The 82,557-nt window shown below is 62.5% G+C and carries 75 protein-coding genes and 5 pseudogenes; 27 read left to right on the plus strand and 53 right to left on the minus strand.

The features are described 5' to 3' along the window. Nucleotides 1–243: pseudogene (locus C1H69_RS23690) on the plus strand (hypothetical protein); the annotation flags it as partial. A gap of 78 nt (nt 244–321) precedes the next feature. On the opposite strand, the gene murB reads toward C1H69_RS23690, so the two are convergent. Genes murB through C1H69_RS21510 form a run of 9 tightly spaced genes read right to left on the minus strand, consistent with a single transcriptional unit; the run spans nt 322 to nt 9,025 of the window. Beyond that, nucleotides 322–1,320 (minus strand): UDP-N-acetylmuramate dehydrogenase, encoded by a 999-nt coding sequence (gene murB / locus C1H69_RS21470; protein ID WP_102655429.1) that lies wholly within the window; start codon nt 1,318–1,320, stop codon nt 322–324. Between the two features lie 16 nt (nt 1,321–1,336). After that, nucleotides 1,337–1,807: a low molecular weight protein-tyrosine-phosphatase gene (locus tag C1H69_RS21475; protein ID WP_102655430.1), complete on the minus strand. Its 471-nt coding sequence runs from the start codon at nt 1,805–1,807 to the stop codon at nt 1,337–1,339. 11 nt (nt 1,808–1,818) lie between these two features. Further along, nucleotides 1,819–2,595, minus strand: coding sequence for a 3-deoxy-manno-octulosonate cytidylyltransferase (kdsB, locus tag C1H69_RS21480; protein ID WP_102655431.1), 777 nt, complete (start codon nt 2,593–2,595; stop codon nt 1,819–1,821). Continuing rightward, a complete protein-coding gene (locus tag C1H69_RS21485) occupies nt 2,595–2,804 on the minus strand; it encodes a Trm112 family protein (RefSeq protein WP_102655432.1) in 210 nt (69 codons plus the stop codon). Before C1H69_RS21485 ends, kdsB begins: the two co-directional genes overlap by 1 nt. Nucleotides 2,805–2,861: 57 nt before the next feature. Next, nucleotides 2,862–3,860 carry a tetraacyldisaccharide 4'-kinase gene (gene lpxK, locus C1H69_RS21490; protein WP_102655433.1) on the minus strand — a complete coding sequence of 333 codons (999 nt, stop codon included), beginning with the start codon at nt 3,858–3,860 and terminating at the stop codon, nt 2,862–2,864. A 2-nt stretch (nt 3,861–3,862) separates the two neighbouring features. After that, the gene (msbA, locus tag C1H69_RS21495) at nt 3,863–5,602 is read right to left on the minus strand and encodes a lipid A export permease/ATP-binding protein MsbA (RefSeq protein ID WP_102655434.1); all 1,740 of its coding nucleotides are present in this window, start codon (nt 5,600–5,602) and stop codon (nt 3,863–3,865) included. Then, nucleotides 5,599–6,027 carry an ExbD/TolR family protein gene (locus C1H69_RS21500; protein WP_102655435.1) on the minus strand — a complete coding sequence of 143 codons (429 nt, stop codon included), beginning with the start codon at nt 6,025–6,027 and terminating at the stop codon, nt 5,599–5,601. The genes msbA and C1H69_RS21500 overlap by 4 nt, the downstream gene beginning before the upstream one ends. Further along, nucleotides 6,024–6,710 (minus strand): MotA/TolQ/ExbB proton channel family protein, encoded by a 687-nt coding sequence (locus C1H69_RS21505; protein WP_205738583.1) that lies wholly within the window; start codon nt 6,708–6,710, stop codon nt 6,024–6,026. The genes C1H69_RS21500 and C1H69_RS21505 overlap by 4 nt, the downstream gene beginning before the upstream one ends. Before the next feature lie 35 nt (nt 6,711–6,745). After that, nucleotides 6,746–9,025 carry a DNA internalization-related competence protein ComEC/Rec2 gene (locus C1H69_RS21510; protein ID WP_102655436.1) on the minus strand — a complete coding sequence of 760 codons (2,280 nt, stop codon included), beginning with the start codon at nt 9,023–9,025 and terminating at the stop codon, nt 6,746–6,748. A gap of 224 nt (nt 9,026–9,249) precedes the next feature. On the opposite strand from C1H69_RS21510, the gene C1H69_RS21515 reads away from it, so the two are divergent. Next, complete coding sequence (locus C1H69_RS21515; protein ID WP_102655437.1) at nt 9,250–9,789, plus strand: DUF2062 domain-containing protein; 540 nt, start codon at nt 9,250–9,252, stop codon at nt 9,787–9,789. Between the two features lie 123 nt (nt 9,790–9,912). Here C1H69_RS21515 and C1H69_RS21520 read toward each other — a convergent pair whose 3' ends face one another. Both C1H69_RS21520 and C1H69_RS21525 read right to left on the minus strand, forming a co-directional pair. Beyond that, the gene (locus C1H69_RS21520) at nt 9,913–10,623 is read right to left on the minus strand and encodes an ABC transporter ATP-binding protein (RefSeq protein WP_240610041.1); all 711 of its coding nucleotides are present in this window, start codon (nt 10,621–10,623) and stop codon (nt 9,913–9,915) included. Nucleotides 10,624–10,651: 28 nt separating this feature from the next. Then, nucleotides 10,652–11,893, minus strand: a complete 1,242-nt coding sequence (locus tag C1H69_RS21525) for a lipoprotein-releasing ABC transporter permease subunit (protein ID WP_102655439.1) — start codon at nt 11,891–11,893, stop codon at nt 10,652–10,654. 167 nt (nt 11,894–12,060) lie between these two features. On the opposite strand from C1H69_RS21525, the gene C1H69_RS21530 reads away from it, so the two are divergent. Both C1H69_RS21530 and C1H69_RS21535 read left to right on the plus strand, forming a co-directional pair. Beyond that, a complete protein-coding gene (locus tag C1H69_RS21530) occupies nt 12,061–13,128 on the plus strand; it encodes an agmatine deiminase family protein (RefSeq protein WP_102655440.1) in 1,068 nt (355 codons plus the stop codon). Then, a complete protein-coding gene (locus C1H69_RS21535) occupies nt 13,125–14,027 on the plus strand; it encodes a carbon-nitrogen hydrolase (RefSeq protein WP_102655441.1) in 903 nt (300 codons plus the stop codon). The genes C1H69_RS21530 and C1H69_RS21535 overlap by 4 nt, the downstream gene beginning before the upstream one ends. Before the next feature lie 115 nt (nt 14,028–14,142). Here C1H69_RS21535 and C1H69_RS21540 read toward each other — a convergent pair whose 3' ends face one another. The 4 genes from C1H69_RS21540 to C1H69_RS21555 all read right to left on the minus strand — a co-directional run bounded on the left by C1H69_RS21540 (nt 14,143) and on the right by C1H69_RS21555 (nt 19,635). After that, nucleotides 14,143–15,105: a Nudix family hydrolase gene (locus C1H69_RS21540; RefSeq protein WP_102655442.1), complete on the minus strand. Its 963-nt coding sequence runs from the start codon at nt 15,103–15,105 to the stop codon at nt 14,143–14,145. Between the two features lie 77 nt (nt 15,106–15,182). Then, nucleotides 15,183–16,412, minus strand: coding sequence for a bifunctional glutamate N-acetyltransferase/amino-acid acetyltransferase ArgJ (gene argJ, locus C1H69_RS21545; protein WP_102655443.1), 1,230 nt, complete (start codon nt 16,410–16,412; stop codon nt 15,183–15,185). Between the two features lie 20 nt (nt 16,413–16,432). Continuing rightward, nucleotides 16,433–19,171, minus strand: a complete 2,739-nt coding sequence (gene secA, locus C1H69_RS21550; RefSeq protein ID WP_102655444.1) for a preprotein translocase subunit SecA — start codon at nt 19,169–19,171, stop codon at nt 16,433–16,435. A gap of 86 nt (nt 19,172–19,257) precedes the next feature. Then, the gene (locus tag C1H69_RS21555; RefSeq protein ID WP_240610042.1) at nt 19,258–19,635 is read right to left on the minus strand and encodes a hypothetical protein; all 378 of its coding nucleotides are present in this window, start codon (nt 19,633–19,635) and stop codon (nt 19,258–19,260) included. Between the two features lie 120 nt (nt 19,636–19,755). Here C1H69_RS21555 and C1H69_RS21560 point away from each other — a divergent pair, with 120 nt between their 5' ends. After that, complete coding sequence (locus tag C1H69_RS21560) at nt 19,756–20,217, plus strand: DUF721 domain-containing protein (RefSeq protein ID WP_165789557.1); 462 nt, start codon at nt 19,756–19,758, stop codon at nt 20,215–20,217. Nucleotides 20,218–20,259: 42 nt separating this feature from the next. On the opposite strand, the gene C1H69_RS21565 is transcribed toward C1H69_RS21560, so the two are convergent. Then, nucleotides 20,260–20,520, minus strand: a complete 261-nt coding sequence (locus tag C1H69_RS21565; RefSeq protein WP_102655446.1) for a hypothetical protein — start codon at nt 20,518–20,520, stop codon at nt 20,260–20,262. 319 nt (nt 20,521–20,839) lie between these two features. Here C1H69_RS21565 and C1H69_RS21570 point away from each other — a divergent pair, with 319 nt between their 5' ends. Then, nucleotides 20,840–21,142: a winged helix-turn-helix domain-containing protein gene (locus tag C1H69_RS21570; RefSeq protein ID WP_102655447.1), complete on the plus strand. Its 303-nt coding sequence runs from the start codon at nt 20,840–20,842 to the stop codon at nt 21,140–21,142. Continuing rightward, nucleotides 21,139–22,197, plus strand: a complete 1,059-nt coding sequence (locus C1H69_RS21575) for an alpha/beta fold hydrolase (protein ID WP_102655448.1) — start codon at nt 21,139–21,141, stop codon at nt 22,195–22,197. Before C1H69_RS21570 ends, C1H69_RS21575 begins: the two co-directional genes overlap by 4 nt. An 82-nt stretch (nt 22,198–22,279) precedes the next feature. Here C1H69_RS21575 and C1H69_RS21580 read toward each other — a convergent pair whose 3' ends face one another. The 4 genes from C1H69_RS21580 to C1H69_RS21595 all read right to left on the minus strand — a co-directional run bounded on the left by C1H69_RS21580 (nt 22,280) and on the right by C1H69_RS21595 (nt 27,643). After that, nucleotides 22,280–24,088, minus strand: a complete 1,809-nt coding sequence (locus C1H69_RS21580) for an acyl-CoA dehydrogenase C-terminal domain-containing protein (RefSeq protein WP_102655449.1) — start codon at nt 24,086–24,088, stop codon at nt 22,280–22,282. A 164-nt stretch (nt 24,089–24,252) separates the two neighbouring features. Further along, nucleotides 24,253–25,020 (minus strand): SDR family NAD(P)-dependent oxidoreductase, encoded by a 768-nt coding sequence (locus C1H69_RS21585; RefSeq protein ID WP_102655450.1) that lies wholly within the window; start codon nt 25,018–25,020, stop codon nt 24,253–24,255. A gap of 169 nt (nt 25,021–25,189) precedes the next feature. Next, entirely contained in the window at nt 25,190–26,860 is a 1,671-nt protein-coding gene (locus C1H69_RS21590) for an AMP-binding protein (protein WP_102655451.1), read from the minus strand. 195 nt (nt 26,861–27,055) lie between these two features. Beyond that, nucleotides 27,056–27,643, minus strand: coding sequence for a TetR/AcrR family transcriptional regulator (locus C1H69_RS21595; RefSeq protein ID WP_102655452.1), 588 nt, complete (start codon nt 27,641–27,643; stop codon nt 27,056–27,058). Nucleotides 27,644–27,772: 129 nt separating this feature from the next. On the opposite strand from C1H69_RS21595, the gene C1H69_RS21600 reads away from it, so the two are divergent. Then, nucleotides 27,773–28,960: an acetyl-CoA C-acyltransferase gene (locus C1H69_RS21600; protein WP_102655453.1), complete on the plus strand. Its 1,188-nt coding sequence runs from the start codon at nt 27,773–27,775 to the stop codon at nt 28,958–28,960. 104 nt (nt 28,961–29,064) lie between these two features. Here C1H69_RS21600 and C1H69_RS21605 read toward each other — a convergent pair whose 3' ends face one another. Both C1H69_RS21605 and C1H69_RS21610 read right to left on the minus strand, forming a co-directional pair. Continuing rightward, nucleotides 29,065–29,868, minus strand: a complete 804-nt coding sequence (locus C1H69_RS21605) for an ABC transporter permease (RefSeq protein WP_102655454.1) — start codon at nt 29,866–29,868, stop codon at nt 29,065–29,067. Then, nucleotides 29,865–30,476 (minus strand): ABC transporter ATP-binding protein, encoded by a 612-nt coding sequence (locus C1H69_RS21610; protein ID WP_102655455.1) that lies wholly within the window; start codon nt 30,474–30,476, stop codon nt 29,865–29,867. The genes C1H69_RS21605 and C1H69_RS21610 overlap by 4 nt, the downstream gene beginning before the upstream one ends. A 182-nt stretch (nt 30,477–30,658) precedes the next feature. On the opposite strand from C1H69_RS21610, the gene arsB reads away from it, so the two are divergent. Next, the gene (gene arsB / locus C1H69_RS21615) at nt 30,659–31,744 is read left to right on the plus strand and encodes an ACR3 family arsenite efflux transporter (RefSeq protein WP_102655456.1); all 1,086 of its coding nucleotides are present in this window, start codon (nt 30,659–30,661) and stop codon (nt 31,742–31,744) included. A gap of 78 nt (nt 31,745–31,822) precedes the next feature. Beyond that, on the plus strand, nt 31,823–33,025 hold the full coding sequence (locus C1H69_RS21620) for an MFS transporter (protein ID WP_102655457.1): 1,203 nt from the start codon (nt 31,823–31,825) through the stop codon (nt 33,023–33,025). A 23-nt stretch (nt 33,026–33,048) separates the two neighbouring features. Here C1H69_RS21620 and C1H69_RS21625 read toward each other — a convergent pair whose 3' ends face one another. From C1H69_RS21625 to C1H69_RS21635, 3 genes are all read right to left on the minus strand, one after another. Then, nucleotides 33,049–33,396 carry a metalloregulator ArsR/SmtB family transcription factor gene (locus C1H69_RS21625; protein WP_102655458.1) on the minus strand — a complete coding sequence of 116 codons (348 nt, stop codon included), beginning with the start codon at nt 33,394–33,396 and terminating at the stop codon, nt 33,049–33,051. A 107-nt stretch (nt 33,397–33,503) separates the two neighbouring features. After that, a complete protein-coding gene (locus tag C1H69_RS21630; protein ID WP_102655459.1) occupies nt 33,504–34,238 on the minus strand; it encodes a sulfite exporter TauE/SafE family protein in 735 nt (244 codons plus the stop codon). Then, nucleotides 34,231–35,415 carry a multidrug effflux MFS transporter gene (locus tag C1H69_RS21635; protein WP_102655460.1) on the minus strand — a complete coding sequence of 395 codons (1,185 nt, stop codon included), beginning with the start codon at nt 35,413–35,415 and terminating at the stop codon, nt 34,231–34,233. Before C1H69_RS21635 ends, C1H69_RS21630 begins: the two co-directional genes overlap by 8 nt. A 154-nt stretch (nt 35,416–35,569) precedes the next feature. Between C1H69_RS21635 and tal the strand changes: the two genes are divergently transcribed. Beyond that, complete coding sequence (gene tal / locus C1H69_RS21640) at nt 35,570–36,523, plus strand: transaldolase (RefSeq protein ID WP_102655461.1); 954 nt, start codon at nt 35,570–35,572, stop codon at nt 36,521–36,523. Between the two features lie 14 nt (nt 36,524–36,537). Here tal and C1H69_RS21645 read toward each other — a convergent pair whose 3' ends face one another. The 9 genes from C1H69_RS21645 to C1H69_RS21685 all read right to left on the minus strand — a co-directional run bounded on the left by C1H69_RS21645 (nt 36,538) and on the right by C1H69_RS21685 (nt 49,488). Continuing rightward, on the minus strand, nt 36,538–37,047 hold the full coding sequence (locus tag C1H69_RS21645; RefSeq protein WP_102655462.1) for an STAS domain-containing protein: 510 nt from the start codon (nt 37,045–37,047) through the stop codon (nt 36,538–36,540). Then, complete coding sequence (locus C1H69_RS21650) at nt 37,034–38,239, minus strand: PP2C family protein-serine/threonine phosphatase (protein WP_102655463.1); 1,206 nt, start codon at nt 38,237–38,239, stop codon at nt 37,034–37,036. The genes C1H69_RS21645 and C1H69_RS21650 overlap by 14 nt, the downstream gene beginning before the upstream one ends. Before the next feature lie 11 nt (nt 38,240–38,250). Continuing rightward, complete coding sequence (locus C1H69_RS21655; protein WP_102655464.1) at nt 38,251–39,030, minus strand: MlaA family lipoprotein; 780 nt, start codon at nt 39,028–39,030, stop codon at nt 38,251–38,253. A gap of 39 nt (nt 39,031–39,069) precedes the next feature. After that, entirely contained in the window at nt 39,070–40,191 is a 1,122-nt protein-coding gene (locus tag C1H69_RS21660) for a beta-ketoacyl-ACP synthase III (RefSeq protein WP_102655465.1), read from the minus strand. 119 nt (nt 40,192–40,310) lie between these two features. Then, a complete protein-coding gene (gene hrpA, locus C1H69_RS21665; RefSeq protein WP_102655501.1) occupies nt 40,311–44,333 on the minus strand; it encodes an ATP-dependent RNA helicase HrpA in 4,023 nt (1,340 codons plus the stop codon). Between the two features lie 159 nt (nt 44,334–44,492). Beyond that, the gene (locus C1H69_RS21670) at nt 44,493–46,172 is read right to left on the minus strand and encodes an AMP-binding protein (protein WP_102655466.1); all 1,680 of its coding nucleotides are present in this window, start codon (nt 46,170–46,172) and stop codon (nt 44,493–44,495) included. 238 nt (nt 46,173–46,410) lie between these two features. After that, nucleotides 46,411–47,208 carry a class II glutamine amidotransferase gene (locus C1H69_RS21675; RefSeq protein ID WP_102655467.1) on the minus strand — a complete coding sequence of 266 codons (798 nt, stop codon included), beginning with the start codon at nt 47,206–47,208 and terminating at the stop codon, nt 46,411–46,413. After that, nucleotides 47,201–49,033 (minus strand): VWA domain-containing protein, encoded by a 1,833-nt coding sequence (locus C1H69_RS21680; protein WP_102655468.1) that lies wholly within the window; start codon nt 49,031–49,033, stop codon nt 47,201–47,203. Before C1H69_RS21680 ends, C1H69_RS21675 begins: the two co-directional genes overlap by 8 nt. 8 nt (nt 49,034–49,041) lie before the next feature. Continuing rightward, nucleotides 49,042–49,488, minus strand: coding sequence for a hypothetical protein (locus tag C1H69_RS21685; protein ID WP_102655469.1), 447 nt, complete (start codon nt 49,486–49,488; stop codon nt 49,042–49,044). A gap of 83 nt (nt 49,489–49,571) precedes the next feature. Between C1H69_RS21685 and C1H69_RS21690 the strand changes: the two genes are divergently transcribed. Beyond that, a complete protein-coding gene (locus C1H69_RS21690; RefSeq protein WP_102655470.1) occupies nt 49,572–51,683 on the plus strand; it encodes a S9 family peptidase in 2,112 nt (703 codons plus the stop codon). Between the two features lie 88 nt (nt 51,684–51,771). On the opposite strand, the gene C1H69_RS21695 is transcribed toward C1H69_RS21690, so the two are convergent. From C1H69_RS21695 to dnaX, 6 genes are read right to left on the minus strand one after another with little or no spacing between them, the layout of a single operon-like run. Then, on the minus strand, nt 51,772–52,221 hold the full coding sequence (locus tag C1H69_RS21695) for a YcgN family cysteine cluster protein (RefSeq protein ID WP_102655471.1): 450 nt from the start codon (nt 52,219–52,221) through the stop codon (nt 51,772–51,774). Nucleotides 52,222–52,280: 59 nt separating this feature from the next. Further along, complete coding sequence (locus C1H69_RS21700) at nt 52,281–52,592, minus strand: YcgL domain-containing protein (RefSeq protein WP_102655472.1); 312 nt, start codon at nt 52,590–52,592, stop codon at nt 52,281–52,283. Further along, on the minus strand, nt 52,589–53,719 hold the full coding sequence (gene rnd, locus C1H69_RS21705; protein ID WP_102655473.1) for a ribonuclease D: 1,131 nt from the start codon (nt 53,717–53,719) through the stop codon (nt 52,589–52,591). The genes C1H69_RS21700 and rnd overlap by 4 nt, the downstream gene beginning before the upstream one ends. Nucleotides 53,720–53,753: 34 nt before the next feature. Next, on the minus strand, nt 53,754–54,359 hold the full coding sequence (gene recR, locus C1H69_RS21710) for a recombination mediator RecR (protein WP_102655474.1): 606 nt from the start codon (nt 54,357–54,359) through the stop codon (nt 53,754–53,756). 21 nt (nt 54,360–54,380) lie between these two features. Beyond that, nucleotides 54,381–54,707, minus strand: coding sequence for a YbaB/EbfC family nucleoid-associated protein (locus tag C1H69_RS21715; RefSeq protein ID WP_102655475.1), 327 nt, complete (start codon nt 54,705–54,707; stop codon nt 54,381–54,383). Between the two features lie 37 nt (nt 54,708–54,744). Beyond that, a complete protein-coding gene (gene dnaX, locus C1H69_RS21720) occupies nt 54,745–56,742 on the minus strand; it encodes a DNA polymerase III subunit gamma/tau (RefSeq protein WP_102655476.1) in 1,998 nt (665 codons plus the stop codon). Between the two features lie 308 nt (nt 56,743–57,050). Between dnaX and C1H69_RS21725 the strand changes: the two genes are divergently transcribed. Further along, nucleotides 57,051–58,337 (plus strand): NAD(P)/FAD-dependent oxidoreductase, encoded by a 1,287-nt coding sequence (locus C1H69_RS21725; RefSeq protein ID WP_102655477.1) that lies wholly within the window; start codon nt 57,051–57,053, stop codon nt 58,335–58,337. A 16-nt stretch (nt 58,338–58,353) separates the two neighbouring features. On the opposite strand, the gene C1H69_RS21730 is transcribed toward C1H69_RS21725, so the two are convergent. Further along, the gene (locus tag C1H69_RS21730) at nt 58,354–59,322 is read right to left on the minus strand and encodes a LysR family transcriptional regulator (protein ID WP_102655478.1); all 969 of its coding nucleotides are present in this window, start codon (nt 59,320–59,322) and stop codon (nt 58,354–58,356) included. Nucleotides 59,323–59,429: 107 nt separating this feature from the next. On the opposite strand from C1H69_RS21730, the gene C1H69_RS21735 reads away from it, so the two are divergent. The 8 genes from C1H69_RS21735 to C1H69_RS21770 all read left to right on the plus strand — a co-directional run bounded on the left by C1H69_RS21735 (nt 59,430) and on the right by C1H69_RS21770 (nt 66,937). Next, nucleotides 59,430–60,800 (plus strand): aminotransferase family protein, encoded by a 1,371-nt coding sequence (locus C1H69_RS21735; protein ID WP_102655479.1) that lies wholly within the window; start codon nt 59,430–59,432, stop codon nt 60,798–60,800. A gap of 53 nt (nt 60,801–60,853) precedes the next feature. Continuing rightward, the gene (locus C1H69_RS21740) at nt 60,854–61,555 is read left to right on the plus strand and encodes a CoA transferase subunit A (protein ID WP_102655480.1); all 702 of its coding nucleotides are present in this window, start codon (nt 60,854–60,856) and stop codon (nt 61,553–61,555) included. Continuing rightward, the gene (locus C1H69_RS21745; RefSeq protein ID WP_102655481.1) at nt 61,545–62,198 is read left to right on the plus strand and encodes a 3-oxoacid CoA-transferase subunit B; all 654 of its coding nucleotides are present in this window, start codon (nt 61,545–61,547) and stop codon (nt 62,196–62,198) included. Before C1H69_RS21740 ends, C1H69_RS21745 begins: the two co-directional genes overlap by 11 nt. Beyond that, nucleotides 62,198–63,472: an ArgE/DapE family deacylase gene (locus tag C1H69_RS21750; RefSeq protein ID WP_102655482.1), complete on the plus strand. Its 1,275-nt coding sequence runs from the start codon at nt 62,198–62,200 to the stop codon at nt 63,470–63,472. The genes C1H69_RS21745 and C1H69_RS21750 overlap by 1 nt, the downstream gene beginning before the upstream one ends. Then, nucleotides 63,469–64,650 carry an acetyl-CoA C-acyltransferase gene (locus C1H69_RS21755; RefSeq protein WP_102655483.1) on the plus strand — a complete coding sequence of 394 codons (1,182 nt, stop codon included), beginning with the start codon at nt 63,469–63,471 and terminating at the stop codon, nt 64,648–64,650. The genes C1H69_RS21750 and C1H69_RS21755 overlap by 4 nt, the downstream gene beginning before the upstream one ends. Nucleotides 64,651–64,719: 69 nt before the next feature. Then, nucleotides 64,720–65,373, plus strand: a complete 654-nt coding sequence (locus C1H69_RS21760) for an amino acid ABC transporter permease (protein ID WP_102655484.1) — start codon at nt 64,720–64,722, stop codon at nt 65,371–65,373. Beyond that, entirely contained in the window at nt 65,370–66,092 is a 723-nt protein-coding gene (locus C1H69_RS21765) for an amino acid ABC transporter ATP-binding protein (protein ID WP_102655485.1), read from the plus strand. The genes C1H69_RS21760 and C1H69_RS21765 overlap by 4 nt, the downstream gene beginning before the upstream one ends. 74 nt (nt 66,093–66,166) lie before the next feature. After that, nucleotides 66,167–66,937, plus strand: a complete 771-nt coding sequence (locus C1H69_RS21770) for a transporter substrate-binding domain-containing protein (protein WP_102655502.1) — start codon at nt 66,167–66,169, stop codon at nt 66,935–66,937. Between the two features lie 100 nt (nt 66,938–67,037). On the opposite strand, the gene mntR is transcribed toward C1H69_RS21770, so the two are convergent. Further along, the gene (mntR, locus tag C1H69_RS21775; RefSeq protein ID WP_102655486.1) at nt 67,038–67,517 is read right to left on the minus strand and encodes a manganese-binding transcriptional regulator MntR; all 480 of its coding nucleotides are present in this window, start codon (nt 67,515–67,517) and stop codon (nt 67,038–67,040) included. Nucleotides 67,518–67,690: 173 nt separating this feature from the next. Between mntR and C1H69_RS21780 the strand changes: the two genes are divergently transcribed. The 4 genes from C1H69_RS21780 to C1H69_RS23695 all read left to right on the plus strand — a co-directional run bounded on the left by C1H69_RS21780 (nt 67,691) and on the right by C1H69_RS23695 (nt 70,894). Continuing rightward, nucleotides 67,691–68,605 (plus strand): metal ABC transporter solute-binding protein, Zn/Mn family, encoded by a 915-nt coding sequence (locus tag C1H69_RS21780; RefSeq protein WP_102655487.1) that lies wholly within the window; start codon nt 67,691–67,693, stop codon nt 68,603–68,605. Further along, on the plus strand, nt 68,602–69,354 hold the full coding sequence (locus C1H69_RS21785; protein ID WP_102655488.1) for a metal ABC transporter ATP-binding protein: 753 nt from the start codon (nt 68,602–68,604) through the stop codon (nt 69,352–69,354). The genes C1H69_RS21780 and C1H69_RS21785 overlap by 4 nt, the downstream gene beginning before the upstream one ends. Nucleotides 69,355–69,382: 28 nt before the next feature. Next, nucleotides 69,383–70,390, plus strand: coding sequence for a metal ABC transporter permease (locus C1H69_RS21790; RefSeq protein ID WP_102655489.1), 1,008 nt, complete (start codon nt 69,383–69,385; stop codon nt 70,388–70,390). A gap of 150 nt (nt 70,391–70,540) precedes the next feature. Continuing rightward, complete coding sequence (locus C1H69_RS23695) at nt 70,541–70,894, plus strand: hypothetical protein (protein WP_165789558.1); 354 nt, start codon at nt 70,541–70,543, stop codon at nt 70,892–70,894. Here the strand turns inward: C1H69_RS23695 and C1H69_RS21805 are convergent. The 11 genes and pseudogenes from C1H69_RS21805 to C1H69_RS23345 all read right to left on the minus strand — a co-directional run. Then, a pseudogene (locus C1H69_RS21805) lies at nt 70,887–71,522 on the minus strand (transposase); the annotation flags it as partial. The gene C1H69_RS23695 and the pseudogene C1H69_RS21805 sit on opposite strands and share 8 nt — an antisense overlap. Nucleotides 71,523–71,568: 46 nt before the next feature. After that, entirely contained in the window at nt 71,569–72,483 is a 915-nt protein-coding gene (locus tag C1H69_RS21810) for an AEC family transporter (protein ID WP_102655503.1), read from the minus strand. A 365-nt stretch (nt 72,484–72,848) separates the two neighbouring features. Next, nucleotides 72,849–72,965: pseudogene (locus C1H69_RS23960) on the minus strand (IS5/IS1182 family transposase); the annotation flags it as partial. A 308-nt stretch (nt 72,966–73,273) separates the two neighbouring features. Further along, complete coding sequence (locus C1H69_RS21820) at nt 73,274–74,665, minus strand: acetyl-CoA carboxylase biotin carboxylase subunit (RefSeq protein WP_240610043.1); 1,392 nt, start codon at nt 74,663–74,665, stop codon at nt 73,274–73,276. Between the two features lie 25 nt (nt 74,666–74,690). Beyond that, entirely contained in the window at nt 74,691–76,052 is a 1,362-nt protein-coding gene (locus tag C1H69_RS21825; protein ID WP_102655493.1) for a hypothetical protein, read from the minus strand. Between the two features lie 113 nt (nt 76,053–76,165). Further along, nucleotides 76,166–77,803, minus strand: a complete 1,638-nt coding sequence (locus C1H69_RS21830) for an acyl-CoA carboxylase subunit beta (protein WP_102655494.1) — start codon at nt 77,801–77,803, stop codon at nt 76,166–76,168. Further along, nucleotides 77,788–78,003 (minus strand): biotin/lipoyl-binding carrier protein, encoded by a 216-nt coding sequence (locus C1H69_RS21835; protein WP_102655495.1) that lies wholly within the window; start codon nt 78,001–78,003, stop codon nt 77,788–77,790. The genes C1H69_RS21830 and C1H69_RS21835 overlap by 16 nt, the downstream gene beginning before the upstream one ends. Nucleotides 78,004–78,042: 39 nt before the next feature. Continuing rightward, a complete protein-coding gene (locus tag C1H69_RS21840) occupies nt 78,043–79,581 on the minus strand; it encodes an acyl-CoA carboxylase subunit beta (protein ID WP_102655496.1) in 1,539 nt (512 codons plus the stop codon). A gap of 83 nt (nt 79,582–79,664) precedes the next feature. Then, complete coding sequence (locus C1H69_RS21845) at nt 79,665–80,912, minus strand: CaiB/BaiF CoA transferase family protein (protein WP_102655497.1); 1,248 nt, start codon at nt 80,910–80,912, stop codon at nt 79,665–79,667. A gap of 210 nt (nt 80,913–81,122) precedes the next feature. After that, nucleotides 81,123–81,485 (minus strand): P-loop NTPase family protein, encoded by a 363-nt coding sequence (locus tag C1H69_RS21850; protein WP_102655498.1) that lies wholly within the window; start codon nt 81,483–81,485, stop codon nt 81,123–81,125. Beyond that, complete coding sequence (locus C1H69_RS23345; RefSeq protein ID WP_133155004.1) at nt 81,482–81,700, minus strand: hypothetical protein; 219 nt, start codon at nt 81,698–81,700, stop codon at nt 81,482–81,484. The genes C1H69_RS21850 and C1H69_RS23345 overlap by 4 nt, the downstream gene beginning before the upstream one ends. A 184-nt stretch (nt 81,701–81,884) precedes the next feature. Here C1H69_RS23345 and C1H69_RS21855 point away from each other — a divergent pair. Continuing rightward, nucleotides 81,885–82,166 (plus strand): annotated as a pseudogene (locus C1H69_RS21855) (IS66 family transposase); the annotation flags it as partial. A 205-nt stretch (nt 82,167–82,371) separates the two neighbouring features. After that, a pseudogene (locus C1H69_RS21860) lies at nt 82,372–82,557 on the plus strand (IS110 family RNA-guided transposase); the annotation flags it as partial.

An 82,557-nucleotide genomic window follows, 5' to 3' on the forward strand; every position in this document is an offset into this window, starting at 1 on the left:
GCCCAGCCCGAGCAGCCGAAGGCCGATGCGCCCAAGCCGGCCGAGAAGGCCGAGAAGCCCGCCGACGCGCCCAAGCCGGAAGCCCAGCCCGAGCAGCCGAAGGCCGACGTGCCCAAGCCGGCCGGAGAAGAGGCCCCGAAGGACGAAACACCGGCACAACGCCGCCGTCGTGCTCATAACGATCCGCGCGAAATCCGCCGTCGCGAGCAGGAAACCAAGGCCCAGGATAGCCAGCAAGGCTGAGGCTTCCCCGCCTGGCACAACGAAACGCCCGCGCAATGCGGGCGTTTCGTTCATGGCCATGTGCGAGTTCTTGCGTGATCAGCCAGCCAGACGCGGCTCGCGCTCGAGGTCGACACCGAATCGCTCGGCCACCTGGCCGGCAACGCTTTCGGCAAAGGCCAGCAGCTCGGCGGCGCTGCCGCCACCGAAGTGGACCAGCACCAGAGCCTGGCGCTCATGCACACCGAAGTGGCCCTGACGCCACCCCTTGAGGCCACAGCGGTCGATCAGCCAACCCGCGGCCAGTTTGACGCGACCATCAGGCTGCGGGAAGTGTGGCAACTGCGGATAATCCCTCAATAGCCGCTCGGCCGCCTCAAGGCTGACCAGGGGGTTCTTGAAGAAACTACCGGCGTTTCCGAGTAGCGCCGGGTCAGGCAGTTTCGCTCGGCGAATGGTGCAAACCGCCTCGGCCACCTGCAAGGCAGTCGGATGGGCATCGACATGCGTGGCAAGGTCGCCGTAGTCGAGACGCGGGCGCGAAATGCGTGAAAGACGCATCACCAGGCGCGTGATCACCACTCGCCCATCCAGCTCGCGCTTGAAGACGCTGTCGCGATAGCCGAACGCGCATGCCCGTGACGGCAGGACGGCCTCGCGACCATCCTCCACATGGAGCAGATGCACCGCTTCCAGCGTCTCGCAGAGCTCCACGCCGTAGGCACCGATGTTCTGGATTGGCGCCGCGCCACAGGACCCAGGGATCAATGCCAGGTTTTCGATGCCCCAGAGCCCACGGCGGGCAAGCTCCATCACCAGGGTGTGCCAGTTGACCCCGGCACCGGCATGTACGAGCACCCGCCCCTTGGACTCTTCCAGCCGCCACTCATCCAGGATGGGCCGTACCACCAGCCCCTTCAACCACTCGGGAAGGATCAGGTTGCTGCCCTCGCCCAACACCGTCAGGGGCCACTCCTGCTTCCCGGCCATCCACAGAAGCTCCTGCAACGCTTCGACGCTGGTTGGCGCTGCAAAACGCTCGGCCACGCAGGGCAACCCCAAGGTGTTGAATCGGCTCAGGTCATGATGCGACTGCATCTCGGTACTCAATCCACTACGCCTCGATCCGCCGACGGATAGCCTCGACCAGGCCCTTCGAAGCCGCGTCGACCAGGTCCAGCACCTCCTCGAAGCCCTGCTCACCCCCGTAGAAGGGGTCCGGTACCTCACGGCCATCATGACCGGCAAAATCCAGGAACAGCCCGACATGGGCCGGGGACTCGGCAGGACACCGCTCATGCAGGGCCGACAGGTTGTCGTGATCCATCGCCAGCAGGTAGTCGAAGCGATGGAAATCCTCTTCCGCCAACTGGCGTGCTCTCAGGCTTCCCAGGTCGATGCCGCGTCGCATCGCCGCCTCTCTGGTACGCGGATCCGGCGCCTTGCCCACGTGCCAGGCGGCAATGCCACAGGAGTCGACCTCCACCCGCCTGGACAGGTCGGCTGCTTCCAATGCCTGGCGAAAGACACCCTCGGCAGTGGGCGAACGGCAAATATTGCCGAGGCAGACAAACAGCACACGCATGGGGGTTCTCCTCACTTGCTCCGGGCCAGCAATGCCCGGACTCGCTCAAGATCATCGAGCGTATCCACGCCCGCCGGGTTGGGCTCTACCGCGAGTGCCACCTGAATGGCATGCCCATGGTGCAGGGCACGCAGCTGCTCGAGCTGCTCGAGCCGCTCGAGGGGAGATGGCGACCAGTTGCGATATTCGGCAAGGAAACCGGCGCGATAGGCATAAAGCCCGATATGGCGCAGCCAGGCATCGGTTTCCAGCCGCTCGGGGCGAGAGGCGAAGGCGTCACGATCCCAGGGAATGGGTGCCCGGGAAAAATAGAGCGCTCGGCCGGAGGCCGCGCGCACCACCTTGACCACGTTGGGGTTGAACAGCGTAGCCACATCACCGATCGGCTCTGCAAGGGTGGCGATGGATGCCTCGGGGTCATCGAACAGCCGTGCCGCCACCTGATCGATCAGCCGGGGCGGAATCAGCGGTTCGTCCCCCTGGACATTGACCAGCACGGCATGGTCGGCAAGGCCAAGCGATTCCGCCACCTCGGCCAACCGGTCGGTGCCGGAGGGATGGTCGGCGCGGGTCATGACCACCTCGGCCCCGAAAGGAACGAGGGCATCATGGATGCGCCGATCATCGGTCGCCACCACCACTCGGCCGGCCCTGCTCTCACAGGCACGTCGCCAGACATGGGCAATCATGGGCTCACCGGCGATATCGAGCAGTGGCTTTCCCGGCAGGCGCGACGCGCCAAAACGAGCAGGAATCACCGCAATGAACGCATGCGCCACCGCTTCCATCAAGCCTCTCCCGTGCGTCCGGGCGAGATCGGCAGTTTCTCGTCCACATCAAGGTGACGCGCCTCTTCGGGCAACATGACGGGGATGCCGTCACGCACCGGGTAAGCCAGACCATCATAGTGACAACGCAGCTCCCGGGCGCCACGGTCATACTTGAGTTTACCCTTGCAAAGCGGGCAGACCAGCATCGCCAGCAGTTCCTCGTCCATCTTGCACCTCCGCAGAAAGGAATGACCGCCGCCAACCGTCGGCAACGGTAGTATGGTTTATCGCAGTGTCGCCAGCCTCGCCTCCAGCCACGCCTCGAAACCGGGCTCGGGCTCGGCCTCCACTTCCAGCACCCAGCTGTCAGGCGGTGCTATGGCCTGGCATTTTTCGGCATCTTTCGCCGTCATCACCACCGGCCGACCATCGTCGAACGCCAGGTCCGCTGCCGTAAAGTGGTAATGATCCGCAAAACCGTGGGGGATCACCTCGATTCCCAGGTCGGCCAGGGTAGCGAAGAAGCGGCCTGGATTGCCGATACCAGCGACCGCATGAACCGGGCCGGAAAAAGGCAAGGGCGTCAGTGCGCAGCGCGCCCCGTCAGCCAGAGAACGCCATTCTCGTGACACGAGCCTGAACACCCAGGCTCCCTGGGGCGGGGCGAAGATCGGGTCGCCGTTCATCAGTACCGCATCCGCGTCGTCCAACCGCCCCAGAGGCTCGCGCAACGGGCCCGCAGGCAGGCAGCGTCCGTTGCCGAAACCACGCCGCCCGTCCACTACGATCAGTTCGATATCACGGCCCAGCGCCAGGTGCTGCAGCCCATCATCACTGATCACGATGTCGCAGCCCGCTTCGATCAGCGCACGAGCGCCACGCGGACGATCCGGATCCACCACCACTGGCAGGCCAGTCTGGCGCGCCAGCATGCGGGGCTCGTCACCACAGCGCTCCACCTCGGTGTCGCCGGCCACGCGCAGCGGGTATTCATTGCCCGCATTACCGCCGTAACCCCGGGAGACGATTCCCGGATGCCAGCCTCGACTGACCAGGTAGCGGCCCAGCCAGGCCACAAGCGGCGACTTGCCCGTCCCTCCCAGGGTCACGTTGCCCACTACGATCACCGGCACCTCTGCCTGCCAGATGGCGCGTCGTCCCGTCCGGTAGGCAAAGGCTCGACGCGCTACCGCCTTGCAATAGAGGAATTCCAGCGGACGCAGTAGCCTGAGCCAGGTGGCATCACCGTAGACCGCTTTCAGCCAGCGCTCTCCCAGCCCCATCGTTACGGGGCCTCCTGAAACTGAAGGCGATGCAATGCCGCATAGGCGCCGTTACGGGCCAGCAGTTCACCATGAGAGCCCTGCTCCACTACCCTCCCCTGTTCCATGACCAGGATACGATCGGCGCGCTCGATGGTAGAGAGGCGATGGGCGATGACCAGGGTCGTTCGCCCTTCGCACACGACCTCCAGCGCCTTCTGAATGTAGCGCTCCGATTCCGTATCCAGGGCCGACGTTGCCTCATCGAGGATCAGCAGTGGCGCATCCTTGAAGATGGCCCTGGCAATGGCCAGGCGCTGGCGTTGCCCACCGGAGAGCATGATGCCGTTATCGCCCACTATCGTGTCATAGCCCTGCGCAAGTGGCTCGATGAACTCATGGGCGTAGGCGGCCCGCGCCGCCGCCTCGATAACCGTCCGGTCCGCATCCGGCATGCCGTAGGCGATATTGTCCGCAATACTGGCGTTGAAAAGGGTCACTTGCTGCGAAACCAGCGCGATCTGGCGGCGTAACGGAGCCAGGCGATACTCATCGATGGGGATGCCGTCGATCACCACGCGCCCTTCCGTGGGGCGGTAGAAACGGGGCAATAGTCCCACCAGCGTCGACTTGCCGCTGCCCGAGCGCCCTACGATGGCCACCATTTCCCCGGGCTGCACCGTCACATCGATCCCCTTCAGCACTTCGGGCTTGTCGTCACCGTAGCGGAAACGTACCCCCTGCAACTCCACCCGGCCTTCGAGCCGCCCCGGCTCCCGGGTGCCTTCGTCCGGCTCAGTGGGCACTTCCAGCAGCCCGAACAGCTCGCCCGCCGCCGCGATACCCTTCTGGATCTCGCTATTGATCTCGGTGAGCTGGCGAACCGGCTTGGCCATCAGCGAAGCCGCCGTGATGAAGGCGACGAACTCGCCCGGGGTCATGTCGTCCAGTAGTGCCGGCGACATGGCCAGCCAGACGAGAACGGCCAGTGACAGCGCAACCAGGAGTTGGATGACCGGCGTGCTGATGGCCTTGGTCAGCGCCTCCTTCATGCTCTGCTGGCGGTTGTAGTCACTGGCCTTGGCGAAGCGGGCCTTTTCGTAATCCTCGGCCCCGTGGGTGCGCACCACCCGATAGCCGGTCAATGCCTCCGAGGCCACGTGGGTCACGTCCCCCATGGAGTATTGGATACGCTGGGAGATGCGCCGGAAGCGCTTGCTGGCATAGCTGACCACACCCGCGATCAGGGGGGTCACGGTCAGAAACAACAGTGTCAGCATCCAGTTGGTCCACATCAGGTAGCCCAGCAGGCCGAGGACGAAAAGACCTTCCCGCAGGACGATGGTGACCGCCTTGGTAGCCGCTCCGGTAACCTGTTCGACGTGGTAAGTGACCCGGGATATCAGGTGACCACTGGAATGGGCGTCGAAAAACCGTCCCGGCAAGTGCAACATATGGTTGAAGACGTTGCAGCGCAGTGCATGCACCACGTTGCGCGCCACATTGCTCATGAAATAGGTGCCAAGGAAAGTACCCAGTCCCCGCGCGGCGAACATGCCAACCACGAACAGGGGCAGGAAGAGGCGAAAGGCGGCGTCCGGATTCTGGATGCCGTCGATCAGGCGCTTCATCATTTCCGCCAGTGCAGTACTCGAAGCGGCGTAGATGGCATAGCCGACGATTGCCAGCATGAAGGAGACCCAATGGGGTTTCACATAGCTCAGCAAGCGCTTGTAGAGATTCCAGCCGGAGTATTGAGTCACGGTGTCTCCGAATGCGTGGGTGCAGCTTGTGTCTGACGGGTGGCGATACGTACCCGATGGATGCTCTGCCTGTTCGCTTGATCCAGTACCCGCACCACATCGGCATGCATGGCTCGAGCATCGGCTTCCACGACCAGTCCATGCAGGCGCGCCTGTTCGGCCTCGCCTGCCAGTGCCTCACCCAGTTCGGCTGGGTCCAGTTCACGCTCACCGAGCCGATAGCCACCCTGCTCGGTTACCACCAGGGTCACCGGCGAGAACTCCATGTCGGCACCTGTCGTGCCCTCCGGCAACTCCAGTTCCAGGGCCTGGCGGGTCTCGAAAGTGGTGGAAACCATGAAGAAGATCAGCAACAGGAAAACCACATCGATCAGGGGAGTGAGGTTGACCTCCACAGGGTCTCGGCGTCGGCGCAAGAACCTCACGTCCGCTTGACCTCCGGCGCGATCCGCCCATCGGCCCCGATGCGTTCGCCCTCCTGCTGATCGTTGAAGCGCAGATCACCCGGGTAGTGGGCAAGGAATTCCACGACCTGACTGGCCTGCTCTTCCATCCGCACGGTGATGTCCTCGACACGACGCTGAAAGTAGCGATGGAACATCAGGGCGGGAATTGCCACGGTAAGGCCGGCTGCCGTGGTCATCAAGGCACGGGAGATACCGCCGGCCAGGTCGGCGGTACGGCCCGCGCCGTCACCGGCCACGATGACCGAGAAGACCTCGATCATGCCCATCACGGTGCCCAGCAGTCCTATCAACGGCGTAATGGCAGCGATGGTGCCCAGCGGGCTGAGGAAACGCTCCATGTCATGTATCACTGCCGTGCCGGCCTCTTGCAGCCGTGCCCGTACCTGCTCATGCCCCAGGCGGGCATTGCGCAGCCCGGTGGCCAGTACGCCGCCCAGCGGCGAGTGTCCTTCAAGCCAATGGAGGTTGACCTGCCCTCGAGTCATCAGGGTACAGACTTCCTGGCCCAGGCCATAGGGGGCGATCCGCTTGGCGCGCAGGGTCCAGAGCCGTTCGATGATGATCACCGTTGCCAGCAACGAACAGCCCAGCAGGGGGATCATCAGCCAGCCTCCGGCGATGAGCGCATCCATCATGTCCATTCGTTCCTCTCCTTACGCGGCCCCCACGGCAGCGATCAGTGGGGCGATTCTACCGCATGGCACCCGCCTTCGACACCGCCGCGGAGCCAGGGTTTGGCCCGGATCGTATGGAGCGGCCCCTTGCCAATCTCTCCCAACCAGGCCGTCACGGCACCGTCGAGGGCCGTGCTCCATTGACAGCTGCCGGCCCGCCGAAAGCGCCGGATCACCTCGTCATGGGGGTGCGCGAACGAATTGTGGTGGCCGGCACTATAGATCACATGCCGGGGCAGTAATGACTGGACCAGCTGCGGTCCGGAACTGGTGCGGCTGCCATGATGGCCCGCCACCAGTATCGTCACCGGTCGTTGAACGTCCTGCAGGAAGGCGCGCTCCACCTCGCGCCCGACATCGCCTGTTATCAATAACCGTTCGCCGCCGGCCGTGACCTCCAATACACAGGAGCGGTCGTTGCTGGAAAGTTCAGTGGCCTGCTCGGGCGGCCACAGCACTCGATACAGCACGCCGTCCCGCTCCCAGTGCTGCCCTCGCAAGCAGGGAGCGAAGGGCACGTCGATCTCGCTACCGGGAGGAGCCAGGAATTCGCCGACATGATGCGCCTCAGCCAGCAACGGAACACCGCCGGCATGGTCGAGATCATCATGGCTGACCAATACGGTATCGAAATGCTGGCCTGCCGGCCATAGCGCCGCCAGTGGGGCAAAACCCGAGGAAAACCGCGGCCCCGTGTCATACAGCAGGCGATAGCTGGCGCTACGCAACTCCACCAGTTGCCCCTGGCCGACATCCTGTACTCGCACCCGAAGTGTGCCGGGCTCCATGTCCGAGCCCGTCACTCCCAGCATGGCTGGCAACAGCAGCAGGCTCCCACCCGTGCGTAGTACCACCGCAATGCCCGGCAGAGCCCACAGCAACGCCAGGAGCGCAAGCATCAGAGCCAGGGGCACCACGACGTCCGGGGAGGGCCACCAAAGCGGTAAGCGAATCACCGCGAACTCGAGCATGCCGATAAGGATCAGCACGATCCACTCGAAGAGCCACCAGCATAAGGCGGACAATGGGGCCAACGGCGAGAACAGCCAGCCCAGCAGCCCCAGGGGCACGAGCAACGAGCTGACCATGGGCACCGCCACCAGGTTGACCAACGGTGCGGAGGGCGCCAAACGGGCAAACGCTATCAGCACGGCCGCCGCCATCAGCGGCGCCAGCAGCATCTGGGTACGCACCAGCGCCCAACCCCAGCCTCGTATTCCCCGTGGCCTGACCCGGCCCTGCCAGATCAGGATCAACAGCGCCACGGCAATGAAGGAGAGCCAAAGACCAGGGCGCCATGCCGACAGGGGGTCGATCAGCACCACGATCCCCAATGCCAGCCACCAACCCTGCCACGAGCCTGGCGCATGCCGCCCACTGGCCACCCAGAGCCCGATCAAGGTCATGATCATGGCGCGCATGGCCGGCGGCTGAAGTCCGGCCAGCCAGGCATAGCCAACGGCGGCAGCGCCGGCCAGCCACCAGGGCCAGACCGCCAGGCGCCAGCGCCCCGGCGCCACCAGCCGGGCGACACCACGAGCCACCAGCAGGGAAAAGGCGGCTACCAACCCGACATGCAAACCGGAAATGACCACCAGGTGGGTCGTGCCACTGGCATTGAGCAGATCCCAATCCTCCCGTGTCAGGCGCTCTCCGGCCCCCAGTGTCAGAGCGGCCAGCCAGCGTGCCGCCTCCGGTGACAGATGTCGCTCATCGAGATGCTCGAGCGCCAGCTGACGCACGGACCCCCCCGCTTCCTGCAACCGTCTGGCTGAAGGGTCGCTGCGCACATAACCCGTGGCCTGGATGCCTTCCCGCCACAGCCAGGCGCCATAGTCGAAGGTGTCCGGATTGGCGAACCCGGCAGGCGGACGCAGACGAACAGCCATCGCCCAACGCTCGCCCGGCGCCATTGGCGGCGCCTGGAAATAACTGAGACGAACCCGGCGAAGCGTGTCGCAGGGTAGCCTGGCCTCCTCCACGGCGCGGCACTCGTCGACGCTGACCAGCAGCCGGGCCTGCCGCCCTTCATCCTCGACGGACTCGAGACGCCCTTCGATCAGGAGGTCGGTTCCCAATAGCCCGAGTGGGAGTACCGCTCCCCTGGCCATCAATACCTGACCCGCCGCCAGGGCCATGACAAGGGCCAACGCCACCCCCCGCCAGCTTCCCCGCGCCAGCAGCAAGAGCGTGCCCAGCGCCCAGAGTTCCACCAGGCCAGAGGGCGCCAGCCAGCCCAGCCCCGTCCCGGACAACACCGTCACTGCCAACGGTATCGCCATCCCCGTCCGCCCCACCTTGCCCCCTTCTTTTTCTTTGCCCTTTCCCTGTTTCCTTTCTCCAGGACTTCCCCACTTCCCTTTTCGCCACCCGGTTTCCTTGCGCCCCCGCTTCCCCCTCCCTGGCGGCCTGCGGCATTCGCCCCATATTCCTTCCCCAGTGGCATAGCGAGGCACCCGTCATCCATGGATAATAGCCGGGTCACGAAGCAGCGAGCCCAATCGACATGCCGCGCCGATTCCTGCAGCGCTACATGCCCAACCCCGAAACGCTCAGGCGTCAGCGCTCGCTGCGCTTCATGAGCCAGTTTATCGGCGATCCTGGTCTTTGGGCCCTGTCCCGCCGCACCGTGGCCAATGCCTTTTCCGTGGGGCTGTTCAGCGCCATGCTGCCGATCCCCTTCCAGATGGTCGTGGCCGCATGCGGTGCCTATTTGCTACGCTGCAATTTACCGCTTTCCGTCGGCCTGGTGTGGATTACCAACCCCTTGACCATGCCCTTGATCTTCTATGGCAACTACCGCCTGGGGGCATGGCTGATGAACACGCCGGTTCGAGAGGCACCAACCCGCATCTCGACACGATGGATTGCCGAGCGAATGGCCGATATCTTGCCTGCCCTGGCTCTCGGCTCGGTGGTCGTGGCCATCGTGGCCGCCGTTCTCGGGAACGTGGCGATTCGACTGGTCTGGCGCTGGCATATTTCGCGCAGCTGGAAGCAGCGCGCGATGAAGCGCCGGCTGCAACGGCTGGAGCTGGAAGACTGAGCCCTGGCCTTGGCCAGGGCTCGATCGAGTGAGACAGAGTGAGACAGAGTGAGACAGCATCGGTGAGGCAGGGTCAATCGCGCCAGTGGCCGTCGTGATCCCGTGGCAATGATCGAGTTACAGTCAGCTCGACGACTGTTCGGTCAGGCGCCCGCCGTCGAGCTTGAGAACACGATCCTGATGGGCAGCCAGGGACAGATCGTGGGTCACCACCACGAAGGCACACGCCGTCGTACGTGCCAACTCGTCCATCAGTGCCAGGATACTCGCCGCCGTGGTCTGGTCCAGGTTGCCGGTGGGTTCATCCATGAGCACCAGACTGGGGTCGGTCACCAGAGCGCGGGCGATGGCCACCCGCTGACGCTCGCCGCCAGAGAGTTCGCCCGGTTTATGGTCGCCACGCTCCGCAATTCCCACCTTGACCAGCAGTTCACGAGCCCGCGCCTCGGCCTGCTTCTTGCGCAAACCCCGTACGATCAACGGCAATGCCGCATTTTCCAGGGCGGTGAACTCGGCGAGCAGATGATGGAACTGGTAGACGAAGCCGATATGACGGTTCCGAAAGCGGCCCAGCGCCGCCTCGCCCAGGTCCAGCAGTGACTCGCCGGCAATACGGACCTCGCCCCGGGTAGGCCGGTCGAGCCCCCCCAGCAGATTGAGCAGCGTCGTCTTGCCAGAGCCTGAACTGCCGACGACAGCGACACGCTCTCCGGCACGAACCTGCAGGGCCAGGCCATCCAGCACCGTGACGTCCCGGGGCCCTTCGTGATAGATCCGGGTCAGGTCGTGACATTCCAGCATCACCCTGTCGCTGATAGTCGCCGTCTGGCTCATGGAGCTCTCCTCATTCGCGGTAGCCGGATCATTCATAGCGCAACACCTCGGCGGGCTGGACACGGGCCGCTCGCCACGCGGGGTAGATGGTCGACAGGAAGGTAAGACCGAAGGCAGCCGCAATGATGTCGCGCACATCGGACCAGTGCAGACGCGAGGGCAGGTCACTGATGAAGTAGACCCCAGCATCCAGGAACTGGATGCCGAGCACCGATTCCACCCAGCCGATCAGGTCCGAGATGGTCAGCGCAAGCAGTACGCCGAGCCCGACGCCCACGGCGATACCGATCACCCCGATGGCCATCCCCTGGACCATGAAGATCCCCATGATGGAACGTGGCGTGGCGCCGATGGTGCGCAGTATGGCGATGTCGGCATGCTTGTCGGTCACCACCATCACCAGGGTAGAGACGATATTGAAGGCCGCCACGGCGATGATGACCGTCAACAGCAGCGCAATCATGCGCTTCTCCATCTGGATGGCCTGGAACAGGTTGCCATGGGAGAAGGTCCAGTCACTGCCCCGGTAACCCGACCCCAGCTCATTGATGATGGCGCGGGTTTCATTGGCGGCAACGAAGAGATCGTCCAGTTCCAGGCGCAGCCCCCCGACGGCATCACCCATGCGGGCCAGGGTCTGCATGTCCTCGATGTTGGCGTAGGCCAGGTTGGCATCCAGGTCGGCGCCGACGCTGAAGATGCCACTTACCGTGAAGCGCTTGAGTCGTGGGAAGACACCGGCCGGAGTAATGGAGGCCTCCGGCACCAGCAGCGTGACGCGATCCCCGACACCCACGCCCAGGTGGCGGGCCAGCAGTGAGCCCAGTACGATATTCCATTCACCGGGCGCCAGGTCTTCCAGGTTACCCTGGCGCATGTGACGGCCGATGATGGAGACGCGGTCCTCCCATTCGGGGTGGATTCCGTTGACCATGGCGCCCTCGTTGCGCCCCCCGACCGAGAACATGCCCTGCTGCTCCACGAACGGCGCTGCGCCAATCACCCGTTCCCGCTGCATCAGTTCACCGGCCAGTGATTCCCACTCCACCATGCCGGTGCGGGACTCGATCTTGGCGTGGGGGACCATGCCCAGGATGCGGGTGCGCAGCTCATGGTCGAAGCCGTTCATCACCGAGAGTACGAGAATGAGCACTGCCACGCCAAGCATCAGCCCAAGCATGGATGTCAGCGAAATGAAAGAGATGAAGTGGTTGCGGCGCTTCGCGCGCACATAGCGCAACCCGATCAACAATGGCAAGCGGTCAAGCATGGTGGGCGTTCCTTATCAGCGGGGGGTCATGGTACGGTTTTTTGCCGCTCACTGCATCGGGTACGGAATGATTCCCCGTTGCTTGCAACATTGCCGGCCTGGGCCTACATTTCGCCGTCCTGGCGCCGTGTCGCCATCCCTTCAGACGCAACCACGAGGCTGCTCCCATGGCCAACCGCCTGCTCCCGGAATGGCATCGTCAGGACGCTGTCCAGCTCACCTGGCCGAGCCCCACCAGTGATTGGGCGTTCCTGATAGAACGTATCGAAGCCACCATGGAAGCCATGGTGGTCGCCATTTCGCGCTACCAGAACGTCTTGATCAGCGTGCCCAACACCGCTACCCGCAATCACCTGAAACGCCGATTCGCCTATCTCGGCGTTCCCGCCGAGCGGCTGCAACTGGTAGTCGCCCCAACGGACGATACCTGGGCGCGTGACCATGGCCCCATCGCCGTGACCCGCGATGACGAACTCCTGCTGCTGGACTTTGTCTTTACCGGTTGGGGAGGCAAGTTCGAAGCGGCACGGGACAACGCCTTGACGCAGAAACTGGTGGAGGCCGATATTTTCGCCTGCCCGGTCGAACCGCGCGACATGGTACTGGAAGGCGGCGCCATCGAGACCGATGGTGAAGGCACGCTATTGACCACGGAGGCCTGCCTGCTCAATCCAAACCGCAACCCGCAACTCGACCGCAGCGCTGTCGAGGCCGCGCTGAAAGCGGACTTCGGGGTATCGCGAGTGCTATGGCTGACCAGTGGCCACCTGGAAGGCGACGATACGGACAGCCATGTGGATACCCTGGCCCGCTTCTGCGACAAGGATACCATTGCCTATGTACGCTGCGATGACGAGTCGGACCCCCACTACCCGGCCCTGGCCGCCATGGAGGTCGAGCTGAAGACGTTCCGCCGTGCCGACGGCGAACCCTACCGCCTGGTTCCATTGCCCTGGCCAAGCCCTTGCTTCGACCCGATAGACGGCCATCGATTGCCAGCCACCTATGCCAATTTCCTGATCATCAACGATGCCGTGCTGGTCCCGGTCTACGGCGATGCCGCCGATACCCGGGCGCTGGTGGCATTGGCCGGGGCCTTCCCCGAACGGGACATCGTGCCCATCGACTGCCTGAGTGTGATTCGCCAGCACGGCAGTCTCCACTGCCTGACCATGCAGCTTCCCTCCGGCAGTCTGAAAATCGCCGGTCAGCCAACCCAAGGAGAGACCTCATGACCCACACCCTGAAGGTCGGCCTGGTCCAGCAGCCCGCCTGGCCCGACAAGGCCAGGAGCCTGGACGAGAGCGAGGCCGGCATACGTGAGCTGGCCGCCGCCGGAGCCGAATTGGTGATGCTGCAGGAACTTCACGCCACGCACTATTTCTGTCAGTACGAGGACACTGAGCTGTTCGACCTGGCCGAACCGCTTGACGGCCCCACCGGTACACGCCTGGCGGGGCTGGCGGCCGAGCTCGGCATCGTGCTGGTCGGCTCGCTGTTCGAGCGCCGCGCCCCCGGGCTCTACCACAACACCGCCGTGGTCTATGATGGCGGTCGGGGCCAGGTGGGCTTCTACCGCAAGATGCATATCCCCGACGATCCGGGCTTCTACGAGAAGTTCTATTTTGTCCCAGGCGACGTGGACGAGAACCGCCAACAGGGCTTTCAGCCCATCGACACATCGGTGGGTCGCCTCGGCCTACTGGTATGCTGGGATCAATGGTATCCCGAAGCGGCGCGCCTGATGGCACTGGCCGGAGCCGAGCTGTTGCTGTACCCCACCGCCATCGGCTGGAGCCCGACCGACGACGCTGCCGAAAAGGCACGCCAAAAAGACGCCTGGACACTGATCCAGCGCAGCCACGGCGTCGCCAACGGATTGCCGGTAATCGTGGCCAACCGGGTCGGCCACGAGCCGGATCATTCCGGGGTGAGCCCGGGTATCGACTTCTGGGGCGGAAGCTTCATCTGCGGCCCTCAAGGCGAGTTGCTCGCCCATGCCGGCCAGGAAGCCGAACGGCTTCTGGTGACCCTGGACATGAGCCGTGGCGAGGCCGTGCGGCGCATCTGGCCCTATCTCAGGGATCGCCGCATCGACGCCTACGGCGACCTGACGCGGCGCTATAGAGATTGAACAACCCGTTCGGCGGGAAGAGCATTCACTGGATGCTCTTCTTCCGCCTCACCCATGGCGAATGCCCTTCGCTGCGACCGGCTCCCGGCGCCGCTCGCTCTATGCGGGCATGAACTCAGGCGTCCGGCGCTTTCCAGAAGTCGCGAATCGAGGCGATACCCTGGGCGCCCACGGCACGGGCGTGATTGGCGTCATGGCGCGTCATGCCTCCCAGCGCAAAGACCGGCATGGCGGCAAGCTCGACCAATTGCTGGAAGTCGTGCCAGCCCATGGGGGCCACTTCCGGATGCGACGGGGTGGTACGCAATGGGGAGAGCGTGACGAAATCGCAGCCAATGCGCGAGGCCTGAGCCAGCTGCTTCCGGTCATGGGTCGAAGCCGCCATCCACTTGGTCTCGGAGATGGGGCGACGATCCAGGGCCATGAGTCGTTCACTGGTCAGATGAATGCCATCGGCATCGACCTGCTCCAGCACCGAAGGGTCTCCGTTGAGCAGCAGCCGCGCGCCGTGCTCTCGGCACAGCGCAAGGGCACGTTCCGCACGGGCCAGGTAGGCAGCCTCATCCAGCGACTTGGCCCGCAGCTGGACCAGGCGTACCTCGTCCTCGACCAGGGCCCGAGTCAGGCAGGCATCGAACCGGTCTTCATCCTCCTCTTCATCGGCCGTGATCAGGTACTCGGTAGGCAGCATGACCGCCTGGAGGATCGGCAGATTGGCCGCCGGAAACGGATAATTGACCAGTTCGTCCAGCGGCACCCAGCGTACCGCCTGTCCTTCACGCCCGAAAGGCTCACCCGAGAATTCATGTACCTGCCAGACATCCAGCAGGATGTGCTTGTCGGAGTATTCGTGATGGATGCGAATCAGCGGCTGGGCACGCTTGATCTCGACACCCAGCTCTTCATGAAGCTCACGCTTGAGCCCCTCCAACCCGGTCTCGTAGGGTGCCAGCTTGCCACCTGGAAACTCCCACAGGCCGCCATGGTCGACGTTGGACGGTCGACGAGCGATCAATGCCTTATCGCCATCACTGCTGATGATAGCGGCCGCTGCCACGTGCACCCTTCTTTTCACCATTACGCTCATTTACCCTTTACCCACTTGACCCGTACCGTCCACCCGACACGGGGTTGGTTCGTCTGCCGCCACCGCCCTCAGCTGCGGTAGTCAGCGTTGATGCTGACATAATCGTGGGACAGGTCGGAGGTCCATACCGTCGCGCTCTCGGCGCCACGCCCCAAGTCGATGCGGATGGTGATCTCTTCCTCTTTCATGATGCGACTGCCCGCCTCCTCGGTGTAACCGGCAGCGCGGCCGCCATGTTCCACCAGGCGTATGTCCCCCAGGTCGATGACGACCCGGTTGACGTCGAAGTCCTTCACCGGGGCACGCCCTACCGCAGCCAGTATACGGCCCCAGTTGGCATCGGAGGCGAACAACGCCGTCTTGACCAACGGTGAATGGGCCACGGTAAAGGCAACGTCCAGTGCTTCCTCCCGGCTTGCCGCAGCGTTGACCTGCAGGGTCACGAACTTGGTGGCACCTTCGCCGTCACGAATGATTGCCTGGGCCAATTCGGTCATGACCCGCTGCAGGCCGTTACGGAAAATGGCGACCTGCTCCTCGCTTGCCACGTCAGCGCCGCGGCCCGTTGCTATCAGTACGCAGGCGTCGTTGGTGGATGTATCGCCATCCACGGTAATGCAGTTGAAGGAGCGATCCACCGTTTCGTGCAGCAGCGATTCCAGCAGTGGCTGTTCGATAGCGGCATCGGTGGCCACGAAGGCCAGCATGGTGGCCATGTTGGGCTTGATCATGCCCGAGCCCTTGCCGATGCCGTTGATGGTGACCGTTTCATTCCCCATCTGCAGGGACACGCTGGCCCCCTTGGGACGGGTATCGGTCGTCAAGATGCCTTCGCCAGCCTGCAACCAGGCCTCGGCACCGTCGTTCAGAGACTCAAGCGCAGCCGGCAGTCCACCAAGCAGCCGCTGCATGGGCAACGGCTCGCCGATTACCCCGGTGGAAAACGGCAGGACACTGTCCTCGGCCACCCCGGTAAGGCGGGCCAGCTCACCACAGGTGTTCCGGGCATCCCGCAAGCCCACCTCACCCGTGCCGGCATTGGCGTTCCCGGTATTGATCACCAGGAAGCGAGCGGCCCCGTTGTGTTCGATGCAAGCGGCCAGATGGGCCTTTGCCACCGTGACCGGCGCTGCGCAGAAGGCGTTTCGGGTGAAACTACCCGCCACCCGCGCTCCCTGGGGAATTTCGATCACCACCAGATCACGCCGTCCAGGCGTCTTGATACCTGCCTTGGCGGAACCCAGGCGCAGTCCGTCTATCACCGGCATTGCCGGAAAGGGTGTTTCGCCCACTGCCATCGTGTCGTCTCCTGTCCTGGTCAGCTCAGTTGCCCGCAGCACTGCTTGTACTTCTTGCCCGAGCCACAAGGACAAGGATCATTGCGACCGACCTTGGGCCCTTCGCGGCGCATCGGTCGACCATCGGTTCCCGGCAGGGGTGCCTGGGCGCTCTGCTTGCCTTCCGCGGCTTCCGGGTCGTCGTGACGGCTGTCCGCCGCGGCCTTTTCACGCTCCAATGCCTCGCGGCGCTGACGCTCCAGCTCGTCGACCTCTTCCGGGCGACGCACCTGGACATGGCTCGTGACCCGGGTAATGTCCGACTTGATATTGGTCAGCAGGGTCTGGAACAGTTCGAAGGCTTCACGCTTGTATTCCTGCTTGGGGTTCTTCTGGGCATAGCCACGCAGGTGAATGCCCCGGCGCAGATGATCCATCGCCTGGAGGTGCTCCTTCCAGCGCGTATCCAGTACCTGCAGCATGATCTGTTTCTCGAAACGACGCATCAACTCGGCGCCAGCCGTTTCGATCTTGTCCTCGTAGACCTTGCGGTGCATCTCCTGGAGCCGTTCACGCAGTTGCTCCTCATGGAAGCGGTCGTCCTGCTCGGCCCATTCCACAACCGGCGCATCGAGGTTGAATTCGACCTTCAGGTGCTCCTCGAGTCCCGGCAGGTCCCACTGCTCAGGCAGACTCTGGGACGGCACGAACTCGTTTATCGTCATATCCAGCACTTCTTCACGAATCCCCACCACGTTCAGGGAAACGTCTTCCGCAGCGAGAATCTCGTTGCGCTGCTCGTAGATGACCCGGCGCTGATCGTTGGCCACGTCGTCGTACTCCAGCAGCTGCTTGCGCACGTCGAAGTTGCGACTCTCGACCTTCTTCTGGGCCCGTTCCACCGCATTGGAGACCATCTTGTGCTCGATGGCCTCGCCACGCTCGAGCCCCAGGGCCTTCATCATGCGCTGGACCCGGTCGGAGCCGAACAGGCGCATCAGGCTGTCTTCCATCGAGAGGAAGAAACGAGTCGAACCCGGGTCGCCCTGGCGGCCTGCACGCCCCCTCAGCTGGTTGTCGATACGCCGGGATTCATGGCGCTCGGAGCCGATGACATGCAGACCGCCGGCGGCAAGCACCGCCTCGTGACGTGTCTTCCACTCGGCTTTCAGCTGTTCGATCTGCGCCTCGCTGGGGTTGTCCAGCTTGGCCACTTCGGCCTCCCAGTTGCCGCCAAGCATGATGTCGGTACCACGACCGGCCATGTTGGTCGCAATGGTCACTGCCCCGGGACGACCCGCCTGGGCAATGATCTCGGCTTCGCTCTGGTGTTGCTTGGCGTTGAGGACATTGAAGGCGAGGCCTTCCTGCTGCATCAGGTTCGCCAGGTATTCCGAGGTTTCGATGGAGGCCGTACCGACCAAGACCGGTCGGCCGGCCTCGGTCTCGGCCTTGACGTCCTTGATGATCGCCTCGAACTTCTCTTCGGCGGAGAGATAGACCAGATCATTCAGATCACGGCGAACCAGGGGCCGATTGGTGGGGATCACCACCACGTCAAGACCGTAAATCTGGCGGAACTCGAAGGCCTCGGTGTCGGCCGTACCGGTCATGCCGGCCAGCTTGTCGTATAAGCGGAAGTAGTTCTGGAAAGTGGTCGATGCCAGCGTCTGGCTCTCGCGCTGCACGGGCACCCCTTCCTTGGCCTCCACGGCCTGGTGCAAGCCCTCGGACCAGCGACGGCCGGGCATGGTCCGCCCGGTATGTTCGTCGACGATCACCACCTGGTTCTCTGCGACGATATAGTCGACGTCACGATGGTAGAGATGCCGTGCGCGCAGGGCCGAGTGCATGTGCTGCAGCAGATTGAGGTTCTGCGCGGCGTACAGCGAGTCGCCCTCGCCCAGCAGCCCCTCTGCTCGCATCAACTCCTCGACCTTGTTGTGGCCGCTTTCGGTGATTTCCACCTGCTTGTGCTTTTCCTCGAGCAGGAAGTCGCCGCTGACGGGAGCCTCCGGGTCTTCCGACACCTCGCCCTTGACCAGTTGCCCCGCCAGCCGGTCGACCACCTTGTAGAGCTCAGTGTTCTCGTCCACGGCACCGGAAATGATCAGGGGGGTGCGCGCCTCGTCGATGAGAATGGAGTCCACCTCATCAATGATGGCGTAGTGCAGGCCACGCTGGACCTTGTCCTCCAGGGAGAAGGCCATGTTGTCGCGCAGGTAGTCGAAACCGTACTCGTTGTTGGTACCGTAAGTGATGTCGCAGGCATAGGCCGCGCGCTTCTCCTCGGAGGTCTGGCCGGCATAGATGGTACCTATCGACAGCCCCAGGAATTCATACAGCGGTCGCATCCACTCGGCATCGCGACGCGCCAGGTAGTCGTTCACCGTCACGACGTGAACGCCCTTTCCCGACAGGGCATTGAGATAGACCGCCAGGGTGGCCACCAGGGTCTTGCCCTCCCCGGTCTTCATTTCGGCGATGCGCCCGCGGTGCAGGGTCATACCACCGACCATCTGCACGTCGAAGTGGCGCATGCCCATGACGCGCTTGCTGGCTTCACGCACCGTGGCGAACGCTTCGGGCAACAGGCTATCGAGGGTTTCACCCTTGGCCAGCCGCTCGCGGAGCTCATCGGTTCGCGCCTTCAGGGTGGCATCATCAAGCGACTCGTATTCGGCTTCGCGCGCGCCAACCTGGCCAACCTGGCGGTGCATGCGCTTGACTTCACGGTCGTTCTTGGAACCGACGACCTTGCGTAACAATAAGTTGATCATGAAGCGTCCAATATCTGCGGGTAACAATCGACCGGCAGCAATGCGGTACAGGAGTCACCCATTCCCACCGGCAAGCATCGATAGCATCAGAAAAGTAGCCGTGCCGCGGGCGGGCCACGGCGGGTCAGGACGTCATGGGCGGCAGCCCAGCGCGGACGGGATGTCACGGCTACCCGGCGCGGGCCAGAACGGGCCGACAGGGCCAGCGGTTGGCGTGGAGGCCAGTGGGGCAATGCTCGCCGGCGCGCCACATAGCGGCAGCGGGCGCGCATCAATGTCGGAGCGAGGATGCAGGTCTGCACGACTCGCTCAGCAAACCGCAGCGTCTCCGCCTGGCTCAGCCCAGCCGGCAGCAGGCAGCTGACCAACAAGCCGGCCAGCCACCAGCGCGAACACAGGCGGCGACGCGATGCCCCACCCTGCCTGGGCGAGGTAGCGAGGCCTGGAGGCTGAACGGTGGTCATGCTGTAGACGATCTCCCGAGCATGCTAGGCTTTGGCGACATCACGGGCGTAGCAGCAGGACAGCTGCCGCGGTCGCAATCGGCAACCTGCAGAAGGCCTTCTGCCCCCGGGAATAAGCCCATGAGTATAAAGGTTAAGCGTTCACGCGCACAGCCCATGTCTCGACTGCTGAGCGGTGGCGGTGAGCTGGCCCCGCTGATGCGCACGGCGAAGCTGATCGCCCGCGCCCAGCAGCACCTGCGGGACCACCTGCCGGAAGAGGTGCGCGAGCACGTCCATGTCGGGGGTTTTCGCGAAGGGAAGCTGACGATTATCACCGACCGCGCCGTCTGGCTGACCTGGCTGCGCTATGAACGGGCGCGCCTGCTGGAATTGCTGCACCAGATGCCGGAATTCGCCGCCGTGACCGGGTTCAACCTCAAGGTACGCCCGGTGCGTCCTCTCAAGGTGCCGGATCGTCACGTCCGCAATCTGCCGGCACCGGCCGCCGACGAAATCGCCGCCTGCGCCGCCGGCACCGAGGACCCGCGACTCAAGCGCGCCCTGGAGCGGCTCGCATCGCACGCCCAGCCCCGCGAATGACACTGGACCAGCTTGCGCGAGTGCCGGACTGCGCCGGCCGACTCATTCCAACCGATAAACGACGCCGCCAACGTCGACTTCCTGGATATCGGCAAAGTCTACCGTCACGCCCTGGATATCACCCGGCGCCCCATCGTGTTCGGCGAGGGTCGTCTCGGGAATGACCTTGACCCCGGTGGCACCGACATGCTGCACACGGGCCGAAAAGCGCTTGCCGTCACGCTCTATCACCATTCGCTCACCAAACATGCAACGTCCCACCTGCTCGAGCAGCTCGGTATAATCCACATGCTGAACGGTCATCTCTCTACTCTCCCTGTATCGCTTGATCGGTCGTTCTACCTTTCCGACAATGTCCTTTCCCATGAATTCCACGGGCGTTACTAGCGTAGCCCTTCAAACCGGCCCCTTCTAACCGGCGCTCTTTCCGTCGCCCACTTTTGACAGCCAACCTTCCACCAGCGCTCGCCGCTCTCCTGGGTGGGACTTCCCTCTGCGCGAGGCTATCCTGTAGCCGAGGGCGGAACAGGCGTCGTGGCCAATGGCTGAATCGAACCCGACGCTGGTTCATCCGCCCCCGGATCTCGGCAGGCCAAGACACGTGAACTCCAGGAAATGCCTCATGTCACTCAGCAAGACCCAATCCAGCTTCTATCGTCGCCTTTACCTCGCGCACCTGATCAGGACAGGCATCACCAGCGTGCCGGCCATCACCGCCACCACCGGGATGCCAAGGCGAACCGCCCAGGACACCCTGTCGGCCCTGGAAGAGCTGGATATTCACTGTGAGTTCGAACGCGACGAGGGCGAGCGCCACAATATCGGCCGCTACGTCATTCGTGACTGGGGGCCCATCGACCCGGAGTGGGTGTCTACCCATGCCGACCGAATCCGCGAGGCTCTCGGCTACCCCGCCATGCCATGAGCCGTCGTTTTCCGGCCTGTACAGCACCCTTGCCACGGCGTCATGTCGCGCTGCTTCTCGCAGTCGTGCTGCTGGTACTGGCGACCGGTTGCGCCAGCCGTGCCAACCTGCAGATACCTGGACCAGGCGCTGAAGAAGCCAGCTTTTCCTCCTATCAGGTGGTAGCGGATGATGGCTACCGGCTGCCCCTTCGCCACTGGCCCGCCAAGGGCGAACCCACCACGGTGGTATTGGCAGTGCACGGTTTCAATGACCATGCCGGCAGCTTCGGGGTGCTGGCCGGCGCCCTGTCGTCACAAGGTATCGAAGTCTATGCCTACGACCAGCGCGGGTTCGGCACTACCGAACAGCGCCGGCTTTGGCCTGACCACCAGCGGCTCAGCGATGACGTCACCATGGTCGCCAAGCTGCTTCGTGACCGTCATCCCGACACGCCGCTACACCTGGTCGGCAAGAGCATGGGAGCCGCAATCGTCATCCTTGCCCTGACCGGCGATACCCCACCACCGGTCGACGGTAGCGTTCTGATCGCTCCCGCGATATGGGGGAAAGAGATCATGCCCTGGTACCAGCGCCTGGGCTTGTGGGTAGGCGTTCGCCTGATGCCCCAGGTCTCCTTTTCCGCACGAACCACACGCCGGCTCGGCATAGAGCCGACGGATGATGAGGAGATCATGCGTCAACTGGCCCGGGATCCCCTCCTTCTGCGCAGCGCCCGTATCGATACGCTGGACGGCTTGACCCAGACCATGGGCCTCGCCCTGGAGGCGTCAGGCTCCCTCCCCGGCCCAACGCTGATTCTCTACGGTGATGACGATCAGGTCATTCCCGCAGGAGCGCTCTGCACCCTGCTCGAACGCTTGCCGGACCCGGCCACAGGCGCCGGCTGGCGAATGGCCCTCTATCCCGGGGGTTTCCATATGCTGACCCGCTACACCCGGCGGGAGCGTACCGAGGAGGATATTGCCGCCTGGCTGGTAGACCCGGCAGCCCCCCTCCCCTCCAGCAAGGAAGTGACACGCGACAAGGCCCGGAAGGCGCTGTGCAATGGTTGAAGGAAGCGCGAAAAAAAGCGGCGGGCAAGGCCCGCCGCGAACCACCGGTCAGACAACTGACCGAGAGAGATGCCTGGTCCGATCAGATTTCGAAGCCGAGGCCGAAGTCTTCGGAAGAGAGAGCCATCAGCGGCGCCGCGCCGGCCTGGATCATGGCGGCGTGGGCCCGGGTGCGCGGCAGCAGCCGCTGGAAGTAGAATCGCGCGGTATTGATCTTGGCTTCATAGAAAGCGGCCTCGTCGGTACCTGCCGCCAGGGCCGCCTTGGCCTGCTTCACCGCGCGGGCAAAGAGGTAGGCCAGGGTGACGTAGCCGGAGTACATCAGGTAATCGACGCTGGCCGCACCGACTTCCTCACGATCCTGCATGGCCTTCATGCCCACACCCATCGTCAGCTCGCCCCATTCGGCGTTGAGCTTGGCCAGCGGCCCGGTGAATTCGGCCAGTTCGCCATCCTCTTCCGCCTGACAGAACTTGTGGATCCGCTTGGTGAAGACCTTCAGTGTCTCGCCCTGGCTCATCAGCACCTTGCGACCCAGCAGGTCGAGGGCCTGGATGCCGGTCGTCCCTTCATAGAGGCGCGTGATGCGGGCATCGCGCACCAGTTGCTCCATGCCCCACTCCTTGATGAAGCCATGGCCACCAAAAATCTGGACGCCTTCGTTGGTGGATTCGAAGCCCACCTCGGTGAGGAATGCCTTGACGATGGGCGTCAGCAGGCCCAGCAAGACGTCGGCCTGCTCGCGCTCGGCCGCATCCCGACCATGCTCGACGAGATCCAGCATCTGGGCGGTATAGAGCACCAGCATGCGACCGCCTTCCGCGAAGGCTTTCTGGGTCAGCAACATGCGACGCACGTCAGGATGGACGATGATCGGATCAGCGGGCTTCTCGGGCGCCTTGGGGCCGGATAGCGCACGCATCTGCAGGCGGTCCCTGGCGTAGGCGAGCGAATTCTGGAAGCTCGCCTCGGTCAGGCCCAGCCCTTGGATGCCGACGCCCAGGCGAGCGGCGTTCATCATGGTGAACATGCAGGCCAGACCCTTGTTCGGCGGCCCCACCAGATAGCCCCGTGAACTATCGAAGTTCATCACGCAGGTGGCGTTGCCGTGGATACCCATCTTGTGCTCGAGAGAGCCGCAGGAGACGCCGTTCCGCTCACCCGGGTTGCCATCGGTATCGGGCAGGAACTTCGGCACCACGAACAGGGAGATACCCTTGGAACCCTCGGGTGCATCCGGCAGCTTCGCCAGGACCAGATGAACGATGTTCTCGGCCAGGTCATGGTCCCCGGCAGAAATGAATATCTTGGTGCCCATGATGTCATAGGCGCCATCGGCCGTGGGTACGGCGCGGGTCTTGATCAGGCCCAGGTCGGTACCACAGTGCGGTTCGGTCAGGCACATCGTACCGGTCCACACGCCTTCGACCAGCTTGGTCAGGTAGGTGGCCTGCTGCTCTTCGGTGCCATGGTGGCGCAGTGCATCGGCAGCGCCATGGGAGAGCCCCGGATACATGCCCCAGGCCAGGTTGGTGGAGCAGACCATTTCATTGAGCACCATGGCCAAGGAGTGCGGCAGGCCCTGGCCGCCATGCTCAGGCGCTGCGGCCAGGCTCGGCCAACCACCCTCTACGTACTGCTCGTAGGCGGCCTTGAAACCCTTGGGCGCCTTGACCTCCCCGCCTTCGAGCAGGCACCCCTCCTGATCACCACTCTGGTTGAGCGGCAACAGCACCTCACGGGCGAAACGCGCGCCCTCTTCAAGAATGGCGGCAACCACGTCGGGCGAGGCTTCCTCACCGCCCGGCAGGCGGGCATAGTGGGCGGGGTAGTCCAGCATCTCGTCCATCACGAAGCGCAGGTCGCGCAGGGGGGCCTGATAGTCGGGCATCTCGATCTCCTGAAGTCGGTCGAATGAAAACGGCGACGGCAGCTTTCAAACATGTGTTTGAAACTAGCCTGCAAGAGACCCGGAGTCAAGCGCTTGTTTAATACCCGTTGCCGGGCCCTGCCAAAGGCGATGCGACGTATGCTTCAGGCCTGCCGCCCCGGCTGTCAATGCATCCGTATGCCGCCATCGAGGCGAATCACCTCGCCGTTCAGCATTGCGTTGGTGATGATCTGCTCCGCCAGACGAGCGAACTCATCCGGCTCACCCAGGCGCTTGGGGAATGGCACCGAGGCAGCCAGCGCCCTGGCGGCTTCATCGGGAATCTCGCTCATCATCGGTGTCTGGAAGACCCCGGGCGCAATGGACATGACACGGATGCCGTGACGCGACAGCTCCCGGGCCGCCGGCAGGCTCATGCCCACCACGCCGGCCTTCGAGGCGCTATAGGCGCACTGCCCCACCTGCCCGTCGAAGGCGGCAACCGAAGCGGTGTTGACGATCACGCCCCGTTCGCCATCCTCGCCAGGCTCGTTCCTGGCCATGGCGGCTGCAGCGAGTCGCATGACATTGAACGTGCCCACCAGGTTGATCTCCACGGTTCGCGCATAGGCGTCCAGGTCCGCGGGATTGCCCTCCCGGTCGACCAGCTTGGCCACGCTGACGATACCGGCACAGTGCACCACGCCGGCAAGGCCTCCCTCATCGCCCAACGCTACGGCAGCATCCACCGCCGCCTGCATGTCCTCGGCCGAGGTCACGTCGCCGCGCAGTGCGCGGGCGGCCTCGCCAAGCTTCTCGGCATGGGCCTCGACGGCATCGCTGAGGTCGCACAGCACCACCCGGCCGCCACCGGCAACGAGGCGCTCGGCGGTGGCCGCCCCCAGTCCGGAAGCAGCGCCGGTGATCAGAAAAGTACGGTTCTTCACTTGCATATCAAATTCCCGAGTTTGAATGGCTGAGGTGCTCGAGGCTGCTCCGACGACAGGACCAAGAGGGGCGCTGTAAACCCATCCCTGGGCGCTACTGATGCCATCCCTGGCATAAGCCCCCCCTATGCCCTGCCCCCGGTGTCTCTCGCTTCAGGTACCTGTACTGCAACTGTCATTGCGCAGCACCGGTTTCGGCCTTCTCGGCGGCGTCGGCCCGCAGCTTGAAGCGCTGTATCTTGCCGCTGGGCGTCTTGGGCAGGATATCGACGAATTCGATCACCCGAGGAAACGCATGGGTGGACAGCCTCTCGCGCACTTGCTGGCGAATCTCGTCGGCCAACCGGTCGCTGGGCTCGAAACCATCACGCAGCACGATATAGGACTTGATGATTTCACCTCGAATCTCGTCGGGCTGGCCGACCGCCGCGGACTCCGCCACCGCCGGGTGGGTCATCACGGTGTTTTCCACGTCGGTGGGCCCAACCCGGTAGCCGGCGGTGGTGATGATGTCGTCATCACGCCCGGCAAACTGGAAGGAGCCATCCTCGTTGCGAATGACCACGTCACCGGTCAGGTAATAGCCGTTGGCAAACGGGTGTTTCTCCTGCCAGGTATAGCCGGCAAAGAAATGCGCGGGAGAGCGCTCGATATCCACCGCCAGCACGCCCGGCTCGCCCGTGGGCAGCTCGTTGTATTCGGCATCGAGTATGGCCAGGCGATAGCCCGGCATCGGCACGCCCATGGCACCCACGTGCTTGGGATGTTCCAGGGCATGGTGATTACAGCAGGTCATGCCGGTTTCGGTCTGGCCATAATGGTCCATGACCGGACAGCCCAGCGAGCGCTCGACCCAGGTCACGACTTCGGTATTGAGCGGCTCGCCGGCGGAGCTGGCCACCCGCAGCTCGAGTGTCTCGTGGGCGCTGTCGAACAGGCCGGAAGCCTTCATCAGGCGATAGGCCGTGGGCGCCGCGGCGAAATTGGTGATGCGGTGACGCTTCATGAAGTCGAGCGCCCCATCGGCACTGAAGCCCGCCTCGCAGAAGTGCGTGGTCACGCCCAGCAGCAGCGGTCCGGCAATGGCGTAGTAGAGCCCGTAGGCCCAGCCGGGATCGGCCATGTTCCAGAAACGGTCGCTCTCACGCAGGTCGATGGCCAGCTCCATGTAGAGCGCAAAGGCCGGCATGCCGGAAAGCGGCACCGCGACCCCCTTCGGCTTGCCCACGGTGCCGGAGGTGAACATCTGCAGGAACGGGGCCTCGGGCGACAACCGCGGCGGTTTGCCGGTCATCGGTGCACAGGTCATGGCCTCGGCCCAATCCAGGTCGTCGCCATGTTCGCCACTCGGGCCACCCACGGCCAATACCGGCGGGCATTGCGAAAGGCCATCGAACTTGAAGCGATTGCCATGGTCGGTGATGACCAGCCTGGTATCGGCACGTCCCAGGCGGTAGTCGACGGCATCGGGGCCGAAGGCGGTGAACAGCGGCTGATAGACCGCCCCGATACGCCAGGTGGCCAGCACCGCGACCAGCAGCTCGGGCGAGCGCGGCAGCATGCAGGCGATACGGTCACCCTCACCCAGCCCCCGGGTCGAAAGCCACCCGGCAAGCCTGGCGCTCTCGGCATCCAGTTCGGCATAGGTCATGCGATTCACCGTGCCATCGGCGGCTTCGTGAACCAGCGCCTCGATATCGCCCTTTCCGGCCCTCAGGTGCTGGCCACAGCAGGATTCAAAGGCATTGAACTTGCCATCGCGATGGTCGTCGAGCCTGGCGATGGCCTCATCGATGGAGAACCGTTCGAGAAAGTCGGCATACGCGGGAAGGGTCTGGGTGCTCATGTACTGGCCTCTGGGCTTGTTGTCATAGCAATCGTGTGACGCGGTATCGTTGCTGTCAGAGCTGTCTTGCCACTCTTCTGAATAGATGCAGTTGACGTAAGCGTCAACCTAGCAAGCGCTTGGTACACGCTAGAAGCAAAGCCGCCGCAGAGCAACCCCCGGGCCGGCCTGAGGGGCTATACCTTGGTCGACCTCTTATCGGCCAGCGTGAGAGGAAGGGGTAATCATGGCTATCAATTCATGGGCCAGGTCCTCGGGCTTGCGGGGGCCCTCGGGGTCGTACCAGCGTACCGTCCAGTTGAGCGCGCCCATGACGAAGCGTGAGACCAGGAAACGATCGCCGTGGATCAGGCCGGCATCCAGCGCCTCGTCGATGACCTGCTCCCACAGCGCCTCGTAGGCGTCGCGCAAATGGCTGAGGTGATCACGAGCCGCCGCACCCAGCCGCCGCCATTCATACAGGGCGACCACATGGGCGTTGCGGTCGGTCAACAGGGTTTCGAGATGGGCGCACGCCATGGCGTGCAGCCGTGCCTCGGCGGTGTCGCCACATTCCTCGAGAGCGTGACGGGCAATGGTGAGCGCATTCTGGGTACCCTCCTCGATGACCGCTGCCAGAATTTCCTGCTTGTCGCGGAAATGATGAAACAGGCTACCGGACTTGATGCCCATCTCCTGGGCCAGCATGCGTACCGTTGTCCGATCGAAGCCCTCCTGAACGAACAGTTGGGCGGCCAACCGGGTCAACTCCTTGCGACGTGGGGACTCGTTAACGACATTCATCGGGTTTACACTAGCGCTTGCTTGGTTGACCTTGAGAAAAGCACAGGCCCGCCGACAGGTCAACGCGCCAAGATCCACACTCGCCCAACCATTCCGTCAGACCGCCGGACCACTTCGGGAGATATGCATATGAGCAGCCCCACCGATATCGTCTTTCTCTCCGCAGCGCGTACCCCAATGGGTGGCATGCTGGGGAGCCTGTCCAGCATGACCGCCCCCGAGCTGGCCGCCACCGCCATTCGTGCCGCCATCGAGCGTGCCGGCATCCAGCCCTCCGTCATCGACGAGGGCATCATGGGCTGCGTGCTGCCCGGCGGGGTCAAGCAAGGCCCGGCCCGTCAGGCGATGCGCCAGGGCGGCATCCCGGATGGTATTGGCGCCACCACCATCAACAAGCTGTGCGGTTCGGGCATGAAGGCCACGATGCTGGCTCACGACCTGATCCGTGCCGGTAGCGGCGACGTGATCCTCGCTGGCGGCATGGAATCCATGTCCAATGCTCCGCACGTGCTGACCAAGGCGCGCACCGGTTACCGCCTGGGCCATGGTGAACTCAAGGACCACATGTTCCTCGATGGCCTGGAGGATGCCGAGACCGGCAAGCTGATGGGTGTCTTCGCCCAGGATGTCGCCAGCTCCCGTGACTACAGTCGCGAGCGGCTGGATGACTTCGCCATTGCCTCGCTGGAGCGGGCCATGGAAGCCACCAATGCCGGCCACCTGGACGCCGAGATGGCCCCGGTCACCGTCACCAGCCGCCAGGGCGAAACCGTGGTCGCGCATGACGAGCAGCCCTTCCAGGCCAAGCTCGACAAGATCCGCGGTCTGCGTCCGGCCTTCGCCAAGGACGGCACCATCACCGCCGCCAACTCCAGCTCCATCTCCGACGGCGCCTCGGCGCTGATCCTGTCGAGTCAGGCGGCGGCGGACAAGCATGGCATCAAGCCACTGGCGCGGATGCTGGGCCACAGCACCCACTCCCGGCACCCCAGCGAATTCACCATCGCCCCGGTGGGCGCCATCGACAAGCTGATGAAGACGCTCGGCTGGGGCGTGGCCGATGTCGACCTGTTCGAGATCAACGAAGCCTTCGCCGTGGTCACTCTGCTGGCCATGGACGGGCTCGACATCCCCCATGACAAGGTCAACGTCTTCGGCGGCGCCTGCGCCCAGGGCCACCCCATCGGCTCCACCGGCTCACGCATCATTGCCACCTTGATCCACGCCCTGCGCACCAAAGGCGGCAAGCGCGGCATCGCCAGCCTGTGCATCGGCGGCGGCGAGGCCACCGCGGTGGCGATCGAGCTGATCGACTGAGGCATCGGCCTGGGGGTCACTCACCCGGGCAAGACGAACAGGAGCCAGTTGGCCGAAGCCTCCAGCTCCTGCTTCGTTCCGTATGATCGCCCTGGCGCGGTTGCTCACGGGCGCGGCGTCGACAGGCGGTCCAGCCTGAGCCGCTCGCGGGAATCGAATAGCCTTCGGCTGCCCACCGCCACCGCCGCCAGGGTACCGAAGCCGGTACCCAGGGTGATGCTGAGCATCACCAGAATCTGGTACTTCACCGCCAGGGCCGGGGAGGTGCCAGCCAGTATCTGGCCGGTCATCATGCCCGGCAGGCTGACGACTCCGGCAGCGGCCATGGCGTTGATCATCGGCATCAGGCCGCTGCGCATCGCCTCGCGGCGGATGTCACCGATCGCCAACTGCCAGGGCTCGCCGAGCATCAGTCGGTTCTCGATCACCGCCCGCTGCCGCCAGGCGGTATCGGTGAGCCGATCCAGCGCCAGGGCCACCCCGGTCATGGTGTTGCCGAGCATCATCCCCAGCAGGGGAATCGCATACTGTGGCCGATACCAGGGCTCCGGGCCGATGATCACCGTCAACGCCAGCACGGTGACGGTGAACGACGACAGGAACATCGACAGGGTGCCGATGCCGAAGGTCCAGCCGCCCAGCAAGCGGCGCTTCTGCCGCGCCATCACCTCACGCCCGGCGATCAACAGCATGGCCAACGCCATCAACGCAACCCAGACGAGGCGTTCGGCGGCGAACAGCGCTTCCAGCACAAGGCCGATCAGAGACAGTTGGACGACGGTTCGCAGGGCGGCGACCAACAGGCTACGGCTCATGCCCAGTTGCATCACGGCGGTGCACCCGGCCAGAACGACGACCATTGAGGCCGCGAGCGCCAACTGCCACCAGGAGAGTTCGATCACGTTCATGCCATCGCCTCCTCCACCAGCCGGCTGCCGTCGATACGCAGATGACGATCCGCGACCCGTGCGATTTGCCCCTTGTCATGGGCCACCCAGAGCACCGGCCGGCCAAGGATACGCACCTTCGTCAGCAACCAGGTCTCGACCCGTTGGGTGGTGGCTTCGTCGAGGTTGGCGGTGGGCTCGTCCAGCAGCAGGACAGCGGGCTGACGACCGAGGCCGCGCAGCAGCGCCAGCCGCTGCTTTTCTCCCGACGAGAGCCGGCCGACCTGCCACGACATCACCTCAGGCTCGAGGCCGAGCGACTCGAGATCGTCGTCGTCAATCCGCTCGGGAAAGTGCTCGTCCACCCGGTCGGCCCACCACTGGCTTTCCGCGGGAACCAGCATCACCTGACGCCGCCAGCGATGGGCTGGCGTATCCGACTGGGCCTGGCCACCCAGCCATACCTCTCCCTCATGGGGCTCGAGGTCGGCAACGGCTCTCAGCAGGCGGCTCTTGCCCGAGCCACTGGCGCCGGATAAACAGACGATCTCACCGGGACCGACGGCAAGGCCCACCTCGGCCAGCTCGCCGATGGCAACGCGGTCGAGCCGCAGACACTTGCGAGACAAGGGCGCCTCCCCGCTATGTGGAAAAGAGTTACAGTGGCGCGGACTCGAAAGGCTGGCAGGTCGACACCATTCCACCTCTCGATTGTATATATATGGAAATCCATATATATTGGATCACCAGGCCTAGGTTACGCCACCGATTCTATCTTCAATCACTTCCTTCTTACCCTTCGGATAACGAAATGACGTCACATCAGGACACCCAAGCGCCTTCGCCAACCGAAGGCATGGGCCTGTTCGAACGCTATCTCTCCGTGTGGGTGGCACTGGCCATCGTGGCCGGTGTGCTGCTAGGCCAGGTTTCCCCGGCGGTGCCCGAAACCCTCTCGCGCTTCGAAGTCGCCCAGGTATCGATACCGGTGGCGATCCTGATCTGGGCGATGATTTTCCCGATGATGGCGCAGATCGACTTCGCCGCCGTGCTCGGCGTGCGCCGCCAGCCCAAGGGACTCGTCATCACTACCACGGTGAACTGGCTGATCAAGCCCTTCACCATGTTCGCCATCGCCTGGTTCTTCCTGATGGTGCTGTTCCGCCCGCTGATTCCCGAACCGCTGGCAAGCCAGTATCTGGCCGGGGCGATCCTGCTCGGTGCCGCACCCTGCACCGCCATGGTCTTCGTGTGGAGCTACCTGACCCGAGGAGATGCCGCCTATACCCTGGTGCAGGTGGCGCTCAACGATTTGATCATGCTGTTCGCCTTCGCCCCCATCGTCGTGCTCCTGCTTGGCATCTCCAACATCCAGGTGCCCTGGGATACCGTGGCACTCTCGGTCTTTCTCTACATCGTCATCCCTCTCGCGGCCGGCTACCTGACGAGGCGTACCCTGATCGCCCGGCGCGGTATCGAGTGGTATGACAACGTCTTCATGAAGCGGGTCGGACCGATCACTCCCATCGGCCTTATCATCACCTTGGTGCTGCTGTTCGCCTTTCAGGGCGATGTCATACTCAACAACCCGCTGCACATCGTGCTGATCGCCATTCCGCTGATTATCCAGACCGTGCTGATCTTCTTCATTGCCTATGGCTGGGCCAAGGCCTGGAAGGTACCGCACAACGTGGCCGCTCCCGGCGCCATGATCGGCGCCAGCAACTTCTTCGAGCTGGCGGTGGCCGCTGCCATCGCGCTGTTCGGCCTGCAGTCCGGCGCGGCGCTGGCCACCGTGGTGGGGGTGCTGGTGGAGGTACCGCTGATGCTGGCCCTGGTGCGCATCGCCAACAAGACCCGCCACCATTTCCCGGCCCCCAGCGAGGCCAGGGGTTGAATCATGGCCATTGAGTGCAGGAGCGACTAGCCGAAACTCCCGCTTGCCTTGTCGCCCCGCTGGGGCGACGATCCGGCAATGAACAAGAACTCCTTTTGGCAACGCCATCCCCTGGCCATCATCGTCTTGGCCCAGCTATGCGGCACGTCACTCTGGTTCAGCGTCAACGGCGTTGGACTGTCTCTCTCGCATGATCTCGGTTTCTCCGAGGTCGACCTGGGGCGGCTGACGCTCGCCGTACAGGCGGGCTTCATCTGCGGCACCCTGTTCATCGCCACTACCGGGCTGGCCGACCGTTTCCACGCCAGCCGCATCTTTGCGGCCTCGTGTCTGTTGGGGGCGCTGATCAACGCCGGCTTCATACTGACTGCAGCACACTTGCCCCTGGCGTTGCTGCTGCGCTTCGCCACCGGGCTGTGCCTGGCCGGCATCTACCCACTGGGCATGAAGCTGGTGATCGGCTGGACACCCAAGCACACCGGGGCCGCGCTCTCCTGGCTGGTAGGCATGCTGACCCTGGGCACTGCCCTGCCACATCTCTTGCGGGGGAGCACCCTGGGCATGCCATGGGAGTGGCCGCTGCTTGGCGCCTCGATGCTCGCGTTGCTGGGTGGCGCCATGGTCCACGCCTTGGGTGACGGCCCCCACCTACCGCCGCCGGCTGGCAGGGTACGCCTGGCCGAAGGCCTGGCAGCCCTGGGAGAGGGGCGTTTTCGCGCCGTGGCCGGCGGTTATTTCGGCCACTGCTGGGAGCTCTACGCCTTCTGGATGCTCACGCCGTTCCTGGTCTATCGCGAAATCGAACGGCTGGCGGCCTCCACCGATCTGGTGGCCTGGCTCTCGTTCGGCATCATTGCGCTAGGGCTGGTGGGCTGTGTCGGCGGCGGCCTGGTGAGTCGGCGCCTGGGCAGCCTATGGGTGGCGCGCTGGGCGCTGATGGCTTCCGGCGCGATCTGCCTGGCCTACCCACTGCTGGCCTGGGCGCCGCCCGGTTTATTGCTGATCTTACTGGCCTTCTGGGGGCTGACGGTGATTGCCGACTCTCCGCAGTTCTCCGCCTTGGCCGCCGAGACGGCACCGCGTGAACGCGTCGGCTCGACCCTGGCAGTGATGAACGCAGTGGGCTTTGCCCTGACGATTCCCGCCATTTCGCTGACGACTTCGCTCTGGGCAATGCAGGGAACCTGGGTGCTGTGGTGGCTACTGCCGGGGCCGATTCTTGGGCTGTGGGCGTTACGCAGGCTAGCCAATCCGGTGCCCGCACCGCTACGACAGGAATGAGACCAGCGGCAGCCAGCTACCGTTCAGCAGAGTACGGCACGCCGCTCCGGACGATTGCCCATGCCTTGCAGACGCGCTTGCAGGGTATCCAGGCGAGAGGCCTCGCCAGCTTCTGCGGCATCGAGTGTGGCCACTACCCAAGAAGCCAGACCATCGGCCAGTCGATAGTATACCCACTGGCCATCGCGGCGATCCTGCAACAGCCCATATTCACGCAGCTGGGCCAGGTGCCGCGACACCTTGGGTTGGGATTGCCCGAGGGCATGGGTCATCTCGCAAACGCAAAGTTCCGTTTCGCGACGGATCAATAATGTCACGGTCAGGCGCGTCTCATCGCCAAGACACTTGAACAGACGGGATGCCTCAATCATGGGTAAGGCTTTCCTTGATGCCATCAAGACAAGAACAGATTCTCATGATACCGAAACCATGGCTCGGATGGGCAGTGGCACCATCCTGGCCGGATGGAAGCGCGCCATCAGATCAACAGGCCCAGTGCCGCCAGGGTACACAGCGACAGCGATGCCCCCTGCAAGACGTGCCGGTCGAGTCGATGGGCGATACGATCGGCCAATGCATTTCCCACGAGTACCGCCGGCAGGAGCGTGACCGCCAGCACCAGGTGCCAGGTCCCCACCTGACCCGCGATCGCCAAGGTAGCCAGCGTCAGCAATGACGTGATGATGAAGAAGGCGGACAGGTTACCGCGCAGGCGGTCCGGCGAAAGCCCATGCAACAGTAGAACCAAGGGCGGCCCCCCGATGGCGGCCACGGTGCCGAAGATGCCTGACAGTACCCCCGCGCCAAACAGGGTGGCGCGGTTGACCGGCAGGCGGCATCGACACAAGGTCACTGCCACGGCAAACAGTACGCTGGCGGCTATCAGCTTCTCCAGCACCACCATGGGGGCGGTCAGCAGCAGCCACAGGCCCAACCCGTTACCGGGCAGCCGTCCCACCAGTGCCATGCCTATCTCGCCGATACGTACCTCATGACGATAGTGGCGCACCATCAACAGTGACACCATGAACCCGAACAGCACCAGGATGACCGGCACCAGACGCGGCTCCAGCATCAGCAGCAGCGGCGCTCCTATCACTGCCAGTCCGAAACCGGTGGCTCGCTGCACGAAAGCACCCAGCATCAATACCAGCGCACAACCCAGCCACACCACCAGGTCCATGTCGATCCATGCCAACAGCGCGTCAGGCATGGACCGGATTGCCCGACAGGCGACGCAGCCCCAGGTTGCCGATCAGCGATGCCGCCAACATGGTCAGTACCATGGGCCACAGGCTGGCAATCTCCAGGGCCCCCACCATCACCCCGGCCAAGGCGGCGGACCCGAACTTGATGCCACCCATCAATGCCGTTGCCGTCGCACTCATATGCCCGAAATGATCGAGCAACGCCGACATGGCATTGGGGGTGATCAGGCCGATCATGCCGGCATACACCATCACCGTTACCACCACCACCGGCAACGAGGCGAGCCCCGCCGCCGCCGCCAGTGCCAGTGAAGCGGCAGCAACCAGTTGAACGGTAAGGCCAAGATGGAGATTCTGCTGGGGCGAACGCCGGTCCAGCAGATGAATATTCAGCCGATTGGAGAGCGCGATCATTATCACGTTCGCCCCGAAGACCACCGGGTACATGGCTGGCGAGAGACCGAAGTATTCCAGATAGATAAAGGGTGATGCGGTTATGAACGCGAACAGGCCGCCAAACGAAGCGGCCACGGCACAGATATACCCCATTCCTTCCCGATGGCGCAGCACGCTCGCATAGTTGGCCAGGACCTGACGCAACGAGGCTGCCGGAAGGCTTGGATCGCGGGTCTCCGGCAGCCGGGTGCCCATCAGCCACAGCAGGAAGGCCGCATAGACAGCCAGGAAAACGAAGATCAGCCACCAGTCGGCGAGATAGAGCAGCCCGCTTCCCACGACCGGCGCCACCAACGGTGCCAGCATCATGATCATGACCATGGTCGACATGACGCTCGCCGCCTCGCGGCCACTGAAGCAGTCACGCACGATGGCTGCCGAATTGACCACGCAGGCCCCCCCACCCAGTGCCTGAACGAAGCGCCAGACAAGCAGCTCGGGCAAGGAGCCGATGGTGGTGATCATGAGGCTGGCAAGCAGGAACACGACGAGGCCGCCCAGCAGGACCGGCTTGCGCCCCAACCGGTCGGACAGGGGCCCGAAAAGCAGTTGACCGATGGCGAAACCGGCCAGGAAGACACTGATCGACAGCTCGGTATGGTGGATGCTGGCGCCGATGCTGTCAGCGAGTGCGGACATGGCCGGCAGATAGGCATCGATGGCGAAGGGCGCCAGCGCCGTATTGGCCGCCACCAGCAGCGCCACACGTCTAGGGTTGAGGTTCAAGGAGGCTCCGATGATTTGGAATGGCACGAAAAAGCTAGGCCGCTAATGATAGCCCAAGTGGGGTCAGCTTGCCGTGGCGCTCCGATGAAGTCTGTCACCGGTCCCGGCCTCTTGATAAAGTGATCCTATCCTCACTGCCCAGGAGTCCCACCCCATGTCAGATGATCTGCTTGCACAACTCAAGGAAATGAGCACCGTGGTGGCAGACACCGGCGATATCGAAACCATTCGTCGCTACTCTCCCCAGGACGCAACGACCAATCCCTCGCTCATCCTTCAGGCGGCCCAACAGGAGGGCTGGCGCTCGCGACTGGCGGACATAGCCCGACAATCGACTGACATCGACGATGCCCTGGACGCCGTGGCCGTGGAGATCGGCAGCGAAATAGCCGGGCTGGTTCCGGGCTACGTCTCCACCGAAATCAGTGCCCGGCTCTCTTTCGATGCCGATGCCAGCCTGGCCAGAGGGCGCTCACTGATCGAGCGCTACGCACGACATGGCATCACGTCCGACCGCATCCTGATCAAGGTCGCGGCAACCTGGGAAGGCATCCGCGCCGCCCGGCAGTTGGAGCGGGAAGGCATTCGCACCAACCTTACCTTGCTGTTCAGCTTCGCCCAGGCCCAGGCCTGCGCCGATGCCGGGGTAACACTCGTCTCGCCCTTCGTTGGCCGCATCCTCGATTGGCACAAGGCGCAGGCGCCCGATACCGACTTCTCTGGCGACAAGGACCCCGGCGTCAGGTCGGTCAGGCGCATCTATGAACACTTCAAGGGCCATGGCTACCGCACCATTGTCATGGGGGCCAGCTTCCGCAACATTGGGGAGATCCAGTCACTGGCGGGCTGCGATCGCCTGACCATCTCCCCTGCCCTGCTTGGCGAGCTGTCGGAAACCCATGGCAGGCTGGAGCGGCGCCTGATGCCGATCGATGCCGAGACGTCGGCTCCGGAACCCCAGGATGAAGCGGAGTTCCGCTGGGCGATGAACGAGGATGCCATGGCCACCGAGAAGCTGGCCGAAGGGATACGCAAGTTTACGGCCGACCAGCGCAAGCTCGAGAAGCTGCTCGGTGAATTGAGACAGGACGTGAGCCAAGCCAACTGAATCCGGGCGTAAGCTCAATGATGCTGCGAGGCCGCTTCCTGGGCCTCGAGCATCTCCACGAGAGGCTGGAACTGTTCACGGTTGTGTTCGTTCATGCGCATCAGTATGCGATGAGCCTCGAGGATACGTTGGCGGGTCGCTTCGATATCTGCCGGGATCTCGGGTAGGTCGCACAACGCGCAAGCCTCGGTGATGGGCGCTTCGAGCAGGGTAAAGAACTGTGCAAACCCCATGACTTCCAGCATTCGCTGGACATCGGGGTGATGGACCACGATGGTCGGCTTGTGCTCGATCTTGTCCTTGACGGCCATGGCCACCTTGGCCAGGAAACCAAGGGCGGTGGAATCCACGTTGGTGGCCTCGCGCAGATCGACAATCAGGGATTGCAGCCCAGGCGTCTCGGCAAGTTGCTGAGCCTGGGTATCCAGCGTGGCACAGAGCGTCAGCCGCACGTCGCCGCAAAGCTTCAGTACGAAAACGCCTGATTCGAACGCCGCTTTGACACGGCCTTCATTCGTGATCATCGCCAAATCCACTCAACATCATGATGGTCAGGTCGTCGGGCAGTTCCTCGCCGCTGTGCTCCCCTTCCGTGACGATATCCCGGGGGGCGTTCAAGGCCAGGCTGTCTCGAAGTCGCTCCAGCGTCGCACAGGTCAGAACACGTTGCTCGAGCTCCCTGAGCCGCATGTCGAGCGTATCGCCCGGCAGGCACTCCAATACTCCATCCGAACACAACCATAACCTGAAGTTCGACGGCAACCTATACTTCAAACGTGGATACTCCACATTTCGAAACAACCCCACCGGCATGCCTTCCCCGGGAAGCTCCATGACTTTCCCGTCAGCCACCAGCAGAGGCTTGGGCAACTGAGCGCCCAGCGAATAGTGAAGCCAGTGATCGCGATGGTCAATGACCGCAACGAACAGAGTGGCATGCTTGCCGATTCCGGTATCCAGCAATTCCTGGTTCAAGGCCGTCAGCCATTGGGCTGGAAGCTGGTCGGGGTTCTTGCCATCCCATTCGCTCAGCCAGCGATTGCAGAGGTACTTGAGCAGCACCGTAACGAACGCCGACGAGGCGCCGTGACCCGACACATCGGCAAAGTACAAGAGCGTGTAGCGGTCGTCAAAACGCTGGAAATCGAGGAAATCGCCGGACAGGTAGAGCGAAGGCACCAACCAGTAGTCACAGGTCACCCCGCCCAGTGTCTGGGGATGGGGCGGCAGCAGCTTGCGCTGGATCTGACCGCCCGCCTGCTGATCAAGCCGCAACAGGGCAAGGTGGGTCTCCAGGCTCTCATTGAGCTCTTCCAGATGCTCGTTGAGCTCGGCCAGGTGTTCCCGATCACGGGTTCGCTCATCTTCCAGGCATCGCAGCTCAATGGCCTTGCGGATCATACGCCTCAGCAGCTGACCATGCAGCATGGGCTCGACGACGTAATCCACCAGGCCTACATCCACGGCTGTCAACAGGTCCGCATCGAGCCGCGAGTCACTGACCACCACCGTGGGCAGGCGCTCGGTCAAGCTGGACCATTCCAGACTCGGCACCGCTCGTGCATGGGCGACAATCAATGACGTGCCTGTCGGCAGATCTTCCAGCCTTTCGGCGGCCAGGACCGCCAAGCCATCACGGGCGATGGTATCGGCCAAGGCATCGCGATACGCGCCAGGCTCATCGAGTACGCCAATCAACGGCTTGGATGCATCCATGGGATCAGGCCTCAATCGGCGAAATCAGAATCGTCGAAATCCGTGTCGTCGAAATCGAAATCGTAGTCATCGCTGGTAAACGGGTCGTCGCCCAGTTCCCCATCGCTGACTTCGAAGCGTCGTCTCTGGAGGTAGGCATCACGAATGAAGACGTAGCGATCCCCTCGAATGAGCTCTTCCTGGTCCAGGAAACCGGCACGAATATCCACGATGCGTAGCGCCGTCAACCCGTAGCGTACCTTGTCGTCTTCTACATGAGTAAGGGGGTAAGTATAGGCGTCAAGTGGCAATCCGGCCGTATCGCGCACCGTGCTGGGCCCCAGGAAGGGCAGCACCAGATAGGGCCCTTCGGTGAGCCCCCAGACACCCAGTGTCTGGCCGAAATCCTCGTCGCGACCGGTGATCTCCATATGGGTCGCGAAATCCCAGAGACCGCCGATTCCGACCGTGGTATTGATCAGGAAGCGCGAGGTGGCAATGCCGGCATTACCGGGCTTGCCCTGCAGCAGACTGTTGATGACCGTACGTATCTCGCCCAGGTTGGAGAAGAAGTTCCCCACCCCGGTCTGTACCGGCTGTGGCGTGACGGTTCGATAGCCTCGAGACACCGGCTTCAGCACCGCTCGGTCCACCACCTCGTTGAAGGCGAACACCTGGCGATTGAAACCCTCCCAGGGATCATCCGGGTGGCGGTCCTCGACCGGGATATTACCGGCACAACCCGCCAGCATGGCGACTGCCATAAAGGCGCCCAGGATTCGGCTGATGGAGCCGGTTCGCTCATAGGCCATCGAAAGTGTCTCCCCTCACCGTCACGGTTTGTGGTTGCTTCATTGACGACGCACCACCACGCAGCCGGCACTGTATCCCGCTCCGAAGGAGCAGACCACCCCTAGCGCATCCGGAGCCAGGTCGTGATGATGCAGGTGAAACGCAATGATCGAGCCCGCAGAGCTGGTATTCGCATAGCGATCGAGGATGATCGGCGCCTGCTCTGCCCCAGGCTCACGTCCCAGTACCCGGCGGGCGATCAGGTCATTCATATGGCGATTGGCCTGGTGCAGCCACATGCGCGAGAGATCCTCGCCAGCCAGTTCGAGACTGGCCAGGTGGTCGGTGATCAACGCCGCCACCATGGGGCAGACCTCCTTGAACACGCGCCGCCCCTCCTGGACGAACAGCTTGTCCACCGACTGCGGGTCGCTGTCGGTGACCCGATTGAGGAAGCCGGCATTGTTGCGAATCGCGTTGGAGAAGCGCGTGACCAGGCGCGTACCGAGAATCTCGAAACGCCTCTCCGCCGTCGCGACCCCGGCATTCTCCAGCACGACGGCCGTGCAGGCATCGCCAAAGATGAAGTGGCTGTCGCGGTCCCGGAAATTGAGATGCGCCGAGCAGATCTCCGGACTGACCACCAGCGCGCGCGTCACGCTTCCGGAGCGAATGGCATTGGTGGCCATTTCGATGGCAAAGGTTGCCGAGGAGCAGGCCACGTTCATGTCGAAGGCATAGCCCGCGGCCCCCAGTGCCGCCTGCAACTCCACGGATACCGCCGGGTAGGGGCGCTCCAGGTTGGAACAGGCGACGATGACCATCTCGATATCGGCGGCCTCGACATTCGCGGTCGCAAGCGCCTGGCGGGCCGCGGCAAGCCCCATCTCGCACTGGATGGAGTGTTCGTCATTGCCACGCCGGGGCAGGTGTGGGCGCATGCGGCCGGGGTCGAGAATCCCCTCGGCATCCATGACATAGCGGCTGTGAATGCCCGAAGCCTTGACAATGAATTCGGTGCTGGAATGGGCCAGCGGTGCCATGTCGCCTGCCTCGATGGCCGAGGCATGGCGGGCATTCTCCGCATCGACCCAGGTATTGAATGCCGCTACCAGGGCGTCATTGTCGATGGCGTGTTCCGGTGTGAAGAGTCCTGTACCGGTGATCACGACGTCTGTCATGGTGCTCTCCTTACGTGCGGCCGTCGGCCGCTTGTTCTCCGCCGGACATCGACTGGGCCGCTATCCGGTTCTTCATGGTCGGTTCATGTCCCGCAGCATGCTCGGCCCCACCTGTCGACTCAGCCTGGCCCGATCAGTTCGTTCCAGCGCCGCTCCAGCCGCTTGGTCGAAACGGGCATGAGGGTTCCGAGCTGCTGGGCAAACAGCGAGACCCGCAGCTCTTCTATCCACCAGCCAAATTCGACCAGTTCGGGATCCTCATGCCCTCCACGCCGCTGGCTTTCTCGTCGTGCCGCCAGGCGCGCCTCGAAATCCTGGACCTGCTGCATGTGCATCTGGTCGCGCATGCGCTCGCGCGGCGCCTTCTCCAGACGTATCACTGCCGCCTCCATGTAGCGCGGGTACTGGTCGAGCCATTCACCAGCTTCGCCGACGAACCCCGGATGTACCAGGCGCTGCATCTGATTCTTGATATCACTGTACACCAGCGCCAATGCCAGGCTGAGATTCCCCTTCAAGGCCTTGGTGACCACCAGGTGCCCTTCGAGAGCCGACCGCAGGGTAGCCACCATGGCCTCGCCCCGTGGAACGAGAGACTCGGCATGGCTGGCGATACGAGCCTCCAGCGCGCCGCGTGAACGAGGGAGCGGCGTCGTGGCCAGCACTTGGGTAAAGACGGCTTCCGTCACATCCTCGACGAGCTGACGCCGGCTTCCCACCTTGGCAAAGAGCAGCGCGCAGGCATCGAGCCCGCCGAGCCGCTCGATGGCCCTTACCTGGTTCGGCAAACGCGCCATGGCAAGCCGCGCCACCCCGCGCCGGTGAGCCTGAGTCGCCTTGCCGGGATGGTCGAAAAGCTCGACGCGAAAGGCATCGTCCTTCGGCACCAGCGCCGGATAGGCCTCGACACGTATCCCGGCCTGTGTCGTCACCCTGGACTCCGGTAACGGCGTCTCGGGCAGGTCGCCCACCGTCGCCTCGGAGCCGGCTTCAGCGGCCAGCGCCCGGGCGCCCTCCCCCGCGGCTGCCTCGAAGCGGCGCTCGAGTTCCCGGGCATCCCGCCCCTGGCCGAGCTCACGGCCCTGGTGGTCCACCACTTTCAGGTTCATCACCAGATGCGGCTCAAGCTGATCGCTTCGCCAGTCGTCAGGGTGGAGGCGAACCCCCGTCTTGCGGCGAAGGAACTCACCCAGTGCCTTCGTCAGCGGCACGTCATCCGGTGCCAGTGACTCGAGGGCCGCATCGACCCAATCGGGTATCGGCACCACCTGGCGTCGAATCGCCTTTGGCAGCGACTTGAGCAGTGCGATGCACTTGTCCCGCAACAGGCCTGGCACCAGCCACTCCAGTCGCGCCAGCGACAGCTGTGGCAGCATGGCCGCCGGCACCGTCAGGGTGACACCGTCATCGGGAGCGCCTGGCTCGAAGCGATAGCTCAGCGGATAGCGCACCCCATTGAGCACCAGCTCATCCGGGTACTGAGCCTGGGTGACATCATCGGCTTCCCGGGCCAACAATGCCGCACGGTCGAACTTGAGAATGGCAGGATCGTCACGCTCGGCACTCCTGCGCCAGTGTTCGAATCCCTTGCCGTTGTGGATGTCCGCGGGAAGGCGTGTCTCATAGAAGTCATGGAGCGTTTCTTCATCGACCAGAATATCTCGTTTGCGCGCCCGGTCCTCCAGGTCCTCGACTTCCTCGACCAGGGCGCGATTGTAGTCGAAGAACTCACCCTTGGTGCGAAACTCCCCCTCGACCAGGGCCCGGCGAATGAATAGCTCACGGGACTCCTGCGGTGCAATCGGCCCGTAATGAACCTTGCGCCCGGCGACGATGGGAAGCCCGAAGAGGGTGACCTGCTCATTGGCCACCACCTGGGCTCGCTTCATCTCCCAGCGGGGTTCGCTGTAGGTGCGCTTGACCAGATGCCCGGCCAGCGGCTCGATCCACTGCGGTTCGACCTTCGCCACCGTTCGTGCGAAGAGCTTGGTCGTTTCCACCAGTTCGAAGGCCATCAGCCACTTGGGTGATCTTTTCGCCAGCCCCGAGCCCGGATGAATGAAGAACTTGCGGTTGCGTGCACCCAGGTACTCCCGGTTCTCGGTGAGCAGCCCGAGATGAGACAGCAGCCCGGGCAGCAGCGCCTTGTGCAGTTGCACGGCACTCTCGCGACGCGCCCTCTCCTGGCCTGAGTCACTTTCGCCATCGCCCTTGGGAAGCGACACGGGCGGCGGCACGTCGATATCCATGTCACGCAGCAACTGGCGCAGCTGACGGAAGGTATCGTGCCACTCACGCAGACGCAGGTAATTCAGGTAGTGGTCCCGACACCAGCGGCGCAGGCGGTTGCCGGACAGCTCATCACGCGCGGCCTCGAAACCATTCCACAGATTGAGCAGCGCCACGAAATCGGAGTCCGGATCCTGCCAGCGACGGTGAGCCTGGTCGGCGGCCTCGCGCTTGTCGGCCGGCCGATCGCGAGGATCCTGAACCGCCAGCGCGGAAACCACGATCAGCACCTCGCGTAGCCCTCCCTGTTCCGCCCCGGCCAGCACCATCCGCGCCAGCCGCGGGTCGATGGGGAGCCGGGCGAGTTTTCGCCCCATCGGCGTCAGGCGGTTGGACGAATCCACCGCGCCCAGTTCGAACAGCAGCCGGAAGCCGTCCTTGATGAAACGCGCATCGGGCGGGTCGACGAAAGGAAAGGCTTCGATATCGCCCAACTTCAGCGACAACATCGAGAGAATCACCGAAGCCAGGTTGGTGCGCCGGATCTCCGGGTCGGTGAACTCGGGTCGTGACAGGAAGTCTTCCTCGTCGTAGAGCCGGATGCACACGCCCTCCGCCACGCGGCCACAGCGCCCCTTGCGCTGGTCGGCGCTGGCCCGGCTGATCGGTTCGACCGGCAGGCGCTGAATCTTCGACCTGTAGCTGTAGCGGCTGATGCGCACCAGCCCCGGGTCGACGACGTAGCGGACACCGGGCACGGTGAGGGAGGTTTCGGCCACATTGGTGGCCAGCACGATGCGCCGCCCGGCATGAGGGGTGAAGACCCGGTTCTGCTCGGCGTTGGAGAGCCTGGCATAGAGCGGCAGGATATCGGTGCCCTTGAGGTCGGCCCGGCGCAGGGTATCTGCGGCCTCGCGGATCTCCCGCTCCCCCGGCAGGAAGACAAGGATGTCGCGCGGCCCATGAAACCAGCGCTTTTCGCGCTCGATACTCTCGATCTCCTCAACGGCCTGGAGGATACCTTCCTGCAGGGTGCGGTCGGCCTCGTCGTCGGCCTCACGAACCAGCGGGCGATAGCGAACCTCCACCGGATAGGTTCGTCCCGAGACTTCGACCACGGGCGCCGGCCGCGGCTCGCCGTCACGTTCCGGCTGGGCGAAATGCTCGGCGAAACGCGCCACATCGATGGTCGCGGAAGTGATGATGAGCTTGAGGTCGGGACGACGCGACAGGAGTCGTTTCAAATAGCCGAGGAGGAAGTCGATATTGAGGCTGCGCTCATGGGCCTCATCGATAATGATCGCCTCGTAGCGCATCAGGTCCGGGTCGTTTCGCGTTTCCGCCAGCAGGATACCGTCGGTCATCAGCTTGATCAGCGTGGCATCGGTGGTCTGGTCGGTGAAGCGAACCTGGTAGCCGACCTGTTCCCCCAGCGGTACCGCCATCTCCTCGGCCAGGCGCGTCGCCACCGAGCGCGCCGCGAGCCGCCGTGGCTGGGTATGGCCAATCAGGCCACGACGCCCCAGCCCCAGCTCGAGGCAGAGCTTGGGGAGCTGGGTCGTCTTGCCGGAGCCCGTTTCACCAGCCACCACGATCACCTGGCTGTCGCCCAGCGCGGAGAGGATATCCTTTCGCCGTTCCGCCACCGGCAGCGAAGGGGGATATTCCAGCGTGACCGGCAGTTCGGCACGCCTGGCCACCAGGCCAGCCGAACGTTCGATATCCCGGGCAATCTCGGCCAGCCCGCGATCCACCGGCTTCCCCTCCTTCACCCGGTGGGCGAGCCCACCCAGGCGACGTGCAAGGGCGGCACGATCACGCAGCATGACCTCTCCGAGCGCCTGGCGCAGGCGCTCGAGTTCGGCAGAATCGCGGGGGGCGGCGCTGGAATCTGAACGTGTTGCGGTGGTCACGACATCCTCACGCAAATGGAAAAAACCTGCCCGCTCCGTACAAGACGGAACGGGCAGGTCATTGTAACGCCGGCAACGAGGCCACGGCTAATGCGGGACCGCGTTGCCCCGTGGCGTTGCGCTCGTCAACCGCGCAAGAAGCAACCTCTCAGCCGAGCCTCACGACTGCTCGGTACCGGACGGCTCCTCATCGCGCAGCTGTCGACGCAGCACCTTGCCAACATTGGTTTTCGGCAGTTCATCGCGGAATTCGACGAATCTTGGCACCTTGTAGGCGGCCAGCTCCTTCTTGCACCACTCACGCAGGGTCTTTTCGTCCAGGCTGTCGTCCTTGGCCACCACGAACAGCTTGACCGCCTCACCGCTGCTCTCGTCCGGTACGCCAACGGCAGCCGATTCCACGATACCGGGGTGTGTTGCCACGACATCCTCGATCTCGTTGGGATAGACGTTGAAGCCGGAAACCAGAATCATGTCCTTCTTGCGGTCGACGATCTTGATATAGCCGTCATCCTGCAGCACGGCGATATCGCCGGTGTGGAACCAGCCATCCTCGGTCAGCACCTTGGCGGTTTCTTCATCAAGGTTCCAGTAGCCCTTCATGACCTGAGGGCCTTTGACACACAATTCACCCGGCTCACCGAGAGGCTGGGTGTTGCCGTCCGCATCGACGGTCTTCACCGATGTGCCGGCCACCGGCTTGCCGATTGTCCCCAGTTGAACGGCATCCACGGGATTGAAGCTGACGATGGGCGACGTTTCGGTCAGGCCATAACCCTCGGCAATGGTGCAGCCGGTGATCTCTTCCCAGCGCTGGGCTGCCGCCTTGGTCAGAGCCATGCCACCGGAAATGGTCAGATGCAGCTTCGAGAAATCGAGACTACGGAAGTCGTCGCGATTGCACAGGGCATTGAACAGGGTATTCAACCCGATGAAGCCGGTAAACGGGACCCCTTTCAGCTCCTTGACGAAGTTATCCAGGTCGCGGGGGTTGGTGATGAGAATGGAGTGATTGCCGGTTTCCATCAGGAACAGGCAGTTCACGGTGAACGTGTAGATGTGATAGACCGGCAGGGGGGCGATGACGACTTCCTTGCCCTCCTCGAGCCCTGGGCCGATCGCCTGGCGAGCCTGGAGCATGTTGGCCACCAGATTGCAGTGCGTCAGCATGGTCCCCTTGGGCATGCCCGTGGTGCCACCGGTATATTGCAGCGCCGCGATGTCATCCATTTCGCGCTCCACCTCACGATGGTTGCGCGCGGCCCCATCCTTCATGGCCTTGCGGAATGAAATCGCCATGGGCAGCGAATAGGCCGGCACCATTTTCTTGACGTACTTGACCACGGCATTGATCAGGAAGCGCTTGGGGAAGCCATACAGGTCGCCCAACTCGGTGACCAGCACATGCTCGATATCGGCACGATCCAGCACCTTCTCGAGCTTATCGGCCATATTGGCCAGGATCAGGATCGCACGGGCGCCGGAATCCTTGAACTGATGTGCCATCTCCCGCTCGGTATACAGCGGGTTGGTGTTGACCACCACCAGCCCTGCCCGCATGGCTCCGAACACCGCGACCGGAAATTGCAGGACGTTGGGCAACTGGATGGCGATACGATCGCCGGGTTGCAGGCCGGTTTCGTGCTGCAGCCAAGCCGCAAAGTCACCGGAAAGGCGATCCAGCTCGGCAAAGGTGAGGGTCTGTCCCATGCAGGTGAAAGCAGGGTTATCAGCAAACCGCTTGACCGCCACATGAAACACATCCATGAGCGATCGATATTCCTCCATGCCCTTGAGCTCGGGTCCATTCAAGGTCTGGGCGTTGGCGTGCTCAGTCATCAGCTAATCTCCGCAGCATGATCGACGTCGGTTGCTCATCATCGAGCTCGACAGTTTTTTTATTGTGGGCAGTCCCCTACGATATACCAGGCACCGCGCCACTGTAAAACGATCGATTTAAACAGCCGTTCATAGATACGGACATCCGTTCCCTGGTGGCGGACTGCTTCTTCCAAAGCTGGGCAAGAAACGACGAAAAGGCAAGTTCGGACCTTCCACGCCGCATGGGGGCCAACGCTCACGCTTCGTCAAGAAAGCGGGCCTGGATCTTGCCGTGCTGCCATACCAACAGCTCACCCGGCACCATGCGCACCCAATCTTCATTACTGGTCAACGGCTCGGTCGCCACCACCGAAACGATATCATCCGGAGTCGTATGTTCCGCGAAGTTCACGGTCAACTCGGCATCGGAGAGCTCCGCCTTGCCGAACGGTGCCCGCCGGGTGATGTGGGCCAGCTTCGTTGAACAATAGGTGTAGAGGTACTCCCCATCGGCCAGCAGCAGATTGAAGACGCCCATGCCGCGCAACTGCTCGCACAGGAGATGGAGGAGACGCCAGAACCCCTCCCTCTGCTCTTCCTCCTGCGACGGGGCTGCGGGAAAACGGCTGCGTAATTCACCCAGTAGCCAGCAGAAGGCATGCTCGCTGTCGGTATCACCCACCGAACGATAGTAGCTCAGCGGCAGAGCCTGCCAGCCTTCAAGCTGGCCGTTGTGGGCATAGCACCAGGTACGCCCCCACATTTCCCGGGTGAAGGGATGGGTGTTGGCCAGGCGCACTTCACCGACGTTGGCCTGGCGAATATGGCTGAGGGCGATATGGGACTTGATCGGATAGTCGCAGATCAGTCTAGCGATCGGTGATCGAACCGAAGGGTGGGGGTCCCGGAAATCACGGTAACCACCGGCTTCGTAGAAGGCGATTCCCCAGCCATCACGATGCGGGCCGGTGCCCCCGCCGCGGTGCAGGAAGCCTGTAAAGCTGAAGCAGATGTCGGTGGGCACGTTAGCGCTCATGCCCAACAGCTCACACATGGGGCTCCTCCCGTTGAGCGGTCCGCGGCTGGCGGTGGCGCCGGCTCCAGGCGACAGCCAGCAGGCACAGCACGACCACGAGGCCTACCCCCCAGAGTAGTGGATCGCGTTCGCTGTCCTTGAACCGCCGGTCAATGACAGGCCGCCAGTCGTCCCACCGCTCCTGCGCCAATTGCGGTAGCTTGTCGACCAGCGCCACGAAGCGTTCGACCACCCCCGTCACCGTTGGCGAAGAGTGGCTCTCCCGAATGGGGGACAGCTCTTCATGGAAACGCTCGATATCCAGCGTCGACTGCAATTCGGCCCGGTCGATGCCCGTCGGTCCTTCCGGGAACAACATGAGTTGCGGCAGGCGAAGCTCGCGGGTCTGGCCATTCAGGGTGGCCTGGCCGCGCAATAGCAACGGTTGGCTGAGATCGCGGTCCAGCTCAGGCAACGCCAGCTCCCAGCGCCGTTCATCCAGCGGCCGGGCCTCGAGCCGTTCCCCTTGCAACTGCCCGTGCAGGCGGGTGTTGTCATGATCCAGGGCAGGATGCTCGGCCGCCAGCAGGACACGCTCGCCCGCCTCGTCATGGAGAGCCGTGACCGCGGGCATCACGTTCACCGCCTGGGAGCGCTGCCGTCGAAACCCCTGCCCTTCGGCTCGCAACACAAGCTGGGCAGTGCCCGTCAGGGCCGGCGCCGGCAGCGTCCCGACAAAACGCCCTTCCTGGGGTGTCAATATGGCTGCCGACTGGGTTGCCCCCGATTCGTCACGCAGCTCGGCGGTAATTCGAAGATGGCCCGGAAGCGCCTCTTCCTCCAGCATCGCGCCATCCCTGGCAAGCCAGGCTTCGACCGGCACGTCGAAGCCCAGATAGAGCGTTCCCGGCAAGCCAGCGCTCTGCAGCGTCAGCGGCGAGGAAATCGTAATCCGGCTTTCACGCCCCACATCGCCTTCCACTTGCCACTGGCCGGGCATCGGGTCCGGCACCTGGATCAGGTCATAGCGGGGTTCGCTTCGCCAGCGGGCGCCATCCGGTGGATCCTCCACGGTAAAGCGCCTGCCATCCGGTGCAATCAGCGTCGGTGCACCCTCTTCGCGAAACAGCAGCGCGGTAAATCCCTTCAGCCCGGGTTCGATCAAAAAGCGCGAGTCGGTCAGGGGTACTCGATCGGCCGGATAGACACGATCGACAATATTGAGAAAGGCGCCCAACAGGGCGTCGGGGGAAGCCACGAGGGCGGAAAGGCCGCCCGTCTGCCGGGCGAGGCGCTCCACCAGGTCCAGGTCGGCCTCATCGGAAAAGGCAATCGCGTGAATGGCGACACCGTCATTGGCCAGTCGAGGTCCCATGTCCTCCAGAAGGGTTCGGCGCGAGCCGCGATCGATCTGCGGCTTACTGCCACGCCAGGGAGGCAGGTCGATCATGCCGTCGGTCAACAGCACGAGATGACGCCAGCCGTCGGCCTCGGGCTCCGCCGCTGCGCGTATGGCGGCCTCGATGTCGGTGAACTGTTCATAGTCCACCAGCTTCGACGTCATGCCCATGGCCCGCTCGCGCCATTCGTCGTTGACCGGACTCAGCGGCAGCGGGTTGGCCACCCTCTCGCCAAAGGTCCAGACCCCAGCCGACGCACCGCCGGGCAGCAACTCGACCAACAGCTCAAGCGCATCGGCAGCCAGCTGTTCCGGATCGTTATGCCGCATGCTGCCGGATACGTCGATGATCACCCTGATATCGGGGTGTTCTGCCGCCAAAGGGGTAGCGTAGAGGCTACCCGACAGCAACGCAGGTCCCACCAACCCTGCCAGCCAATGCCATCTACTCTGTACCCTGCCCATGGGGCTCCCTAGCCGATATTCGGCTCCCGGCGTTCTCGCGGTTCGCGGGATTTCCCAGCGCCGCGGCCATTCCGCCTGTCGTTTTTTTCATTCTTTTCCCCATACCCTGCGCCCGGACGAAGCATCCGCCACTGCAGCAAGCCGACTGCCAGCCCCAGCCCCCCTCCAGCGGCCACAAGAAGCGCCGATGACGTGAATACCGAGCTGTTCCGCTCGAGAATGGCGACCGTCGCCACCACTACCGCCGGCGCCATGCCAGTATAAAATTCACCCTCTTCGACCAGTGGCAACCTGAAGCGCGTTGGTACCCAGAGAACACCCGCCACCGCCCAGGCAATGGGCAACCGCAGCACGCGCGGCAGGAAAGCCAGTCCCAGGTAGCCGGCCACGAGGACCAACAGCGACAAACCCAGATAGGTCAGCCATAGTAGGGGCATTGAATCGGTAGTGAACATTGATACCTCTGGTAACGTGACGGCCCGCTGATAGACGGACCGATCAGGACGGAAATCATCTATAGTATGGTACACGCGACCCAATGAAAGCACAGCTGCCACGCCACGCGCTCGATTCGTCATCTTCCAACCAATCCCGATCACCCGTCGCCCGCTTCCGACGTGCCGATGACCCCGAATGGCACTGGCTGGAAGATCGTGAGGACCCGGACGTCAGCGCTTTCCTGGAGGCTGCGAACAGGGAGTCGCGCGACTGGATGGCACCACTCGACAGCCTTGCCGAGCGCCTCTATCACGGTCACCTGGCGCGACGGGAACTGAGCGTGCTCGGCCTGCGCACACCATTGGATCATTATACCTACTGGAGCGAAACCGCGGCAGCCGCCGATTATCCGGTATGGTGGCGTCATCCCAACGGTAATGCAGAGGCGGCAACGCCCTTTCTCGACCTGCAGGCCCGTGCCGAAAGGCAACCGTTTCTCGAACTGGGCGACATGGCACTGTCACCGGACGAAGAGTGGCTGGCCTGGACCGAAGACATCAGCGGCGACGAGCGCTATACGCTCTATCTCATGCGCCTTGCGGATGGCGACCCCGTGGTGCTGCTCGAGGATATCGCGCCGGAGCTCAGTTGGGCGGAAGACAATCGCACCCTGTTCTTTACCCGCTTCGATGCCACCCTGCGCCCGGATAGTGTCTGGCGACTGCCGGTCATGACCGATGGTACCGGCCGACCCGCGGCTGGCGAGCCGACACGGGTGCTGGAGGAGCGGGATGCCGAGTTCTGGGTCGGGCTGGGCAAGACACGTTCGCGGGAGTGGCTGGTACTCGAGACCGCTTCCAAGGATACCAGCGAATGCTACCTGATCCCCGCCAAGGCGCCGGATCAGCCGCCACACTGCTTTCGCCCACGCGAGAAGGGTGTGGAATATGCCCTGGACCACCGTCCGGGCCATTTCTATATCCTGCATAACCGCGAGGCCCCCCACTTCTGCCTCGCCATGGTGGATGAAGCCACCCCAGAGGCAGGGTGGCAGCCACTGATCGCTCACCGGGACGACGATACCCTGGAGGGCGTGGACGCCTTCTCCTGGGGGCTGGTGGTCACCGAGCGCGACCACCACGAGGCCCAGGTGCATATCCGTGTCGTGGAATTCGATGCGGGACATGCCATCGAGCGCGACGAACGCTTGCCACTACCCGAAGCCCCCTGCAGCCTGGCACTGGGTGACATGCCCCATTTCGACAGCCGCCGCCTGCGTCTGCGCGAAGAGTCCTTCGTCCTGCCGGTGCGCTGGCTCGAGCATGATCTGGATAGTGGCGAACGCCGGCTGCTCAAGACCCAGCCGGTCCACGGCGACCTGCAGCCTGACGACCTCTGTTGCGAGCGACTATGGGCGCGGGGACACGATGGTGCACGCATCCCCGTTTCGGTGGTCATGCGTGCCGACCTGACTGGCCACCCGCTCCCTACCCTGCTCTATGGCTATGGCGCCTACGGCGAGGTGCTCGACCCCTGGTTTTCCGTCGCCCGCCTCGAGCTGCTGAGCCGTGGCGTGGCTTTCGCCGTCGCCCATGTACGGGGTGGAGGCGACCGGGGAGAACCCTGGTACCTGGCGGGCAAGCTGGAGCACAAGGAAAACAGTTTTCGCGACTTCCTGGCGGCCCGAGACGCCCTGGTCGACCAGGGTTTCAGCGATGGTGGACGCATTGCCGCCTATGGCGCCAGCGCCGGGGGCCTGCTGGTAGGCGCCAGCCTGAACCTTGAACCCGAGGCGTTCTGTGCCGCCGTACTGGACGTTCCCTTCATCGACGTGCTGCGCACCATGGAGAATCCCGACCTGCCGCTGACGACCGCGGAGTACACCGAATGGGGCAACCCGGAGGACCCGGACGTTCGAAACAGGATTCTCGGCTATTCGCCACTCGACAACCTGACTGCCCAACCCTATCCCCCCTTGTTCCTGCAAGGAGGCTGGAATGACTCACGCGTGCCCTATTGGGAGCCTGCCAAGCTCTATGCCCGCCTGACCGAGCTCGGCTCCGCTCGCGGCCCCGTGCTGCTGCGGACGGACATGGAAGCCGGCCACGGTGGCGCCTCGGGCAGGTTCAAGGCCTGGCATGACAGTGCTCGCCAGGACGCGTTCATCCTGTGGGCGCTGGGAGTGGAAGAAAGGGCCATCGAGAAACCATAGCAAGACGGTATGCCACCGGCATGGAGGGAGCCTGAGGCATGGAGAGACAGGAGCATGGTGAGCCGCAGTGAACCATGCCATACCGGGCTCAGCCATCGATCGGCAGGATCGCGATGATATGGTCCTCCAACTGCTCGTCGGGGACATCCTTGTGGGATACCGCAAAGCTGCGCACGCTGACGCCCTTGCGATGAACCCGTTCCGGGTCGCCGGAAACGAGGGGGTGCCAGGCAGCCAGCTTGCGCCCTTCCGCCACACGGCGATAGGCACACGAACGGGGCAGCCAGCGGAATTCCTCGATGCGCGCCGGGGTCAGCCGGGTACAGTCCGGCACGCGTGACAGGCGATTCTCATAGTCGCTGCAACGACAGCTACGTATGTCGAGCAGCTCGCAGGCGACACCAAGAACGGCCAGCTCACCGGTTTCGTCGTCCTGGTACTTGAGCAGGCAGCACTGGCCGCACCCATCGCACAGGGCTTCCCACTCTTCGGTGGTCAGCTCATCCAGGGGGTACTGCTCCCAGAAACGCTCTCGCATCGACTCTCCCTGGCGCTGCCTCGACCACATGCGGCTTGGACGCGACATAATCCGCCGTTTCAGTAACGCGCATCCGGGGGGGTGCGATAGAGATCCATCAGATACTCCTCCTTCGCGGGCGGCATCTGAAAGTAATACCCCTTGTCACGGATGGACTCGATGACGTCTGCCGCCTTGGCCCGGGCCATTGTCCGCTCCGGTGTCAGAATCAGCGTCATTGTCGGCACCGGCTTGCCGAAACGCTCGAGGAGCGCGTCGGGCACATCGGCCAGGCCGCGGCGCTTGTCCACATAGAGGTACATTTCCTCCTTTCGTGGACTCCTGAATATCTCGCACAACAGCTTGTTGCCCCGCATGCGGTCATCGTTCATTCTGCATTCACCTCGGAAAGTGCCGTTGCCAGGCCGGTAGAGAGAAGATCACCGCGCCATCCGGTCGGCAAGGGGAGAGACTCGCCCTCCAGGTCGGCAGCCACCAGCGCTTCCAGATCACGCCGACGCAGCAGGACTTCCGGGGCCAGGCCCAAGCGCTCGGCCACCTCGTTGACGACTCTCTTGAGCGCCTTGAGACGACGCTTGAAGGCCGGCTCCATTGGCGACGACAACACCGGGGGCAGGCTCGATTCCTCTACCTGCTTCGCCTGTTTCACCATGGCCAGCAGGGTATCGCCATCCCGCTTGATCAGGCTCGGCTTGATCTCGTCGACTTCCGCCAACAGGAAGCGGTTTTCCGGCATACGCTCCGCAATACCGAAAAGCACCCTGTCGCTCACCAACCAGCCCCGCGGCAGGTTACGCCGGCGCGCCTCTCCCTCCCGCCATGTGGTGAGCAGTCGATAGGCCTCCGTCTGGCGTGGCGACAGGCGCCATAGCTGGCGATGGCGGCGATACCACTGCCCATCCGTTTCATTGCTGCGCAGCGCCTGGGCCACCAGCTCACCGCAGTCCTCTTCGAGCCACGCCATGCGACCCAGCCGCTCCAGGGCCTCCCGTTGACATTCCCAAACCTTCAGCAGGAAGACGACATCCAGTGCCGCATAGAGGCACTGGGAATCGCTCAGCGGGCGAACCAGCCAGTCTGAACGGGTCTCATCCTTGGGCAGGGTCTCACCTGTCCAGTACTGGACAAGGCGCTGATAGCCCATTGCCGCGTCCTCTCCCAGCAGGGATTGGGCGATCTGGGTATCCACCAGGGGTGCCACCGGGCCGTCGGCCCAGTGAGCCAGCACTTCCAGATCCTCGCTACTGGCATGCAGCAGCTTGAGAGGCCCCTCCCCAAGCAGCCGGCGGAAGGCGTCGGTGCACTCGACGGCCAGCGGGTCGACCAGCCACGCGGGACCGCCCGCCGAGAACTGGATCAGCGCCGGCACCGGGTGAAAGGTCTTCTCGCGGAAGAACTCGGTATCCAGAGCAATGACGGCGGCATCCGCCACCTCGGCGCAGGCGGCATCCAGTGCCTCCGGCGTATCGATCCAGCGAATATCGGGGGTCAGGGACATGCAGGCTTCCAGCTGAATGTGGAGATGGGGATAATCAGTCGCCGCGAAATGGCAAACGACCATTGAAGGCACGGCTGAGCGTGCCACCGTCGACATATTCCAGTTCGCCGCCCATGGGCACGCCATAGGCGAGGCGTGACAGCGTCACGCCGTGCATCGCCAGTTGGGCAGCGATATAGTGGGCCGTCGCCTCTCCCTCCACCGTGGGGTTGGTGGCCAGGATGATCTCCTCGACCCCTCCCTCGGCCACCCGCGCATCGAGCTGATCCAGGCCGATATCCTCCGGCCCGATGCCATCCAGAGGCGAGAGATGTCCATGGAGCACGAAGTAGCGACCCTGGAACCCTCCAGCCTCCTCGATGGCCAACTGGTCGGCGGGCGATTCCACCACGCAGAGCAGGGCGTCGTCGCGGCGACGACTGGTACAGATACCGCAGAGCTCCTCTTCGGTGAGCGTGCGGCAGCGCCGGCAGTAGCCGACTTGTTCCAACGCCACGCTCAATACCTCGGCGAGTCGCCGGCCGCCATCGCGGTCACGCTCGAGGAGGTGCATGGCCATGCGCTGGGCTGTCTTGGGGCCGACCCCGGGCAATACCCGCAGTGACTCCATCAACCTTTCGACCAGTGGCGAAAAACTCATTGGCAGCCCGCTTCAACAGTCTTAGAACGGCATCTTGAAACCCGGCGGCAAATTCAGCCCCGCCGTCGCTTCTTCCATCTTGGCCCGTGAGCTGACTTCCACCTTGCGTACGGCATCGTTCACCGCGGCGGCCAGCAGATCTTCGAGCAGTTCCTTGTCCTCTTCCATGACGCTGGGATCGATATCGACCTTGCTGACGTCATGGCGGCCGTTCATCGTCACCTTGACCATGCCGGCGCCAGCTTCACCGGTGACTTCGGCCTTGGCGACTTCCTCCTGGGCACGCTGCATCTTTTCCTGCATTTCCTGGGCCTGCTTCATCAAGTTGCCCATTCCGCCTTTCATCATGGTCTTTCCCTCTCGAGTGGCAAATGTCACAGTGCTGTCAGGCACGGGGCGCCGTGTCTGCCGGCTTGACGCTGGATTCGATCAGCCGCGCACCAAAGGTCTGCTGCAGCTGGCGTACATGGGGGTCCCGCTCCAGTGCCTCGACCGCCCGGGCATGATGCGCAGCGGCAATCCGGTCGGCGCGCTGCCGGGGCGTTTCCACCTCCTTCGGCAACGGCCCCGCCTCGATCACCAGCCGCCGGTCTACCCCGATGCTCTCCAGGGCCTCCTTGACGCGGCGAACGTGGATTTCCGCGTTCATGGCGTCCTGGGACGGGTCGAGGCGCAAGAGCAATCGACGGCCATCGTCAGCTTCGACCACACAATGCGCCGCCAGGTTGCGCGTCAATCCACCGAGGCCGAGAGAATCGAAACACGTCAGCCAGTCCACGTGCTCGAAGCGTCCTATTCGAGGGGCCGCCTCGGCGGGCTCGGAAGCGACCGCTTCCGGCACGGCTTCGGCCTGCGGGGCATGGTCCTCGACAGGTTCGGCCTCGACTTCCCGATGCCCGGGCATGGGCCTGGCCTCCTCCACCACGTCTTGGTCAATCGTCTGTGCGCTGGCAGCTCGTGTGCTGGCAACTTCCCGGGCTGGTTCGATAGCAGTACCGGACTCGATGACGCGGGGTGACTCGGTGTGGCCCGCGGTTTCCCACGTCTCCCCGGCATCCCGGCCCACCGGCTCGCCTGACGGTTCTTCGGCAGGGCCGGGTAACGTCGCTTCGGGCAGTTCCTCCCAGGGAGGCGGAGGCCCATCCTCAGCGCGGGGCTCGGGCCCGGCATGCCTGGATTCAGGCGCCGGGCTCGGCTCGACCCGACCTGCCGGAGGACGGTTTTCGTCCCTGCCGGCATCGCCACGCAACGGCAACGGCGTCCTGGCCGGCTGCGGCACCCCCTGGGGACGAAACGCCAGCATGCGCAACAGCGTCATTTCCAGGGCGGTACGCAGGTCGGGGGCGTGTTCCATGTCACCGCGCCCCTGAATGCCGATCTGGTAATAGAGCTGAATGTCCTCGGCGGTGAAACGCGCCGCGAGCGCCAGCAGGGCATCACGGTCGCCATGCCCGTTGTCGACCGCACCAGGCACCATCTGCGCCACCGCCAGGCGATGCAGCACACCGGTGATGTCATCCAGAACCGCCGCAAAGTCAGGCCCCTGCTCGGCCAGTTGCGAGACTTCCTGCAAGACCCGGGCGGCGTCCACGTCCGCCAGGGCTCTGACCAGCGCCAGCACATGGCGATGGTCGAGCGTGCCGAGCATGGCCGCCACGTCGGTGTGATTCACCCGCCCCTGACCAAAGGCGATGGCCTGGTCGGTCAGGCTCATGGCGTCACGCATGGACCCATCGGCAGCCTTGCCGAGCAACCACAGCGCGCTCTCCTCGAAGCCCACCCGCTCGGCCTCGAGGACTTTCGCCAGATGCTCGACGATGCGCTCCGGCGGCATGTTTTTCAAGGTGAACTGCAGGCAGCGGGACAGCACCGTGGGCGGCAGTTTCTGGGGATCGGTCGTTGCCAGCAGAAACTTCACATGCGGAGGCGGCTCTTCCAGGGTCTTGAGCAGCGCATTGAAGCTGCTGGTGGAGAGCATGTGCACCTCATCGATGAGGTATACCTTGTAGCGCCCCCGGGTCGGTGCGTACTGCACGTTGTCGAGCAGTTCCCGGGTGTCTTCCACCTTGGTGCGCGACGCCGCATCCACCTCGATCAGGTCGACGAAGCGCCCCTCGTCGATGGCACGGCAGCTATCGCACTCACCGCAGGGGGTAGAGGTCACCGCCTCGTCACCATGGCCATTGGCCGTACAGTTCAGGCACTTGGCGAGGATCCTTGCCAGGGTGGTCTTGCCGACCCCTCGCGTGCCGGTGAAGAGATAGGCATGGTGAAGACGCCCCTGATCCAGGGCATTGACCAGGGCACGCTGGACGTGCTCCTGGCCGACCAGTTCATGGAAAGTGCGCGGCCGCCACTTGCGGGCCAGAACCTGATAGCTCATGCAGCGCGGAATCCTTGCAGCTGGGCTGGCTGGCAGCCGATCAGAATGTGTCAGCACTGCCGAGCGAACAACCGGGCAGTGCCGACCACGAAAGCAAACGACCATTCTACCGACTGTGGGCATCGTCGCAAAGCGCCGCTACTGTCATCGCCTACCGCAACGGCGCCCCAGCGAGGCCAAGGTGCGCTGACGCTACCACCCGGCCGCCTTCGGCTGCCCGCATCGAGAGGATCACGCCTTGGCGAAGCAGCAGGCAGGCTGTGGTAGCATGTGTTGAGTATTTTCGACACCAGACAGCTGGAGCCACCATGCCAACCCCTCGCTGCGACTCCTACTATTCGGCCACCATCCATCAGGAGTCCGACTATCCCGGGCTGACGGGAGAGCATCGGGTCGATGTCGCCATCATCGGCGGAGGCTTCACTGGCGTGGCCACGGCCGTGGAGCTGACCGAACGGGGTTATCGGGTCGCCATCGTCGAGGCCAACAAGATCGGCTGGGGAGCCAGCGGCCGTAATGGCGGCCAGGTCACCGGCAGCCTGTCGGGTGAGGCAGCCATGCGCAAGCAGATGCGCCAACGGCTGGGTGAAGGCGCCGATGACTTCGTCTGGGACCTGCGGTGGCGTGGCCAGCGCCTCATCCGCCAGCGGGTCGAGCGGTATGGCATCGTCTGTGACCTCAAGCGGGGTCATCTACAGGCGGCCTGGAAACCTTCCCACATGAAGGCGCTGCACGCCGACTACGATGCCTGCCAGGCACGGGGAATGGAAAGCGATGTCGAACTGCTCGATGCGGGACGCGTCCGCGAGTATCTACCGACCGATTGCTACCACGGTGGCTTGCTCAACCGCTACAACCTGCACCTGCACCCGCTCAACCTGTGCCTCGGCGAGGCGCGTGCCGCCGCCGACGGGGGAGCGCTGATCTTCGAACACTCACCGGTAGAGCATATCGACCATGGACCGAACCCGGCGGTGATGACCGCCATGGGCGTGGTTCACGCCGACCGCGTGCTGCTGGCCGGTAATGCCTACCATCGCCTGGAACGCCGCCGGCTAGGGGGCAAGCTGTTTCCGGCCTCGCTGGGAATCGTTGCCACCGAACCGCTGGGGGAACTGGCCAATGCCATCAACCCCCATGACCTGGCCGTCTATGACTGCCGTTTCGTACTCGACTACTATCGCCTGACCGCCGACGGGCGCCTGCTCTTCGGAGGCGGCGCCAACTACTCCGGCAAGGACTCTTCGGATATCGCCGCGGAGCTGCGACCACGCCTGGAAGCCACCTTCCCCCGGCTCAAGGGGGTGAGGGTGGATTTCGCCTGGCAGGGCATGGCCGGCATCGTGGTCAACCGAATCCCGATGCTCGGTCAGCTCTCCGACAACGTCTACTACGCACAGGGCTACTCCGGCCACGGCATCGCGACCTCGCACATCGTCGGCGAGATCATGGCCAAGGCCATCGCCGGCCACATGGAGGAGTTCGATACCTTCGCCGCCTGCCGTCATATCAAGGTGCCGTTCGGCGAGAGGCTGGGCAACCCGCTGCTCGCCGCCGGCATGTGGTACTACCAACTGCTGGAAAAGCTGCGCTGAGGAGCGCCCAGACGCCTCAGGCGCCTTCGAAACCCGTACCCGGTGACATGGGATAATTGACACTGCAGCCAGCGCCACCGGCGTAGTCCGCCAGCAGCCCCCGGCCCCGCTCGCGAATGAAATCCAGCACCTTGGCGCGCTTCCAGTCGTCGCGATAGACCAGTCCGAAGCTGAACTCCATGGTGGGGGTAAAGGGGCGCATGACCACACCATCCCGATGCGACAGCTGATCGCGGGCGGTGATTGGATTCATCACCGTGAGTCCGACGTGGTTGGCCACCAGTGCGGCAATGGTACCGATATTGGCTTCGGTCTTGCCGGCGATCTGGATGTTGTGGCGCGTCGTCAGCTCCAGCAGCGGATTGGTGCTGATACTGGGCTGGTTACTGATCACCAGGTGCTGGTCGCGGAGGTCGGCCACGTCGATGACCTCGCGCTGGCTCAATGGGTGGCCCGCCGGCAGCAGGCAAAGCGCTCGGGTGGTCAGCCACGACTCCACCTGCAGCAGACGGGAAGCGACCGGCAAGGTCACGAAGCCGATATCGGCATGACTCGACTCCACGGCGAGCTGCACCTCATGGCTCGACATCATGTCCAGGCTGATACTGAACCGTCGATTCTCCTCCAGCAGTGCCGCGACGAGGCGCGGCACGAAGCCGAACGACAGGCCGGGAATGGCGGCGATCCTGAGCCGGGAGGTCCCGAACTCCTTGAGCGCCAGCACGCTGTGACGCAGCTCCTCGATATTGCCCATCAACCGCAGGATCTCGTCATAGAGTTCCCTGGCTTCCGGCGTCACGATCAGCCGGTTCTTTTCCCTCAGGAAAAGCTGCATGCCCAGGTTCCGCTCGAGCTGGGCCAGCGACCGACTCACCCCCGATTGCGTGATGCCCAGCGTTCGCGCCGCCTGCGACGCCGTTCCGACCTCGTACAGGGTCTTGAAAACCGCCAATGCCTTGAGCGAGTGAATGTTGACGTCAGCCATGATCAAAACTCATCGAATTCGATAAAAACATCATATATTGAAATATCTTGCCTCCGCTACCTAGACTGTTGACATACCTGACCAAACACAAAAAACGGAATCATGCGATGACCACCTCTCCGCTGTTCTACCAGGCCGGGCCCGCCCTGCCGGAAGTCAGCCATGCCGACGGGGTCTACCTGTGGGACGAGCACGGCAATGAATACCTGGATGGCTGCTCAGGCGCCATCGCCTGCAACCTGGGCCACGGTCGCACCGACATCCGCGATGCCATGGTGGCCCAGCTCGACCGGGTCGCCTTCACGTATCGCACCCAGTTCGAGAATGCCCCCGCCGTGGCCCTGGCCGAGGCCCTGGTCGAACTCACCGATGGGGCGCTGGAAAAGGTGTTCTTCGTCTCCAGCGGCTCCGAGGCGGTGGAATCCGCGCTCAAGCTTGCCCGCCAGTACTTCGTCGCTACCGGCCAGCCACAGCGCCGCCGCTTCGTCTCTCTTCGCCCTTCCTACCACGGCAGCACCCTCGGCGCGCTCGGGGTCACCGGCTACCAGCCGCTGGAAGCTCCCTTCGCCGATATCACCAGCGCCTCGCTCAAGGTGCCAGGCCCCGACTTCTATCGCCACACGGATGCCGACGACGCCAGCCACGTGGAACGCGTGCTGGCCGAAACCCGTGCCGCCATCGAGGCAGCCGACCCCGGCGCCATCATCGCCTTCGTGCTGGAACCCGTGGGCGGCGCCAGCACCGGCGCGCGGATGCTCGACCGCCGCTACCTCGAAGGCATCCGTGCCCTGTGCGACGAGTTCGGCTGCCTGCTGATCCTCGATGAAGTGCTCACCGGCATTGGCCGGACCGGCACCTGGTTCGCCTACCAGCACTACGGCGTCACGCCCGATCTGCTGACCACCGCCAAGGGGCTGGGCGCCGGCTATTACCCGGTGGGGGCGGTTCTCGCCCGTGAGCACATCGTGAATGCGGTGATGGAGTCGGGCGGTTTCCAGCACGGCCACACTTACGCAGGCAATCCGCTGGCCTGCGCCACCGGCCTGGCGGTGCTCGAGGCGATTCGCCGTGAGCGGTTACTGGCCAACGTGGCCGAACGTGGCAGGCGGCTCGAGGCCGGGCTCAAGGCACTGCAGGCCCGCTTCCCCTGGATGGGCGACGTGCGCGGCCTGGGCCTGCTTTGGGGGGTGGAACTGGTCGCCGACCCGCGGACCAGGACCCCCTTTCCCGCCGCGGAGAATCAGTTCGCCCGAATGACCGCGCTCGCCAAGGAGGAGGGGCTGTTGATCTACCCTCGTCGAACGCTCGATGGGCTTGCGGGCGACCACTTCCTGGTGACACCGCCGCTGACCATCGATGCGCAGGACCTGGAAATACTGCTCGCACGACTCGAGCGGGCGCTGACCCGCCTCGACGCCGAGGTCACGGCACCGGGCGCCACCCGAGAGCGGCTCGGCACCGCCTCCATGTCGCCCTGACGATATCCCAACAGCCCCTGGCCGAGCCAGAATGACAACAGGCTATTTCCCACATGACGCTTCTCAACAACAAGTTCCAGGCCGTCGAAGAGGCCGTTGCCCGTATTCCCGACGGGGCCTCGATCATGGTCGGCGGCTTCGGTTCACCGGGCACGCCCTTCGCCCTGATCGACGAGTTGCTGGCCCAGGGTCAGCGCGGCCTCACCCTGATCAAGAATGACGCCAACGAGCCGGGCATCGGCATCAGCCGACTGATCGAAGCCGGCCGCGTCAACCGCTTGATCACCTCCCATATCGGCCTCAATCGCCTCGCCATCGAGGCAATGAACCGGGAAGAGCTTTCGGTGGAGATGCATCCCCAGGGACTGCTGGCAGAGAAGATTCGCAGTGCGGGAGCAGGCCACTACGGCTTCCTGACCGATATCGGCCTGGGCACCGAGATCGCCGGCAAGCGCCGCGAGATCGAGTGCGAGGACCGGACCTGGGCCATCGAGCCCGCCCTGTACGCCGACTTCGCCCTGGTTCATGCCGAACAGGCCGACCGCTACGGCAACCTGATCTATCGCGGCACCGCCAGCAATTTCAATCCACTGATGGCCATGGCGGCGGAACACGTCATCGCCCAGGCCTATCGGGTCGCGGAGCCCGGTTCGCTGGCCCTGGAAAGCATCCACACCCCCTGCGCCTTCATCAGCCAGGTGGTCCAGATAACCGAAGCCACCAGCGAGCAGGGGAGGCGCCACCATGCCGTCTGATCAGGAACGTATCCTTGTTCGCGCCGCCGGTGAAGTGATCCCCGGCCAAATCGTCAATCTCGGCATCGGGCTGCCGACCCGCCTGTCCCACTACCTGTCGGAAGAGATGGGGGTCCTGGTGCATTCCGAGAACGGCGTGCTGGGTTGCCGCCCACGCACCACGGGCGAAGCCCCCGACTTCGACATGATCGACTCCGGCGGGGCCTATATCGCCACCCGCCCAGGTGCCAGCGTGTTCGACAGTGCCATGTCGTTCGCCATGATCCGCCGCAGCCGGGTGGACATCACGTTCATGGGCGCCTTCGAGGTGGACGAGCTCGGCAACCTGGCCAACTGGAAGATTCCCGGAAAGTTCTCACCGGGCATCGGCGGTGCCATGGAGCTGGCCCAGAAGGTGAAGAAGCTGGTCATCCTCTGCTCGCACAACGACAAGCACGGCAACCCGAAGATCCTGTCCCGCTGTCGCCTGCCACTGACGGCGCCCGCCTGTGTGTCTCGCATCATCACCGACAAGGCGGTGATGGACGTGACCCCGGAAGGCCTGGCTGTCGTGGATATCGCCGAGGGGCTTGGCGTGGTGGAGCTGCGTGCCGCCACCGAAGCGGAGCTGATCATCGACGAATCGCAGTTGGGGAGGTTCTGATGCTCAACACCACCGAACGACGCATCGTGGAGCGCTGCGACGCGCTGATGGAAGACACCCTGGCGCTGACCCGCGACCTGGTGAAGGGATACAGCGTGCTGGGCCAGGAGCACGGCGCACTGGACACCATGGAAGCCTGGCTCGAGCGGCTCGGCATGCCGGTAACGCGGGTGCCGCTGGATGCCCCCGGCTTCGAGGCGCATCCGCACCGGGCGCCGACGACCTGGAGCAACGCAGGACGCTACAACGTCCTCTCGCGCCTCAACCCGGACGCCGGCGGCCCACACCTGGTACTCAACGGCCACCTCGACGTGGTGCCGGCCGAGCCCACCGATATGTGGAGCCGGCCGCCCTGGGAGCCCTGGGAACAGGATGGCTGGCTCTATGGTCGCGGTGCCGGCGACATGAAGGCCGGCATCGCCGCCATGGTCATGGCCGTCAAGGCCGTGAAGGAGGCCGGCGTCGCCATCGATTTTCCGCTGACCGTACAGACCGTGATCGAGGAGGAGTGCACCGGCAATGGTGCCCTGGCCTGCCTGCATCAGGGCTTCAGTGGGGATTTCGTGCTGATCCCCGAGCCCTTCGGGGCCCGGATCTACAGCGGCCAGGTTGGCGTACTGTGGTTTCGCCTGCGCATCAATGGCGTGCCGGCTCATGTCCTGGACACCCGCGCCGGCAGCAACGCCATCGAAACCCTTCAGCAATACCTGCCCGCCTTCAAGACGCTGGAGGCAGAGATGAACGCCCTGCCCCGCCCCGAACCCTATGACTCGCTCGACCACCCCTTCAACCTGAGCATCGGCAAGATCGAGGGCGGCAACTGGGCTTCCAGCGTGCCGGCCCACGCCATTCTCGAGGGTCGGGTGGGATTCCCGCCCGGCATGACCCCCGGCTCGGTGATGGCACGCGTGCAGGCAGTGGTGGCGGATCGACATGCCGAGCTCGGCGGCGTGGACCCGTTGCCCGGCGTGGCCTTCCACGGCTTTCGCTCCGAAGGTCATCTCGTCGACCTGGAGGCACCAGGCGTGAAGCTGCTGAGCCGCTGCCATGAGGACCTGCTCGGCAGCCCGCCCGCCCACTATCTCTCGACCTGTACCACCGACCTGCGCGCCTTCCATGTCTCCGGGGCGATCAACGGCACCTGCTATGGACCGGTGGCAGAGCGCATCCACGGCGTCGACGAGCGGGTGAATATCGACTCCATCCGCCACGTGCTCACCACCTATGCCCTGTTCATCAGCCGCTGGGGCGCTGCCGGGAGGGCCTGCGCATGAAAGACGTCTACCTGGTCGACTACGCCCGCACTGCCTTCACCCGGGCCCACCCGCGCAGGCCGGAGGTGGATGGCTGGGCCGATACGCGCGGCGACGTGCTGCTCGGCAAGGTCATCGATGGCCTGCTCGAACGCGGTCATGTCGATGGCCAGGCGGTGGAGGATCTCAGCGTCGGCTGTGCCCTGCCGGTCAAGGAGCAATGGAGCTTCGGTGGCCGCTATCCCCTGTGGTTGTCGGAACGGCTGGGGCGCGACTGCGCATCGCGACAGATCGACCAGCAGTGTGGATCGGGGCTGGCAGCCCTGCGGAGTACCGCCCGGGAGATCCAGGCGGGCGCCGTGGAAGTCGGCATCGCCGGCGGCTACGAGAACATGAGTCGCGTCCCCATGGGGCCGGCCCTGTTCCAGGAAGGCGTACTGACCACCCCTGGCGTCTTGCAGGACGCCAGCCGGCTGGACCTTGAAGTGGCACTGAACATGGGGCTGACCGCCGAACGCCTGGCCGACCTTGCCGGTATCGATCGCGAGGCGATGGATCGTTTCGCCCTCGAATCCCACCGGCGTGCCACCCGGGCCGAGGACCAGGGCCGCTTCGATGGCGAGCGCCTGGCATTGACCAACCTGGCCGGAGAAACGATCGGGCAGGATGCCAATATCCGCGCCGACACCAGCCTTGAACGACTGGCGGGGCTCGACCCGGTCTTTCGACAGGACGGCCGCGTCACCGCCGGCAACAGTTCTCCGCTGACCTCCGGTGCCGCCGCGACACTGCTGATGTCCCAGGCGGCGCTGACCCGGCATGGTGTCACCCCGCTGGCTCGGGTGGTGGGCTTCGCCGACTGTGGCGTCGACCCCGGGCAGATGGGTGCGGGCGCGGCCGCCGCCATGGAAGGTGCCCTGGCACGCGCCGGCCTGAGGGCCGAGCAGATCGATGTGTGGGAGATCAACGAAGCGTTCGCCGCCGTGCCGCTACACGCGATGCGCAAGCTCGGAATCGACCCGGCCCGCCTCAACGTATGGGGCGGCGCCCTGGCGCTGGGTCATCCCCTCGGCGCCACCGGCATCCGCCTGGCCGGCACCCTGGCCCGCATTCTCCAGGCCCACGGGGGCCGTTACGGCGGTGCATCGGCCTGCATCGGAGGCGGCCAGGGTATCGCCATGATCATCGAACGCTGCTGACGCCTCTCTCGATCCGCTGCGCCGAGCCTCCCAACCGCTCGTATACCAACAACACCGGGACCCAAACCAATGACGTCGTTTCTGAATGACTTGATCTCCACGTTTCCCGCCTTTATCAGGGCGGCCTGGATGACCTTGCAGATAACGGGGATCTCGCTGGCACTGGCACTGGTGATCGGCCTGGTCTTCGCGCTGATGAAGGTCTCCGGCATCAAGGCCTTGAGTGTCATCTACAGCGGCTACGTGGGCATCATTCGCGGCACGCCCCTGATCGTGCAGATCATGTGGCTCTACTTCGGGATCACCCAGATCGTGGTGCTCTCGGCCTTCTGGGCCGGCACCATTGCGCTGGCGATCCACAGTGGCGCCTATATCGCCGAGATCTTTCGCGGCTGTATCCAGTCCGTCGACCGCGGCCAGATGGAAGCCGCCGAATCGCTGGGCATGAAGCGCGGCCTGGCCATGCGCCGGATCATCCTGCCCCAGGCCTTCAAGCGCGCCATTCCCCCCATGGGCAACCAGTTCATCATCGGGCTCAAGGACTCCTCCCTGGTGGCCTTCATCGGCATCACCGAGATCTTCAGCCTCTCCATGGACAACGCCGCCGTCACCTTCAAGCAGCTCGAGTTCTATACCATCGCCGGCCTCTACTACCTGGCCATGGTCGCGCTCTTCACTTACCTCCTCAGCCGTCTCGAGGACCGACTGGATACCGCCAAATGATCAGCGTCAGCAACCTGCACAAGTATTTCGGCAAGCTCCATGTGCTCAAGGGCGTGGATCTCGAGGTCAAGGCCCGGGAAGTCGTGGTGATGATCGGCGCCAGTGGTTCCGGCAAGAGCACCCTGCTGCGCTGCCTCAATTTCCTGGAGATGAAGGATGAAGGAACCATCACCTTCGACGGCCGGGAGATCGATCCGACGACCACACCGCTCAACACGGTGCGCGAAAACGTCGGCATGGTGTTCCAGCACTTCAATCTTTTCCCGCACATGACGGTGCTCGAGAACGTCATCGAGGCGCCGGTACACGTGAAGCGCACTCCCAAGGCCCAGGCCATAGAGCAGGCCAAGCGGCTGCTCGACAAGGTGGGGCTCGCCGACAAGGGCGACGTCTACCCCGAAAAGCTCTCCGGCGGCCAGAAACAGCGCGTGGCCATCGCCAGGGCACTGGCCATGGAACCCTCGGTGATGCTCTTCGACGAACCCACCTCCGCCCTGGACCCGGAGCTGGTCGGCGAGGTACTGGAAGTGATGAAGGGGCTCGCCGCCGACGGCATGACCATGGTGGTCGTCACCCATGAGATGGGGTTCGCCCGCGAGGTCGCCGACCGGGTGGTGTTCCTTGACGACGGCACCATCGCCGAACAGGGCGACCCCGAAACCTTCTTCAGCAACCCGCAACATCCCAAGGCGAAGCAGTTCCTCAGTCGCGTGCTGTGACCCCGAAAGCCTTCGTCGCTGAAGCCGAAGGCAATCGCGAAGACGAAGACCCACCCAACCAAGAGGCAAACACAATGAACAAGACGATACGCAGCCTACTCGCCGCTACCGGCACCCTTGCCGTGGTCACCACGGCAACGCTGATGCCCGTGGCCGCCGCCCAGGCCGAGCAGGAGACCTTCAGCTATGCCATGACCGGGCTCTACCCGCCGTTCAGCTATCGTGAAAACGGCGAACTGACCGGCTTCGACGTGGAGATCGGCCGTGCCCTTGCCGAAGAGATGGGCATGGAGGCCGAAGCGGTCGGCAACCCCTGGCAGACCTTGATCGCCGCCCTGCGCTCCGACCGCTTCGACGCCGTGATCGGCAGCATGGCGATCACCGAGGAGCGGCAGCAGCAGGTGGACTTCACCGACCCCTACTACAGCTCCGGCGCCCAGGTCTTCATCAGTGCCGACGATGAGGAGCTGACTTCCGTCGACGACCTGCGCGGCAAGACGATCGGCGTGCTGGTGGCCAGCAGCTTTGCCGATGCCGCCAAGGAGTACAGCGACGATCTCACCACCTATACCGATGACGTGACCGCCCTGCGCGACCTGACCGTTCGCGGCCGGGTGGATGCCGTGATCACCGACCAGCTCGTCGGCGAGAATGCCATCATGAAGGCCAATCTGGCGGTGAAGCCGCTGGGCGAGCCCATCTACGTGGACGACATCGGCATTGCGGTGAACAAGGGCAACGAGGAGATGCTCGAGCGTCTCAACCAGGCCCTGGCCGCGATCAAGGAAAACGGCCGCTACGCCGAGATCAGCGAACAGTATTTCGGGCGTGATATCTCGCAGTAAGGATCAGGGAGTACGCAAACGCAGCGGGGAGGCAATGGCCTCCCCGCTTTCGTCATGCGCTCCGCTTCCCGCGACCTCTTCTCCAGCCTCAGCGGCCTGCTTATGAACGTCGCGCCCACCCGTCGATGAAGCGCTGCATGATATCAAGCGTTTCCTTGCTCACATGGTGCTCCATGCCCTCGGCATCGATTCGCGCTGTGCGATCGCTGACACCCAAAGAACGAAGGAAATTCAACACGATGCCATGCCGAAGCCGAGACTCTTCGGCCATGGCCTTGCCGGCATCGGTCAGAAACAGCGAGCGATAGGGCTTGCTGATCACCAGGCCCTGGTTATTGAGGCGGCGAACCATCTTGGCCACGGTCGCCTGGCTGACTCCCATGCGCATGGCAATGTCGGTGGATCGCGCTTCGCCCTGGTGTGTCAGCAAATCTCCGATCAGCTCGACGTAATCCTCCACAAGCTCGGTTTCATGGGCATCTCGAACGGCTGCATATTGCTGGGAATGCTGCTCGCAGGGAGGCAACGCATCAGGTATGCCGGGGCGGGCGGCAGAAGAGTCTTCAGGAAAATCGGTCATCCGTCGAATATAGCCAACCCGCACCCTCACTACAACTGAATGCCAGCTCGCTGACGAAAAGAGTGGCTCGAAAAGTTAGCCTTGGCTAAACTACTTGCATACAGCTTATCCCTGTTCCATTGTTTATCAAACGTCACTCATCTCACTGGCAAACCCGTCACAGGAAAGGGTCTATGAAGAAACTCGAACAGATTCTTGCTATCAGCCTGTTGCCGCTGATCTGGCCGATAAGTGCCCAGGCGGAGGATGCGCTCTTGAAGGTGTCCGTCACCTTCTCGATTCTAGGCGATCTGGTCACGGCAGTAGCGGGTGAGGATGCCAGCGTCAGCGTACTGACCCCAGCTGGTGCGGAAGTGCACGAGTGGGAGCTGATACCCAGTAATTTCATGGCCCTCGAGAAGGCGGATGCCGTGTTCTATAACGGTTACAATCTCGAGCAGTGGGTCGGCCAGATCATGGCTACCGTGCGAGAAGGGGTACCCGTGGTGGCGCTGGCCAAGGCCTCCGGCTACCCGACACAGCCGATCGTGACCGGCGATTTTGCCGGCGACCCTGACCCACACCTGTGGATGGATCCCCGCGCGGCCGCAGCCTATGCCCATGCCATCGCCGATACACTCGGCGAAGCCGACCCCGACCCCGACGCCGCGGAGCGTTATCGCGCCCGCGCCGAGTCGCTAGCCGAATCGCTCCATGCGTTGCATGCCGAACTGGAGGACATTCTCTCCACCATACCCGACGACCAGCGCTTGCTGATCACCAGCGAGGCAGCCTTCTCCTACTTTGCCGATGCCTACGGGTTCGAGCACGACGGTATATGGGGCACGAATTCCGAGGAGGAGGGAGCGCCTCGACAGCTCATGCGTATCGTAGAACTGGTTCAAGAGAGGCAACCCGACGCCATCTTCTGGGAAAGCACCATCTCCGATCGTCATGTCAGCGGCGTTGCCCGTGATACCAACGTCGCCACGGCCGGTCCACTTTACGTGGACTCTCTGAGCGAAGCCGGCGGCGTGGCTCCGGACTATCCCAGCATGATGCGCCACAACGCCACACTGCTAAGCGACACCCTGGGGGGCCCCCGGTGATCAGGAGTGACTGTCCGGCAATAGAGGCCCGTGGTCTCTATGCCGCCTATCAGGACCAGCCGGTGCTGAGCGATGTATCGTTGTCATTGCCACAGGGCGAGTGGACCGCCATCATCGGCCCCAACGGCGCGGGCAAGTCCACGCTGTTCAATCTGTTGATCGGTAACCTCGTCCCGCTTCGAGGCGAACTCAGGGTGTTCAATGAGCCCGTTGCCCTCCATCGCCGAGCCGGACACATCGCTTATATGGCGCAGCGCGAGAACATGGAGTGGGATTTCCCCATTTCCGTTCGGGAAACGGTAATGACCGGTCGCTTCGGCCTCATGCGCGCCGACCCTCTATGGCGCCGGCTGCTCCCCCGGCGATGGTGGCACCCCAGCCATATGGCGGCCATCGATGCGGCTCTCGAAGCCGTCGACATGACCGCCTTCGCCAAGCGGCCGATAGGCGCACTCTCCGGCGGACAGAAGAAGCGTGTGCTCCTGGCGCGGGCCCTGGCCCAGCAGGCCAGGATTCTACTGCTGGACGAACCCCTGGCAGGCGTCGACTCGCCAAGCGAATCCCTGATTCTCGACGTGCTGGACCGTGAACGGCAGTCGGGACGCACCGTGGTCATGGTGACCCATGACCTGCCCAGCACACGTCGCTACGCCGACCAGGTCCTGTTGATCAACCGCGTCGTAGTGGGAGCCGGGTCCCCTGCCGACATGCTGGACAATGCCATGCTGGCGCGCCTGGCGCTGGGCTAGGCCCCTCATGCCTTGAAGGAGGTACACGATGTCGCTCGAAGGTTGGAGCCATGCTGTGGTCGATACATTGATCGCTCTGCTGATGATGGTCGTCAGCTGGTTGCCGGAAACCCTGGCAGCTCCCTTTGACTATCACTTCATGCAGCGAGCCCTGCTGACATCCGTGCTGGTGGGCGCTATCTGCGGCATGCTGTCATGCTATGTCGTGCTCAAGCGCTGGTCGTTGCTTGGCGATGCCATTTCCCACGCGGTATTGCCCGGCGTAGCCGTCGCCTACCTCCTGGGCTGGCCCTTCTTCATAGGCGCATTCATTACAGGCGCACTGACCTCGCTGGGCATAGGCGCCATCGAACGTCATACACGAATCAAGTCGGATGCGGCCATGGGGCTGATGTTCACAGGCGCCTTCGCCCTGGGGATCGTCATCATCAGCAAAATCGCCACCAATACCCATCTGATGCACATCCTGTTCGGCAATGTCCTGGGCGTTCAGCAAACGGCCCTGCTACTGACGCTGACGGCCGGCCTGGTCGCGCTGCTGAGCATATGGCTGGCGTATCGCCCGCTGCTTCTCTACACCTTCGATCCTCAACAGGCCCAGGCCCTGGGATTCCACACCGGCGCGATTCACTACGGACTGATCCTGCTGCTGACACTGACCATCGTTGCCAGCCTCGAGACCGTGGGCATCATTCTGGTGGTGGCGATGCTGATAACACCGGGCGCCACGGCGCATCTGCTCACCGACCGTTTCCCGGTCATGATGGCAATTTCGGTAACCGTAGGGGTGGTGTCAGCGATAGTGGGGCTGTGGCTTTCAGTAACCCTGGACGTGGCCTCCGGGGGCACCATCGTACTGGTCGCCACCAGTTTCTTCTTCCTTGCCTTGCTGGCAGCGCCGCGTCATGGGCTGGTGATACGTCAACTGAAGCGATGGATGGCCGGTCAGGCGCAGTCGGCGGCGCCTTCCCCGAACATATCGAAAAGCAGCTCGCGCCCCATGGCGGTGAGCACGAAACGCCCGGAATCATTATAGGTAGCGGCTTCGCTGCGCTCCAGGACCCGCTGGCAGGTTGACCAGTCGCTCGATCCACTGCTGAGTTCACGAATGGCGCGGCTGTCGAGGCCACGGTGCGAAACCGTCACGGATTCCAGGACGTGTCCGTGATGAAAAAGCAGCACGGCCATGTTCGAGATGCACTGGCGAAGGCTTCGCTGCAGGCCAGTCGCGGGGGATGTGTCGATCGTCATGTTCTGCATCTTCCTCTCGCAAGAGTTTGCTGCAATGCATTATACCACCAAGGTCTACCTATACCAAGGTCTTATACGGAACGATGACGCCGTGCGCCGCACAGTTAGTACTACAGCCGTAACTTTCATGATGATCGAGCTTCATCATCCGTATGTACTGATGGCGACAATGGCATTGCCAGGCGCGATACTGATGCCGTCGCCGCCAATTCGACCAGTGCAGCACGTGCGACAGGGCCTGTTTCCCCTGCTCGAACCCGTGATGCATCATTCGTCGGAGTTCAAGTAAGGGCCAGGCGATACGCGTCGTGGCGTTTTTTCCTGGGGTGGGCCTGTCGGATGGCAACCAGCAAGGCGTGTGCCAGCAGGGCCAGGGCGATGTGGCGATGCCAATTGCCCCAACGGCGGACTTTATCGTCATCCAGCCCACATTCACCCTTGGCTATCTGGAAACCTTGCTCGATTTTCCAACGCTGACCGGCAACCCACGCCAAGCTATGAATCGACGCCTGTTCCCGCTGGGCAAAGACCGCATAGCAGACCAACTCGTTCGGCCGTGAGCTGCTGCGTCGGATCAGCTCCGGCTTGCTGGCAAACGTCACCTCATCGAGGGCCGGCACGCCGGCAACGATTGCGATCCTCGGTCTAGAACTTGGGCAAGTATAAGACGCGATCCAGGAAGGCCATGCTCGGCAGGACTGGCATAGAAGAAGAAAGATCCCAATCTGGCTGTTTTCGATACACCCGGCCGTGCCACTGTACTGGTGCTGTACGCCGGTGGAGTGCTGGCCTTTCTTGATGAAACCGGTCTCATCCAGTACCAGCACGCTATCAGGATTAGCCAGTGTATAGATGACCCATTGGCGAAGAATATCCCGCGCCACACCGGCATTCCAGCGTGCCCGATTCATCAGGTACTGAACCCCGTCAGGGGAGCGTTACACGCTTATGGATGGAAACTAACTACCCCGCCAGGCGCAGCCAAAGCGGCAAAGTAATCATGGCCAATATAGTTTGTTTTGTGATCAATACTGCCATCATTTCCGCATCTCCTCCCAACTGACGCGCGAGAATGTAGGAAGTAGTAGCAGTGGGAAGGGCAGAGAAAAGTAGCGCTACGTCGCGGCTCACCGGGTCAAGCTCCAACACCACAGCCAGCACCAGTACCAGAGCAGGCATTAGCACCAGCTTTACGATGTTGGTGGCCCAGACAGCGCAATCGATTCGTAGCAGTGCCATAGGTCGCAGCGCCACTCCCACCGCTACCAAGCCCAACGGCAATGCCGCACGACCTAACAGTTCGACCATCGCCTCACTCCATCCAGGAAGCCCGATGCCGCTAACACTGAGGGCAATCCCCAGAAGGCTGGCGATGATCAAAGGATTGCGAAGCAATGCCAACAGGCTCCTACTGAAGCTAGCACCACCCAAGGTGCCAGATGCGATAAAACATGCTACGCACATAACGTTGACCGTCGGCACCATGATTGCCACGGCGACCGCTGCCACTGTTACCCCGGGAGCACCGTGCAAGGCCGCAGCGCCTGCCACACCAACATAAGTGTTCATGCGCAATGCTCCCTGGAACACAGAGGTGAAAGCATCCGCCCCCATGCGTAGCCAACCCTGAAGGGTCCAGAGTAGCGCACCAAATACTCCCATAACCCCCAACAGCACAATCGCCAAACGGCCCACAGGTACCTGGCTGACGTCAGCGGTGGCCAGCGTAGCCACCAGCATGGCGGGGAATAACAAGAAGTAAATCAGGCGTTCCATCTCTGGCCAAAAATCAGCTATTGGTTGCCATAGCCGGCCGAGAAGTGCTCCCAGCAAGATCAGCAGGAACAAAGGCCCTAGTGCATCCACCACTCCCGTCATTTCGTTCTCCTGGATCTGGTCAAGCACGGCAATATCTTCTGATTCAAAGGGGCTCTGAGCGACTGAAGCGTTCAAATCGTTCCAAGTCATCGTCTCAGCTGTCATTATCTGACCACCGGCACAGGCTTGTTTTACCTGACAGCCGGGTTATCCGGCTGCCAGGTAGTATTCAATACACGCTTACTCCTCAGCATAATCTTCGCAGAGACCAGATTTCCTAAGGTAAATAACATGAACACATTCTCCTAGTTCTTGGCCAACCCCTTGTAGATATCTTCCCGGTAGCCAATCGCTTGTTGATGATATGAAGCGGGTCTCTACCTAGGAGTGCGTAGAGTATGTCGAACAAAACATTAGTTGCCTTTCTTGGTGAAGGGTGCAGCCGTAACGATGATAGTATCGACAATGGTACCTTCGCGCATAAACAGGCTCCTTTTGGCCAGACTGGCGTTGATCTCTTCGAATATCCACAGAATCAGTGCCTGGCACCAGAGCATCTATCTGCTCTAGGAATCGCTCTCGTAGATGGTCTTGTTCTTGTTCTGATGCCCGACTAGGGAAAACGATATCTGTTTCATAAGGGGACTCGAATCGGGAAGTAATGTGATGACACCAATTTGAATCCCGCCGGTAGCACTCAGACTTCCTCGGCGGAATTTATGCAGCGTTCCTTTGAGCCGTCCCGTAACAGGCTATCAGCAAAAAGAAAAAACTTAATTGCCAACAGCAGCGGAAAAGCTTCAGAGGCACCAGAGCTAGAGTTATGGTTTCGACTCAGCACGACCACATTTCATGGGCTATCAGTTATTGATGCCACACTTTGCCGAGCAAAAAAATCATCTACGTAGCCAGTCGTGACACCACCCTGTTTAAATTTAAAATCACGCAGTATATTGCTCAAGAAAGCCGAGTTATTATGCAAACCTTCCACAACCACCTCTTCCAACGCCCGGGAAAGATTAGCGATGGCTTCCTCGCGGTCCGCTCCATGGGCTATTATTTTGGCCATCAGCGGATCGTAGTACGGCGTGACTTGATCGCCGCTACGTACTCCGGTATCTATCCGTAAGAATTCGCCCAGCATTGGCCAAACCAGTGTTTTAATATTTCCAGGAGCGGGGAGGAAGTTTTTTTCTGGGCGCTCAGCATAAAGTCGACATTCGATTGCGTGCCCCGCCATGTGGATTAAACCCTGAGCAATGACTGGAAGTTCTCCAAGGGCTTGACGTAGTTGCCATTCCACTAAGTCCACACCAGTGACCATCTCAGTGGCTGGATGCTCTACTTGTATTCGAGTATTCATTTCCAGAAAATAAGCGGACTGTCGGTGACGATCATAGATGAATTCCACTGTCCCTGCTCCGCTATATTGCTGATGACGGACCAGCGCAAGCGCAGCTTGGTACAGTTTGTTGCGGACCTTTTCGGGTATATTGGGGGCTGGGGCCTCTTCAATGATTTTCTGAAAGCGACGCTGTACCGAGCAATCCCGGTCATACAGGTGAAGCCCTTCGCCGTTGCCAAAACCGAACACCTGCACCTCTACGTGCCTAGCCTCAGCCACGTAGCGCTCCAAATAAATACTAGAGTCACCGAATGCCTTGGACGACATGGATTGCGTTGCCTCAACGACTGCCTCGATATCATCGGGAGCATCAACACGGCGCATGCCGATGCCGCCGCCGCCAGCGGCAGCCTTGACCAACAGAGGGTAGCCTACTTGTTCGGCGGCTTCATGAAGGCCATCCATATCTCCTTGCCGGAAGCGCCGACTGCCTGGCAATACTGGCACTCCGGCGGAAATAGCGATTTCCCGGGCGCGCTCCTTATCACCCATAGCATCAATGGCATTCGGGGCGGGCCCTACCCAGAGCAACCCCTCATCCCTAACTCGCCGGGCAAAGTTGCCGCTCTCGGAGAGAAAGCCGTACCCTGGGTGTATCACGGTGGCGCCAGTCTCGCGAGCTGCAGCGAAAATGGCTTCAGCATCTAGGTAACTCTTCGCAGCCTGAGCTGGGCCGATCGCCACCGCCTGATCGGCCATTTCCACATGGCGGGCATCTTTATCAGCATCAGAATAAACGGCTACTGTCGATAAACTGAGTCGCTGGCAAGTGTCGATAATACGACAGGCAATTTCGCCGCGATTTGCAATTAGAATTTTATGGTTCATAACGTCCATCAATATACTCCAGAATCGATAGTGTTTAGGTAATCACCTTATTGAGGGCGGTGAGAAAAAGCACACCTATCAATGCAAAGAACAAGTTGAGTAGCGTATTGCTGCTCAGGATAAGACTGCTGCGCTCCACTCGATACATGCCAGACGCCACGATCACGATAAGCGTTGCGGGGCCAATCATTGAACTGCAAGCCCAGCCCAGTAACACCGCTCCGCAGAGCACAATATCTGTCAGCCAAGTTTCCGCACTGCCAAAGACAGCCAGCATGATTGAAGCCGCCACAATGGGGTGCCCGCCGATAACTACAGTGATTAGCATCCCGGCAACGATGATCATAACCAACAGCAGCACTGCAGTTTCGGGCCCGAAGAGACCTTGAACCAAGAGCTCAACGGTAGTGCTCCCGCGCATCACCGTACCCAGCGCAAAGGCCCAGGCTACAATGGATATTTCGGTGCCCAGTCTATCCAGGCGCTCGCGAGTATGCCGAAGAGCTTGCTGACGCACGTCCGGTGCCTGGGCAACTAGTATTCCAGCCACGAGAGGTAATAGTGTGAGGCTCGCCGCCTCCAGCGTGGAAAGGGCTGAAAAGGTACGGACCAACACAACCACCACCGCAACGGTGACTACCCAAGGGATGATCGCTCGTAGCGCATAGATGCTGCGCCCTACGAGGACAAATTTGTTAGGCATACGCAAAAAGGTTAATGCCATGATAATGCCAATGCTGCCAAGGATGAAACCAACTAAGATCGGCTGCCACAACGGCACATGGGGCATGAATTCCGATACCACTGCCATCGCCACAAAAACCGGCGACCAGAGCATCGATAATGAGATGCCGAACATCGTCACCGAGGCTGCGGTCCGCCGACGCGCAGCGTCAGCATCCTGTGGCAGGACCGGCGAGAGTACTGCCAAGGCGCCCACAGTGAGCGCACTGCCAAGCATGTGCGCGCCGACCAGCATCATCCCGGCCTGGCAATTTGGACCAATACGTTCGAGGCGCTCCCTGTAGTCAATTAGACGACGATCCCCAGCCATGGCATTACGTAGCAAGAAAACGGTAGGGATGAAAGCGGCAAACACTAGCGAGGCCTGGACTCCTTTTACGGCCAGGTGCCAAGCTTCGTCGGCTACCACCAGTCCTACGATGCCCAGCAGTAGGACGGAGGTGAGCACACGATTCCCGGCTCCAGCGATCATGAAGGCGAGAAGAAGATAGAGGACGAATAGCCACCCTGAGGCATTGTTAAGCCAAAGCTGATCAATCAGCATGCGCAGCAGCTCAAGGGGCCAAAGCAGCAGTAACACGAGCCCCATCATTCGAGCCAGCGATGGTCTTGCGGACCTCTGAGTGGCAACGGTCTCAAGCTTGGCTGACATGATCATCTTCCTAACATTCACTTATCCCGATTGCCTGCCTGGGGCAAGGTGAAGATAGGTGACGCGATGAGGCACCAATCACCCCGGTGCCTTGTGGCTGGCTTCAATACTGGCTAAGGCTGCACGCCATAGCGAGCACGCGGCCCAAGCTCTGTTCTCAGTCGGGCATCGGCCAGGTTGATAAAGTCACAAAGCACCGGGCGGGTCTCCCTGGGATCAATAATTTCTTCGACGGCAAAGGCTTCCGCCGACCGGAATGGCGAGGCATAAGGCTTAAGTTCCGCCTCGATCTCCTTCTCCCGGGCGGCCGGATCCGGAGCGGACATGATGTCACGACGGAACGCAGCGGCTACCCCGCCTTCCACCGGCAGCGACCCCCATTCCGCACTAGGCCATGCCAACTTGAGATCGATGTCGTTCTTGTTGCAGGTAGCCATGCCGGCCATGCCGTAGCATTTGCGGATTACCAGAGTGAGCGTTGGTACCTTGAGGTTACCGGCGGAGTATACCGCACGCATACCCTCCCGTAGTGTGCCCGACTGCTCCGCCTTCTCGCCTACCATGAAGCCGGGCAAGTCGACGAGGAAAATCAGAGGAATGTGGAAGGTGTCGCAGAGTTCCATGAAGTGGATTTGCTTGCGAGCAGCCTTATCGTCCAACGCGCCGCTATAAACCATAGGGTTATTAGCTACTATCCCCACGGGACGGCCATCCAGACGGGCAAACAAAGTGATGACGGCCTTCGCATGAGTAGGCTGTATTTCGAACTCCGAGCCTTTGTCTATAACCATTTCGATAAGTCGGTACATATTGTAGGCTTGGGTTCGCTTCGCAGGAATGATCGAAGCAAGCTCCTCATCGCAACGATTGACCGGGTCATCAGTGGGGGCCACCGGTGGCATTTCCCACACATTGGAAGGCATGAAGCTAAGAAAGCGCCGCATCTGTCTCAAAGCATCCTCTTCAGACTCTGCAGCATTGTGTATGGTGCCAGCCTGATCCACCGCGACTCTGGCACCGCCTAGCATTTCTTTGTCAACAATGCGTCCAAGTGATCGTTTTACGACAGGCGGACCGGCAGCGAAGATTTGACTAGTCTCGCGGACCATCACTGAAAAGTGGGAAAGGATCGCACGGCCAGCCGGCCCACCTGCTGCGGTGCCCAAGACAGCGGACGCCACAGGTACGGTGCCCAACAACGAAACAGAGCGCTCAAAGCCATGCACACCGGGGAACACGCTATGCCCACGACGCTGAATAGACGTCACGCTGCCACCGGCCCCATCAATCAAATTCAGCAGTGGTATGCGATAGTGGTAAGCAAGGTCTTCGACAAAACCACCCTGTCCGCCCTTGCGGCGTAGGCTGCCGAAAGTCGTACCGCCGCGCACCGTGAAATCTTCACCTCCGACAGCAACAGGTCGACCATCAACATGGGCCATCCCAGCGATATAAGGCGCTGGGGTGACCGAGATTAGGCGATTATTCTCATCGTACTTGCCACTGCCTGCCAGAGTGCCGATCTCACGGAAGCTATTAGCGTCGGTAAGCAGTGTTATGCGCTCTCGTACCGTTAACCGCCCTGCTTTATGCTGGCGTTCAATAGCTTCTCCGCCCCCCATGGCCTGAGCCTGCTGTCGGCGGAACTTTAGCTCCTCGATCCCACCTTCAATCTCCGGCCAACCCTGCTCTACAGCATAGGAGAATTTTTTTTTCTCTCCCGTCGGTTCAGACGTCACTCGATTACGCATAGCAGGTCCCCCTCCTCCACGGATTCTCCCTCGGCTACTAGCAGCTCCTTGATAGTGCCCGCCATAGTCGCCTCTACGGGAATTTCCATCTTCATCGACTCTAAAATCATGACCACGTCTCCTTCCTCGACGCAATCACCGACATGCCTTTCGATTTTCCATAGAGTTCCCGTTATTTCTGAAATCAGTTGTTGTGTCATTTTCATTTTCCTCGTCAGTAACTTCATTACAATGGATAATCAGAATGTGGTGGGCCAGGCTGACAACTGGTGTTTACCTATACCTCCTGACAAGTGCATGGTATGGAACTCAAGCGTCTTGATGAGGTGACGACGGGTATCGGCCGGCCGTATCACTGACTGTACTGAGTACATCTCCGCCAGACCCCAAACACTATTGTCCCGCTCCATCTGCTTACGGAGCTGTTGTTGCTCTTCTTCTGATGGATTCCTGCCCCAGGTGACCACCTGAACCGAATAAGCCGGATCCATGAAGCTCACCTCGGCGGTGGGCCAGGCGACAACTTCATCGGAATTGCGGCCCCCTCCCATGTTCAGGTAGGCCTGGCCGTAGCTCTTGCGCATAATCACCGACAGCTTGGGCACGGTGCACATCTGCAGTGCTGTCATGAAGTTCATGATCTTGCCAGGGGCCTTCATCCGCTCGCCCTCGATCCCGATCACGAACCCCGGAGTGTCCACCATCATCACAATCGGAATGTTGAATGAATCACAGAGCACTAGAAAACGGGTGATTTTTTCGCATCCAGCTACGTCCATGGCGCCGGCTTTGTACATGGGGTTGTTTGCCACGATACCGACGGTCCCGCCATCGAGGCGGGCAAGCCCGGTAACGACGGTACGGCCAAACCGGGGCTTCAGCTCAAAGAAACTGTCCTGGTCAACCATTGACCTGATGATTTTGCGCACGTCGTAGACCCTGCGGCGGCTCTCCGGCAGAATATCCTGCACCTGTGCGGCGGCCTCGTCAGAGCCTTCAGGGACAAGCGCCCGGGGAGGCGGTTCATTCTTGTGCGAAGGTAGATAGGAAAGAAACTTCCGGATCAGATCCAGTGCCTCTTCGTCGGTCTCTGCCACCCGATCGATGAGTCCCGTCACCTCATCATGGAGCTTCCAGCCACCAAGATCCTCAGGGTCGACTTTCTGGCCGATGGCGACCGAGGCAAGGCTCGCACTCGCCACGGCCAGCACCGAGCCCTTGCGCATAACGGTAAAATCCGACAGGCAGGCATACCAGGCGGATGATCCGTAACACTGGCCCAGGATAGCCGTCGCCCAAGGCGACTCCCGGTGACGTACATACTGCGTAGGATCATTGCCGAGCAAGGCCCCCATTCCACGCGACCCCATATTATCCGGCATTCGCGCACCAGAGGACTCGCCGAAGAAGACCAGCGGAAAGCCGCGCTCCGTCGCCACCCGCTTTACATGGCTAATCTTCTTCATATTGGTGAGGCTACTAGAAGCCCCCTTTACGGTGAAATCGTTAGAGGCAATGCCGGCCGGGCGGCCATCCACTCGTGCGAAGCCCACCAGCTTCCCGTCCCCAGGGGTACGCTCACGGTCCGCCTCTACCACAGATGAGACACCCAGCAAACCACTTTCCATAAAGCTACCGGGATCGACGAAGTAGTCGATACGTTCTCGGGCGTTGAGTATGCTCGCCTCGCGACGGCGCTGCAGTTTCTCCTCACCGCCCATCGAATATGCACGCTCCTCACGCTCTTTGAGTTCAGCCATTTTTTTCTCAAGTGACATGCCTGGGGCTCCTGTATGTTATTGGTGAACCGACCAGCTAGGAGCGCAGCACTTCGCCCCCGATGTTTTGTTTAAAAGGTCATCTAGTCGCTGGACTCTATACCGTGAATGACATCTTCCGCTGCCAGTGCCTTGATCGCCGTCTGATCAAGCCCCAGCTCATTAGTGAGAATCTCGACCGAGTCCTGGCCAATGTCTCGGCCGGCCCAGCGCACTGATCCTGGGGTGCGCGATAGCTTCGGCACCACATTAGCCATGGCGACAGGACCCAGCACTGGATCTTTCGGACTAATGATCATCTGCCGGGCGCGATAGTGGGGATCGGCGAAGATATCGCGCATGTTGAAGATTCGCGACGCTGGTACTGATGCCTCGTCGAGGACTGCTTCGAGCTCATCCACAGTAAGTGTCTCGGTCCAGGCTGCAATTACGGTGTCGATATCATTCTCGTACTCCGAACGAGCCGTCGGCGTGGCAAAACGCGGATCCTCCAGCAGCTCCGGCTGCTTCATGGCTTTGACTAAACGCTTGTAAACAGATTGAGAGCCGGCTGTGATATGGACATAACGGCCATCCTGCGTCGGGTAGAGTGAGTTCGGCGTATGGTTAGGCAGGCGGGGGCCGGCCCGCTCAGCAACATGGCCAATCTGATGGAAGGCGGGGATATGAGGCTCCATGAAGCTGAAGGCGGCCTCATAGAGCGCGGCATCAACAACTTGTCCGTACCCGGTACGATTACGCTCTACCAAGGCCATGGAGGCGGCAAAAGCGGCATAGAGCCCGGTAATGTAGTCCGTCACCGAAACAGCCACCCTGGCTGGTGGTCGATCAGGGTCTCCGGTAATTTCCCTTAGGCCACTTACTGCTTCGCAGACTACGCCGTATCCAGGCCGCTGGCTGTAGGGTCCGTCCTGACCGTAGCCGCTGATCCGCACCAGGATGAGTCCTTGGTTCACCGCGCTTAGTTCATCATAATCAAGCCCCCAACGTTCCAAGGTGCCTGGTCTAAAATTCTCTACCACGATATCCGCCCGCTCGCAGAGCTGGCGGACCAGCTCTCTGCCACGCTCCTTTCTCAAGTCGATAGAGACTATCCGTTTGTTGCGTAGAATCGAGGCACCATAGAGTGAGCGACCCTGGTGGCGCTTACCCATGCTACGAACTGCATCACCTTCCTTTTGCTCCACCTTGATTACATCGGCACCGAAGTCCCCGAGCAAACGGGCACAAAATGGTCCAGCAACAGTGGAGCCAAGCTCAATTACCCGGTAACCGGAAAGCGGCCCCACACCATTTCCCGATTGAGCCGCAACTTGTCCTCCGCTTGACATCACCCACCTCCCTAACTCTTTGCTCGACACAAAATCAAGGCTACACTTTTACCGACATAAATGTAAACAAAAATTCCGCCAAAAAAAATCAACCCTGAAAAAGCCTTCAGTCCCCTCTCGGCCAGGGTGGAGCGCGGTATCGCCACCCGGTACGGGCGAAGATCTACTCTTGACGGTACAGCAGCAGGTACTCGGCATACTTGGCGATCATCACCTAAGCCAACAGGCCCTCGGTGGCGATGTCCTTGTTTGTAGCGCGTCAACCGTCTCTCTGAGCGACACGGGATGGCTGGTCTTGAGTGTCGCGCGCATCGACGGTCGTCCGCGTGAGAGCTTGTTCTCCATCGCCGTTCGGTGCCGATAGCTGTCGACGTTGAGTTCGAAGAGGGTGGCGTGGTGAATCAGGCGCTCGAGCCGTCGCCGCGCGCACTCAGCGAACTCGTCTTCAGCCAAGGGGGCCAGCGCTGGCCAATCCTCCTGATCGGCTTGGTCGGCGAAGCACGACCACACTGCCTTGATGGTGGGCAAGCGCAGGTCATTGAGCATCTGGGTAAGCCGTGTGGCATCCGTCATCGTGGACGCACTCGTGCCACACCTCTGACCGTCGGGCGGTTCATCAGCTCGTCATAGATCACCAGCGACGCCAGTCGCACTTCGACGTGGGGGAGCTCGCTTATCGAGGGACCGAAGCGCTTACGTGGCACGTCGAGTTTCGGTAACTCGCCAGCCTCGAGCAGTCCCTCCAGGTGCTGAGCGAGTGCCGCTTCACAGCCCCACTCGTGGGCCAAGGCCAGCTAAGTCGACCATGCAGCGGCAGGCCAAGCGGGCCTCCTCTCCCACGAGAAAAGTGTCGATGATAGGCCTCTCGCGGGAACAATTGGTTGCGATAGGCCAGGTTCAATAGCACCATCAGCATGCGCCGCAGGGCATGAATGACGTGATGGCAGCCACACGAGAGTGCTCGCTCTCAGCGAGCCGGTACTGCATGCCGACGAAATCCCGGTGCCGATGCTGGCCCCGGGCAAGAAGACGACCCACCGCGCCTACCTGTGGGCCTACGCCACCACCCCCTACGCCGGATTGGAGGCGGTGATCTACGACTTCACCGAAGGGCGCGACGGCCAGCATGCCCGAACCTTCCTCGGTGAGTGGCAGGGCAAGCTGATCTGTGATGATTACAGCGACTACAAACAGAGCTTCGCCAAGGGTGTCACCGAGATCGGCTGCATGGCCGTCGCAAGTTCGTCGACTTTTCGTACAAAACCTTGTGTCTCTCCGGGCTTGTTGATTAGCTACCAGCAGGCCCTGGCATCAGGGTGAGCATCCACAAAGCCTGAGGCGTCACAGCCTGGAACCTAGATTATGCCCCCTGATGCCCTCTATCTCGATAGCTTGAATGGTATCCAAGCCCCTCCCGAACCGGAGTGAGGCTGCACGAACAAGGGAAGGCGACGAGATCATGGCAGTAATTGGTATCGACGTCAGCAAGAAGAAGCTCGATTGTGCCTGGCTGCGCGATGTATCAACCGGCAAGGTTAAGACACGGGTATTTACTAACCACAGGCAGGGTTTTCCCCGCTTGCTGGAATGGCTTGAGCACCAGACCGGCGAACCGCGTGAACGGCTTCACATCCTGATGGAAGCT

The sequence above is a fragment of the Billgrantia endophytica genome (assembly GCF_002879615.1).
In the GTDB taxonomy this organism is placed as follows: domain Bacteria; phylum Pseudomonadota; class Gammaproteobacteria; order Pseudomonadales; family Halomonadaceae; genus Halomonas; species Halomonas endophytica.

Bases quoted from the DNA above. Each gene is read 5' to 3' on its own strand.
- murB (WP_102655429.1), bottom strand. From the start codon at position 1,320: ATGCAGTCGCATCATGACCTGAGCCGATTCAACACCTTGGGGTTGCCC.
- C1H69_RS21475 (WP_102655430.1), bottom strand. From the start codon at position 1,807: ATGCGTGTGCTGTTTGTCTGCCTCGGCAATATTTGCCGTTCGCCCACT.
- kdsB (WP_102655431.1), bottom strand. From the start codon at position 2,595: ATGGAAGCGGTGGCGCATGCGTTCATTGCGGTGATTCCTGCTCGTTTT.
- C1H69_RS21485 (WP_102655432.1), bottom strand. From the start codon at position 2,804: ATGGACGAGGAACTGCTGGCGATGCTGGTCTGCCCGCTTTGCAAGGGT.
- lpxK (WP_102655433.1), bottom strand. From the start codon at position 3,860: ATGGGGCTGGGAGAGCGCTGGCTGAAAGCGGTCTACGGTGATGCCACC.
- C1H69_RS21505 (WP_205738583.1), bottom strand. From the start codon at position 6,710: ATGGACATGATGGATGCGCTCATCGCCGGAGGCTGGCTGATGATCCCC.
- C1H69_RS21510 (WP_102655436.1), bottom strand. From the start codon at position 9,025: ATGGCGATACCGTTGGCAGTGACGGTGTTGTCCGGGACGGGGCTGGGC.
- C1H69_RS21515 (WP_102655437.1), top strand. From the start codon at position 9,250: ATGCCGCGCCGATTCCTGCAGCGCTACATGCCCAACCCCGAAACGCTC.
- C1H69_RS21520 (WP_240610041.1), bottom strand. From the start codon at position 10,623: ATGAGCCAGACGGCGACTATCAGCGACAGGGTGATGCTGGAATGTCAC.
- C1H69_RS21525 (WP_102655439.1), bottom strand. From the start codon at position 11,893: ATGCTTGACCGCTTGCCATTGTTGATCGGGTTGCGCTATGTGCGCGCG.
- C1H69_RS21530 (WP_102655440.1), top strand. From the start codon at position 12,061: ATGGCCAACCGCCTGCTCCCGGAATGGCATCGTCAGGACGCTGTCCAG.
- C1H69_RS21535 (WP_102655441.1), top strand. From the start codon at position 13,125: ATGACCCACACCCTGAAGGTCGGCCTGGTCCAGCAGCCCGCCTGGCCC.
- C1H69_RS21540 (WP_102655442.1), bottom strand. From the start codon at position 15,105: ATGGTGAAAAGAAGGGTGCACGTGGCAGCGGCCGCTATCATCAGCAGT.
- argJ (WP_102655443.1), bottom strand. From the start codon at position 16,412: ATGGCAGTGGGCGAAACACCCTTTCCGGCAATGCCGGTGATAGACGGA.
- secA (WP_102655444.1), bottom strand. From the start codon at position 19,171: ATGATCAACTTATTGTTACGCAAGGTCGTCGGTTCCAAGAACGACCGT.
- C1H69_RS21555 (WP_240610042.1), bottom strand. From the start codon at position 19,635: ATGACCACCGTTCAGCCTCCAGGCCTCGCTACCTCGCCCAGGCAGGGT.
- C1H69_RS21560 (WP_165789557.1), top strand. From the start codon at position 19,756: ATGAGTATAAAGGTTAAGCGTTCACGCGCACAGCCCATGTCTCGACTG.
- C1H69_RS21565 (WP_102655446.1), bottom strand. From the start codon at position 20,520: ATGACCGTTCAGCATGTGGATTATACCGAGCTGCTCGAGCAGGTGGGA.
- C1H69_RS21570 (WP_102655447.1), top strand. From the start codon at position 20,840: ATGTCACTCAGCAAGACCCAATCCAGCTTCTATCGTCGCCTTTACCTC.
- C1H69_RS21575 (WP_102655448.1), top strand. From the start codon at position 21,139: ATGAGCCGTCGTTTTCCGGCCTGTACAGCACCCTTGCCACGGCGTCAT.
- C1H69_RS21580 (WP_102655449.1), bottom strand. From the start codon at position 24,088: ATGCCCGACTATCAGGCCCCCCTGCGCGACCTGCGCTTCGTGATGGAC.
- C1H69_RS21585 (WP_102655450.1), bottom strand. From the start codon at position 25,020: ATGCAAGTGAAGAACCGTACTTTTCTGATCACCGGCGCTGCTTCCGGA.
- C1H69_RS21590 (WP_102655451.1), bottom strand. From the start codon at position 26,860: ATGAGCACCCAGACCCTTCCCGCGTATGCCGACTTTCTCGAACGGTTC.
- C1H69_RS21595 (WP_102655452.1), bottom strand. From the start codon at position 27,643: ATGAATGTCGTTAACGAGTCCCCACGTCGCAAGGAGTTGACCCGGTTG.
- C1H69_RS21600 (WP_102655453.1), top strand. From the start codon at position 27,773: ATGAGCAGCCCCACCGATATCGTCTTTCTCTCCGCAGCGCGTACCCCA.
- C1H69_RS21605 (WP_102655454.1), bottom strand. From the start codon at position 29,868: ATGAACGTGATCGAACTCTCCTGGTGGCAGTTGGCGCTCGCGGCCTCA.
- arsB (WP_102655456.1), top strand. From the start codon at position 30,659: ATGACGTCACATCAGGACACCCAAGCGCCTTCGCCAACCGAAGGCATG.
- C1H69_RS21620 (WP_102655457.1), top strand. From the start codon at position 31,823: ATGAACAAGAACTCCTTTTGGCAACGCCATCCCCTGGCCATCATCGTC.
- C1H69_RS21625 (WP_102655458.1), bottom strand. From the start codon at position 33,396: ATGATTGAGGCATCCCGTCTGTTCAAGTGTCTTGGCGATGAGACGCGC.
- C1H69_RS21630 (WP_102655459.1), bottom strand. From the start codon at position 34,238: ATGCCTGACGCGCTGTTGGCATGGATCGACATGGACCTGGTGGTGTGG.
- tal (WP_102655461.1), top strand. From the start codon at position 35,570: ATGTCAGATGATCTGCTTGCACAACTCAAGGAAATGAGCACCGTGGTG.
- C1H69_RS21645 (WP_102655462.1), bottom strand. From the start codon at position 37,047: ATGATCACGAATGAAGGCCGTGTCAAAGCGGCGTTCGAATCAGGCGTT.
- C1H69_RS21650 (WP_102655463.1), bottom strand. From the start codon at position 38,239: ATGGATGCATCCAAGCCGTTGATTGGCGTACTCGATGAGCCTGGCGCG.
- C1H69_RS21655 (WP_102655464.1), bottom strand. From the start codon at position 39,030: ATGGCCTATGAGCGAACCGGCTCCATCAGCCGAATCCTGGGCGCCTTT.
- C1H69_RS21660 (WP_102655465.1), bottom strand. From the start codon at position 40,191: ATGACAGACGTCGTGATCACCGGTACAGGACTCTTCACACCGGAACAC.
- C1H69_RS21670 (WP_102655466.1), bottom strand. From the start codon at position 46,172: ATGACTGAGCACGCCAACGCCCAGACCTTGAATGGACCCGAGCTCAAG.
- C1H69_RS21675 (WP_102655467.1), bottom strand. From the start codon at position 47,208: ATGTGTGAGCTGTTGGGCATGAGCGCTAACGTGCCCACCGACATCTGC.
- C1H69_RS21680 (WP_102655468.1), bottom strand. From the start codon at position 49,033: ATGGGCAGGGTACAGAGTAGATGGCATTGGCTGGCAGGGTTGGTGGGA.
- C1H69_RS21685 (WP_102655469.1), bottom strand. From the start codon at position 49,488: ATGTTCACTACCGATTCAATGCCCCTACTATGGCTGACCTATCTGGGT.
- C1H69_RS21690 (WP_102655470.1), top strand. From the start codon at position 49,572: ATGAAAGCACAGCTGCCACGCCACGCGCTCGATTCGTCATCTTCCAAC.
- C1H69_RS21695 (WP_102655471.1), bottom strand. From the start codon at position 52,221: ATGCGAGAGCGTTTCTGGGAGCAGTACCCCCTGGATGAGCTGACCACC.
- C1H69_RS21700 (WP_102655472.1), bottom strand. From the start codon at position 52,592: ATGAACGATGACCGCATGCGGGGCAACAAGCTGTTGTGCGAGATATTC.
- rnd (WP_102655473.1), bottom strand. From the start codon at position 53,719: ATGTCCCTGACCCCCGATATTCGCTGGATCGATACGCCGGAGGCACTG.
- recR (WP_102655474.1), bottom strand. From the start codon at position 54,359: ATGAGTTTTTCGCCACTGGTCGAAAGGTTGATGGAGTCACTGCGGGTA.
- C1H69_RS21715 (WP_102655475.1), bottom strand. From the start codon at position 54,707: ATGATGAAAGGCGGAATGGGCAACTTGATGAAGCAGGCCCAGGAAATG.
- dnaX (WP_102655476.1), bottom strand. From the start codon at position 56,742: ATGAGCTATCAGGTTCTGGCCCGCAAGTGGCGGCCGCGCACTTTCCAT.
- C1H69_RS21725 (WP_102655477.1), top strand. From the start codon at position 57,051: ATGCCAACCCCTCGCTGCGACTCCTACTATTCGGCCACCATCCATCAG.
- C1H69_RS21730 (WP_102655478.1), bottom strand. From the start codon at position 59,322: ATGGCTGACGTCAACATTCACTCGCTCAAGGCATTGGCGGTTTTCAAG.
- C1H69_RS21735 (WP_102655479.1), top strand. From the start codon at position 59,430: ATGACCACCTCTCCGCTGTTCTACCAGGCCGGGCCCGCCCTGCCGGAA.
- C1H69_RS21740 (WP_102655480.1), top strand. From the start codon at position 60,854: ATGACGCTTCTCAACAACAAGTTCCAGGCCGTCGAAGAGGCCGTTGCC.
- C1H69_RS21745 (WP_102655481.1), top strand. From the start codon at position 61,545: ATGCCGTCTGATCAGGAACGTATCCTTGTTCGCGCCGCCGGTGAAGTG.
- C1H69_RS21750 (WP_102655482.1), top strand. From the start codon at position 62,198: ATGCTCAACACCACCGAACGACGCATCGTGGAGCGCTGCGACGCGCTG.
- C1H69_RS21755 (WP_102655483.1), top strand. From the start codon at position 63,469: ATGAAAGACGTCTACCTGGTCGACTACGCCCGCACTGCCTTCACCCGG.
- C1H69_RS21760 (WP_102655484.1), top strand. From the start codon at position 64,720: ATGACGTCGTTTCTGAATGACTTGATCTCCACGTTTCCCGCCTTTATC.
- C1H69_RS21765 (WP_102655485.1), top strand. From the start codon at position 65,370: ATGATCAGCGTCAGCAACCTGCACAAGTATTTCGGCAAGCTCCATGTG.
- C1H69_RS21770 (WP_102655502.1), top strand. From the start codon at position 66,167: ATGAACAAGACGATACGCAGCCTACTCGCCGCTACCGGCACCCTTGCC.
- mntR (WP_102655486.1), bottom strand. From the start codon at position 67,517: ATGACCGATTTTCCTGAAGACTCTTCTGCCGCCCGCCCCGGCATACCT.
- C1H69_RS21780 (WP_102655487.1), top strand. From the start codon at position 67,691: ATGAAGAAACTCGAACAGATTCTTGCTATCAGCCTGTTGCCGCTGATC.
- C1H69_RS21790 (WP_102655489.1), top strand. From the start codon at position 69,383: ATGTCGCTCGAAGGTTGGAGCCATGCTGTGGTCGATACATTGATCGCT.
- C1H69_RS23695 (WP_165789558.1), top strand. From the start codon at position 70,541: ATGTTCGAGATGCACTGGCGAAGGCTTCGCTGCAGGCCAGTCGCGGGG.
- C1H69_RS21810 (WP_102655503.1), bottom strand. From the start codon at position 72,483: ATGACGGGAGTGGTGGATGCACTAGGGCCTTTGTTCCTGCTGATCTTG.
- C1H69_RS21820 (WP_240610043.1), bottom strand. From the start codon at position 74,665: ATGGACGTTATGAACCATAAAATTCTAATTGCAAATCGCGGCGAAATT.
- C1H69_RS21825 (WP_102655493.1), bottom strand. From the start codon at position 76,052: ATGTCAGCCAAGCTTGAGACCGTTGCCACTCAGAGGTCCGCAAGACCA.
- C1H69_RS21830 (WP_102655494.1), bottom strand. From the start codon at position 77,803: ATGCGTAATCGAGTGACGTCTGAACCGACGGGAGAGAAAAAAAAATTC.
- C1H69_RS21835 (WP_102655495.1), bottom strand. From the start codon at position 78,003: ATGACACAACAACTGATTTCAGAAATAACGGGAACTCTATGGAAAATC.
- C1H69_RS21840 (WP_102655496.1), bottom strand. From the start codon at position 79,581: ATGTCACTTGAGAAAAAAATGGCTGAACTCAAAGAGCGTGAGGAGCGT.
- C1H69_RS21845 (WP_102655497.1), bottom strand. From the start codon at position 80,912: ATGTCAAGCGGAGGACAAGTTGCGGCTCAATCGGGAAATGGTGTGGGG.
- C1H69_RS21850 (WP_102655498.1), bottom strand. From the start codon at position 81,485: ATGACGGATGCCACACGGCTTACCCAGATGCTCAATGACCTGCGCTTG.